Annotated in this window: 104 protein-coding genes, 2 tRNA genes and 3 pseudogenes (2 of these 109 cut by a window edge); 51 read left to right on the forward strand and 58 right to left on the reverse strand. The window is 60.0% G+C overall.

Going from position 1 to position 113,381, the window contains the following annotated elements; all coding sequences use genetic code 11:
* The 3 genes from B9Z49_RS03675 to B9Z49_RS03685 all read right to left on the reverse strand — a co-directional run.
* Positions 1-125 carry the 5' end (the start) of a tripartite tricarboxylate transporter substrate binding protein gene (locus B9Z49_RS03675; RefSeq protein ID WP_108352259.1) on the reverse strand. 889 nt of this gene lie to the left of the window's left edge, so only the first 125 of its 1,014 coding nucleotides appear in the window; its start codon is at positions 123-125; its stop codon lies beyond the left edge, outside the window.
* A gap of 305 nt (positions 126-430) precedes the next feature.
* Positions 431-2,152: an FAD-dependent oxidoreductase gene (locus B9Z49_RS03680; protein ID WP_108352087.1), complete on the reverse strand. Its 1,722-nt coding sequence runs from the start codon at positions 2,150-2,152 to the stop codon at positions 431-433.
* A 1-nt stretch (position 2,153) separates the two neighbouring features.
* Positions 2,154-2,960: a shikimate dehydrogenase gene (locus tag B9Z49_RS03685; protein WP_108352088.1), complete on the reverse strand. Its 807-nt coding sequence runs from the start codon at positions 2,958-2,960 to the stop codon at positions 2,154-2,156.
* A gap of 105 nt (positions 2,961-3,065) precedes the next feature.
* On the opposite strand from B9Z49_RS03685, the gene B9Z49_RS03690 reads away from it, so the two are divergent.
* From B9Z49_RS03690 to B9Z49_RS03715, 7 genes and pseudogenes are all read left to right on the forward strand, one after another.
* A complete protein-coding gene (locus B9Z49_RS03690; RefSeq protein ID WP_108352089.1) occupies positions 3,066-4,127 on the forward strand; it encodes a Gfo/Idh/MocA family protein in 1,062 nt (353 codons plus the stop codon).
* Positions 4,124-4,957 (forward strand): IclR family transcriptional regulator, encoded by an 834-nt coding sequence (locus tag B9Z49_RS03695; protein WP_108352090.1) that lies wholly within the window; start codon positions 4,124-4,126, stop codon positions 4,955-4,957. The genes B9Z49_RS03690 and B9Z49_RS03695 overlap by 4 nt, the downstream gene beginning before the upstream one ends.
* 16 nt (positions 4,958-4,973) lie before the next feature.
* A pseudogene (locus tag B9Z49_RS03700) lies at positions 4,974-6,692 on the forward strand (FAD-dependent oxidoreductase); the annotation flags it as partial.
* Between the two features lie 63 nt (positions 6,693-6,755).
* On the forward strand, positions 6,756-7,382 hold the full coding sequence (locus B9Z49_RS22500) for an NIPSNAP family protein (RefSeq protein ID WP_369913440.1): 627 nt from the start codon (positions 6,756-6,758) through the stop codon (positions 7,380-7,382).
* A gap of 6 nt (positions 7,383-7,388) precedes the next feature.
* The gene (locus B9Z49_RS03705) at positions 7,389-8,195 is read left to right on the forward strand and encodes a sugar phosphate isomerase/epimerase (protein WP_108352092.1); all 807 of its coding nucleotides are present in this window, start codon (positions 7,389-7,391) and stop codon (positions 8,193-8,195) included.
* 21 nt (positions 8,196-8,216) lie between these two features.
* A complete protein-coding gene (locus tag B9Z49_RS03710) occupies positions 8,217-9,377 on the forward strand; it encodes an acyl-CoA dehydrogenase family protein (RefSeq protein ID WP_108352093.1) in 1,161 nt (386 codons plus the stop codon).
* 363 nt (positions 9,378-9,740) lie between these two features.
* Complete coding sequence (locus tag B9Z49_RS03715; RefSeq protein ID WP_108352260.1) at positions 9,741-11,315, forward strand: acyl CoA:acetate/3-ketoacid CoA transferase; 1,575 nt, start codon at positions 9,741-9,743, stop codon at positions 11,313-11,315.
* Between the two features lie 18 nt (positions 11,316-11,333).
* Here B9Z49_RS03715 and B9Z49_RS03720 read toward each other — a convergent pair whose 3' ends face one another.
* The gene (locus B9Z49_RS03720) at positions 11,334-11,615 is read right to left on the reverse strand and encodes an ATP-binding protein (RefSeq protein WP_369913393.1); all 282 of its coding nucleotides are present in this window, start codon (positions 11,613-11,615) and stop codon (positions 11,334-11,336) included.
* Positions 11,552-12,382: a shikimate dehydrogenase gene (gene aroE / locus B9Z49_RS03725; protein WP_108352095.1), complete on the reverse strand. Its 831-nt coding sequence runs from the start codon at positions 12,380-12,382 to the stop codon at positions 11,552-11,554. Before aroE ends, B9Z49_RS03720 begins: the two co-directional genes overlap by 64 nt.
* A 98-nt stretch (positions 12,383-12,480) precedes the next feature.
* Between aroE and B9Z49_RS03730 the strand changes: the two genes are divergently transcribed.
* From B9Z49_RS03730 to B9Z49_RS03740, 3 genes are read left to right on the forward strand one after another with little or no spacing between them, the layout of a single operon-like run.
* A complete protein-coding gene (locus tag B9Z49_RS03730) occupies positions 12,481-13,629 on the forward strand; it encodes a PLP-dependent aspartate aminotransferase family protein (RefSeq protein ID WP_199224972.1) in 1,149 nt (382 codons plus the stop codon).
* A complete protein-coding gene (locus B9Z49_RS03735) occupies positions 13,610-14,875 on the forward strand; it encodes a nitrate/nitrite transporter (RefSeq protein ID WP_233254496.1) in 1,266 nt (421 codons plus the stop codon). Before B9Z49_RS03730 ends, B9Z49_RS03735 begins: the two co-directional genes overlap by 20 nt.
* On the forward strand, positions 14,872-16,056 hold the full coding sequence (locus B9Z49_RS03740; protein ID WP_108352096.1) for a M20 family metallopeptidase: 1,185 nt from the start codon (positions 14,872-14,874) through the stop codon (positions 16,054-16,056). The genes B9Z49_RS03735 and B9Z49_RS03740 overlap by 4 nt, the downstream gene beginning before the upstream one ends.
* A gap of 91 nt (positions 16,057-16,147) precedes the next feature.
* Here the strand turns inward: B9Z49_RS03740 and B9Z49_RS03745 are convergent, their stop codons facing one another.
* The 8 genes from B9Z49_RS03745 to B9Z49_RS03780 form a co-directional block, all read right to left on the reverse strand.
* Positions 16,148-17,317, reverse strand: a complete 1,170-nt coding sequence (locus B9Z49_RS03745; protein ID WP_108352263.1) for an MFS transporter — start codon at positions 17,315-17,317, stop codon at positions 16,148-16,150.
* A gap of 11 nt (positions 17,318-17,328) precedes the next feature.
* Positions 17,329-18,282 carry a Gfo/Idh/MocA family oxidoreductase gene (locus tag B9Z49_RS03750; protein ID WP_108352097.1) on the reverse strand — a complete coding sequence of 318 codons (954 nt, stop codon included), beginning with the start codon at positions 18,280-18,282 and terminating at the stop codon, positions 17,329-17,331.
* Positions 18,283-18,594: 312 nt separating this feature from the next.
* Complete coding sequence (locus tag B9Z49_RS03755; RefSeq protein ID WP_108352098.1) at positions 18,595-19,473, reverse strand: class III extradiol dioxygenase subunit beta; 879 nt, start codon at positions 19,471-19,473, stop codon at positions 18,595-18,597.
* Between the two features lie 37 nt (positions 19,474-19,510).
* The gene (gene ligA, locus B9Z49_RS03760) at positions 19,511-19,948 is read right to left on the reverse strand and encodes a protocatechuate 4,5-dioxygenase subunit alpha (protein WP_108352099.1); all 438 of its coding nucleotides are present in this window, start codon (positions 19,946-19,948) and stop codon (positions 19,511-19,513) included.
* A 10-nt stretch (positions 19,949-19,958) separates the two neighbouring features.
* Positions 19,959-21,635 (reverse strand): tannase/feruloyl esterase family alpha/beta hydrolase, encoded by a 1,677-nt coding sequence (locus B9Z49_RS03765; RefSeq protein WP_199224973.1) that lies wholly within the window; start codon positions 21,633-21,635, stop codon positions 19,959-19,961.
* Between the two features lie 51 nt (positions 21,636-21,686).
* Entirely contained in the window at positions 21,687-22,622 is a 936-nt protein-coding gene (locus B9Z49_RS03770) for an amidohydrolase family protein (RefSeq protein ID WP_108352100.1), read from the reverse strand.
* Between the two features lie 111 nt (positions 22,623-22,733).
* Entirely contained in the window at positions 22,734-23,417 is a 684-nt protein-coding gene (gene ligK, locus B9Z49_RS03775; RefSeq protein ID WP_108352101.1) for a 4-carboxy-4-hydroxy-2-oxoadipate aldolase/oxaloacetate decarboxylase, read from the reverse strand.
* A 153-nt stretch (positions 23,418-23,570) separates the two neighbouring features.
* Positions 23,571-24,599, reverse strand: coding sequence for an amidohydrolase family protein (locus tag B9Z49_RS03780; protein WP_108352265.1), 1,029 nt, complete (start codon positions 24,597-24,599; stop codon positions 23,571-23,573).
* A gap of 285 nt (positions 24,600-24,884) precedes the next feature.
* Here B9Z49_RS03780 and B9Z49_RS03785 point away from each other — a divergent pair, with 285 nt between their 5' ends.
* A complete protein-coding gene (locus B9Z49_RS03785) occupies positions 24,885-25,796 on the forward strand; it encodes a LysR substrate-binding domain-containing protein (RefSeq protein ID WP_108352102.1) in 912 nt (303 codons plus the stop codon).
* Between the two features lie 439 nt (positions 25,797-26,235).
* Positions 26,236-26,460 (forward strand): annotated as a pseudogene (locus tag B9Z49_RS03790) (TerC family protein); the annotation flags it as partial.
* A gap of 256 nt (positions 26,461-26,716) precedes the next feature.
* Here B9Z49_RS03790 and B9Z49_RS03795 read toward each other — a convergent pair.
* Positions 26,717-28,315 (reverse strand): ABC transporter substrate-binding protein, encoded by a 1,599-nt coding sequence (locus B9Z49_RS03795; RefSeq protein WP_108352103.1) that lies wholly within the window; start codon positions 28,313-28,315, stop codon positions 26,717-26,719.
* Positions 28,316-28,400: 85 nt separating this feature from the next.
* Positions 28,401-28,622 carry a hypothetical protein gene (locus tag B9Z49_RS22000; protein WP_199224974.1) on the reverse strand — a complete coding sequence of 74 codons (222 nt, stop codon included), beginning with the start codon at positions 28,620-28,622 and terminating at the stop codon, positions 28,401-28,403.
* On the opposite strand from B9Z49_RS22000, the gene B9Z49_RS03800 reads away from it, so the two are divergent.
* The 3 genes from B9Z49_RS03800 (at position 28,621) to B9Z49_RS03810 (ending at position 30,012) form a co-directional block, all read left to right on the forward strand.
* Entirely contained in the window at positions 28,621-29,148 is a 528-nt protein-coding gene (locus B9Z49_RS03800; RefSeq protein WP_199224975.1) for a heme-binding protein, read from the forward strand. The genes B9Z49_RS22000 and B9Z49_RS03800 overlap by 2 nt on opposite strands.
* 87 nt (positions 29,149-29,235) lie before the next feature.
* On the forward strand, positions 29,236-29,592 hold the full coding sequence (locus B9Z49_RS03805) for an HNH endonuclease signature motif containing protein (RefSeq protein WP_233254497.1): 357 nt from the start codon (positions 29,236-29,238) through the stop codon (positions 29,590-29,592).
* 15 nt (positions 29,593-29,607) lie between these two features.
* On the forward strand, positions 29,608-30,012 hold the full coding sequence (locus B9Z49_RS03810; RefSeq protein ID WP_108352104.1) for a dihydroneopterin aldolase: 405 nt from the start codon (positions 29,608-29,610) through the stop codon (positions 30,010-30,012).
* 6 nt (positions 30,013-30,018) lie between these two features.
* Here B9Z49_RS03810 and B9Z49_RS03815 read toward each other — a convergent pair whose 3' ends face one another.
* The 6 genes from B9Z49_RS03815 to B9Z49_RS03840 all read right to left on the reverse strand — a co-directional run bounded on the left by B9Z49_RS03815 (position 30,019) and on the right by B9Z49_RS03840 (position 36,653).
* A complete protein-coding gene (locus B9Z49_RS03815; protein WP_255418859.1) occupies positions 30,019-30,537 on the reverse strand; it encodes a pyridoxamine 5'-phosphate oxidase family protein in 519 nt (172 codons plus the stop codon).
* A 198-nt stretch (positions 30,538-30,735) separates the two neighbouring features.
* Complete coding sequence (locus B9Z49_RS03820; protein WP_158273412.1) at positions 30,736-31,893, reverse strand: serine hydrolase; 1,158 nt, start codon at positions 31,891-31,893, stop codon at positions 30,736-30,738.
* A 31-nt stretch (positions 31,894-31,924) separates the two neighbouring features.
* Positions 31,925-33,736, reverse strand: coding sequence for a serine hydrolase (locus B9Z49_RS03825; protein WP_158273413.1), 1,812 nt, complete (start codon positions 33,734-33,736; stop codon positions 31,925-31,927).
* A gap of 130 nt (positions 33,737-33,866) precedes the next feature.
* On the reverse strand, positions 33,867-34,736 hold the full coding sequence (cho, locus tag B9Z49_RS03830; RefSeq protein ID WP_108352107.1) for an excinuclease Cho: 870 nt from the start codon (positions 34,734-34,736) through the stop codon (positions 33,867-33,869).
* 176 nt (positions 34,737-34,912) lie between these two features.
* A complete protein-coding gene (locus B9Z49_RS03835) occupies positions 34,913-35,728 on the reverse strand; it encodes a 2-keto-4-pentenoate hydratase (RefSeq protein WP_108352108.1) in 816 nt (271 codons plus the stop codon).
* A gap of 31 nt (positions 35,729-35,759) precedes the next feature.
* Positions 35,760-36,653: an MBL fold metallo-hydrolase gene (locus B9Z49_RS03840; protein ID WP_108352109.1), complete on the reverse strand. Its 894-nt coding sequence runs from the start codon at positions 36,651-36,653 to the stop codon at positions 35,760-35,762.
* Between the two features lie 95 nt (positions 36,654-36,748).
* On the opposite strand from B9Z49_RS03840, the gene B9Z49_RS03845 reads away from it, so the two are divergent.
* The 3 genes from B9Z49_RS03845 to B9Z49_RS03850 are packed head-to-tail and all read left to right on the forward strand — an operon-like array spanning position 36,749 to position 38,693.
* Positions 36,749-37,426 (forward strand): transglutaminase family protein, encoded by a 678-nt coding sequence (locus tag B9Z49_RS03845; protein ID WP_108352110.1) that lies wholly within the window; start codon positions 36,749-36,751, stop codon positions 37,424-37,426.
* A complete protein-coding gene (locus tag B9Z49_RS21735; protein WP_158273414.1) occupies positions 37,423-37,809 on the forward strand; it encodes a hypothetical protein in 387 nt (128 codons plus the stop codon). Before B9Z49_RS03845 ends, B9Z49_RS21735 begins: the two co-directional genes overlap by 4 nt.
* Positions 37,810-37,814: 5 nt before the next feature.
* A complete protein-coding gene (locus tag B9Z49_RS03850) occupies positions 37,815-38,693 on the forward strand; it encodes a dienelactone hydrolase family protein (protein WP_158273415.1) in 879 nt (292 codons plus the stop codon).
* Here B9Z49_RS03850 and B9Z49_RS03855 read toward each other — a convergent pair.
* Positions 38,659-39,885: a C45 family peptidase gene (locus B9Z49_RS03855; protein ID WP_108352112.1), complete on the reverse strand. Its 1,227-nt coding sequence runs from the start codon at positions 39,883-39,885 to the stop codon at positions 38,659-38,661. The genes B9Z49_RS03850 and B9Z49_RS03855 overlap by 35 nt on opposite strands.
* 331 nt (positions 39,886-40,216) lie before the next feature.
* Between B9Z49_RS03855 and B9Z49_RS03860 the strand changes: the two genes are divergently transcribed.
* The 3 genes from B9Z49_RS03860 (at position 40,217) to B9Z49_RS03870 (ending at position 43,870) form a co-directional block, all read left to right on the forward strand.
* On the forward strand, positions 40,217-41,719 hold the full coding sequence (locus tag B9Z49_RS03860) for a M81 family metallopeptidase (protein ID WP_108352113.1): 1,503 nt from the start codon (positions 40,217-40,219) through the stop codon (positions 41,717-41,719).
* A gap of 226 nt (positions 41,720-41,945) precedes the next feature.
* Positions 41,946-42,914: a 4-hydroxythreonine-4-phosphate dehydrogenase PdxA gene (locus B9Z49_RS03865; RefSeq protein ID WP_108352114.1), complete on the forward strand. Its 969-nt coding sequence runs from the start codon at positions 41,946-41,948 to the stop codon at positions 42,912-42,914.
* Positions 42,911-43,870 (forward strand): tripartite tricarboxylate transporter substrate binding protein, encoded by a 960-nt coding sequence (locus B9Z49_RS03870; RefSeq protein WP_108352115.1) that lies wholly within the window; start codon positions 42,911-42,913, stop codon positions 43,868-43,870. Before B9Z49_RS03865 ends, B9Z49_RS03870 begins: the two co-directional genes overlap by 4 nt.
* Here the strand turns inward: B9Z49_RS03870 and B9Z49_RS03875 are convergent.
* The 8 genes from B9Z49_RS03875 to tsaD all read right to left on the reverse strand — a co-directional run bounded on the left by B9Z49_RS03875 (position 43,857) and on the right by tsaD (position 54,575).
* On the reverse strand, positions 43,857-45,530 hold the full coding sequence (locus B9Z49_RS03875) for an FAD-dependent monooxygenase (RefSeq protein ID WP_108352116.1): 1,674 nt from the start codon (positions 45,528-45,530) through the stop codon (positions 43,857-43,859). The genes B9Z49_RS03870 and B9Z49_RS03875 overlap by 14 nt on opposite strands.
* Positions 45,527-46,723 (reverse strand): FAD-dependent monooxygenase, encoded by a 1,197-nt coding sequence (locus B9Z49_RS03880; protein WP_108352117.1) that lies wholly within the window; start codon positions 46,721-46,723, stop codon positions 45,527-45,529. Before B9Z49_RS03880 ends, B9Z49_RS03875 begins: the two co-directional genes overlap by 4 nt.
* On the reverse strand, positions 46,720-47,721 hold the full coding sequence (locus tag B9Z49_RS03885; RefSeq protein ID WP_108352118.1) for a tripartite tricarboxylate transporter substrate binding protein: 1,002 nt from the start codon (positions 47,719-47,721) through the stop codon (positions 46,720-46,722). Before B9Z49_RS03885 ends, B9Z49_RS03880 begins: the two co-directional genes overlap by 4 nt.
* A gap of 31 nt (positions 47,722-47,752) precedes the next feature.
* The gene (locus tag B9Z49_RS03890; protein WP_108352119.1) at positions 47,753-49,495 is read right to left on the reverse strand and encodes a thiamine pyrophosphate-requiring protein; all 1,743 of its coding nucleotides are present in this window, start codon (positions 49,493-49,495) and stop codon (positions 47,753-47,755) included.
* Positions 49,496-49,504: 9 nt separating this feature from the next.
* Complete coding sequence (locus tag B9Z49_RS03895) at positions 49,505-50,950, reverse strand: aldehyde dehydrogenase family protein (RefSeq protein WP_108352120.1); 1,446 nt, start codon at positions 50,948-50,950, stop codon at positions 49,505-49,507.
* Between the two features lie 269 nt (positions 50,951-51,219).
* A complete protein-coding gene (locus tag B9Z49_RS03905; RefSeq protein ID WP_108352122.1) occupies positions 51,220-51,831 on the reverse strand; it encodes a hypothetical protein in 612 nt (203 codons plus the stop codon).
* A 301-nt stretch (positions 51,832-52,132) separates the two neighbouring features.
* On the reverse strand, positions 52,133-53,410 hold the full coding sequence (locus B9Z49_RS03910) for a branched-chain amino acid ABC transporter substrate-binding protein (protein ID WP_108352123.1): 1,278 nt from the start codon (positions 53,408-53,410) through the stop codon (positions 52,133-52,135).
* A 103-nt stretch (positions 53,411-53,513) separates the two neighbouring features.
* The gene (gene tsaD, locus B9Z49_RS03915) at positions 53,514-54,575 is read right to left on the reverse strand and encodes a tRNA (adenosine(37)-N6)-threonylcarbamoyltransferase complex transferase subunit TsaD (protein WP_108352268.1); all 1,062 of its coding nucleotides are present in this window, start codon (positions 54,573-54,575) and stop codon (positions 53,514-53,516) included.
* Positions 54,576-54,663: 88 nt separating this feature from the next.
* Here tsaD and B9Z49_RS03920 point away from each other — a divergent pair, with 88 nt between their 5' ends.
* From B9Z49_RS03920 to B9Z49_RS03935, 4 genes are all read left to right on the forward strand, one after another.
* Positions 54,664-55,353, forward strand: a complete 690-nt coding sequence (locus B9Z49_RS03920) for a substrate-binding domain-containing protein (protein WP_108352124.1) — start codon at positions 54,664-54,666, stop codon at positions 55,351-55,353.
* Between the two features lie 250 nt (positions 55,354-55,603).
* Positions 55,604-56,503: a DNA-binding protein YbiB gene (gene ybiB / locus B9Z49_RS03925; protein ID WP_108352125.1), complete on the forward strand. Its 900-nt coding sequence runs from the start codon at positions 55,604-55,606 to the stop codon at positions 56,501-56,503.
* Positions 56,500-57,285 (forward strand): uroporphyrinogen-III C-methyltransferase, encoded by a 786-nt coding sequence (gene cobA, locus B9Z49_RS03930; RefSeq protein ID WP_108352126.1) that lies wholly within the window; start codon positions 56,500-56,502, stop codon positions 57,283-57,285. Before ybiB ends, cobA begins: the two co-directional genes overlap by 4 nt.
* A 23-nt stretch (positions 57,286-57,308) precedes the next feature.
* Positions 57,309-58,523 (forward strand): NAD(P)/FAD-dependent oxidoreductase, encoded by a 1,215-nt coding sequence (locus tag B9Z49_RS03935; protein ID WP_108352127.1) that lies wholly within the window; start codon positions 57,309-57,311, stop codon positions 58,521-58,523.
* A 5-nt stretch (positions 58,524-58,528) separates the two neighbouring features.
* Here the strand turns inward: B9Z49_RS03935 and B9Z49_RS03940 are convergent, their stop codons facing one another.
* The 3 genes from B9Z49_RS03940 to B9Z49_RS21740 are packed head-to-tail and all read right to left on the reverse strand — an operon-like array spanning position 58,529 to position 62,377.
* Entirely contained in the window at positions 58,529-59,878 is a 1,350-nt protein-coding gene (locus tag B9Z49_RS03940) for a mechanosensitive ion channel family protein (RefSeq protein ID WP_108352128.1), read from the reverse strand.
* A 17-nt stretch (positions 59,879-59,895) separates the two neighbouring features.
* Complete coding sequence (locus B9Z49_RS03945) at positions 59,896-62,160, reverse strand: patatin-like phospholipase family protein (protein WP_108352129.1); 2,265 nt, start codon at positions 62,158-62,160, stop codon at positions 59,896-59,898.
* A 40-nt stretch (positions 62,161-62,200) separates the two neighbouring features.
* Positions 62,201-62,377: a hypothetical protein gene (locus tag B9Z49_RS21740; protein ID WP_158273416.1), complete on the reverse strand. Its 177-nt coding sequence runs from the start codon at positions 62,375-62,377 to the stop codon at positions 62,201-62,203.
* A gap of 361 nt (positions 62,378-62,738) precedes the next feature.
* Between B9Z49_RS21740 and rpsU the strand changes: the two genes are divergently transcribed.
* Both rpsU and B9Z49_RS03955 read left to right on the forward strand, forming a co-directional pair.
* Positions 62,739-62,951 carry a 30S ribosomal protein S21 gene (gene rpsU / locus B9Z49_RS03950; RefSeq protein ID WP_019428257.1) on the forward strand — a complete coding sequence of 71 codons (213 nt, stop codon included), beginning with the start codon at positions 62,739-62,741 and terminating at the stop codon, positions 62,949-62,951.
* A gap of 113 nt (positions 62,952-63,064) precedes the next feature.
* Complete coding sequence (locus B9Z49_RS03955) at positions 63,065-63,526, forward strand: GatB/YqeY domain-containing protein (RefSeq protein ID WP_108352130.1); 462 nt, start codon at positions 63,065-63,067, stop codon at positions 63,524-63,526.
* An 8-nt stretch (positions 63,527-63,534) separates the two neighbouring features.
* Here B9Z49_RS03955 and B9Z49_RS03960 read toward each other — a convergent pair whose 3' ends face one another.
* Positions 63,535-64,473, reverse strand: coding sequence for a LysR family transcriptional regulator (locus tag B9Z49_RS03960; RefSeq protein WP_108352131.1), 939 nt, complete (start codon positions 64,471-64,473; stop codon positions 63,535-63,537).
* Between the two features lie 131 nt (positions 64,474-64,604).
* On the opposite strand from B9Z49_RS03960, the gene B9Z49_RS03965 reads away from it, so the two are divergent.
* Both B9Z49_RS03965 and B9Z49_RS03970 read left to right on the forward strand, forming a co-directional pair.
* On the forward strand, positions 64,605-65,585 hold the full coding sequence (locus B9Z49_RS03965; protein ID WP_108352132.1) for a tripartite tricarboxylate transporter substrate binding protein: 981 nt from the start codon (positions 64,605-64,607) through the stop codon (positions 65,583-65,585).
* Positions 65,586-67,202, forward strand: coding sequence for a GMC family oxidoreductase (locus B9Z49_RS03970; RefSeq protein ID WP_108352133.1), 1,617 nt, complete (start codon positions 65,586-65,588; stop codon positions 67,200-67,202).
* On the opposite strand, the gene B9Z49_RS03975 is transcribed toward B9Z49_RS03970, so the two are convergent.
* Complete coding sequence (locus tag B9Z49_RS03975; protein WP_158273417.1) at positions 67,199-67,771, reverse strand: MarR family winged helix-turn-helix transcriptional regulator; 573 nt, start codon at positions 67,769-67,771, stop codon at positions 67,199-67,201. The two genes, B9Z49_RS03970 and B9Z49_RS03975, sit on opposite strands and share 4 nt — an antisense overlap.
* A gap of 80 nt (positions 67,772-67,851) precedes the next feature.
* Between B9Z49_RS03975 and B9Z49_RS03980 the strand changes: the two genes are divergently transcribed.
* The 5 genes from B9Z49_RS03980 to B9Z49_RS04000 are packed head-to-tail and all read left to right on the forward strand — an operon-like array spanning position 67,852 to position 73,319.
* Positions 67,852-69,213, forward strand: coding sequence for an aminotransferase class III-fold pyridoxal phosphate-dependent enzyme (locus B9Z49_RS03980; RefSeq protein WP_108352134.1), 1,362 nt, complete (start codon positions 67,852-67,854; stop codon positions 69,211-69,213).
* Between the two features lie 31 nt (positions 69,214-69,244).
* Positions 69,245-70,201 (forward strand): tripartite tricarboxylate transporter substrate binding protein, encoded by a 957-nt coding sequence (locus B9Z49_RS03985; protein WP_158273418.1) that lies wholly within the window; start codon positions 69,245-69,247, stop codon positions 70,199-70,201.
* A gap of 2 nt (positions 70,202-70,203) precedes the next feature.
* Positions 70,204-70,692: a tripartite tricarboxylate transporter TctB family protein gene (locus B9Z49_RS03990; RefSeq protein WP_158273419.1), complete on the forward strand. Its 489-nt coding sequence runs from the start codon at positions 70,204-70,206 to the stop codon at positions 70,690-70,692.
* A 2-nt stretch (positions 70,693-70,694) separates the two neighbouring features.
* Entirely contained in the window at positions 70,695-72,188 is a 1,494-nt protein-coding gene (locus B9Z49_RS03995; protein WP_108352137.1) for a tripartite tricarboxylate transporter permease, read from the forward strand.
* A gap of 6 nt (positions 72,189-72,194) precedes the next feature.
* Positions 72,195-73,319 carry a class II histone deacetylase gene (locus tag B9Z49_RS04000; protein ID WP_108352138.1) on the forward strand — a complete coding sequence of 375 codons (1,125 nt, stop codon included), beginning with the start codon at positions 72,195-72,197 and terminating at the stop codon, positions 73,317-73,319.
* A 50-nt stretch (positions 73,320-73,369) separates the two neighbouring features.
* Here the strand turns inward: B9Z49_RS04000 and pmbA are convergent, their stop codons facing one another.
* Entirely contained in the window at positions 73,370-74,872 is a 1,503-nt protein-coding gene (gene pmbA / locus B9Z49_RS04005; RefSeq protein WP_108352139.1) for a metalloprotease PmbA, read from the reverse strand.
* A gap of 22 nt (positions 74,873-74,894) precedes the next feature.
* On the opposite strand from pmbA, the gene yjgA reads away from it, so the two are divergent.
* A complete protein-coding gene (gene yjgA, locus B9Z49_RS04010; protein ID WP_108352140.1) occupies positions 74,895-75,554 on the forward strand; it encodes a ribosome biogenesis factor YjgA in 660 nt (219 codons plus the stop codon).
* Positions 75,547-76,143, forward strand: coding sequence for a molybdopterin adenylyltransferase (gene mog, locus B9Z49_RS04015; protein ID WP_108352141.1), 597 nt, complete (start codon positions 75,547-75,549; stop codon positions 76,141-76,143). The genes yjgA and mog overlap by 8 nt, the downstream gene beginning before the upstream one ends.
* Positions 76,144-76,168: 25 nt before the next feature.
* Here the strand turns inward: mog and ispF are convergent, their stop codons facing one another.
* Positions 76,169-76,651 (reverse strand): 2-C-methyl-D-erythritol 2,4-cyclodiphosphate synthase, encoded by a 483-nt coding sequence (ispF, locus tag B9Z49_RS04020; RefSeq protein ID WP_108352142.1) that lies wholly within the window; start codon positions 76,649-76,651, stop codon positions 76,169-76,171.
* A complete protein-coding gene (gene ispD / locus B9Z49_RS04025; RefSeq protein WP_108352143.1) occupies positions 76,648-77,373 on the reverse strand; it encodes a 2-C-methyl-D-erythritol 4-phosphate cytidylyltransferase in 726 nt (241 codons plus the stop codon). Before ispD ends, ispF begins: the two co-directional genes overlap by 4 nt.
* 228 nt (positions 77,374-77,601) lie before the next feature.
* On the opposite strand from ispD, the gene mfd reads away from it, so the two are divergent.
* The 5 genes from mfd to B9Z49_RS04050 all read left to right on the forward strand — a co-directional run bounded on the left by mfd (position 77,602) and on the right by B9Z49_RS04050 (position 86,076).
* Entirely contained in the window at positions 77,602-81,096 is a 3,495-nt protein-coding gene (gene mfd / locus B9Z49_RS04030) for a transcription-repair coupling factor (RefSeq protein WP_108352144.1), read from the forward strand.
* Positions 81,097-81,239: 143 nt separating this feature from the next.
* Positions 81,240-82,211: a tripartite tricarboxylate transporter substrate binding protein gene (locus tag B9Z49_RS04035; RefSeq protein ID WP_108352145.1), complete on the forward strand. Its 972-nt coding sequence runs from the start codon at positions 81,240-81,242 to the stop codon at positions 82,209-82,211.
* Between the two features lie 10 nt (positions 82,212-82,221).
* Positions 82,222-83,196: a zinc-binding dehydrogenase gene (locus B9Z49_RS04040; RefSeq protein ID WP_108352146.1), complete on the forward strand. Its 975-nt coding sequence runs from the start codon at positions 82,222-82,224 to the stop codon at positions 83,194-83,196.
* An 81-nt stretch (positions 83,197-83,277) separates the two neighbouring features.
* Complete coding sequence (locus B9Z49_RS04045; protein WP_158273420.1) at positions 83,278-84,243, forward strand: tripartite tricarboxylate transporter substrate binding protein; 966 nt, start codon at positions 83,278-83,280, stop codon at positions 84,241-84,243.
* A 393-nt stretch (positions 84,244-84,636) separates the two neighbouring features.
* Positions 84,637-86,076, forward strand: coding sequence for an IPTL-CTERM sorting domain-containing protein (locus tag B9Z49_RS04050; protein WP_146188458.1), 1,440 nt, complete (start codon positions 84,637-84,639; stop codon positions 86,074-86,076).
* A gap of 294 nt (positions 86,077-86,370) precedes the next feature.
* Here B9Z49_RS04050 and B9Z49_RS04055 read toward each other — a convergent pair.
* From B9Z49_RS04055 to uvrC, 7 genes are all read right to left on the reverse strand, one after another.
* Positions 86,371-86,446 (reverse strand) — tRNA-His (locus B9Z49_RS04055).
* 54 nt (positions 86,447-86,500) lie between these two features.
* Entirely contained in the window at positions 86,501-88,417 is a 1,917-nt protein-coding gene (locus B9Z49_RS04060; RefSeq protein ID WP_108352149.1) for a SurA N-terminal domain-containing protein, read from the reverse strand.
* 61 nt (positions 88,418-88,478) lie between these two features.
* A tRNA-Val gene (locus B9Z49_RS04065) sits at positions 88,479-88,554 on the reverse strand.
* Between the two features lie 14 nt (positions 88,555-88,568).
* Positions 88,569-88,841: an HU family DNA-binding protein gene (locus B9Z49_RS04070; RefSeq protein ID WP_019428312.1), complete on the reverse strand. Its 273-nt coding sequence runs from the start codon at positions 88,839-88,841 to the stop codon at positions 88,569-88,571.
* A 284-nt stretch (positions 88,842-89,125) separates the two neighbouring features.
* The gene (locus B9Z49_RS04075; RefSeq protein WP_108352150.1) at positions 89,126-90,211 is read right to left on the reverse strand and encodes a tartrate dehydrogenase; all 1,086 of its coding nucleotides are present in this window, start codon (positions 90,209-90,211) and stop codon (positions 89,126-89,128) included.
* Positions 90,212-90,323: 112 nt separating this feature from the next.
* On the reverse strand, positions 90,324-90,893 hold the full coding sequence (gene pgsA / locus B9Z49_RS04080) for a CDP-diacylglycerol--glycerol-3-phosphate 3-phosphatidyltransferase (protein ID WP_108352270.1): 570 nt from the start codon (positions 90,891-90,893) through the stop codon (positions 90,324-90,326).
* A 53-nt stretch (positions 90,894-90,946) separates the two neighbouring features.
* A complete protein-coding gene (uvrC, locus tag B9Z49_RS04085) occupies positions 90,947-92,887 on the reverse strand; it encodes an excinuclease ABC subunit UvrC (RefSeq protein WP_108352151.1) in 1,941 nt (646 codons plus the stop codon).
* 47 nt (positions 92,888-92,934) lie between these two features.
* On the opposite strand from uvrC, the gene earP reads away from it, so the two are divergent.
* The 5 genes from earP to B9Z49_RS04110 all read left to right on the forward strand — a co-directional run bounded on the left by earP (position 92,935) and on the right by B9Z49_RS04110 (position 96,568).
* Positions 92,935-94,023 carry an elongation factor P maturation arginine rhamnosyltransferase EarP gene (gene earP, locus B9Z49_RS04090; protein WP_108352152.1) on the forward strand — a complete coding sequence of 363 codons (1,089 nt, stop codon included), beginning with the start codon at positions 92,935-92,937 and terminating at the stop codon, positions 94,021-94,023.
* 28 nt (positions 94,024-94,051) lie between these two features.
* Positions 94,052-94,525 (forward strand): YeeE/YedE family protein, encoded by a 474-nt coding sequence (locus tag B9Z49_RS04095; RefSeq protein WP_108352153.1) that lies wholly within the window; start codon positions 94,052-94,054, stop codon positions 94,523-94,525.
* Positions 94,522-94,956, forward strand: coding sequence for a DUF6691 family protein (locus B9Z49_RS04100; protein ID WP_108352154.1), 435 nt, complete (start codon positions 94,522-94,524; stop codon positions 94,954-94,956). Before B9Z49_RS04095 ends, B9Z49_RS04100 begins: the two co-directional genes overlap by 4 nt.
* 97 nt (positions 94,957-95,053) lie before the next feature.
* Positions 95,054-95,608, forward strand: a complete 555-nt coding sequence (gene efp, locus B9Z49_RS04105; RefSeq protein WP_108352155.1) for an elongation factor P — start codon at positions 95,054-95,056, stop codon at positions 95,606-95,608.
* An 87-nt stretch (positions 95,609-95,695) separates the two neighbouring features.
* The gene (locus B9Z49_RS04110) at positions 95,696-96,568 is read left to right on the forward strand and encodes a TIGR00730 family Rossman fold protein (RefSeq protein ID WP_108352156.1); all 873 of its coding nucleotides are present in this window, start codon (positions 95,696-95,698) and stop codon (positions 96,566-96,568) included.
* Here B9Z49_RS04110 and B9Z49_RS04115 read toward each other — a convergent pair.
* The 8 genes and pseudogenes from B9Z49_RS04115 to B9Z49_RS04150 all read right to left on the reverse strand — a co-directional run bounded on the left by B9Z49_RS04115 (position 96,565) and on the right by B9Z49_RS04150 (position 105,133).
* Positions 96,565-97,728 (reverse strand): MFS transporter, encoded by a 1,164-nt coding sequence (locus B9Z49_RS04115; protein ID WP_108352157.1) that lies wholly within the window; start codon positions 97,726-97,728, stop codon positions 96,565-96,567. The two genes, B9Z49_RS04110 and B9Z49_RS04115, sit on opposite strands and share 4 nt — an antisense overlap.
* A 47-nt stretch (positions 97,729-97,775) precedes the next feature.
* Positions 97,776-99,197, reverse strand: coding sequence for a DNA recombination protein RmuC (locus B9Z49_RS04120; RefSeq protein ID WP_108352158.1), 1,422 nt, complete (start codon positions 99,195-99,197; stop codon positions 97,776-97,778).
* Positions 99,194-100,180, reverse strand: a complete 987-nt coding sequence (locus B9Z49_RS04125; protein ID WP_108352159.1) for a D-glycerate dehydrogenase — start codon at positions 100,178-100,180, stop codon at positions 99,194-99,196. Before B9Z49_RS04125 ends, B9Z49_RS04120 begins: the two co-directional genes overlap by 4 nt.
* Positions 100,180-101,601 (reverse strand): sodium:proton antiporter, encoded by a 1,422-nt coding sequence (locus B9Z49_RS04130; protein WP_108352160.1) that lies wholly within the window; start codon positions 101,599-101,601, stop codon positions 100,180-100,182. The genes B9Z49_RS04125 and B9Z49_RS04130 overlap by 1 nt, the downstream gene beginning before the upstream one ends.
* Positions 101,602-101,653: 52 nt before the next feature.
* A pseudogene (gene pncB / locus B9Z49_RS04135) lies at positions 101,654-102,844 on the reverse strand (nicotinate phosphoribosyltransferase); the annotation flags it as partial.
* Between the two features lie 182 nt (positions 102,845-103,026).
* Complete coding sequence (locus B9Z49_RS04140) at positions 103,027-103,758, reverse strand: nitroreductase (protein ID WP_108352162.1); 732 nt, start codon at positions 103,756-103,758, stop codon at positions 103,027-103,029.
* Positions 103,755-104,207 (reverse strand): thioesterase family protein, encoded by a 453-nt coding sequence (locus tag B9Z49_RS04145; RefSeq protein WP_108352163.1) that lies wholly within the window; start codon positions 104,205-104,207, stop codon positions 103,755-103,757. Before B9Z49_RS04145 ends, B9Z49_RS04140 begins: the two co-directional genes overlap by 4 nt.
* Positions 104,204-105,133: a histone deacetylase gene (locus B9Z49_RS04150; RefSeq protein WP_108352164.1), complete on the reverse strand. Its 930-nt coding sequence runs from the start codon at positions 105,131-105,133 to the stop codon at positions 104,204-104,206. The genes B9Z49_RS04145 and B9Z49_RS04150 overlap by 4 nt, the downstream gene beginning before the upstream one ends.
* A gap of 186 nt (positions 105,134-105,319) precedes the next feature.
* Between B9Z49_RS04150 and B9Z49_RS04155 the strand changes: the two genes are divergently transcribed.
* Positions 105,320-105,853, forward strand: a complete 534-nt coding sequence (locus B9Z49_RS04155; protein ID WP_108352165.1) for a phasin family protein — start codon at positions 105,320-105,322, stop codon at positions 105,851-105,853.
* Between the two features lie 196 nt (positions 105,854-106,049).
* Here the strand turns inward: B9Z49_RS04155 and B9Z49_RS04160 are convergent, their stop codons facing one another.
* Positions 106,050-107,027 carry a patatin-like phospholipase family protein gene (locus B9Z49_RS04160; RefSeq protein ID WP_233254499.1) on the reverse strand — a complete coding sequence of 326 codons (978 nt, stop codon included), beginning with the start codon at positions 107,025-107,027 and terminating at the stop codon, positions 106,050-106,052.
* Positions 107,028-107,106: 79 nt separating this feature from the next.
* Between B9Z49_RS04160 and B9Z49_RS04165 the strand changes: the two genes are divergently transcribed.
* Positions 107,107-108,150, forward strand: a complete 1,044-nt coding sequence (locus B9Z49_RS04165; RefSeq protein ID WP_108352166.1) for an extracellular solute-binding protein — start codon at positions 107,107-107,109, stop codon at positions 108,148-108,150.
* A 9-nt stretch (positions 108,151-108,159) separates the two neighbouring features.
* Here B9Z49_RS04165 and B9Z49_RS04170 read toward each other — a convergent pair whose 3' ends face one another.
* From B9Z49_RS04170 to B9Z49_RS04185, 4 genes are all read right to left on the reverse strand, one after another.
* Complete coding sequence (locus tag B9Z49_RS04170; RefSeq protein ID WP_108352167.1) at positions 108,160-108,471, reverse strand: hypothetical protein; 312 nt, start codon at positions 108,469-108,471, stop codon at positions 108,160-108,162.
* A 35-nt stretch (positions 108,472-108,506) separates the two neighbouring features.
* Entirely contained in the window at positions 108,507-110,117 is a 1,611-nt protein-coding gene (ahpF, locus tag B9Z49_RS04175) for an alkyl hydroperoxide reductase subunit F (protein ID WP_108352168.1), read from the reverse strand.
* 163 nt (positions 110,118-110,280) lie between these two features.
* Positions 110,281-110,847: an alkyl hydroperoxide reductase subunit C gene (ahpC, locus tag B9Z49_RS04180; protein ID WP_089961842.1), complete on the reverse strand. Its 567-nt coding sequence runs from the start codon at positions 110,845-110,847 to the stop codon at positions 110,281-110,283.
* A gap of 122 nt (positions 110,848-110,969) precedes the next feature.
* The gene (locus B9Z49_RS04185) at positions 110,970-111,422 is read right to left on the reverse strand and encodes a DUF423 domain-containing protein (RefSeq protein WP_158273421.1); all 453 of its coding nucleotides are present in this window, start codon (positions 111,420-111,422) and stop codon (positions 110,970-110,972) included.
* Between the two features lie 136 nt (positions 111,423-111,558).
* Here B9Z49_RS04185 and B9Z49_RS04190 point away from each other — a divergent pair, with 136 nt between their 5' ends.
* The 3 genes from B9Z49_RS04190 to B9Z49_RS04200 all read left to right on the forward strand — a co-directional run.
* Complete coding sequence (locus B9Z49_RS04190; RefSeq protein ID WP_199224977.1) at positions 111,559-111,687, forward strand: DUF3149 domain-containing protein; 129 nt, start codon at positions 111,559-111,561, stop codon at positions 111,685-111,687.
* A gap of 215 nt (positions 111,688-111,902) precedes the next feature.
* The gene (locus B9Z49_RS04195) at positions 111,903-112,661 is read left to right on the forward strand and encodes a 3-hydroxyacyl-CoA dehydrogenase (protein ID WP_108352170.1); all 759 of its coding nucleotides are present in this window, start codon (positions 111,903-111,905) and stop codon (positions 112,659-112,661) included.
* A gap of 144 nt (positions 112,662-112,805) precedes the next feature.
* Positions 112,806-113,381 carry the beginning of a gamma-glutamyltransferase family protein gene (locus B9Z49_RS04200; RefSeq protein ID WP_108352171.1) on the forward strand. It continues 1,239 nt past the right edge of the window, so 576 of the gene's 1,815 nt are visible here — the first part of the coding sequence; it begins with the start codon at positions 112,806-112,808; its stop codon lies beyond the right edge, outside the window.

The following is a 113,381-nucleotide window of genomic DNA, read 5'->3' on the forward strand; positions in this document are numbered from 1 at the left end:
CCCCACTGGATTACTGCAGTCACATCACGAGCGGGATAGGCCTGAGCCATGGCTTGCCCACCCACGGTGACCGCAGTGACGGCCAGCAAGGCAGCGCTCAGAAATTGTCGTTTCTTCAAGGTCATTTTGTCTCCATCAAGTTTCATAAAAAAGACTCAAGTCCAATCACCCGGACTCATGGGTTTCACGCTTGTGCAGAACTCTCAGGTCAATGCACTTTAAAAGGATCCATCCATATTTCGATCCATACAGACCCTAAAAAGTACGGTTCACCTATTAGAAACCGTTCGACAAACGAACGCATCAAGGGTAAACGCTGATCTATTCAGAGGCCTCAATCCAGAGGACTTGTAACTTCCAAATTTTGACAACGCCCATACCACTGGGACACCACGAGTCACGCCTTGAACAGGGCATTTCGTGCTCTTGCTCATGAGGCGTCTGCCAGTGCATTTTTCACAGCCAGGCTGGCAAAGACCAATGCCGGGCCAATCGTGATACCGGGCGCTGGGTAGACACCGCCCATGATGGAATTCATGTCATTGCCCACCGCATACAAACCGGCGATACATTGACCCTGTGCGTTGAGCACCTGGGCATGTTCGTTGGTCTGCAAGCCTTGCGCTGCGCCAATGTCACCAGGGTAGAGCTTGACGGCGTAGTAAGGGCCTTCGCTGATCTGGCCCAAATTGGGATTGAGGCCACCGGCGGCGGCATCGCCAATGTTCTGCTGGTAGGCCGTCACGCCGCGCTTGAACTGGGTGTCCACCCCCGCTCGCGCAAAGGCATTGTTGTTGGCAACCGATTGGGCCAAACCGTCTGCCGAAATACACAACTTGTCCGCCAACTCTTGCAAGCTGTTGGCTTCGGTCAGGTAACCATCATCCAAGAAAGGTGACAAGCCTTTGCCACCCGGTCGCACCATGCCCATGCCGTATTGGCGCAGGGCTTTGGCATCGGCTATTAAATAGGCGGGCACGGCTTGTTGGGCCGCTTGCATACCCAGCGCAAACAAATGGTAAGAAGTGCTTTCATTCACAAAGCGCTCACCCGCCTGGTTGACGGTGATCATGCCGGGCTTGGCGCGGTCCATCACAAAGTGGGGGAATACCGCAGTGCTGCCATCGGTACGCTTGCGCAAAGACACCGGCGCCCAGAAAGCGGGGCTTTGTGCGCCCTGACCTTCCACAGCACCCAAGCCGCGTGCCAAGGCCAATGCCTCGCCAGTGTGGCCAGGTGCGGCAGGACACCACTCAGCAGAAATACCGGGCAATTTGTCTGCACGCAAAACCGGGTCGCGGTTGAAACCGCCACTGGCCAACACCACACCTTTTTTGGCCAGCACGCGGGCGTTGCCGGTGGCGCTGCTCAGTCGCACCGCCACCACACGGCCCTTATCGTCACGCTCAATTGAAGTCACCGAGGTCTTGAGTGCCAGCGTGGCCGTGCCTTGTTGCGACAAGGCATGCATCAAGTGCCCCACCAAGGCATTGCCCATCACCAGGCGGGTGCCGCGTGCGTGAGAGAGGCGATCCAGCAGATGCCGCCACACGATGCTGAGTGAGTGCTTGAGAGAGACCCAAGACTTGGTCATGGCCAGCAAATGGTTGATATCGGTGCGATCCACCATCATGCCGCTCAGCACTGTGAACTCGGGGATAGGTGGGCGCAACAGCGGGAACAGTTTGCCCAGCAAGCGACCATCGAAAGGCTCAGGCTCTAGCGCACGGCCATTCAAGGTCGAGCCGGGCAAATCGCTGATGTAGTCCGGGTGCTTGGCATAAGGACGGAACCTCACTGTCGTGAGTGCTTCAATTTTGGCCACGGCCTCAGGACCGTTCTTGAGGAAGGCGTCACGCAAGGCTGCTGGCGCTTGCGTGCCCACAGCATGGTTCAAGTAAGTCGTCACATCGGCCAGGGTATCGCTGGCGTTGACCTTGGCCGCGTGGTGCGTACCTGGCACCCAGGTGGTGCCGGCTGACCAGGCGGTAGTGCCGCCAACCAACTCGGTGCGCTCGACCACCAACACTTTGGCCCCATCGATGGCGGCAAAGACCGCCGCCGACAAGCCCGCACCGCCCGCGCCGATGACCACCAGGTCAAACTCGGTGCCGTCTTGCAAGCCCTCCAGACCGCTCTTCAGAACTTGCATCTCATTTCCTCATCAAAAATTCGACCATCAGGTCTTTGACTTGGGCAAACATCTCTGTACCCGTCAGGGTGTTGCAACCCAGCGCACGGGCTGTGGTAATCATCGGTGGCACAGTGGGCGCGGTGATCACGCAACCGACAAACATGTCCGGTTTGAACTTCGAAGCATCAATCGGGTAAGGATCGCCCTCTTTCATGCCGATCGGCGTGGCGTTGATGGCGATGTCAAAGCCTGTCGGGTCGCTGCTGCCGGCGACCACTTTGCACTGGCCCAGCGAGGCCAGGCGCTGCACCAAGGTATCCCGGCGCACCGTGTCTTGGTCATGGATGGCCAGTTCGCGCAAACCGCCTGTGGCCAAGGCATACGCGATGGCCGAACCGGCACCGCCTGCGCCCACCAGCAAGGCTTTGTGGCCCGCCAGCTTGACGCCTTTCAACGTCAAGGCCTGCACATAGGCTTGGCCATCAAACATGTCGCCATGCCAAGAGCCATCGGCATTGCGGCGCAAGGTGTTGATGGATTTCAAAAACGCACCCCTCTCCGAGGTGGTAGCGCACAGATCAAAGTAAGCGAACTTGTGCGGCACCGTGACGATGATGCCGTCCACGTTTTTGCACAAGGACACACCAGCCGTCCAAGCGGCCAGATCGGCCGGGAGCACATGGGCCGGGATGCACAAGGCGTTCAGCCCCGCATCTTGAAAAGACTGGCTCACGCCGGCAGGCGATTTGACCTGGGCAATCGGATCGCCCACGATGAAATGGATGCGCGAAGCACCGTCCAGAGTCAAAGGTTTGTTCGTATTCATAGACGCGATGATACATAAAAACGGAATTAAATTCCATTTTTGAATTAATTTCCGAAAAACAATATACTTGCGTCATTGAAACCCCTTGCTACCCTGCAAAGCCCCATGCAAAAGTTCCCTCTGGCCGTGATTGGCGCTGGCGTAATTGGCCGGACGCACATCGAACGCATTCTGAAAACACCCGAGTTCACTCTGGTGGGCGTGGCCGAGCCGGGCGAGGCAGGTCGCCACTGGTGCGCCGAACGGAGCATCCCTGTTTTTGAAAACCACCAAAGTTTGCTGGAAGCCACCCGCCCCCAGGGCCTGGTGATCGCCACTCCCAACGCCACACATGTGGAGGTGGCGGCCGACTGCATGGCGCGCGGCATCGCAGTGCTGATCGAAAAGCCGGTGACCGACACGCTGGCCGCTGCCGAGCGCCTGATCCAGATCGAACAAGACACCGGCGTGCCAGTGCTGGTGGGTCACCACCGCCGACACAACCCGATCTTGCAAAGGGCTCGCCAAATCGTGGCGGACGGACGCTTGGGCCAGGTGCTCAGCGCCAACGTGATGGCCAACTTTTATAAACCCTCTGCATACTTTGATGTGGCCTGGCGTCGCCAAGCCGGCGGGGGACCGGTGCTGATCAACCTGATCCACGACATCGACATGCTGGTGTTTTTGCTCGGCGACGTGCGCGCGGTGCATGGCTGCCTGTCTAGCGCGGTGCGGGGTTTTGAAGTAGAAGACACCGGTTCGGCCCTGTTCGAATTTGCATCTGGCACGCAAGCCGTGATGACGGTGTCAGACACAGCAGTGTCTCCCTGGTGCTGGGATTTTTGTGCGGGCGAGCAAAGCCAATACCCGCGTCAAAACGTGCAGTCGCACTTTTTGTCGGGTACGCAAGGCTCGCTGTCACTGCCCGATCTGGCGCTGTGGCGCTATGAGGGCGAGCGCCACTGGCACCACGAAATGATGCGCGAGCAAAGCCGGGTACACGAGGTCGACGTGTACGTGCAACAGCTGCAGCATTTCCGCGCTGTGGCAGAGCGGCGCGAACAGCCAATCTGCTCGGCCCTGGACGGCTGGCGCACCCTGCAAGCCACTTTGGCCTTGCTGCAGGCGGCCCGCAACGGTCAACGTCAAACCTGCCCGACCTTCACGGCATCTAGGAAACACACATGAGCGGCGTCCTCGAAAGAACTCTGGCCATTCTCGAGTTGCTCTCGCAATACGGTGAAGGGCTGGAGCTGGCCGCCATTGCCGATCGGCTCGACATTCCCCGCAGCGGCACGCACCGCCTGCTGACCGACTTGGTACGCCTGGGCTATGTGCGCCAGACACGCGGCCACGGCGACTACCTGCTGACCACCAAGCTGGTGTCCATGGGGCTGAGCTACCTCAGCAATAGCGGCATCGTCGATATTGCACAACCGCTGCTCAACCGCTTGGCCGAGGTTTCGGGCGAGCTGGTTCGCCTGTCGGTGGTGGACGGCGAACGCCTGACTTGGGTAGCCCGTGCCCAAGGTGCTCGCCAAGGTCTGCGCTACGACCCCGACATGGGCAGCGATGCCCGCTTGTCCTGCTCGTCGTCAGGTTGGGCCTTGCTCTCCACACTCAGTGATGACGCGGCCCTGGCGCTGGTGGCAAAACAAGGCTTGGGCTCAGCTGAACAATTCGGCCCCGCTGCCCCGACCAGCTTGCAAGCCGTGATGGACGCCGTGACCCAAACCCGCGCGCGAGGCTACAGCATGACAACCGACACCTACAGCATTGGTTTGTCGGCCATGTCAGCGCCTGTGCGCTTTGCCGGTCAGCCCGCATTTGGCGTGCTGACGATTGCAGGCCCCACGGTGCGCTTCACGCTCGAAAAAATGCAAGCCCTCGCGCCCGAGCTGATCAGCATCGCACAACAGTTGGCAGCGTCCAGCGGTGCATCACCCTTTTTCAGCCTGACCGCAGAGGTCGGCAACGCAGCACCCACCGATGGGCGCAAGCCGATTTACGCGCTCTAATCACAGCAGATTGACCATGCCTTCGAGCTTTACATCTGAGAACAACTGCGACTTGCTGGTCATCGGTTCTGGGGCCGGCGCCCTGTCTGCGGCCGTGACCGCGGCCCACCTGGGCCTCAAAGTCATCGTGGTCGAAAAAGACCCGCAATACGGCGGCACCACCGCCTGGTCGGGCGGCTGGATGTGGCTGCCGCGCAACCCGCTGGCCGTTGAAGCAGGTCTGCTGGAGCGCATCGAAAAACCGCTGTCGTACCTGCGCCGCGAGCTGGGCCAGAAGTTCGACGAGTCACGGGCGCTGGCCTTCCTGACGAACGGCCCGCGCATGGTCGAGTTTTTCCGCCGTCACACTGCGCTGCAGTTCATCGACGGCAATGCGATTCCCGACTTTCATGGCCACACACCCGATGCCGCCACCGGTGGCCGTTCGATCTGCGCAGCGCCGTTTGACGCCCGCCAGTTGGGCGCGCGCCTGCACGATCTCAAGCCCCCGCTGCACGAGACCACGCTGTGGGGCATGGGCATCGCCTCGGGCGCGGAGCTTCGCCACTTTTTGAATGCCCTGCGCCAACCCGCTTCATTCTGGTATGTCACCAAACTGCTGCTGCGCCACGGTCGTGACCTGTTGGTTCACCGCCGTGGCACGCGACTGGTCAATGGCAATGCCTTGATTGGCGGACTGGCCAAGTCAGCGCTGGACCTTGGAGTGGACATCCGCGTGAACAGCCCAGCCGTGCGTTTGCTGCAAGACGGAGCGCGTGTCTCGGGCGCCGTGGTTCAAATGCCTCAGGGGGAAGTCAGGATCCAAGCCCGCTGCGGCGTGGTGCTGGCCACAGGCGGCTTTCCGCACGACCCGGCCCGCAAGCAGCAACTGCTGCCCCACGCGCCCACAGGCCATGAGCACTGGTCTGCGGGCAACCGGGGCAACACGGGCGACGGCCTGCGCCTTGGCGAATCCGCAGGCGGTGTGGTGGCGGGGGATCTGGTGCAAGCCGCAGCGCTGGCCCCCGTGTCGTTGGTGCCTCGCGAGGATGGCAGCGTGGCGCACTTTCCGCACCTGATCGAGCGCGCCAAGCCCGGGCTGATTGCCGTCACGGCGCAGGGCCAGCGCTTTGCCAACGAGGCCAACTCTTACCACGACTTCATGCAGGACCTGCTGGCCGCGACACCCACCGGTCAGCCACCCGTGGCCTGGTTGGTCTGCGACAACGACTTCATCCGCTACTACGGCCTGGGCGCAGTCAAACCGGCCCCCATGCCACTCGGCCCCTGGCTGAAGAATGGTTACCTGAAACGCGGACACTCTCTGGCTGAACTGGCACAGGCCTGCGGCATAGACGCCAAGGCTTTGCAGGCAACGGTACAGCGCTACAACGCCTTGGTACTGGACGGCAAAGACCGTGACTTTGGCAAAGGCGAAACGCCCTACAACCGCATCCAGGGTGATGCGATCAACGCCACACGACACGGCCTGCGCAACCCCTGCATGGGCCCCATCGAGCGTGGCCCTTTTTATGCCGTCAAAGTCGTCATGGGCAGCTTGGGCACTTTTGCCGGTTTGCGCGTGAACGACCACGCGCAAGTCACCGACGCCCAAGGCCAGGCTATTGCAGGTCTGTATGCCGGGGGCAATGACCTGAGCAGCATGATGGGAGGCCACTACCCAGCCGGCGGCATCACACTCGGCCCGGCCATGACTTTTGGCTACATCGCCGCGCACCACGCGGCTGGCCGCGACCCAGCCGCCACCTGCGAATACCCGATCACAACAACTTCAACCGACACCTCGAAAGAAAACACCATGTACTACGAACTCGCCACCATGACCCTGCCCTTTGGTACCGCTGGCCAAGCCGCCACGAATGTGCAGGCCTTTGCCATAGCCCCCGAAGCGCAAGGCGAATTGCTGGGCTGCTGGTTCACCGACATTGGGGTGCTCAACCAGATGATCGTGTTGCGCGGCTTTACCACGCTCGACGCCTTGCAGGCCGAGCGCGATCGCACCCAGCAAAGCGCCAACCCCTTTGGATGTGGCGAGATTTATCAAACGCTGGAGCAGCACAGCTACAAAGGCTTCCCCTGGATGAAACCCGTGCGACCCAGCGCCGAATCCGGCATCACAGGCCCGGTCTATGAAATCCGCACTTACGGCATCAAGACAGGCGGCGTGCAACCCACCATCGACCTGTGGGAACAATACGTGCCCGCACGCGACAAGCTCTCGCCTTGCGTAGTGGCCATGGTGGCAATCGATGGCCCGCTGCGCTTCACCAATATTTGGGCCTACGACAGCTTGAACGCCCGCAGCCAGATCCGTGGCGAATCGGTGGCCCAGGGCATCTGGCCGCCCAAAGGCGGTCCTGCGCAGCTGACCACGAACATGGTCTCGACCATCGCCATGCCCACCGCTGTCTCACCTTTGAAATAAACCACCATGTCACGCATCTACTCCCTCGCCTATCTCGGCTCGCACCGCTGCTCGCCCGCCGAGGCCATCCGCGTCGCGGCGCAGACCGGCTACCACTTTGTGGGCCTGCGCCTGTGGCCCAACGCACCCGGCGCACAACAGCAACACCTGCTGAACCAGCCAGAGGCCCTGCGCGAAACCTTGGCCGCACAACGCGACACCGGCGTGGGCGTGTTCGATCTGGAAATCATCCGCATCGGCGACAACTTTGACCCGCACAGTTGGGATGCGCTGTACAACGTGGGCGCGGCCCTGAAAGCCAAAGCCATTTTGGTGGCCGGTGACGATGACAACGAAGCCCGCCTGACGGAGAACTACGCCCGACTGTGCGAGGTGATGAAGCCTTTTGGCATGACGGCCGATTTGGAGTTCATGCCTTGGACAGCGGTGAAAGACGCCAAGTCGGCGCTGCGCATCATGCGAAACGCAGGCATGCCCACCAACGCGGGCATCCTGGTCGATGCGCTGCACTTTGGCCGGTCCACCACCACGCTCGACGACATCCGTGCCATCCCGCGAGAACTGCTGCACTACGCTCAAATATGCGATGCCCAAGCAGGACTTCAGTTCACGACCGAACAAATGATCCACACCGCCCGTTGCGAACGCCTCTTGCCTGGCGACGGCACGATTGACTTGCAAGGCCTGTTTGCCGCCCTGCCCTCGGACTTGCCGATCAGCGTCGAAGTGGTGAACCTGGGCCGTGAAGCCGTCACCTCGGTGCAAGACTGGGCCGCCGAATGCCTGGCCAAGAGCCGCCCCTTCACCGAATAAATCTCAAACACAGGACATCCCATGGATTTTTCCCTTAACGACGGACAAAAAATGATGATCGAAACGGTGCGCCGCTTCATCGCCGAAGAACTTCAGCCCCTAGAAAACGAGGTCGAGGAAACAGGTTTTCTGGACAAGAGCAAAGCCCAGGCCATCCACGACAAAGCCAAAGCACTCAGCCTTTACGGCATGAACATGCCCGCTGAGATAGGCGGTGGCGGACTGTCCAACATGGACCGTATCCTGTGCGAAGAGCAGTTCGGCCACACCACCGACATCCTGATTCGCCGCGCTTTTGGCAATGTCTACGAGCCCCTCCTGCACTGCAAGGGCGAACAAATCGAGCGCTGGCTTAAACCCGCCGTGGCCGGCAAGCGCACCTGCGCCATCACCATCACCGAATCGGGCGCAGGCTCGGACGCGGCAGGCATCAAAACCAACGCGAAGAAAAATGACAAAGGCTGGGTGCTCAACGGCACAAAGCACTTCATCAGCGATGGCGAGTGGAGCGACTTCTTTTTGGTCTCAGCCAAAACCGGTGAAAAAGAAATTTCGATGTTCATGGTGGACAAGGGCTTGGCCGGTTTCACCTTGGGCAAAGACCAAAAGATGATGGGCCTGCGCGGCACGCCGCATCTGGAACTGTTTTTTGACAATGTGCAACTCGAAGACGCTGCCTTGCTGGGCGAAGCGGGCCAAGGCTTCAAGCTGGCCATGGGCGCGCTCAATGTGGTGCGTCTGGCGCAAGTGGGCGCCCGCGCCGTGGGCAAGGCCACGCATGTGTGCGAGTTGATGCTGAACTGGGCAAACGAACGCAAGCAGTTCGGCAGCAAGATCGGTGATTTTCAGATGGTGCAGCAGATGATCGCCGACAGCGTGATCGAGATCAATGCCGCCCGTTGGATGGTTTACCACGCCGCCTGGATGTTGGACCAAGGCATGGACGCACGCGAGCAAATCGCCATGGTCAAAGTGCACGCGGCTGAGACCCTGGGTCGCGTGGTGGACCGTGCGGTGCAGGTGTTTGGCGGCATGGGCTTTTGCAAGGAGCTGTCCATCGAGCGCTATTACCGCGATGCCCGTATTTACCGCATCTACGACGGCACCAGCGAGATCCATCGCGGCGTGATTGCCAAAAGTACGATGAAAAAAGGCGCCGTGCTGTTTGATGTGCACCGCTGAGCTTTTGTTTGCTTGTGTTGTGCTCCTTTCGTGGGCCGGATGAAGGGGATGGGCGGCCTCCTCATACTGGGGTACCAGAAATCGTCGTCCGCCCATCCCCTTCATCCGGCTGTGGGTGCATCCGTAGGTCGGAACTTCAGCTCCGACATGGAATATTGAACGAACCACAACTCAGCAGTTTTGCATGAACATGAGCCCTAACGCCAACGGATTTGATCTCTGTGCAAACCACCAGCCCATCGGGGGTGGCGTGGGGGCCGTGGCCGATTTCTGGTACCCCAGTATGAGGCCGCGGCCCCCACGCCACACCCGATGCAGCGCACCAACAATCTGCAAGCCAACAAGCCAAAAGAGACTCAAAAAATGCAAACCAAATTCATGACCGCAGCACAAGCGGCACAACTCATCCAAGACGGTGACACCGTGGGCCTCATGGGCGGTGGTGGTGGCCTGATGGAAGCCACCCATTTGTTTGAAGCGGTGCAAGAGCGCTTCCTGAGAACTCAAGCTCCGAAGAACCTCACCCTCATCCACGCACTGGGTATTGGCGACAAGAAAACCAAAGGCATGAGCTGCTTCGCGCACGAAGGCCTGGTCAAGCGCGTCATCGGCGGCCACTGGGTCTGGTCACCGGCCATGCAGCAACTGGCCCTGGCCAACAAGATTGAGGCCTACATCCTGCCCGCCGGCGTCTCAAGTCAGCTCATGCGCGAAATCGGCGCAGGCCGTCCCGGCCTCATCAGCCATGTGGGGCTGGGCACGGTGTGCGACCCGCGCCATGGTGGGGGCCGCATGAACGATGCCGCCCAAGACGACTTGGCAGAAGTCATCACCATCGATGACCACGAATACCTGCGCTACAAGCCCTTCCCCATTCATGTGGCCATCGTGCGCGCCAGCAGCGCCGACGAAGACGGCAACATCAGCTTCGAACATGAAGCGGCCAACCTGGACGCCCAATCGCTGGCCTTGGCAGCGCGCAACAGCGGCGGCAAAGTCATCGTGCAGGTCAAGGAGCGCATGCCCAAGGGCACCCTCAAAGCCCGCGAAGTGCGCATCCCCTCGGCCTGGGTGGACGCCATCGTGGTCGATCCGCAGCAGTCCACCAGCTACGACATCCCGTTTGATCCGGCTTTCAGTGGCGAGCTGACTGGCGCCGAACGCGCGGCCAGCGAGGCGCAAGACCACGCCCGTGAAGTGGCCGCCTCTCAAGAGGCCTTCAGCGAGCGCCAGGCCGTGGCGCGCCGTGCGTACCAGGAACTCTTCAACACCGACAAAACCCGCCCGGTCATCAATTACGGTGTGGGCGTACCCGATGCGGTGGCCAAGTTGATCGCGGCGCGCAACGAACAACACCGCATCTATCAAACCATCGAGCACGGCACCTATGGTGGCACGCTCATGGACGGCGTGCTGTTTGGTTACGCGCGTAACGCCACCGCCATGCTGGACGCCGCCACACAGTTCGACTTTTACGGCGGTGGCGGTCTGGACATCGCCTTTTTGGGCTTTGGCGAGTTCGACGAAGAAGGCTCGGTCAACGTGTCACGCTTGGGCGGCGTCACTGTCGGCCCCGGAGGCTTCATCGACATTGCACAGAACGCGAAGAAAGTGGTGTTCTGCGGCACGCTCGCTGCCAAGGGCGTGAAGCTTGAGACCGGCGATGGCCAGATGCACGTGGCCACACAAGGGGCTGTAAAAAAGCTGGTCAAACAAGTTGACCAGATCACCTTCTCCGGTCCGCAAGGTTTGGTGCGTAAACAAGAAGTGCTCTACCTCACCGAGCGCGCCAGCTTCAAGCTCACACCCCAAGGCATCGAACTTTTCGAGATCGCCCCGGGCATCGACCTGCAGCGCGATGTGCTGGACCAGATGGACTTTACGCCTAGGTTAGCCCCAGACCTGAAGGTGATGGACAGCGCACACTTCAAAGCATGAAGTTCAAATCTTCCCGGATCAAGCCTGACGTCCGTCAGGCTTTTCCGTTTTCACCATCGTGATCACCCCAAACGGGCATCGCCGTTCGCATTGGCTGCACCCGGTGCAGCCCTGCTCATCGTGCAGCACCGCATGCTTGCGCCAAGCCACCACCTGCAAACTCAGCACCCCCGGCGGACAGGCCGCCACACACCAGCCGCAACCGGTGCAGCGGGACGTATGGATGTGGGGCAGCTTCACACCAACGGCACCGTCAACTGGGCAATCACCGCCGCTGTATCGGGCCGCACTCCACGCCACCAGGCAAAGGCCTCGGCCGCTTGTTCGGCCAGCATGCCCACGCCGTCAGCCAGGCGCGTCACGCCCGCTTGGTGGGCCAGCTTCAAAAACGGTGTGAGACCTTTGCCATAGGTCAGGTCATAGGCCAAGCACCCGGGCGCAAACACGCTGGCTGGGAGCGGAGGCAGCTCGGCCGTGAGGCTGGAGGAGCTGGCGTTCAGCACCACATCAAAAGCGCCCTGCACGGCGTCGTAACCCAGACCCTGCACTGGCACCTGACCGGTTTGGTGCTGCTGCGCCAAGGCCGCCAGCTCCTGCGCCTTGGCCAAAGTACGGTTGACGATCACCAGCTCGGCCGGCTGCTCAGCCAACAGCGGCAGCAAGGCCCCGCGTGTGGCGCCACCCGCCCCCAAAATCAGCACGCGTCGCCCTTGCAGCGGACAGCTCAAGTTTTGTACCACATCGCGCAGCAGGCCCACCCCGTCAAAGTTTTCGGCATACACCTTGTCGCCCTCAAACTTCATCGCATTCACGGCACCGGCCATTTGCGCGCTGGGGGCCAGGTCGGTGGCGTAGGCAAAAGCGTCGAGCTTGAAAGGCGCGGTCACGTTCATGCCCCGCCCACCCGAGGCCCGAAACGCGTCCACCGTGGCCGTAAATTCGCCCAAGGGGCCGAGCAACTTGCCGTAGTCAATGTCTTGCCCCGTGACCTGCGCAAAAGCGCTGTGGATCATGGGTGATTTGCTTTGCACAATGGGGTTGCCGATCACGGCGTAACGGTCTGTCATTCGGGAGGGTCCTGGTCAATCAGGTCATGATCTTATCTTCACAACCCCCTGTCGCCTCGCGGACCCGGCCCCAAAGGCCGATGGCTATACTTTTGCCAATGAAAACAAACAAATCTCTGCGTTTTGAAACTTTGGCTGTGCATGCAGGGCACGGCATTGACCCTTCCACCGGGGCGGTGGTCGATCCCATCAACCTGTCCACTACCTTTGAGCGCGACGTGGACGGCAGTTACCCGCACGGCTATTTGTATTCGCGCAACCACAACCCCAACCGCAATGGCCTGGAAGCCGCTCTCTCGGCGCTCGAAGGCGGCGCAGGCGCGGCCGCTTTTGGCTCGGGCCTGGCCAGTGTCACGGCCATCTTTCAGGGTCTACAGCCTGGCGACCATGTGCTGGCCCCGTCCGACATTTACCACGGCACGGCCAATGTGCTCAAACACCTGTTTGCCAAATGGCAGGTCAGCGCCAGTTTTGTGGACATGACCCGTCTGGACACGGTGCGTGCGGCCATGCAGCCCAACACCCGCATCGTCTGGATCGAAACCCCCTCCAACCCCCTGATGCAGTGCGTGGACATTGCCGCCGTGGTCGAGATTGCCCACGCGGGCGGCGCGCGTGCCATTGCCGACAACACCTTTGCCTCGCCCGTGTTGCAGCGCCCGCTCGACTTGGGCTGCGACATGGTCATGCACGCCACCACCAAGTACCTGGGTGGCCGCAGCGATGTGCTGGGCGGCATCGTCATCACCCGCCAGGACGACGCGCACTTTGCCGCCTTGCGCACTGCGCAGTTGTTTGGCGGCGGCGTGCCTTCACCGTTTGACTGCTGGTTGGTCATGCGCAGCTTGCCCACCCTGCCCTACCGCATGCAGGCGCATTGCGCCAACGCCGACAAGGTGGCCCGCTTTTTGAACGAGCACCCGCAGGTCAGCGCTGTGCATTACCCTGGCCTGGAGGGCAACGCCTTTCACGCAATTGCCAAAAAGCAGATGTCGGGCTTTGGCGGCATGCTGTCTTTCGAAGTCAAAGGCGGCAAAGATGCAGCCATGGCGCTGGCCGCGCATGTGGAGATCTTCACCCGCGCCACCAGCCTGGGCGGCGTGGAAAGCCTGATCGAGCACCGCGCCTCGATCGAGGGGCCAGAGAGCAAGACCCCGCAGGGCTTGCTGCGTGTCTCGGTGGGCCTGGAGCATGCCGATGACCTGATCGACGACCTGGCGCAAGCCCTTGAACGCGCCAGCAACTGAGCGTCTGCCCTCTGGGCCACGCCCCTCGCTGGCGGTGGCCTTCATTGTGTTGGCCCAGTGCCTGAGCACCTCGCTGTGGTTCAGCCCCAGCGGGGTGGCCGACAGCCTGATGCGCGACTGGCAGCTGAGTGCGGCCGCCTTCAGCTGGCTGTTGGCCGCCACCCAACTGGGTTTCATTGCGGGCACGCTGGCCTTTGCCTTCAGCGGCGCGGCCGACCGGTTTAAGCCCACGCGCATTTTTGTGGTGTGCAGCTTGCTGGGGGCACTGGCCAACGCCGCCGTCACTTGGGGTGTGACCGATTACGGCCTGTTTTGGAGCCTGCGCTTTGTGGTGGGCATGTGCCTGGCTGGCATCTACCCGCTGGGCATGAAGATGCTGGTGCAGCGCGTGGGCAGCAAACCCGCAGCGGCGCTGGGTTGGCTGGTGGGCATGCTGACCTTGGGCACGGCCATGCCGCACGGCTTGCGCGCCTTGGGCCAAAGCTGGCCCTGGCCTGAAGTGCTGCTGGGCTCGTCGGTGCTGGCCCTGGTGGGCGCGGTGCTGGTGGGCTGGATGGGACAAGCGCCCAAGCAACAAACTTCTTTGACTGAACCCACGGCACCTCCTGCTGCTCCCGTTCGCCTGAACACCCAAGCCTTGCGCGAGGTCATCGCGGTGCGCGGCTTTCGCGCGTCAGCGCTGGGCTACTTTGGTCACATGTGGGAGCTTTACGCATTTTGGAGCGTGCTGCCCTGGCTGAGCCTGCCCATTGCCCGCACCTTGACCGAGCCGGGCGAGAGTTTGGCCTCTTCTGTGGCTTGGATCAGCTTTGCCGTCATCGGCATCGGCTTTTTCGGCTGCGTCCTGGGCGGCCTGTGGAGCCGCCGCGTGGGCAGCGCCAAGGTGGCAGCCAGTGCGCTTGCCGCTTCGGGACTGATGTGCGTGGTTTACCCTTTCATTCCAGACAACTGGCCGCTGCTGCAACTGGGGGCCTTGCTGTTTTGGGGCGTTTGTGTGGTGGCCGATTCACCACAGTTTTCGGCCATGTCGTCGCAATACGCACCGCCCCAGTGGCTGGGCAGCGCGCTGGTGCTGCAAAACGGCGTGGGCTTTTTGATCACCGTGCTCAGCATCTTGCTGCTGGGCTGGGCCGTGCAACACTGGGGCAGCATGGCGCTGTGGTTGTTGGCCCCTGGCCCGGCGCTGGGCCTTTGGGCCTTGCGGCCGCTCTTGAAACCCTCTTCTTTGAAGGAGTCCTTGTCATGAAGCCCTCACACACTGTTCTTGACGCCGCGCTGTCTTGCCACGACTGGTTGGTCGGTTTGCGCCAGCAGCTGCACCGCCTACCCGAGCTGTCTTACCGCGAGCAGGTCACGGCCGAGCGCATCAAGACCGAGCTCAGCGCCATGGGCGTGCCTTGGGAAGCGGTGGGCGAACACGGCGTGGTGGCCACGGTCACAGGCCAGCACAGCCGCGCCATGGTGGCGCTGCGGGCCGACATGGACGCCCTGCCCATTCAGGAGCAAAACGAGCATTTGCCCTACCGCTCGCAAGTGCCCGGCGTGATGCACGCCTGTGGACACGACGGCCATGTGGCCATGCTGCTGGGCGCAGCGCGGGTGTTGCAGCAGTTCTCGGGATCGCTGCAAGGCAGCGTGAAACTGTGCTTTCAGCAAGCCGAAGAGCAAGGCGGCGGCACGGCCGAATTGCTGGAGCACCTGGCGGCGTTTCCAGTGCAACGGGCCTTTGCCATTCATTTGTGGTCCGAGATCGAAGCCGGACAAATCAGCGTGCAAACCGGGCCACGCATGGCCGCCTGTGATTTGGTGGAGATTGAACTGAGTGGCGTGGGCTGCCACGGCGCTTCACCGCACAAGGGTGTGGACCCGATTGCCGCAGGCGCGGCTTTGGTGAACAACATGGCCATGATGATGACCCGCGAAATCAACCCGGCGCACGCGGCCAGCCTGACTTTTGGCAAATTCCAAAGCGGTTTTGCAGGCAATGTGATTCCCGATCAGGCCTTGCTCGCAGGCACACTGCGCACCACCCACTTGGCCGACCAGCAGCACCTGCACCAAGCCATCCGGCGCGTGGTGGACAGCACCGCCGCCAGCTTCAGGGCGCAGGCCCAACTCAACATCCGCAAGGGCGGCTCGATGCTGATCAACGAAGCACGCAGCAGCGCCTTGGCCGCGCACTGCGCCAGCGACCTGTTTGGGGCCGAGGCGGTGATCGACTTTCCGTCGCTCATGGTGTCCGAAAACTTTGGCGACTTTCTGGAAAAGTACCCCGGCCTGATGGCCCTGGTCGGCGTGCGCAACGAAGCCCTGGGCGCGTGCCATGCACACCACCACCCCCAGTTCAACATCGATGAAAGCGCCCTGCACCGGGGCGTGGCCATGCACGTCGAGTTTTCGCTGCGCAGTCTGGCGCAGAGGGCCTGAGCAGATGGTAGGAGACCACCCCGTGGGCGATGAACTTGGCACACGTCATTCAAACCATCTCACACAAGGGTGATCTCCCACAGGAAGATGCTCAGTGCCGCCCCACCAGCCGGTAAATCACCGCCCCCAGCATCACCACTCCCACCGCAACACCCGTGAAGGCATAAGCCAGCCAGCCCAGATCAACACTTTGGGCCACGAGCAACACCCCCGTGGACTGGCCAAAAAACAATGAACAGGCAAACAAGGTCACAGCAGTGCCGCGTGCGGCAGGGGCCATTTGGGTGGCTTGTACCTGCAAGGTGTTGTGCAGCATGTAAAAGCCCAGACCCGTCATGAGGCAAGCCAGCATGCCCAACCAGACACCACTGCCCCATGCCAGCACCAGCAAACCGACCGCGACCAATAAAGCCCCTGTGCGCACCAAACCACGCTCGCCCAGCCAGGCCAACCAACGCCGCGCCATCTGGCTGTAAAGCAAACCGCCCAAGCCGTAGAGCATCATGACCGAACCTGCGGCCACCACACTCAAACCATACTGCTGGTGCAAATGGGTCGGCATGAAGGCCATCGCACCGAATACCAGAGCCCCCTCGGTCGCCGTGACACTCATCACCAAACGCACCCGGGTTGTGCTCAGCAGCTGCCCGGTGAGGCGAAACGCCGCCCACAAGCCTGGTGCGGCCAAAGACACCGTCTTCGACTGACGTCGCAGACGGCGCAGCAGCAATACGGCCGCCAAACCAAACATGACCGACAGCAAGACAAACGCCCCACGCCAGCCCACCGTATCGGCGGCGAAGCCACCGAACCACAGGCCACTCATCATGCCCAGCACCGTGGCGCTCATCAGCTTGGCCAGAGTTTCCTGCCGGCGTTCATAAGGCACCTGATCGCCCACCCAGGCCATGGACAGGGGGATGATTCCCGCCGCGGCAGCCCCCATGAAACCGCGCATGATGACGAGCATGGGCAGGCTCATCGACATGGCCGTGATGGCACTGATGATCGCGCAGGCCGACACCGCCAGCGACACCACCCGCAGTTTGCCAAAGCGCTCGCCCAAAGGACCATAAAACAGCTGCAAGATGCCGTAGACCACGGCAAACACCGAAACCACGGCCGAGGCGTCGCCCGTGCTGACGTGGAACTCCTGTCCCAGCACCACCAGCATCGTGTCGCAAATGCGCATCGAGGCCATGCTGGCAAAGCCTGCCAGGCCCAAGAGTTGCAGGTGTTGGCGCTCGTCAGCAGGTGTCATAGCACCCATGCTCAAGCCAATTGCAGTTCGAGGTCGTGCAGGACCTGGTAACAGGGCAATACTTGGGCGATCGAGCTGTTGGGCTCACGGCCTTCACGGATCGCCGCGAAAAACTCACGGTCCTGCAACTCGATGCCGTTCATCGACACCGCCACTTGCGACACATCGATCTTTTCTTCCTTGCCTGTGAACAGGTCGTCGTAACGCGCCAGGTAGGTGCCGGTGTCGCCGATGTAGCGGAAGTAAGTGCCCAGCGGGCCGTCGTTGTTGAATGACAAGCTCAAAGTGCAAATGGCACCATTGGCGGCCTGGAGCTGGATGCTCATGTCCATGGCGATACCCAAAGTGGGGTGGATCGGCCCCTGTACGGCATTGGCTTTAACGATGGGGCTGCCGCATTGGTAAGCGAACAGATCCACCGTGTGCGCGGCGTGGTGCCAGAGCAGGTGGTCGGTCCAGCTGCGGGCCTGGCCCAGCGCGTTCATGTTGGTGCGGCGGAAAAAATAGGTTTGTACATCCATCTGCTGGATGTTGAACTCACCGGCCTTGATCTTGTGGTTCACCCACTGGTGGCTGGGGTTGAAACGGCGGGTGTGACCCACCATGGCCACCAGACCGGTTTCCTTTTGTACACGCAGAACTTCCTGGCCTTCTTTGTAGACATCGCACAGCGGAATCTCGACCTGTACGTGCTTGCCCGCCTGCAGGCAGGCCAGGGTCTGGCTGGCGTGCATTTGCGTGGGCGTGCACAAGATGACGGCATCGACTTCTTTCAAAGCCAGCGACTCGTTCAGGTCTGTAGTGACGTGACCGATGCTGTATTTGTCAGCCACCTCTTTGGTTTTGGCGAACTCGCGGCCAACCAGCGAGACGACTTCCACACCGTCGATGTTTTTGATGCCGTCCAGGTGTTTGATGCCGAAGGCACCTGCGCCCGCCAAGGCAACTTTGATGGTTTTTCTCATGTGTGTTTCTCCAAAAGATTGAATGGGTTGTGATGTCGAATTTCGGCGTTGGGCGTTAGGCGTTGGGCAAGTGTCAACAGTTCATAAGCCATCGCCCACAGGGTGGGCTCCTACAGGGAGCGGCTCTGTCTTTGTAGGAGCCCACCCCTGTGGGCGATCCATCCCAGAGCGGTTCTGTCTTTGCAGGAGCCCCCCCCTGTGAGCGATCCATCCCAGAGCGGCTCTGTCTTTGTAGGAGCCCACCCCTGTGGGCGATGCACTGCACGCCCGGCCCTTGGCCCAGGGACTGCGGTGCGATGACCACCAAGCGCATCAGCTGTTTTCCAAAATGACGTGCCCCACCGCCGTGTTGCTGGCAGGCACATGGTAGAAGCGGTGACGCAGTTGGGGCGCGGGGCCAGTGGCCTGGCCGCCTTCGATGTCGCTCATGGCGCCACGGGCGATCAGCCACATGACCAGCTCAATGCCTTCGCTGCCCGCTTCGCGCACATAGTTGATGTGCGGCGTGGCCGCTGCGGCTGCAGGGTCGTTGATGAGTTGGTCCAGCCAGGCGTTGTCCCACGCGCTGTTGATCAGGCCCGCACGCGCGCCCTGCAGCTGGTGGCTCATGCCGCCCGTGCCCCAGATCTGCACGTTCAGATCTTCGTCGAAACTTTCGACCGCCTTGCGAATGGCCTGCCCCAGGTTGAAGCAGCGCTGGCCGCTGGGCACGGGGTACTGCACCACGTTCACAGCGAAAGGGATCACCGGGCAAGGCCAGGCGTCTTTGACCGGGTCCAGCGGGCCGCACATGAGTGACAGGGGCACAGTCAGGCCGTGGTCCACGTCCATCTTGTTGACGATGGTCAGGTCAAAGTCTTGCTGGATGACAGACTGTGCAATGTGACTGGCCAGCTCGGGGTGGCCTTTGACCACCGGCACCGGCCGAGGTCCCCAGCCTTCGTCAGCGGGCTGGTACTCGGCGGCGGTGCCAATGGCAAAGGTTGGAATGAGGTCGGAGCTGAAGGCTGTGGCATGGTCGTTAAACACCAGGAAAATCACGTCTGGCTTGTTGTCCTTCATCCATTGCTTGGAGAAATCGTAACCCGCGAACACGGGCTTCCAGTAGTCTTCTTGCGTCTTGCCCAGGTCCATGGCCGCGCCGATGGCGGGCACATGCGAGGTGAAAACGGATGCGGTGATTTTGGCCATGTGTTGCTTTCTCCAAATAATTGGGATCTGACCCCAATTAAAGTTTTTTACCGGCTGTGCCTTGGGGCTGGTTGTGTGCTTGAGCCGTGCCGTTTTCGCCGATGTAGCGATTGCCTTCTACGCTACGGCCGCCGGCGATCATCATGTTGCGGTATTCCTCTTCGGTCATGCCGGTCATGGAGCCTGCCATCTGCTGAAAGCTCTTGCCGTCGGTTGCGCCGATTTTGGCGAGGAAGTAAATGTTGCCGCCGGTGCGCATGCACCAATTAAGGTCGCGGGCCAACACCGCCTGCTTTTGCTCTTCGGTCATTTGCCACTCGTCCAGGTAAGCGCGTTCGCCGGCTTTGAACCTTTCGCGGTTTTCCGCCTTCATGAGCGACATGCAAAATTGGTTGAGCCAGTAGCCTTTGCGCGATTGTTCAGCATCAAAAATGATGGTGCCGGGCACGTCCAAATAAGGTTTTTCTAAAGCCATGAGTTTTCCTTTACTGCAAACACTTGAAGCTGGCCGCAGCGTTTGCATCGCCACCTTGGTAACGCGGCACGAGAGGCCACTGGCACAAAGGCCGCGTGCGGATCAAATTGACCGGCAAGCTGACCGACTGATCGAGCAACTCCAAAGTCCCCGGAGCTTGACCGTTTTCAACCCATTGAGTCAAAGCGCTGAGCATGTCGACATTGGCAGGAGCGCCCGCGCCCACATGGTCGACGCCAGGTGCTGTATACAAACGCATGAACGCCTGTGTGGTGTCTGCGCCCATTTTCTGGCGCACCGACTCGTAGTAGCCAATACCCGCATACGGGCTTTGCGCATAGTCAGCCATGTTTTCCAGCACGATCAGCTTGCCGCCTCGGGCGTGAAAGGCCGACAAATCAGGGTTGGTCGAGTCCATCAACGCCGAGACCTCCTTGATCCGTGCAGCATGGTCACGCGCTTGGTAGGTGGTCACATCCAGTGAAGGGTTGCGGGCGTAAAAATACTGGATCGCACCACCGCCATAGAACCAGGCAATGCCATTGCTAGGCTGCGGAGGCAGTGAAGGCGCTGTGGCGCCAGTCCACCAGGCCATCCAGCCACCCGTGGCCGCAAATGCAGGAATGGCCTCACCACTGGGGCCGCGCCCGGGGTACTCACGCAAGCCATTGGCCAACTCCACATCCATGCGCAAAGGGGAACCCAGGGTTTGCACCGCTTTGACTTGCGCCGCCGTCAAACAGCTGTCGTTGGCTGCGCCCTCGCATTGGAGTTTGCGCACATCAAAACGCTGACGGCAACCCACCGGGTCGGACACCACGCCGTCGGCCAAGCCGTCTGCGGCGTCACAAGCGGTCAGCACCGCTTGGCCCACCAGTTTGACCTGAGCAGGGGCCATCCAACCGCCATTCATCAAGGCCATGCCATCGCGCAGACCCGCATGCTGCAAACCCGTCCAATGAATGACGGGCACGCGGCTGAAAATACCGTCAAAGTCCTGCGGATAGCGCTGCGCCATGGTCAAGCCTTCACGCCCGCCTTCGGAACTGCCCACGAAATACAACTTCTGTGGGCCTTGGCCATAGCTGCGCTTGATCACCTCAACCGCCACGTCGCGCACCTTTTTGTAGGAAGCATGGGCAAAGTTGAGCAAGGCTTCATCGTTCAGGGCAAAGGTTTGCGGCGGCTCGCCGGGCTTGTTTTGGTGCCCAGAATCGGTACCGTACGTCACATAACCTTGACTCAAAGGCACCGGCTGGTCAAACGGTGCCGCAGGAATCATGGCCAAGGCGTTGATCAAGACACCGTTGAACCCACCACCACCGTACTGCACCGATCGGCCATTCCAGGTCATCGGCAGATTGATCTGAAAGCGGATCGGCGGCGCCTGAGGGTCCACGGGAGCAATCGCACCCAACACACGGCAAAACTCCGGCAGGGCAGGACTGAAACGGGCAGCCGGTGTCGGGCCGCGCTCAACCACAGAAGGAGCTCTGGCAGCCTGCAAAGCAGCCGACTCGATGCGCACAGGACCGCTGGGCAGGGCAATCACTTGCGAGGGCAATTCGATTCCATTGAATGACTCGCAAGCCGCCTTCAGGGGCAAGGCTTGCGGCGCAGCAAAGGCTGTGCCTGTCATAAATGCTGCCATGAAAGCCATGAGCAGAGGTGAAGGGATGTAGCGCATGCTTTGTCTCCTAAAGGTTGGGGTAGGTTGTAGATTGGGCGGCAAAAGGGATCAGGATTTCTCTTCGGGCCAATACAAACGCATCGGGTTGTCCACCAGCAGCTTGCGCTGCAACTCGGGTGAGGTGGCGATGTGCGGGATAAAGTCCACAAGCAAGCCGTCGTCGGGCATGTGGTCTTTCAGGTTGGGGTGTGGCCAGTCGGTGCCCCACAGGACGCGATCGGGGAACTCCTCCACGATGCGCTTGGCAAACGGGATCACGTCTTGGTATGCGTTCTGTTCACCGTTCAAGGCCTTGGGGCCAGTGACCGACAAACGCTCTGGGCAAGACACCTTGCTCCACACGTTGGTGTGCTCACGCATGAACTTCTGAAACAGCGCAAACTGCGGACCATCCACCGGCAGCGACACATCGGGGCGGCCCATGTGGTCCACCACCACGGTGGTGGGCAGCGCGGTGAAGAAATCCCACAGCTCGGGCAGGTCCACGGCTTCAAAGTAAATGACCACGTGCCAACCCCATTTCTGGATGCGGCCCGCGATCTCCATCAGCTCGTCTTTGGGCGTGAAGTCCACCAAACGCTTGACGAAGTTAAAACGCACGCCGCGCACACCAGCGTCGTGCATGGCTTGAATTTCTTGGTCGGTCACGCTGCGCTTGACGGTGGCCACGCCACGCGCCATGCCTCCCGAGTTGACCAAGGCATCGACCATGGCACGGTTGTCCGCGCCGTGGCAGGTGGCTTGCACCACCACATTGCGGGCAAAGCCCAGGTGGTTACGCAGCGCATACAGCTGGTGCTTGCTGGCGTCGCAAGGGGTGTATTTGCGCTCGGGCGCGTAAGGAAACTCTGCGCCGGGGCCAAACACATGGCAGTGCGCGTCCACCGCACCTGCGGGCAGTTGGAATCGAGGTTGGGACGGGCCGGTGTACCAGTCCATCCAGCCAGCGGTTTTGGTGAAGTCACCTGTGGTCGGTTTATTCATGTCGAACGCCTTTTAATGTGTCTTTTTTGTAGGAGCCCACCCCGGGGGCGATGAAACGCAACAGGGTCCACCAGCCATCGCCCACAGGGGTGGGCTCCTACAAAGTCAAAATCAATCGATGTAGTTGAGGCCTGCGGCCGCCAGCGGCTCGCGCATCTTGTACATGTCCAAGCCCAGTACGCCTTGGGCCAATTTTTCGCGCTTGGCACCCTCGTTGGCTTCACGGGCTTGTGCCGCTTCCAGTGTCTTGACCACCAAGGCTTGGGGCACACAGACCACGCCATCGTCATCGGCCACGATCGCGTCGCCGGGGTGGACGATCATGCCGGCACACACCACGGGTATGTTCACCGAGCCGATGGTCGCCTTGATCGTGCCCTTGCTGCTGATGGCTTTGCTCCATGCGGGGAATCCCATCCGTGTCAACTCTTTCACATCACGCACACCGGCATCGATGATGAGAGCCCGTGCGCCACGGGCCATGAAGGACGTGGCCAGCAGGTCACCAAAGTAGCCGTCTGTGCATTCGGCGGTGATGGCCGCGACCACGATGTCGCCGGGCTGAATCTGCTCGGCCACCACGTGCATCATCCAGTTGTCGCCGGGGTGCAGCAGCACGGTAACGGCGGTGCCGGAGATTTGTGCCCCCGCATAGATGGGTCGCATGTAAGGTTTCATGAGGCCGACACGGCCCATGGCTTCGTGCACGGTGGCCGATCCCAGAGCCGCCAGGGCATCGGTGGCTGCGCGGTCTGCGCGGGTGATGTTGCGGTAAACAACGCCGAGTTCGTACATGGTTTTCTCCTGTCTATGCAAACGGGTTGGGGACTTCGTAGGAGCCCACCCCTGTGGGCGATGTGACGTTGAGATTGACACCTTGAATCAGCGGCAAGACCCAACAATCCATCGCCCACGGGGTGGGCTCCTACAAAGCGTTTTACAAAGTGTTTATCGGCCTTGGGCCTTCAGCTGATCGTCCAGCCGCTTGAAGACGCGACGGGCATTGCCTTCATAAACCATGTAACGCTCTTCGTCGTTGAGGTTGGCCGTGGCTTGCACATAGCGCTTGGTGTCGTCAAAGTAGTGGCCAGTTTCGGGGTCGATACCACGCACCGCACCGATCATCTCCGAAGCAAACAAAATGTTCTTGACCGGGATCACCTTGGTCAGCAAATCAATGCCAGGCTGGTGGTACACGCAGGTGTCAAAGAAGATGTTGTTGAGCAGGTGCTCGGAAAGCAAAGGTTTTTTGAGTTCTTGCGCCAAGCCCCGGAAACGACCCCAATGGTAGGGCACCGCGCCGCCGCCGTGCGGGATCAAGAACTTCAGCGTCGGGAAGTCTTTGAACAGATCACTGGTCAAGCACTGCATGAAGGCGGTGGTGTCGGCGTTCAGGTAATGCGCGCCCGTGGTGTGAAAGCAGCTGTTGCAGCTGGTGCTCACATGGATCATGGCGGGAATGTCGTACTCAACCATTTTTTCATAAATGGGGTACCAAGCCTTGTCGCTCAAGGGTGGCGATGTCCAGTGGCCACCCGATGGATCGGGGTTCAGGTTGATGCCCACGTTGCCGTACTGCTCGACGCACTTGATCAGCTCGGGGATACAAGTGGCCGGGTCCACACCGGGCGACTGGGGCAGCATGGCCGCAGGCACGAAGTGGTCGGGGAAGAGTTGCGCCACGCGGTAGCACAGCTCGTTGCAGATGGCCGCCCAGGTGGACGAGACATTGAAGTCACCAATGTGGTGGGCCATGAAGCTGGCGCGGGGGCTGAAGATGGTGATGTCCGAGCCACGCTCTTTCATCTTGGCCAGCTGGTTGGTCTCAATGGTCTCGCGCAGTTCGTCGTCGCTGATTTTCAGCTCAGACACTTTGGGCATGGACGCCGGGTCTTTGATGCCTGCAATCTGCTTGTTGCGCCAGTCTTCCAGCGCCTTGGGGGCGGTGGTGTAGTGGCCGTGCACGTCAATGATCAAGGGGTTCGTTTGGCTCATTTTTTTCTCCTCGCGGATGGCATGGGTCACTGGATCGAATGGGGACATTGGGTGCCCCAATATGTCTTTGGTAGGTCGGAGGCTTTAGCCCCGACATGCATCACCAGAGCACTGCGTCGGGGCTGAAGCAGCCTACCTACGGGGCAAGGGCCTGATTGTGCTCAATCCCCTAGGTATCGCCCAGCCTCCGGCACATCTACCAGTTAGAACAAATATGCATAACCAAGCCTTAGTTATGACAAAATCGAACCCGCAGAAAGGCGATTCATGGACCTCAAACAACTCGAATACTTTGTGCGCGTAGCCGAACTGGGCAGCTTTACCCGGGCCGCCCAAGCCCTGAACATCGCGCAGCCAGCGCTGAGTCGTCAGGTGCGCCTGCTCGAAGTCGAGCTGCGGCAAAACCTGCTGGTGCGCAACGGGCGCGGCGCCACCCCCACCCAGGCCGGGCTGCTGCTGTTGGAGCACGGCCGAGGCATCTTGTACCAGGTGGAGCGGGCGCGAGAGGAACTGGGCCGGGTGCGCACGGGCCTGACGGGGCGCGTGGCTTTGGGCCTGCCGCCCAGCGTGGCGCGGGTGCTGACAGTGCCTTTGACCCGAGCTTTTCGCGTCAAGATGCCCGATGCCCAACTGTCCATCAGCGAAGGCCTGTCGAGCGCGATGCAGGAAAACCTGCAAAACGGGCGCCTGGACATCGCCGTGCTCTACAACCCCAGCCAAGTGGCTGGCATCGAGCACACCCCGCTGGTGCAAGAAGAATTGTTGCTGGTGCAGCCGCGCCCACCGGGCCTGCAAGAAGACCCTCCCCCGCCCGCCATCAGCCTGCAAGAAGTCGCCGCCCTGCCCTTGGTGATTCCCACACGCCCCAATGCGATTCGCATGCATGTGGAGTCTGAAATGGCCGCCATCGGCTGTCGCCCACTCATTGCGCTGGAGATCGACGGCGTGAGCGCCATCCTGGACTTGGTGGCCGACGGCGCGGGCTACGCCATCTTGCCGCGCAACGCCGTCATGCGCTCGGTGCGGCCATCGGCGTTTTTGGTGCGGCCGCTGAAGCAACCGGCCCTGCACATTCAGCTGACCACTGCCATCAGTGCGCAACGCCCCAGCACCCTCACCCAGCAAGCCGCCCTGGCCCTGTTGACCGACATGGCGGTGCAGTGGCTTAGCCCGCCTTGACGGAAGAACGGGGGCGAGGCACCGGGGCCCGCGGGTTGGGGTTCAAGCGTCCGGTTCTGCATACAGCTTGCGTGATGTGGGCACAGTTGCTGGTGGGAATGGACAGGGAAAAATGGCCATTCTCACTTTGCTCAAAAGGAAGCGTGAACGGGCAATGTCTTGAAAAACCCTACAAAATATGGGCTTAAACGATGCCCCAGTTATCAATCTGGGCGTCTTCATTTCTAATCGAAGTATCGTTGGGGAGTAGCTCAATTTCCTCGTGCTCAGTACAGCCTCCAGGCGCACGTCGAGATCAACAAATCGTCATTACGGAGTTTTTACTTCCGGTTTGTTGGGCATATAACTGATTCATTACAAGCAAAGCAAGACCTTCGATCTCTCGTGTTGTGGTGCCTTTTGGCACCTCGACTTGCCTGATCGTTATTGAAGGTCTTTCATGGAATTGTTCTCAATGCCATGGTGGTCAGCGTTGCTGGCCATCATTCTTATTGATTTGGTTTTAGCTGGCGACAACGCCATCGTCATTGCGCTTGCTGCGCGCAACCTTCCGCCTGAACATCAAAACAAAGCCATCATGTGGGGCACAGTTGGCGCCATTGTGGTTCGCTCTGCCATGTTGGTTGGTGGCCTGGGTCTTTTGTGGATTGCCTTCAAGCTAGTCCGATTGGGCTTTGCCGGGCGGTGTCTTGGCCATGAGTGCTGTGATTGTGTTGGCCACCGAATAGCCCCAAAAAGCACCTCGTCCAACTCTTGAAGGTAAAGCACGCAGCGCAACAAATGCCTTGATGCGCAGGCCCAACGCGGTCGCTCATGCCTCCGAACTGGGGGGCTTTTCGGTTTTTTCAAGACAATGCTTGAATGCAAAACCTGAGCCTAAACTCCTGTTGGGTATGCCAAGTGCGCTGCCCATAACACGGTCATTTCTTGAACTTGATCCACTTGAACAGCATGAAGCCGTCTGCACGCTGGTAAGCGTCGATATTGGATTTGGCACCCCAAGTGACCATCTGCTGGTGCAAGGGGATGTGGCCGATATCGTTTGAATGCAGTGTCAGCGCCTCCTTGATCAGGCGGTTGCGCTGCGCCTCGTTGGTCTCAACCTGGATGCGGTTGGTCAGGTCATCCAGCTGTAGGTTGCTGTAGGCACCGAAGTTCCACTGGCCCTGTGCGCCCGCCGGGGAGGCCAGCACGGTGAACAGCAGGTTGTGCGCGTCAAAGCCGGCCGGCGACCACCCCAGCATAAAGAACGACAGCTCGCGCTTGAGCGCACGCGGAAAGTAGGTTGCTTTGGGCTCAGCCTGAAGCCGCACCTTCACATTGACGCGTGCCAGGTTCGCAGCAACCGCCTGGCAAATTTCGCTGTCGTTCGCATAGCGATCGTTGGGGCACTGCATCGTGATTTCGAATCCCGACGGGTAGCCCGCATCGGCCAGCAGCTTGCGCGCCGCATCCAGGTCGTAGGGCAGGCGCTTTTCCATGTCGGCTGAAAAGCCGCGGATACCGTCATTGATCATGCCGCCCGTGGGCCGGGCCAGGCCGCGCATGACTTTGCTGGCAATGGTGTCGATGTCGATGGCTTGGTAGAAAGCCTTGCGCACCCGCACATCCTTGAAGGGGTTTTTACCTTTCACGCTACTGCCCACCAATTCATCGCGCTGCTGATCAAAGCCGAGAAAAATGATGCGCGCTTCGGCGGACTGCAACACAGTCAAGCCCTGTCGCTCCTTGACGCGCTGGAAGTCTTGCAGGGGCACCGGATCAATCAGGTCCACATCTCCAGAAACCAGCGCTGCGACGCGCGTGCCGTCGTTGGCAATCGGCATGAACAACACTTCGTCGATGTTGGTTTCGTGCTGTCCCCACCAGCTGGCATTGCGAACAATCACGGTGCGCACGCCGGGCTGACGCTCTTTCAAGGTGAAGGGTCCCGTGCCGTTGGCCTTGAACGTGGCGGCGTTCTCCACACCTTTACGGCGATCAACCGGTCGGGTGGCGTTGTTGGTTTCGGCCCATTTTTTGTTCAGGATCAGGATGTTGGACATGACATCCGGCAGGATCGGGTTGGGTCGCGACGTCTCAATCTCGATCTGGTAGGGCCCCGTTTTGCGCACTTCCTTGACCGTGGCCAATTGCGAACGCACATCCGAGCCCTCGCCCCGCGCGCGGTCCAAGGAGAACACCGCATCGTCGGCATCAAACGAAGCACCATCGTGAAAGACCACGCGCTGCCTTAAGTCAAATTGCCACACGGTTGGCGACTTGAGCCGCCAGGCCGTAGCCAGCGACGGACCCAAGCGCAGCTGCTTGTCGCGGGTGACCAGAGACTCGAAAACATTGTTCAGAAAAGACAACTGCACCGCCTCATTGAGCGAGTGCGGATCGAGCGACAGCACGTCGCCTTGGTTGGCCACCTTTAAAACCAGCGGCTGGGATGGGCTTTGGCTGTAGGCCGCTGGGGCCAAGCTGAGCCCAGCGAAAAGCCCAATGGCGATGGCGCGTGCGATGCGGTTTTGCATGTCTGGAATCCCGAAATGTGAACGGTGATGAGCTGATGGCAAATGCTAACAGAGGCTCATTTTTCATGCGCCACACTTTGCTTTTTTACCAGTCCATCACCGCAAGGCAGCAGCACTGGGTCTGGCGTGATGGCGCACACAGGTACAAGGAAAGGCAGTTTGCGTGCGGCAAGAGACCAATACTGCTACGATGAATTTGTTTCAAAATACCCACCCCAACACTGACTTTTTCCATGATGCGCTGGCTTTTCCCCTTTTTGTCACCCCTCTTTTCAACCGTCTTGTTCTTTTTTTGTGGAGCCGCCATGGCCGTTGAAGAACCGCGCTACACCGTGCTCGTTTCAGACCCGCCTTTTGAGGTGCGGCGCTACGCCGCCTTCACGGTGGCCCAAACCCAAATCAGTGGCGACTTCGATGCCGCCAGCAGCAGCGGTTTTCGGCGCATCGCGTCTTATATTTTTGGCGACAACATGCAAGCCGGGCTGGGCGAAAAGCGCAAGATTTCGATGACCGCGCCTGTCACCGTCACACCCGAGTCCGATGGCTGGCGCGTGCATTTTGTGATGCCATCCGCCGAAAGTGTGCAGTCCCTGCCCCAGCCACTCAACCCGCAAATCCAGCTGCGCCCCGTGCCCGAGCACGAGACGGTGGCAGTGCGCTTTGGCGGCTTCACCACGCAAGCGAGCATCCAGGAGCAGACCGAGCGCCTGCGGGCCTGGGCGCAGGCTCGCCAACTCAAGCTGAGCCCCACAGCCCAAGTCGCCCGCTACGACGACCCGTTCACATTGCCGTGGAACCGCCGCAACGAGATCTTGATTGATCTGATGCCCTGACCGCTGTCGGGATCAATCGCCTGGTGCGGCATGTGCCGCTGGCGGTCTGTTGTAGCCTTAGGCGATGGTCAATACAGTCTTGCAGCCGTGACAGGGCGCATTCGTAAAAAACTCATTCAAGCCCAGCTTGAAAGCCTGCCCGCACCGCGCGGTGTTGACGCCCTATGTCCGCTGTGCGAGCGCGCCATTCCGCCCAGCCAACAAGACGCACACCATCTGGTGCCCAAGTCACACGGAGGCGCACAAACCGTGGTGCTGCACCGCATTTGCCACCGCCAAATCCATGCGCTGTTCACCGAGACCGAATTGGCCCGCACCTATGCCACGGTCGACGCCTTGAAGCAGCCCGAAGAGATGGCCCGCTTTATCCGTTGGGTGCAAACCAAGCCCGATGCGTTTTTTGAAAAAAGCCGCAAAAGTCAACGGCTCCAAAACCGGCACTGAACCCTGTCCAAATTTATGACCACTGCACCTACAACCAGCCGGATTGAGCTGAAAGACTTTCACCTGGCGACCCGCATTGGCACGTATGCCCCCGGCGACACTGTGCCCGATTACCACGCGCTGGATTTGACCCTGTGGATCGCTCCCGATCTGGTGTTGATTGTCCAAGACGGCATGGCGCATGTGTTCGATTACGACCCGCTGGTGATCGAGATCGAACGACTGGCGGCCGATGGGCTTTACGAAACCCAAGAGCGGCTGATCACGCGCATCGTGCAAGCATGCTCAGCTTACCCAGCCATCGAGGCGCTCGACATCGGTTTGCGTAAATTCCCGGTGCGAGCGGGCAGTGGTTCTTTGGGTGTGCGTTTGGCGGTGGACGGAGCGCAACTGAAGCGCATGCGAGACGACACGGGCTGAAAGCAATCAGGGCATCAGCCACGCCCAGGTGTTGGCGCTCAGCTTTGCCCGGCGATGCCCTTCGTGCGACAACTCCAGCCAGTCCATCTGAAGCACCTGCGCACGCAAAATAGCAAAGCTGTGCGCTGTCACGCCGCTGTTGACCGTTACAGCCTCTGCCGAACCGCCTTGTGGCAACACAGCCCCCGGTGGCTCAGGCGACAAATAATCGCTCGCAGCCGCCGACTGCTTGACCCCTTGCCAAATCGCCTCGACCTCCGGGCCTGCGGTGATGACCGAACAGGCCACCCGCACCCGCAATTGCCAACTCAAACGGGCACTCCAGAACACCAACATCGCTGAAGCTTGCGTCTGCAATTGCGCCACTTTGGGGCTGCGGCTGTCGGTGTAAAAAGTCAACTGTCCGGCCAACGCATCCACCTGTCGCAGCACCACGGTGCGTGCGTTAGGCAAGCCGTCTGGATCGACAGAGGCGAGAACAGGCGTGCGCCACTCGTGGTGCCGGTCTTGGCTGGCGCGGCCCAGCTACTTCCAGATCTGCGGGCGGATTTCCTCGGGCGTTTGCAGGTGGATTTTCATGGGTGAAAGGGTACGGGAGTCAAGATGAACGAGGATAAGCAAAGTCAATCCCATTGCTCATGGCATCGGCCCAATCCCCCCTTTTTGACCCTGATCCGCAACAACTCCCCCCCAAGCCATCCATCACCTTGCGATGCTTTGAAGTTACTTCGGGTAGCGACTGGCCACATTCCGGTACATGGTCACAATAGGTTGGCTGGCTGAAAAACTGGTGGCATGCACGTACATCACCAGACCTGTTGAAGGGCTCATTTGCAAGCGCTGCCCGCCGTGGCCCAAAAAGCAAAAGGTATCAACGGCGCCGCAACCCAGCCATATTTGAAAACCGTAAGCGGCAGAGCCATTGGGTAAAACCACCTCGCTTTGCCGTGTCGTGGCTTCTTTCAGGAATTTGCCAAAGCAGGTGTCTTTGGCGCGCTCCTCCAGGACGTAATGCCCCAACCGGATCCAGTCATAAGGATGGGCCGTAAAACCCGAAAAGGCCGCAACCTGGCCCAGACTGTTGTGCGACCAGGAACCACCTTGGCTGGCACCTATGGCGTGCCAAATCTCACGTTCAAAAAATTCAATGAACTTTTGACGGGTGGCGTCTTCCACCAAGAAGGCCAAGGCCTGTGTGTCAAGGTTGTTGTACAAGCCCTGTTGCCCCGAGGCAGAGTACTTTTCATCGGCTTTGGCCATGAGGCTGATGAAGTCATGCGTCATGTTGCCTTGGTACGACTTGGCCAGTGTCTCGGCTTGAACCTGAGGTGTGGGCGAACCAGTGGGCGAATAAACGGGTTTGTTCGAGCCGCTGCTCATCGCCAACAAATGTCGGATCTTGGCGTTACCCCAAGAGGTGCCGCGCAGCCTGCTGGCGTAGACCGTGGCGTTCTCGTCCAAATTGCCGATGGCGCCACTGCAAATGGCTTTGCCAACCGCCAAAGCCGTCAAGCTTTTGGCCATCGATGCACTGGAGGGGCGAGACTTGTCGTTGACCCATTTTTCGTTGTATTTGCGGTGGATGACGCTGCGCTTGTGCGACAGGATAACGATGCGGTGAACATCGGGATCAAAGGCCTGATCGACCACAGGGGTCAAGCTGGAATTCAAACTTTCTGGCGCCACCTCCAAATGGGAGGGTGTGGGCGCCGCAGAAATGGACTTGGACGTGGGCAGCCATTCCAAACCTTTGGAAAAATCAGCCCAAAATTGATCGCTTTCAATTTGGCCCTTGTTGTTTTGTGCAAGCGCCGCCCCACCATAAAAAATAGCGAGGGATGCCAAACCCAAAACGAGCAAATTTTTTGTCCGCACGTTCATTGATCGTTCCATTTCAATCACCCCTCACAAACTATTTGCCGCCCAGTGCCAGCCACCCTCTGGCGACAGGGTAAATCTGGTCGGCATGTCTGTCAGCCGAATTGCTGAAGAGCACAAACACCCGCTGGTTGGTCGGGTCGGTGCTCCAGGCAATGCGTTGCCCACCATAACCGGCGGCCCAGAAGCTGTTGGGCGCCAAGGCGTTGTCGGTCCAGGTCAAGTAGCCATACCCACCGATGCTGTTCATCACGCCCGGCGCACGAATCTGCGTGGTGCCCAGGTCTCGAATGAAGCGGGCAAAGCAAGTGTCGCCCCGACGCTGTTGGTCGACATACATCGCAAACCGTATCCAGTCGATCAGGGCCATGCGCACCACGCCTGCTGCACCATGAAAATAGCCGCTGCGGTCGGTGCCCAAAATCACGGGATGCTCGGCATTGAACGCGCGCAAAAGTTGCTCATCCACCCACCGCGTTGCGGACATGCCCACCGCTCGCTCGATCATCATGGCCACCACATGCGGATCACGCGACTTGTAGCTGAAACGCTCACCCGGTTTGAGCTTGCTGAACACACCGCGTTGCGCCGTCGATTGGCGCGGGGTTTCGAGCAACTGCTCCAGATTGCCTGAGCCTTCCAGATAATGACGAACCTCTTGCGGCAATGTGCCAACGTAGTCACCCTGAGACGGCTCTGTTGTGCCCGAAGCCATCATCAAGACATCCCGCAGCGTGGCAGCCCCCAAGTCCTTGCCCACCATCCCCGGCAGCAAACTGTCCACACGCTGGTCCATCTTCAAGTGCCCGGCACACACCGCTTTGCCTGCCGCCAGGGCCGCCACAGTTTTGCCCATGCTGGCGCTCAACAGCCTGGTGTTGAATTGAATGCCCCCTGTGGTGATGACATCCACGATGGCACCGTCTGCAATCAAGACCATGACCCGGGACTCCACGCGCCCCATCAGGGCTTGGGCCTGGTCGATGACCTTGGCTTCCTCAACACGGGGCGGGCGCACCGCAACCGGGGCAACACTTGCGCGAGCCGCCGAGCGGTAGTGCCAAGACTGCCCATCACCGGTCAACCAGTCTTCCGGCAAATAAATGGCCCCCGCCTTGCCAAGCGGCAAGCCGCCCGGGCCAGCCTGCATATCTTTGAAAGTCAGCGGCTTGGCGCTGGGCGGCACCTCGCGGATGCGAAACCCCCGGTGATCCGGTCCTGTCGCAGGACGCGCTGGCTCGGCGCTCGCGGGCTCATTGGGCCTGGGTGGTGCCAGCGTCGCCGCTGACCCGGAAGCCGCCATGTCGCGCAGTACTTCTGCAGTCCGCTGCTCATGCAGCGCAGCCAAATCATCGTCCTTCAGATCGCTACCGGCTCTGGCCAAGAGTGCAGAACAATTCGCCCGGACCAGCGTAGCCCCATCGCTGCCCAACATGCGGCCTGTGAGCTTGATGGCGTCACCCACGCTCTCACCTTCCATGCGGGTGAACCAGCGCGGCGCTGCATCCGACATGCGACGCCCCACAGACTGCATCTGCACCCTGTTGGAGGGCATCACTTGCAAATCAAAGGACTCGGTGGTTTGGGCATCTTTTTTCAGACCCTTGCCTGTTATGCCGACCACATCGATGTGGATGCTGGTGCTATAGGCAGGGTTTTGATTCAATAAACTCTGCGAGCAGCTCAGGGTGCCTTGCCAGCGCCCATCCAAAGATGCCCCGACGGCCCAGACGGGCAGCAGCACCAAGCACACGCCGGTCAAGCGGGCACCGTGTTTCATGAATGGGCGCAAAGCCATGCGCAGCATGGGTTTCACAGGACCGATCCGTTGGCTTTTTGTGGTCATTTTTTTATTCTCCGAAAAACGACCCATGAAGTCTAATTGTTCTCTCGCCGCCAATTCACCGTATCCGTCACCCTCTTGGCCCCCAATGCGTCCAAGTTGACCGCCGCCCACGATGGATTGCACAGGCCTTTCACAACAACACAATCTCCACACTCCCCGTGAGCACCGGGCGGCACAAAATCTTGTAGCCATCGGCATCAAAGTTCGCGGCCACTTGGCTGGCCGTTTGGCTCAGTTGGCGGGCCGCGTCGGGGGTGGGGGCGCTGCCCAAATAGCACCAGTGCTTCACGACGTGGATTTGCGTGAGTTCGTCATCGCGTTCCACCAAACCCACCGCGCCCGGGTAGGGCCAGCATTCCACACGCAGCGCCAGCAAGCTGCGGAACAAGCGCTCGCGGTGCGCTTCGGGGGTTTCATCGCCCCGGCACACACCCGCACATTGGCGAATGGCGGCCCTGAAGCAGGCTTTGCCGGGGGGCAGTTTTTCCAGGCCCAATGGGCCGTAACACAGCTTGTTTTGGTCGGCGATGGTGCGCAGCGTATCCAGCGCCGCATGGCGGCTGGCGTACAGGCCATACAGCTCGGGCTGACTGGCAAAGTCGATGTCGCGGGCATAGACCACTTGCGGCACTTCACCCGTCAGTTGCAGGCTACACAGCTGTTGGTTGCGGCGCAGTTTTTGGTTGAACAGCGGGTGCTGGGCTTTGATCATTTGCGCCTCCAGCAGCAGCGCGCCAATCTCGCCGGCCGTGCGGATGTGGCTGATGCGCTGGGTTTGGCGCAGCATGCGGGCCTCGTCAGGCGTGCGCAGGTGTGACAGCAATCGCGCACGGATGTTGATGCTTTTGCCGATGTAAAGCGGCAAGTCGCCTTCTTGGCCGTGAAAGATATAAACGCCGGCCCCAGTGGGCGCATCTTCGATGGCCTCGCGCAGGTGCTGGGGGTATTCGTAGACCCGGCTGTCTTCAAAGTCGTCTCGGCGGCGGCGTGGCAAGGGCATGGTGGGTAAAGGGTGGATCAAGATCGAAGCTGCAAAGTACTGTATATATTTACAGTATACTGATCTCGTCACGCTTCTTGCAGTTGTCTGACATTTTTGTTGATTTACGCCCCAGGCTTTCCCGCTCGGGGCGTTTTTTTATGCCCCCGCCTTGTGGCTCGCCTAGTGCACCGCCATCAGCGTATGCGGGCGCTCAAGCAGCCCAGCGGCGCAGAAAACTCGGCTCTCCAGTTTTCTCCCACCTGCAGCGGCCAGGCGTCGGTCCAGGTACCGGTGGTGATCACGTCGCCTGCCTGCAGGTCCACCGCGCCAGGGCATTGGCGCAGTTCTTTCAAAAAGTGGTGCAATGCATTCAGCGGGCTGTCGAGCACGTTGGTGCCGGTGCCCTGCTCCATCGCTTGGTCATTTTTGAACAACGTGACTTGGGCCTGCGCCAGCAGGATGTGCAGGGCCTGCGCATCGGCGGCCAGGTGCTGGACAAGCTGGCGCTGGCCCACCAGCAAGCGGGCGTGCAGGCCGCTGTCGGCCATGGTGTCGGTGGCGGTGAACTTCCAGTCCAGGCAATGCGACTGCACGACCTCAAAACCCGGTGCGATCCAGTCGATGGCTTCGAACAGCTGCTGCATGCTGGCGTTGGCCGCTGGCGTGGCCTTCATGCCAAAAACAATTTCGGGCTCCAGCCGGGGCTGGCAAGTGTGGGTCAGGTCGATGCTGACCTCGGCCCTCCCCGATGGGGCGGGCTCGGCAAAGCTGAGGCCTGTGTCCCAGACCGTGCCCCACATGGGGCCAAACACGTCGTAGCGTTGCCACAGCGTGCGGTTGGTAAAGCCAACCTTGTAGCCCTTGGCCACTTCGCCTCGCTGTTGGCGCAACTGGCGCACGACCAGGGCTTGTTGGTAGGCAGCAGCGGTGTCGGGACCGCCCACCACACCGGGGGCCTGGCCCCACAAACGGGCTTGGTCGTGGTGTTGCAAGAGTTGTTCGGGGGTCATAGGAATCTCCTAATGAAATGGTGAAAAGGCTTCACACCGCCACAAAGCGGCCATCTTCCAAGGATTGGATTTGCCCCTGTGCCAGCAGCTCTTCCAGGTGCATGTCGATGGTGTTGCGTTCGGCGCAAGGCACAAAGGGCACGTCGTAGCCTTGCGGATACAACAGGCGGCGGCTGACCAGCTCATGAAGGCTGTTCGGGGTCTGCAAATAGCCCAGCAGTTGTGCGCTGCGCTCGTCGATCTTGCTGGCAAAGCGTGCCAGATCGGCCAAAAACTGCGCCCGGTCGGTGATGACCGACTTGTGGTGCGAAGTGGCCCAGATGCGGGCGTCCAGCTCGGCGACTTTTTTCAGGGTGTGCCGAAAGTCGCTCAAGTTGGAGGTGGCGTCGCCGTAATACGGGCCAAAGCCGCTCAGGTCGATGTCGCCAATGAAGGCCAGACCTTCGCTTTCGACCACCAGGGCGCAGTGCCCCGCCGTGTGGCCCGGCAGGTGGTGCGCCCGCACGCGCACGCCACCACCCAGGTCCCATAGCGCGCCGTCGCTGTAGCCGGTGGCGTCGGGCCGGGGTTGGTAATGAAAATCCTTTTGCACGATGGCGTGCATGGCTTCCAGCACCTCGGCGGGATAGCCGTAGTGTTGGCAAAGGCCATCCCACGATTGCGCGGCGGCCAAGTCGGCCTCGTGCACCTGCACAGGGGCGTGGGTCAGGCGGTGCAGCCCCGCCATGTGGTCCTCGTGCACATGGCCCAGGATGACCAGATCCACCGTGTCCAGCTCAGGGCCGATGCGGTTGGCCACCTCGGGCGTGTCAAAGGCCACGCGCATGTCGGCCCCCTGCACGATCAGCTGGTTGCCATCGGGGTATTTGCCCGACTTTTCTCCCAGGTGCACACGCACCGCTCCAAAATTCAAAACCGAGGCCATGCCCGTGTCTCCTTGTGTTGCGCTTGCCAAGCACCATGAAGACACTATAGCCAGCGTGACAGCCCGGCGCTGGCGCACGCGCTACAGTGAACCGCATGACCAACCTGCCCTCCCCCGCCACGCTGGCCGCCACGGCCTTGATCGACAGCGACCACCCCGACGTGATCGCCTTGGCGCGCCAGCACGCGCAAGGCGACACCGACCGTGAACGCGCGGTGTCCCTGTACCTGGCAGTGCGCGACCAGTTCCGCTATGACCCTTACCGCATCGAGCTGTCCACCGAAGGCATGCGCGCCAGCTCGGTCATTGCCCAGGGTTCGGGCTGGTGCGTGCCCAAAGCGGCCCTGATGGCCGCCGCCTGCCGCGCCGCCGGGCTGCATGCCCGGGTGGGTTACGCCGATGTGCGCAACCACCTGAGCACCGAGCGCTTGCGCCAGACCATGCAGACCGATGTGTTCATTTGGCACGGCTATGCCGACATCTGGCTGGACGGCCAATGGGTCAAGGCCACGCCCGCCTTCAACATCGAGCTGTGCGACAAGTTCGGCCTTTTGCCTTTGGAATTTGACGGACGCAACGATTCTATTTACCACCCCTTTGACAAGGCCGGTAACCGGCACATGGAATACGTCAACCAGCGCGGCACCTTTGACGACATGCCGCTGGCGCAGATCGTGGCCGACTTCCAAACCGTCTACAGCGGCTGGATGGCCGAAAAAGCCCCCTTGAAGGAAGCCAGCTTCGAGCAGGATGTGGCCAGAGAAACGCGATGACCCAACGCGCACTGGTGTTGCTGGACTCGATCGCGCTGGTCAACGCCAGCCATGCTGGCACAGTAATCGTGTCGGGCTCGCACGGGGGCTTGTCGGCCTCGCATTTTGTGACGGCGCAGACCCACAAACCCTTTGCGGTGGCCTTCAACGATGCCGGTGGCGGCAAGGACGATGCAGGCCGTGTGGCGCTGCATGAATTGCAGGCCGTGGGCGTGTTGGCCATTTTGTATGCGCACACCTCGGCGCGTATTGGCGAGGCGCAAGACGGGCTGGACAATGGCGTGGTCAATGGCCTGAACCCGCTGGCCCTGGCGCACGGCCTGCAGTTGGGCATGCGTGTGTCAGCTGCAGTACGGCACCTGGGTCAACACGGGATACGGTGAGGGTTGTGCACTTACTTCAGTACCTGCACCGCTGCGGTCTTTGGCTGTGCTTTGGCTTGGGGCTGGGGCCATCGGCACATGCTCAACCCGTTTCCGAGCTGGTTCCGGGAATCAACGGTCTGGCGCTGAAAACTTGGGTCTTTCACCCACTGCAAAAGACCCATGACACCCCCCGCCCAGTGGTGATCGCTTTGCACGGGTGCGGCGGCATCTATGCCACCGTCGGCTCTCGCAAAGGCCAGCTCAGTGCACGCCATCAAGGTATGACCGATTTGTTACTGGCACAAGGCTACAGCGTGGTTTGGCCTGACAGCCTCACACCCCGACAGGAAACCAGTTTGTGCGAACAAAGCATGGCGTCACGCCAAGTCAGGCAAAGCCATCGGCTCAGCGACGTTCACGCCACATTGGCTTGGCTGGCCCAACAAGCATGGACGGATCGCCAACGCGTGGCCTTGCTGGGCTGGTCGAATGGCGGCAACACCGTGCTGGCCAGTTCGGACAGCCAGCAAAAAATCCCTCAGCCCAGTGTGACACCCGACGTGGCGCTGGCCTTTTACCCAGGCTGCAAGGACGCACTGCGCCGGGCTTATCAGCCGAGCTGGCCCGTGCACATGCTGCTGGGGGCGGCAGACAATTGGACGCCTGCGGCGCCCTGTGTGGCTTTGGGCCAGCAATCTGGCATGAGCTTCAAGCTGTACCCGGACAGCCACCACGGTTTTGACAACCCGGTGGGGCAAGTCCAACACTTGCCTCGCGTACCGAATGGCCAACATCCGGGTCTGGGCGTTCACGCTGGACGCAACCCTGTGACGGGCCCGCAGGCCTGGCAGGATGTGCTGGACTTGCTCAAGCAGCGATGGCCTGACCCTGTCTCCCCTTGAGTTGGTTGGCCGCAGCGGCCAAAGGCACCGATTCAAACGCCACGCGGCTGGGCACGTCGCAGGCCACCCACATGGCCGGAGGCTGGGTTTGCATGACGATGCCCGCCACGCTTTCGACCCGGCTTTCGGGCGGCACGCTGGGATCGGGGCTGCGGCAGATGGACAAAAAGCCATCGGACTCGTCACGCAAGAAGCGCTCCAGATCGGCTTGACCGATGGGGGTTTTCAAAGCGTGTTGCCCGGCAGTGCTCAGCCGGTTGTGGCTCGACAAACCCAGGCCCATGGGGGCTTGCTCAGCCAACAGCGATTCACATACAAAATGGTTGGTGTGCACCACCACGCCATCGGTGGGCGTGACCTCGGCCCAACCTGCGGGCGAGACTTCAAAGCAGGCGGCCTGGCCCTCGGCATCGGCGCAGGGCACGTTGGAAGCGGCACCAAAACCCAGCCCCTGATCAGACTGCAAAACCTGCAAACGCTCACGGGCATGCGCCAAGGAATCGCAATCGAGCAAATGCCGCAGCAGCACATGCACTGGCACGCCAAGGCGGCTGCCGTCACGGTTGGAGCGCAGGATGTTCAGGCCCAGCGCAAAGCCCGATTGGTTGATGCCGATCTTGGCCAGCATGCCCGCTTCGGTGAGGGTGGTGATGCTTTGGCCGCTGGGGCCCTGGGTGTGCAACAGCACCAGGGCTTCGCGCTGGCGGCCCATCCAGTCCCAGTTTTGCGCCAGCCAGGCTTGGCCCGTTTGGCTGGCGGAGGCGGTCACGCCCATGGCGGTGCATTCGCCATCTTTCAAAGCGCCGTCCCAGGGCGCATCGGCCAGCCAGTCGGGCAGGCCCGCTGCACGGTTGGCGGCCAAGGCGGCATGGGCCAGCTGCGGCTCGTCGGTGAAAAACGTGGCCGGCAAAATTTCGGTGCGGCAGTTCAGCGCCATCAGGCTACCCAGGCTTTGGCCACTGCCTTGGGCCATGCCGCGCAGTTCAGTCATGAGGTCGGCATCGACCTGCTCAATCACCGGCTCAAAGCGCATGGCGCGCTCGCAAGCGCTGGCCCAGTCGATGCCACAGGCGGCAAACAAACGGGCGTAAGTGACCACGCTGTGCTGGATGCGGCCCTTGGCCTGTTGTCCATAAATTTGGCCGCGCTCATGGGCCGATTCTGCGCTGAGTGTGTCGATGCAAGGGAACATGCTTTGTCTCCAAAATGGCTTGAACTGCGAATGAACCTTGGCTTATAGGAGCCCACCCCGTGGGCGATGGATTTGTGAGGGCAGGTACACGCCCATCGCCCACGGGGTGGGCTCCTACAAAATCAGACCAGCGACAGGTTTTTGAGGTGTCGTCTAAATCCAAAGCCGACAGGGGTCAGCTCCTTCAACATCGGTTCAAGGCTGAGTCTCATGCCCACGGCTCAACACGTCAACCCGGACCCACTTACATTCACGTTCGCGCTGGCACCTCGGTGACTGTGCCCTGCCACCGCACGGGGCCATCATGGGCGTCTGTTGAACTGGAGGCCCTATGCGTTTACTGATCGCAATGATGATGCACGAGACCAACACCTTCTCGCCGGTGCCCACCGACTTGCAGCGCTTTGCGCTGGGGCCAGGTGAAGCGCCGCCAAGAGGCGAGGCGGCCATTGCGGCGTTTCGGGGCACGGGCACGGCCACGGGGGCGTTCATTGACTTGGCCGAGCAGGCGGGGGCCGAATTCGAGCTGGCCCTGGGGGCGCACGCCGCGCCCAGCGGGCTGGTGTTTGACGAGGCCTACGAGGCCATGAGCGAGGTGATTTTGCAAGCCGTGGCGCGCGGTGGTTTTGACGGCATCTTGCTGGACTTGCATGGCGCCATGGTGAGCCAGAGCCATGAAGACGGCGAAGGCGAGTTGCTGCGCCGGATCCGCGCCATCGACCCCAAAACGCCGATTGGCGTGGCCTATGACATGCACGCCAACGTCTACACCGACATGGTCGAGCTGGCACAAACCGTGGCGGGCTACCAAACTTACCCGCATGTGGACATGTACGGCACCGGCGTGCGGGCGGGCACGGCCCTGCTCAAGCTGCTTCAGGGCCAGGCCAAGCCCACCACCGCCTGGGGCCGCTTGCCCATGATCCCGCACATCATGCGGCAAAGCTCACTGGACGAGCCCAACCGCTCCATCCAGGCGCGTGCCCAGCAAATGGAAAAAGAAGGCGCTTTGTGCGCCAGCGTGTTCACCGGCTTTCCACATGCCGACATCGAAAACGCGGGCATGTCGGTGGTGGTGGTGACCGACAACGACCCGGCGCTGGCCCAGCGCCTTCGCGACGAGCTGATGCAAATGGCTTGGGACAGCCGTGCCCAATGGGTGTACGAGCTGGAGCCGCTGGCCGCATCGGTGGCAAACGCCAAAACGCTGAGCGACTTTCCGGTGATGCTGCTGGACCATTACGACAACGCCGCTTCGGGCGGCACCATGGACACCACCGCCGTGCTGGCAGAGGTGCTGCGCCAAGGTTTGCGCAATGTGGCCGTGTTTGCGATTTTTGACCCTCAAGCGGTGCAAGAGGCCATTGCAGCGGGCATCGGCGCGCAGGTGCGCTTGCAAGTGGGCGGCAAGATGGCCATGCCGCTCATGCCGCACCACAGCGAACCGATCGAACTGACAGGCGTGGTCAAGCTGATCTCGAACGGCAAGTACCGCAACAAAGGCCCCATGAGCCAGGGTGCCCGCCAGAACATGGGCCAAGCGGTGGTGATCGACACGGGCGATGTGGAGGTGGCACTGATCTCGCGCCATGTCGAGCCCTTTGACGTGAACGCCCTGCTGTGCCTGGGCATCGACCCGACACAAAAGAGTTTTGTGGTGCTCAAAAGCCGGGTGCACTGGCGCGCTGGCCTGGGGCATCTGGCCGGTGCCACGGTGGAATGCGCCGGAGCCGGTGCCTGCACGTCGGACTACAGCGAGCTGCAGTTCAAAAACCTGCGCCGGCCAATTTACCCTTTGGATGCGGGCGTTGACTGGTCAAAGACATCGCAATAAGCGCCACGCTATAGGCCCTGGTAGAGGCTTTTTGCGCCGCAAAGGCGTGATCCGTCTTGCGTGGCTGGTATGGGTGAGCGCCACACTGGCTGGAGGGGTCATGTGAAGGCATGGGCTGGAAGTACGGGGGAAAACCAGAGCTTGACCGGCTTGGGTCGCCTGCTTAGCATGATCCGTCACGACGAATGACACCTGTTCGCCTGCGCACTTAACCCAAAGCCTACACATGACACTGCCCACACTGGCCCTCTTTACCGGCGACCCTGCAGGCATCGGCCCAGAACTGGTCGAAAAAATGCTGCAAAACCCCTCGTGGCAAACGCATGCCAGGGTCATCCTGATCGACCAGAAAGGGTCGATTCAGGTCCCTGCTGAAGTGGTCTGGCACGACTGGTCTGGTTCCAACGCCCCTGCTTTTGAACGCGGCGTGGCCAACGCCCACAACGGCCGCTACATGATCGCGGCATTGGCGGCCGGGGTGGACCTGGTGACGTCAGGCCAGGCCGATGCTTTTTGCTTTGCCCCGCTGAACAAGTCGGCCCTTCGCCAAGGCGGCATGACACAAGAGGACGAACTGCGCTGGTTTGCCGAACACATGCATTTCAGCGGCGTCTGCGGCGAGCTCAACGTGCTGAAAAACCTCTGGACAGCGCGTGTGACCTCGCATGTCCCCCTGAACGAAGTCTCCAGCTTGCTGAGCCCAGGCAAAGTGGCCGACGCCATCCGCATGATTTCTCAGGCCCTGCAAGCCTCTGGCGTCGCCAGTCCGCGCATCGCGGTGTGTGGACTCAATCCGCACAATGGCGACAACGGCAACTACGGCGACGAGGAAGGCCGCATCATCACGCCGGGCGTGCAGCAAGCCGCTGCCATGGGCTTTGCCGCCGACGGCCCCTTTCCAGCCGACACCACCTTTGTGCGCGCCATCCGTTCGCCAGGCGGTTACGACGGTGTGGTGACCATGTACCACGACCAAGGCCAAATCGCCATGAAGCTGATGGGGTTTGAGCAGGGCGTGACGGTGCACGGCGGCCTGCCCTGCCCCATCACCACCCCGGCGCACGGCACGGCGTACGACATCGCAGGTCAGGGTGTGGCCAATCCCCAAGCCATGACCAATGCATTCGAATTGGCGGCTCGCATGGCCACCTCTCGCCTTCAAAACCTCACCACCCCCAAGGAGACCTTGTCATGAAACTGAAGAAAATCCTGCTCGCGGCCCTGCTGGCCACGCCCTTGCTGGGTTTGGCGCAAAACTACCCCAACAAGCCAGTGCGCATCATGGTGGGCGCCAACGCAGGCGGCGGCACCGACATCATTGCCCGCATGTTGGCCGAAAAAATGGGCGAGGCCTTCAAGGGCTCGTTTGTGGTCGACAACAAACCCGGTGCCTCCAACACCATTGCCGCCGACCTGACCGCCAAAGCCCCGGCCGATGGCCACACCCTGCTGGTGGCCACCAACACCGGGCAAGCCATTGCACCGCACCTGATCAAACTCAGCTTTGACCCGATCAAGGACCTGACGCCAGTGGGTCTGATCGTCACGGTGCCCAACGTGCTGGTGGTGGGGGCCAACGTGCCTGCCAACAACGTGGCCGAGTTGGTGAGCTTGATGAAAGCCAAGCCCAACGAGTTCAAGTACGCGTCGTCCGGCGTGGGCAGCACCCAGCACATCGCAGGCGAGGGTTTCAACCTGGCCGCTGGCGTCAAAAGCATCCATGTGCCCTACAGGGGCAGCAGCCAGGCGCACCTGGACATCATTGGCGGCAACGTGCAGATCATGTTCGACACCACCTCCTCGGCCATGGGCCAGATCAAGGCCGGCAAATTCAAGCCCCTGGCCCTGACCACCGCCACCCGAAGCAGCGAGTTGCCCCAAGTGCCCACGCTGGCCGAGGCAGGTGTCAGCGGCTTCGAGATGAGCACCTGGTACGGCATGTTCGTGACCAGTGGCACCCCACCCGAAGTGACGCAGCGCCTGCAAACCGAGCTGGCCAAAATCCTGAAAATGCCCGACATCCAGACCAAACTCAAAGGTCTGGGTGGCGAGCCGGGCAACATCTCGCCCGAACAATTTGCGCAACTGAACCGTCAGGAATTCACGCGATTTGGCGATTTGATCAAGAAGGCCAACATCAAGCTGGAGTGAGGCAGCCTCGGCCACACAAAGTGGCCACCAGGGCTTGTGCTGACGCGTCATCCAGCCCATGCCCACGCCACACCGTGTGGGCGTCGGCACGCACCATGAGCAAGGGATGCTGGTATTCGGCCGGCAAGTCTTTCAGGCCCGACACGTCCAGCACCCGCAGCGGCATGCCTTGGTGTTGGGCCGCGGCTTGCAGGGCCTCCAACGCTTCGTCGTGTCCCGGCTTCAGGCACAGCAAGGTATAGGCGGGGCCCAGAGCGTCGTACAGCGACTGTCCTTCGCCTAGCCAAAAATGTGGCGCACGGCATCCGGGCACGGTCGACGCGGTGAAGCTGCCCATGCTGTACTCGGGCGCTTTGTCGCCGTCGTACACCATCACAGGCGACTGGTCGTAGTAGTAACCAAAGTTCAGGCCCGCGCAACAGTACTGCTGCACGTTCAGGTCGTACAAGTTTTGGCCAAAGGCATCGCGTGCAGCTTGCCCCTCGGAACTGTCGTCTTCCAGATTCAGCGGAATCTCGCGCCGGCGCTGGCTCATGGCGTGCGCATGGTTCATGGCAAAGCGTGAGACCTGCTCGGTGATCGGGTGACGTTCTTTTTCGTAGGCCGACAAGGCCTCGGGTGTGGCCCAGCCTTCGATTTGCGCCGACAGGTGCCAGGCCAGATTGGCCGCATCGGCCAGGCCCGCGTTCATGCCGTAACCGGCATAGGGCACCCACAGATGGGCGGCGTCTCCGGCCAAAAACACGTTGCCTTCGCGCAGCTTGTCGCTCACCAGGCGGCGACCAATCCAGTCTTCGCGGCTCATCTGTTCGTACTCGAAGTCTTCACCCACCCCGAGGATGGTGCGGATGGCCCAGTCGCGGTCCACCGCTTCAAAGTCGGTTTCGTGGTCGCGCAGGTAGTTGTGGATCAGCCAGACTTCCTGGCCGTCGATGGCGTAGATGTTGCCGCTGCGCCGGGGGTTGACGGTGAACATGGCCCAGGCCGCCGGGGCCTGCAGGCGAGTCATCAGGCCCGGCGCGCGAATGCAGGTGCTTTGCACGCGCTGCACCACCTCGTCGCCCACCAGTTGGGCGCCTATAGCCTTGCGCACCGCCGAACGGCCGCCGTCGCAGCCCACCAGATAAGCCGCTTGCATGTGCAGCGGCGGCGCATCGGGCGTGTCCAGGTTTTGAATGCGCACATTCACCAGGCCGTCGGTTTGCTCGAAGTCCAGCACTTGGTGCCGGTAAAGGGTGGTGATCAAGGTTTGCTTTTGCACATGCCCCGCCAAAATCGGCTCGATGTAGCGCTGGTTGATGCGGTGCGGTGGCTCGGGCGTGGGCCAGTTGCCGTCCGGGCCGCTGTGGTCGGTCAGGCGGGTGCTGCGCCCGGGAATGTGGATGCGGGCGATTTCTTGCCCCACGGTGCTGGTGCGGTACGACACGTCGTGCGGGTAATCGTCGGGCAAGCCTGCGGCACGCAGGTCTTGGGACACGCCCAGAGCGCGGAACAGCTCCATGCTGCGGGCCGAGATGTGGTTGCATTTGACATCCGGCAGCGCACCTGCAAGCCTCATTTCGACCAGAGTGCAGGCAATGCCGCGGCGCGCCAAACACAGCGCCAGGGTCATGCCCACAGGCCCCGCGCCCACCACCACAACGGGTGCATTCCAACTCATAACGGCACTTTCAAAGGGTCGTATTCAAACATCCAGTCGTAGCGGCGGCGGACTTTTTCGGGCTCCCACTCGCTGCTGACATAGTCCACCGCTTTGGCAGGGTCCGACAGCTGGGGGTTGTGAAAGCGCTGGGCGTTGTCACGCGACCGGTTGACGATGTCGGCGGTGCGCTGCCAGCGCAGTTTTTCAAAGCGGGCTAAGGCCTGTTCGGTCGGTTCATCCAAGGCCAGGCAGCGCGCCATGACGGCGGCGTCTTCGATGGCCATGTTGGCCCCCTGCGCCAAAAACGGCAAGGTGGGGTGCGCCGCATCGCCCAGCAGGCAGATGTTGCCCTGTGCCCAGCCGGTTTGTGGGGCACGGCCCAGCAGAGCCCATTTGAAAGGTTGATCGATGGCCGACATCAACTCGCACACATCGGCATGCCAATGACCAAAGTCTTGCAGCAACTCGGCGTGGGTGCCGCGCTCGGTCCAGGACTCGCTACGCCAGCCTTCACGCTCGATGATGCCCACCACGTTCATCAAGGCCCCGCCACGCACCGGGTAGGTGATGACGTGGGCCCCCGGGCCGACCCAATTGGTGCCGACCTGCGCCCGTAAGTGTTCAGACACGCGCTCCACAGGCACCAGCCCACGCCAGGCCAGCAAGCCGGTAAATTGGGCCTTGTCTTCGCCCAGCAACTGCTCGCGCAGCACCGAATGCACACCGTCGGCCGCCAGCAAAGCGCCGGCGCAGTGCTCAGATCCATCGTTCAACTCAAACGTCACGCCCGAAGCCGTGCTGAACGCGTTGACCACCCGCGCATTCAGGCGAACGGGAAGGTCTGATCTCGCCTCGAAAGCGTCCAGCAAGACCCGGTGCAAATCACCCCGGTGCACCATCCAGTAAGGCGCACCAAAACGCGCCAAACAATCGTCGCCCAGGTCGAACAGCTTCCATCGCTGGCCGGTGTTCCACATCCGGATTTCCTTGCCCCGCGCCGGGCTGACAACGCTTTGCAAGGCCTCACCCAGACCCAGCGCCAGCAAGACACGCGAACCGTTGGGCGAGATTTGCAAGCCCGCGCCCAACTCACCCAATTGCGAGGCTTGCTCGAACACTTCGACCTTGAAGCCTTGCTGCAGCAAGGCCAGGGCAGTGGTCAAACCGGCAATGCCCGCCCCGGCAATGGCGATGCGCTGGGGTGTGCTCATTGCGCCTTGATGTTGTTGTCTTTCGCCACCTGGGTCCACAAAGGAATTTCGGTGGCAATGGTTTTGGCGAAGTCAGCGCTGCTGCTGCCCACGGGACGGATGTCCAGCTTGGCCATGCGCTCAACCACATCAGGCAAGGCCATGATGCGGGCCATTTCTTCTTGTAAGCGCTTGACGATGGGCGCAGGCGTGCCCGCAGGCGCAAGCAAACCACTCCAGAAATTCACTGCCAAATCAATGCCCTGTTCTTTGAGCGTGGGCACTTGCGGGTAGCTGGCCAGGCGCTGCTCAGACGTGACGGCCAAAGCACGCAACTTGCCCGACTTAACCAGGGCGGCAATGGGGCCCGAGTCGATCAGGGTCATTTGCACCTCTTGGGTCAGCACCGCGTTGATGGAGGGCGCGCTGCCTTGGTAAGGCACATTCAGGGCCTTCAGTCCCGACTTGGCTTTGACCAGTTCCATCACCAGCTGAAAGGAGGCCGAGGGGTAGGAATAGTTCGTCTTGTCCGCGTTGGCTTTGGACAAGGCGACCAACTCGTTGAATGTTTTGGCAGGCGAGGCTTCGTTGACGGCCAGGATCATCGGGAAAGATCCCGCCAGGGAAATAGGCACCAAGTCGGTGATCGGGTTGTAGGCCAGCTTGGCCACCAACGCCGGGTTGAACACGATGGGGCCACTGGCCGCCATGAGCAAGGTGTAGCCATCGGGTGCAGCTTTGACCACAAACTCGGTGCCGACTGCGGCGCCCGCGCCGGGTTTGTTCTCGACCAACACCGGTTGGCCCAAAACAGGCGCCAATTTTTCTGCGACGACGCGCGCCAGAATGTCGTTGGCACCACCCGGCGCGTAGGGCACCACAATGCGCACGGCCTTGTTGGGCCAGGCCGCTTGCGCCCAAGACAGGGCTGGGGCCAATGTGGCCAAAGATGCGGCCAAAGACAAGGCGGCGGTGGCCACCAGCTTGCGGCGTACCGGGGATGTGAGGCGGGTTGTCATGGTTTGTCTCCTGTTTTATGGGGAATGAAAATCAAATCTTGGCGACGCAAGCCACCAGCAAAGCAGCACGGCCTTCATCCAGCGCCTGCAGACAGCGGGCGATGGCCGCAGGCACGTCTTCGGCGCGGGTAACCCGTTCGCCGTGCGCACCAAAGGCTTGGGCCACTTGTTCAAACTGGCGCTTGTCGCCCTTCAGACGGGCCTGAAATTCGCCCGCCTTGGCCGCAGGCCCATCGGGGTGCACGCGCAGCACGGCTTCCTTGACAGCTTGCCAGCCGCCGTTGTCCAGCACCACGGTGAGGATGGGCAGGCCTTGTGCTTGTGCCACGGCATAAACGGAAGTGGGGGTCGAAAAATGGAAACCGCCATCGCCTTCGATGTGCACCACCCGGTCATTGGGCCGGGCCAGCTTGACGCCCAGCGCCATGCCGCCGCTGTAGCCCAGGCCACCGCCAGCGCCCCCGAGAAAACTCATGGGGCGGGTGCGCAGTATTTGCTGCAGCACCGCAGGCGAATTGCGGATGGCTTCGTTGATGACAACGTCATCAGGGTGCAGCTGCAAGCCAATCTGGGCGCACACCCAAGCCGGATTGAGCGCTTCTTCTGTTCCCGGGTTTTGTGCGGCGGCTGCAACTCGTTCCAGCCGCTGTTGGCGCTGCTCAGGCCAGCGGGCCATACGCTCGGCCACGCGTTGGTGAAAGGCCTCGTCGGCCAGCGACAGCACCGCTTGGTGCAGATCGCGCAAGGCCAGCGCACAGTCGGCAGGCCAGCGCACGTCAGTGGCAAAACCCCAGGCCGGAAAATCTTTCTTGATCGGGTCCACGTCGATGTGCACCCAGCGGGTGCCTTCGCGGGGGCGGGTTTGGTGGGGCAACCAAGGCACGTCGATGTCGAGCAACAAACCCCAATCGGTCTCGGGCAAAAGCGGCGTCGGGTCAAAGCCAAAAAAGCACGGCGATTCGCGCGAGATGCACAGCCAAGTGGGGCTGAACTCCACCACCCGGATGCCGCACAACTCGGCCAGTGCTTCGAGCGCCTGCACGGCTTCTGGCTTGCGACCCAAATAGGAAGTGATCGCCAGCGGGTTCTCGGCCGCCATCAACTCGCGGGCGATCTGCAAAGTGGCCTCGGCTGGCAAGACCCCCATGCGCACCGCGCCGTAGCGGGTAGCGGGGTAAGACTTGACCTGCTCGGGTGCCCAAGTTTCAGCCAGGGTCTCGCGCGGCAGTGTCAAGTACACCGGCCCCGCAGGCTCGGTATGCATCACGCTGTGGGCACGGCGCACCACCTCTTTGGCCACCACGCCCGAGGGCAGGTTGTATTCCCACTTGACGTAGGGGCGCACCAAAGAAGCAATGTCAAACGGGTCTTGCACATAGTGCACATAGTTGTCGCGCGCTCCGGGCACTTCGCCATGCAGGGCATACGGGGCTTTGCCCGCCATGAGCAGCACCGGCAAACGGGCACGCATCAGGTTGTGCATGCCCATGGCCGCGTTGGCCGTGCCTGCGTCCACATGCACCATGACGCCCTGCCCTTGCCCAGTGACAGCGGCATAACCACCCGCCATGTGGATGGCCACGTTCTCATGCGGGCACAGCACCACCTCAGGCATGGCCTGGCCCTCAGCTTGCAGTCGCGCCATCTCGTCAATTAGCGTCACATGGTCGGTACCCAAGTTGGAGAACAGGTAGCGGATGCCGGTCTCTTGCAGACCTTCCAGAAAGTAACGGGCGGTGGTGTGTGGCGTCTTGGGCTGGGTCGAGTCGGTCATCGGCGAGGGTCAATCGTTGCATGGCATGAACACATGCTTGGTTTCCATGAAATCGTTCAGGCCTTCCACGCCATGCAAACGGCCAAAACCGCTTTGCCGGTAACCCCCGGTCTCGATCTCGGCAAACAAGCGGTTGTGCGCATTCACCCACACATTGCCAAACTTGACGCGCCGGGTGATTTGGCGAGCCGCCCGGTGGTCGGCGGTCCACACCGAAGCGGCCAGACCGTAACGTGTCGCGTTGGCGCGCAGCACCGCTTCGTCGTCTGAAGAGAAGGTCTCGAGCGTGATCATCGGACCAAAAATTTCGTCCTGCACAAAATGGCTGCTCAGGTCTTGCGTGGCCACGAGGGATGGCGTGATGAACGCGCCGCCGCGAGGCGTGTCCAAAGGCACATGTCCTGCCAAGATCACGCGGCAGTCGGTCGCAGCCGCGCGCACTTCTTCCAGCAAGCGGGCCTGGTTGCGCTGGTCAATCAAGGGGCCCATGCCCGAACTGGGCTGGTCGCCTGGCCCCACTTTGACTTGAGCCAAAGCTTGGGCCAGTTGCGATGAAAAATCGTCCGCCACCGATTCGTGCACCAGCACCCGGCTGATGGCGGTGCACATTTGCCCGGCCATGACACAAGCGCCGCCCACAATGCCGCGCACAGCAGCGCTCATGTTGGCATCGGCACGCACGATGGCTGGTGCCTTGCCACCCAGCTCCAACGACAAGCGAGTCAGGTTTTTGGCCGTCGACAAGGCAATTTGCTTGCCCACATGGGTCGAACCCGTGAAGCTGATGACATCGACTTCGGGGTGCGCGCACAGGTGCTGCGTGGCCACGATGTCTTGCTCAATGAAAGAATTGATGACGCCTGCCGGAATGCGCTCATCGGCCACCAGACAGGCCATGACCTGGGTATGCACGAGTGCGGTCTGGTGGGCTGCCTTGATGACCACGGTGCAGCCCGCAGCCAGCGCCGGGGCCAAAGAGCGCACCAGCAAAGTCACAGGCGCGTTCCAGGGCACGATGATGGCGGCCACACCAATGGCTTCGCGCTCGATGTGCGAATAAACATCGGGCTCCATCTCAATGACCCGGCCAAACAGGTTGCGCGCCAGCCCGGCGTAATAACGCAGCTCTGAAATGCCAGCCATGACTTCGCCTTCGGCCTCGCGCTGTAACTTGCCATTGAGCTGCACCAGCGTTTGCACCACTTGCGCCTTGTTGTGCTCCAGGCGATCGGCAAACAGGCGCAGCACGTCAGCGCGCAGCTTGGGTTGTTGCGCCCAAGTGGTGGATTCAAAGGCGCGGCGAGCGCTGGCGATGGCGGCATCCACTTCTTGCACACTGGCGGCCACGAATTGGGCGGCTTTTTCGCCCGTGGCCGGATTCATGGAATCTCCGATGGTGAGAACGCCGCTGGGCTTAAGCCATTGGCCGCCAATGTAGTTGTGCGCGATGAGCATGTCAGGGGGTGCTTTGATGGTGCTGGCGAGTATTGAGCAGGACAATGCAGACCTAAGGCTGAAACGCCAATGCCAGATGCTTAGCAAGTTAAGTAAATCAAGACTTGATGCTAGCCGCTGTGACGCCTTCAGCCATTGGGTCAAACCCTGCGTCATCGTCATTGAAAAAAGCACAGATGGCGTGCCCTCGGCACCCCAGCTTACCGCCTGAACTGCGCGTGTTCAGGAGCGGTTGAAAGCCCTCACTTGGGGCCCCTCGTCACAAAATCTCAAGCCACCAACAAATAGCCTTCGGATGCCGATACGTCCAAAGTGCGGCCCTTAATTAAAACAGGTGCAGCTTGCTTGAATGTTGTCACCACCCGGCCCTCGCCCATGGCGAAGATATCGTCTTGCAGGAGTCTGGAAAAGAACAAATCGGCCGATATCTGAGGCGCGTGCAAGTGGCAATAGTCGGACACGAGGGTTCGATAAAAACCCACAAATTCGCGCATCAAGGCACAGGTTTGCTCCACATCGACCAGCTGCGCCTGTTCGGGCACAGACAACAGTTTCAGTGGATTTTCGTTGTAAAAACCAAACCGCGTCCAGCCGAACTTAGGATAAGCGGTGTGTGTACGCCAAGCAGCGTAGTGCGGCTTGAAATAAGTCTGCATGCATTGGTCCGTGGCCACCAAAGCAAACAAGCACAACACAAACATGGGCCGCAACTCGACGTCGATATCATTCAGATCGTCTTGGGCGCGCGACCAGTTTTTGCCGCCGAACTGGATCAGGTCCTTGTCGTTCAAAATGTCTTTGAGCACTTGCGGCACTTCGCTGAATTTCAGCTTGCCGATGTCGCTTTGAAAACCGTGATTGAAATAATTGACGATGCTCATTTTTTGCCTTTCGATACAAAAAAATGAATTCAGCAGATGACAACTTGAAAAAGCCAAGGACTGACAAGCATTCAATCAAGCCCCTCAAAAATCCGAATATTTACCTTACATCGGATTTGTCATTTTCATTTATTTGTCATCTTAATAATTAATTTTCAATTACAAAAGACAATTCCAGAGTTATTACATATTGTTTCAAATTACCAGCCCTGTTGGCGCAGCTTAGCCAGAGGCTTGGTGCTAAGGCCTTTGCACCGGCCTCCACACAGCGCAAGTGAGAAAAGATCGCCTGAAAAATCGCTCAGGACCCTGGTCGCACCATCTGGCATGTGCTGGGCAGGCGGGCCTGCTCGGCCTTGATTTGACGCACCACCTTAAATCCATAGCCCGAGCCTTCCACGTCAAAAGGTACACCCGGTGTGCCCTGGCGGGCCATCATGCCAACCACCAGTGGCTGTTGAAACTGGTGGTCTTGCGCACGCATGCTGCCAGATTGCCCGGCGATGCCAACGCGGGCTTTTTCCAGCTGCAAGGCCACCGCCACCGGGTCGGTTCCTCCGGCTTTTTCCAACGCCTGTGCCAACGCCTCGATCATGAGCTGCATGCGCACATGGACATAGTCTTCGGATGGCTTGGGAAAGCGCTGGCGGAACGACTTGTAAAACTGAGCACTGGCTTCGCCCGGGACATTGGGCAACCAGTCAGCCACCGCAATCACACGGCCCAAACCGGCCTCCCCAATGGCGGCAGGCGCACCTAAGGCGTTGCCATAAAAGGTGTAGAACTTGCCTTCGTAACCGGCCTCGCGGGCGGCCTTGACCAAGAGCGTCAGGTCATTGCCCCAGTTGCCCGTGATCACGGCCTGCGCACCGCTGGCCTTGATCTTGGCGGCGTAGGGCAAAAAGTCTTTCACCCGGCCCATGGGGTGCAGCTCGTCGCCCACGATCTGAACATCCGAGCGCTGAACGCCCAATTGCCGCCGGGCCTCGCGCAGGACCGCATGACCAAAGCTGTAGTCTTGTCCGATCAAATAGACCGATTTGACGCTTTGGTCTTCGCGCAAGACATGCATGAGCGCCGCCATGCGCATGTCGGCATGGGCATCAAAACGGAAATGCCAGAAACTGCATTTTTCATTGGTCAAGGCCGGGTCGACCGCCGAGTAATTGAGAAAGAGCACACGCCGGGTGGGCTCACGCTCGTTGTGCTTGTTGATGGCGTCGATCAGGGCCGCCGCATTGGCCGACGAGTTGCCTTGCAAGACCACCTGCGCGCCGTCGTCGATGGCCGATTTGAGGGCCGATAAAGCCTCTTCGCTTTGGCCTTTGCTGTCGTGGCGTGTCAACAACATGGGTCGCATGCCTTGTGCGGTTGGGACGCCGCCGCGGGCATTGACCCGCTCGACCGCCCAGACAATGTTGCGCACTACTGCCTCACCCGTGTTGGCGAAGGGGCCGCTCAGGCCTTCGATCAGCGCAAGCCGAATGGGCGAAGGGGACTGGGCATGGACAGGCACCCAACACAAGGCAAAAGCCAAACTCACCCAAGTGCGTCGCGAGAATAGAGGCAGGGAAAACATAAACAGAGTGACGCCAGGCCGTGACCCATCGCGCGAAAGCAAAGGGGCGGAGTTTAACCAGCCAAGGCACGCACCATCGGGTTAACCCGTATTCAAGCGGGGCTTACGCAGGAAACTCAAACGGGGGGAGTTCCTGCAAGTGCCAACGGGGCTTGACGTCAAAGCTGTAGCGCGCCTCGGCCACCTGCACCCCGGCTTGCAAACGCATGGCGGCGGCCATGGCGATCATGGCGCCGTTGTCGGTGCACAGGTGCAACTCCGGGTAATGCACGCGCACCTTCGCTTTGGCGCAGGCAGCGTTGAGCTGAACGCGCAACTCGCGGTTGGCCCCCACGCCTCCGGCCACCACGAGGCGCTTCATGCCGCTGGTCTTGAGCGCAGTCATCGATTTTTTGACCAGCACTTCCACAATCGCGGCCTGGGTCGATGCGGCCAGGTCGGCCCGCTCGGGCGCGCCTTCGGTATGAGCGGCAGGGCCAATTTTCTGGCTTTGCGTGAGCACCGCCGTCTTGAGGCCTGCAAAAGAAAAGTCCAGATCGCCGCTGTGCAGCAAGGGGCGCGGCAACTTGTAAGCGGCTGGGTTGCCCTGCTCGGCCAAACGCGACAGGCCGGGGCCTCCGGGGTAAGGCAAACCCATGAGTTTGGCCGATTTGTCAAAGGCTTCTCCCGCAGCGTCGTCGATGGTTTCGCCTAACAATTCATAGTGGCCCACGCTGTCCACCCGCATCAATTGGGTGTGCCCCCCCGACACCAACAAGGCGATGAAGGGGAATTCGGGCGGGTCGGCGCTCAAAAACGGCGAGAGCAAATGCCCTTCTAGGTGGTGCACGCCCAGCACCGGCTTGCCCAGGGCTGCGGCCAAAGCACAAGCCACGCCCGAGCCCACCAGCAAAGCCCCGGCCAGCCCTGGGCCCCGGGTGTAGGCCACCACGTCAATATCGGCCAAAGTGGCCCCCGCCTCGACCAGCACTTGGCGCGTGAGCGGCAACACCCGACGGATGTGGTCGCGGCTGGCCAACTCGGGCACCACACCGCCGTAGGCCTGGTGCATCTCGATCTGGCTGAACAGCGCGTGCGACATCAGGCGCGGCATGGCACTGCCCGTGATCTCCACCAAGGCCACGCCCGTTTCGTCGCAAGAAGATTCGATTCCCAAAATTCTCATGACCACGAGTTTAAGCGGCGAATGGGTGCGGGTCCGGCCCTTGGCCATAATCCAGTGGCCAACGAAGCATCCTTTCAAAGCAACCACCATGACCACACTGCGACTCATTTCCTCCATGGCCACCAAACCCTTGCTGGCCGATCTGGTTGCGCTTTACAAAGCGCAAGCGCCTGATGTTCAAGTGCTGGTCGAGTCGGTCGGCGGCGTCGATGCCGCCAAGCGCGTGCAGGCGGGTGAAGCCTTTGACGGCGTGGTGCTGGCCAGCGACGCCATCGACAAACTGTTGGCCAGCGGCCATGTGCAGGCGGGCAGCCGCACTGATCTGGTGCGCTCGGGTGTGGCGGTGGCCGTGCCTGCGGGCCAACCCGTGCCCGACATTTCGACCGAAGGCGCGCTCAAAGCCGCTGTTCTGGCCGCGCCCACGCTGGGCTACTCCACAGGCCCGAGCGGCGTGCAACTGGCCAGACAGTTTGAGCGCTGGGGCATCACCGAACAAATCAAGGACCGCCTCGTCCAGGCCCAACCCGGCGTGCCGGTGGGCTCGCTGTTGGCGAAGGGCGAAGTCGCTCTGGGCTTTCAGCAGCTGAGCGAAATGTTGGGCGTGCAGGGCATCACCATCGTGGGCGGCCTGCCCCCGGCGGTGGAAATCATCACTATGTTCTCGGGCTCGGTGGCAGCCACCAGCAGCCAAGCGGATGCCGTGCACACCATGCTGGCATTCTGGGCATCGGCCGCTTGTGCCGACACCAAGGTGCGCCACGGAATGAAGGCGGCTTGAGCGCAGCTTATTGATCCGGCCCTGTGAATTCTTGAACAACACTCAAGGAATGGGGTTTTTGTCTGAGCCCACCCCAGTGGGCGATGGCTTGCCTTAGCGGTGTGGATGCAATCGCCCACAGGTTGGGCTCCCACAAAGACAAAATATCAGCATGGCAGACAAAAAATGGGCCATTCAAACATCTAAGGGCCGGATTAATGGACATACCCATATAACGAACAGTTAGATGGATTCCTCCACAATCGCCCGCATGGGAATCGGCCACTACATCAAAGACATCGGACGCGGCAAAGACGGTGCGCGTGCGCTCGGCCGCGAGCAGGCTGCCGACTTGATGGGCCAAATCCTTGACCAGCAAATCAGCGATCTGGAGCTGGGCGCGTTTTGCATCGCCATGCGCATCAAGGGCGAGACGCCCGAAGAGATGGCCGGTTTTCTGGACGCCACGCACGAACGATTGCACAAAGTTCACACTGGCCAAGCACCCACCGTGGTGCTGCCCAGCTACAACGGCGCACGCAAACTGCCGGTGCTCACGCCCTTGCTGGCCCTGCTGCTGGCACGCGAAGGTGTGGCGGTGGTCATGCACGGCACAGCGACCGAAGATACGCGCGTGAGCAGCCTGGCGGTGCTGGCCGAGTTGGGCATGGCTGCTTCTGGCCAATCGCCGCAAGTGAAAGCCGGTGAAGTGGTGTTTGTGCCCACGGATGCGCTGAACGCCGGGCTGGAACGCCTGCTTTCTGTACGCCGCGTGGTGGGTCTGCGCAACCCGGGGCACAGTTTGGTGAAACTCATGAACCCCTGCGAGGGTCCGGTCCTGGTGATCAGCAGCTACACCCACCCCGAATATTTATTGTCTATGTCGACCACCTTGGCCCTGACCGGCCAGCACGCCTTGCTGCTGCGCGGCACCGAAGGCGAAAGTGTGGCCGATGCCCGGCGCACGCCAGCGATGGATGTTTTCAAAGATGGGCAAACGCGACGTGTGCAGGGCCCACAAGAAGGCTCGCTGTTTCAAGTGCCCGACTTGCCCGGCCCAGACGCGTTGGCCACGGCTGCTTACATCCAGCGCGTTTTGCGCGGTGAGCTTCCTGTGCCTGGTCCGGTGGCGCAGCAAATCCAACACATCCTGCAAGAGGTCAAGCCATGAACACATCCACCACAGGCCGTTGCACCTTGGTCGGCGCGGGCCCCGGCGACCCGGAGCTGCTGACCCTCAAAGCCGTGAAAGCGATTGCCAGTGCCACGGTCATTTTGGTGGACGATTTGGTCAACGACGCTGTGCTCGAACATGCATCCCCCAACGCCCGCATCGTGCATGTGGGCAAGCGTTGCGGTTGCAAGAGCACGCCGCAGGCCTTCATTGACAAACTGATGATCACCGCCGTTCAAGATGGCGAGCAGGTGGTGCGCCTCAAGGGCGGCGACCCGTTCATCTTTGGCCGGGGCGGCGAAGAAGTCGAGCATCTGCGCGCAGCAGGCATCGACGTCGAGGTGGTCAACGGCATCACCTCGGGCCTGGCGGGCATGAGCAGCCTGGGTGCGCCGCTCACCCACCGCGAGCATGCACATGGCGTGGTGTTTGTGACGGGCCATGCCAAACCCGGCGACACCGGCACCGATTGGCCACAGCTGGCCGCCACCGCTCGGCAGGCCAAACTGACGCTGGTCATTTACATGGGCGTGAGCAGCCTAGAGCACATCAAGGCTGGTTTGTTGCAAGGCCTGCCCGCATACACGCCTGTGGCCATCGTGCAGCACGCCAGCTTGCCCCAGCAGCGTGAAGCCCTGACGACGCTCGGCGAGGTAGTGAACACCATCGAACGCGAAGGCCTGCAAAGCCCGAGCGTCATCGTGGTGGGTGATGTGGTGCAAGGTGCGCGCGCTTGGCGGCAGGCCCAGCCAGGGGCCGCATCACTTCGCACAGCTTGAGCGCCCCCTTACACTCCTGACCCATGAATACATGGGATGCAGTGATCGTGGGTGCTGGGGCTGCCGGTTTGTTTTGCGCAGGCGTGGCAGGCCAGCGCGGCTTGAAAGTGCTGGTGCTGGACCACAGCGACAAGATCGCCGAAAAGATCCGCATCTCTGGCGGCGGGCGCTGCAATTTCACCAATCGGCTGCTCGACGCATCCGCTCCACAGAAACACTTCATCGGCCAAAACCCGCAGTTTTGCCGCTCGGCCCTGTCGCGTTACACGCCGCAAGACTTCATCGATCTGGTGCAAAAGCACGGCATTGCTTTCCATGAAAAGCACAAAGGCCAGCTGTTTTGCGACCACTCGGCCGAAGACATCATCCGCATGCTGCTGGCCGAATGTGAAGCAGGTGGTGTGACCCTGAAAATGGGCTGCGCCGTTCAGGCTGTGCGACTTTTAGAAGGTGACAGCTACGAACTGGACACCTCACAAGGACCCATCCAAACAAAGTCTTTGGTGGTGGCCACGGGTGGCTTGTCCATCCCCAAAATAGGAGCCACAGGCTGGGGCTACGAAGTGGCCACGCAGTTCGGTCTTCGCCTGGTGGAGCGCCGCGCTGGTCTTGTACCTTTGACTTTTGACGGTGCCGCCTGGGCACCTTATGCGCAATTGGCCGGACTGGCTTTGCCCGTGGGGATCAGCACAGGTGAGAAGAAAACCCGCATGCACTTTGACGAAGACTTGTTGTTCACCCACCGGGGTTTGTCAGGCCCGGGCGTGCTGCAAATATCAAGTTATTGGCAGGAGGGCACGCCCATTCGCCTGAACCTGGCGCCCGAGGTGAACTTGCCCGTTCGTTTGCAAGAGGCCAAGCTGCGCTCGAAAAAATTGCTGAGCAACGAGTTGGCCACCTTGGTGCCCAACCGCTTGGCCGAGGCTTGGGTCAGCCAAGACCCCGCTTTGCAACGCACCTCGGCCGAAGTACCCGACAAAGCCTTGAACAAACTGGCGCAAGAACTGTCCGACTGGACGCTCACGCCCACTGGCAGCGAAGGCTACAAAAAAGCCGAAGTGACCTTGGGCGGCGTGGACACGCGCGATTTGTCTTCACAGACGATGGCGTCCAAACAGCCAGGTTTGTACTTCATTGGTGAGGTGGTGGATGTGACGGGCTGGCTGGGAGGCTACAACTTCCAGTGGGCATGGGCCAGCGCCCACGCATGCGCCACGGCTTTGCCCACCCGCAACTGAGGTCATCAGTTCAGCCGAGGTGCACTGTTCATCAAGGAAGCCGTTGCGGAGACGCCCCCCTCTGCGGCCAAACCCACGCCTTCGGCTCGAAAACGCATGCAAATGTCAAACAGCAGTTCGGACACCAGCCCCTTGTGGCCATTGTGCAAATCATTGATCCAGAAGCTGGTCTCCAACGTCACCTCGCTGGCAGCCACAGCTGCGATCAACACTTCGCCGGTGGGCTCGACCAACACACGCGGAGATGTTTTGAGCGATTGCAAAATCAATTCACGCGCAAGGGGGTAGTCGGCGATATCCCCGATTTTTAGGAGAAATGACACCCGGAAGTCATCGTTGCTCAAGGTGTGGTTTTGCAGAACACCCTTGATCACGCTGCTGTTGGGAATGAGGCTTTCGGTGCCCACCGCATCGCGAATCACCAGGGCACGGCTGCTCATTTGCACCACCCGCCCGGTGATTTTGTCGATGGTCACGTAATCACCCACCTTGAGTGCGCGCTCCAGCAAGACATACAAGCCGCTGAAAAAATTGACCACAAATTCCTGCAAGCCAAACCCCAAACCGATGCCCATGGCCCCGGCAAAAGCAGCCAGGGTGGTCAAGTCGACACCAGAGCTGACCAGCACACCGATCAGCGTGAACATGAAAATGCCCATGCTGAACAACCGGGTCAAGATCAAGGCATCGTTGCCTTGAATGGTCTCCTGTCGAGCATAGCGCTGAAGCAAACGCGCCACCAGATCGGCGATTTGGCCTGCCACCGTGAGCGCCACAACACCCATGATCAAACCTGTTGCGATGTTCACGCCCTTGAAGACTTGCTCACCAATAGAAAATTCAATGGTTTGGATGAAAGTGGTGATCGGCTGGAACAAACCGAAAAAGGTGAGTACGGCCACCAACACGACAGACCATTCGATCATGTGCAAAAAAATCCGCAACACCTCGTGCGGGTGCAGAACATGGCGAAAAAACCAGCCCGCCACACGAATGGCCAAAACCCACAGGGTCAGGGACAGCACTTTCCATAGAACCAGCAAGTCAAGAGCGGCCCACCCCCACAGCAAGCCAGCCCCCAAAAAAGCAGCCATACAACTTGCCGCAAACACCGCAGGCCCCATGGTCTGGAGACCTGCCATCCCCAACTGCCTGAACTTCGTGCCCCCCACCGCCATCCGACGCAGCAAGCGCCAGCGCAGCAAGTAAGCGGCCGCAATGCTCAGCACACAGAGCGCGCACTGCGCCACAAAATTGGGCAACGCCAGATTGAGGTAAGCGTGGTAGGCCATCGATTGGTAGAAGCCATCACCACTCATCACGACCTGGTCAATCCGCATGAAACTCAAACTCATGACAGCCCTGCCTTGTCTTAAAAACTGAAACGTCTGCCCAATTGCAGAAACACGTTGTAGGCATTGCCAGAACCCTTAGCCGCCCCGAGATAAATATCGCCGACCTTGCTGTCCACTGCGACAAAGAGGGTCCCGCTGTAACGGGTGCGGATCTGATCTCCCTGATTCCACGCATCGCCGGCTTCCAATACGGTGCCCACATAGGTTCTTTGATTGAACACACCGCCGTCGGACAAGCGGTACATGTAAGTGCCTTGCACATGGGCCAGATCGCTGCCCGCCAACTGACCCATGCGATAAGCCCCCATGAGCTGGAACCCGCCCAGGAACAACTGGGTGGGCGATTGGCATTTCTCACACTCCCGGGTGATTTGGTCTCGGGCAAGGTTCAACCCGGCATTGAAAATGTGGGGCCCCACAGAGCGGGCCAGCTTGACACTCAAACGACCGCCCCTGTAATCCACGCCCGACAAACCCTGCTCCAGGCTGGCATTGACAAAAAAGCCACGGGTCGGAAAACTGAGCGAATCGAGTTGATCAATTTGCAGCTCGGTTTTGACGCCGTTGTACTTTAAACGGTTAGTTTGATCTGTGGACGTCTCCAAAAAATCAAAGCGCGTGTCAAACGTCCTGCGAATGGTGCTGGAAGTCAAACCCAATTTGATGTTGGCCTTGCGCCCATAGTCGTAAACCAGCTGGGCGTCCAGCTTTTGCAATGTCTGGTTGAAATAAGCCAACTTTTTCGCGCTGACATCGTCACGGTCAATCGTTGTCCGGTACCACGGTAATTGGTTCCTGTCCCAAGAAAAGCCTGTCTCCACGCTCCATTGCGGACTCAAGGGTTGGTAAAGCCGTGCAGCCAACTCGGCTTGCGTGCCCAATCGGGCATCGAGTGAAAACTCCAAGCCCGATTCAGTCAACCAAGGCCGACGATAGCCCAGGCCTACAGAAAATTGCGTGACGCCGGCCAACTCGCTGGAAAATCCTAGCGTTGTTTTCATGAAATGGGGGCTGTAGGGTTTTTCCCGCACTTGCACCACCAGGGTGTATTGATCCCCTTGCTGCTGCACCAGGCTGTAGCTGACCAAGTCAAAATAGCCGCTGGTGTAAAGCTGATCAATGTAGCGCTCGGCTTCCACCGAAGAAAACTCCGACTCGAGCAAGGGCGACATGACCGACTGGATGAACTGCCGAGGCACATCCTGGTTGCCTTTCGCCTGGATGGCCACAATCCGCTTTTCGCGCTGGTCAAACGACAGCTGCCTGGATGCAGGCTGCGCTACAGAACGGTCCCATCCAACTTGCAGGCGCTCCCACCGGTCGTTGACCGCAGACACTGCGACCTGACCTCGGCGCACAATTTCGGCAGCACGGTTGAAATCCGCAAAGCCAACGTCCTGCAGCTGCGGGGCCACCAAAATATCTTGCGGCCTGAGCAAGGCCATGTTCCTCTTCTCGTTTTGCCGAATCAAAATATCGACCATCCGATTGGCCACCACCAGCGCATGACTGGCTTGCTCTGCTTTGCCATCATCGGCACCACCCGCCAAATAAGAGGCAATGATCACATCTGCCCCCTCATGCAATGCCACTTCGACAGGCAAATTGGCCACCAACCCACCGTCAACGTAGGTCTCGCCATCCACTTCCACCGGCGCAAAGACAGCGGGTGCCGCCATGCTGGCGCGGATGGCCAAGTGCAGGGCGCCTCTGTCAAACACCTTCATTTCGCCATCCCGATACCGGGTGGCCACCGCTCGGAAAGGAATTTTCAGGTCATTGAAATTGACCTGCGGCGGGACATGAGAAGTTAAATCTTGCAAAAGTGCCAGAAACCGTTGCCCGTCGCTCACGCCACGGGCAAAGCTGGCCCCCCCATTCTTGATACCAAACTCAAAGTCCACCGGATATTTTTGCTGGTAAGCGCGGGTACGTGATGGCAACTCCAGCCGATTGAGTTGGTCAAGCGCCACTTTGGAGGGGTCCAAGCCCCCCACCACGCGCTCAATCTCATCCGTGGACAAACCACTGGCGTACAGCCCCCCGATCACGGCCCCCATGCTGGTGCCCACAATGCGGGCAATGGGAATGCGGTCTTGCTCCAGTCTTCGTAAGACGGCCAGATGGGCGAATCCCTTCGCGCCACCACCGGCCAGCACCACCACCACAGAAGGCAACTTCACAGGTTGGGCCGTCAGTGGCTGGGCCCAAACACCCCAACTCAACAGCCAAGTGCTGAAGAACAACAACAGCCGCTGGATTTTTGCTTTGTTGCACAACATGCCAGTTACTTTCAAAAATAAAATTTATTGACTTATTATTTTATAAAATAAATTCAAAGGAATACTTTAAAACGTCGGTGCAATCTGGGCCTTCGCCGTTTTCAATGTCCCGGTAGCGCATCGATGCTCGGCTTGCCAAGCGCCAAACGGCCATGCCGAAAAGAGCAGCGTCGTCAACCGCCAACGCAATGGACGGAAAAGCCAATTCACTGCACATGCCCTGTTTTCGCCCCTGTCTTGGTTTGCACAGACATAGCCACGGCGAGAGACGTGGCAAATACAACAAATTTTTTAAATTAGTCATATTTATCAATTTAATTTTATTAAATTAGGCATAATTGTAATATTATCCAGTGCTTTGAAATCCGCCTTTGCAAAAACTTTCACGCTCAGCGCCAATACTTATCTGCAGCACTGAAGATCGATCGGTCACAAACTTAGCGCTATAATCTCAGGCTTTGCTGGCAAACCCCCGTCTGCCAAATACTAGTTCGTGACGGGGAACCGCCGAAACTGGGTTTCAAGGGCCCGATCTCCCTTGTTACTGCAGCCGGCACATTTTTGGAAACTTTGATTCAATGACCACCATCCGCGTGAAAGAAAACGAGCCGTTTGACGTTGCCCTGCGTCGCTTCAAGCGCACCATCGAAAAACTCGGCCTGCTGACCGACCTGCGTGCCCGCGAGTTCTACGAAAAGCCGACCACTGAGCGCAAGCGCAAAAAGTCGGCTGCAGTCAAGCGTCACTACAAGCGCGTTCGCAGCATGCAGTTGCCCAAGAAGATGTATTGATCTTCCACTTTGCTTGACCTGAAAAGGTCTGCAAACAAGCCCGCTGGAGGACGCTCAGGCGGGCTTTGTTGTTTTTGATTTCCTTTTATAAATGCCCATTCTTGGAGCCTCTCATGAGCCTGAAAGAACAAATCACCGAAGACATGAAAACCGCCATGCGGGCCAAAGACGCCGAGCGTCTGGGCACCATCCGCCTGCTGCTGTCGGCCCTGAAGCAAAAGGAAGTGGACGAGCGCATCGAACTGGATGACGTGGCCGTGGTGGCCATCGTGGACAAATTGATCAAGCAGCGCAAAGACTCGATCGCCGCCTTTGAACAAGCTGCCCGCCAAGATCTGGCCGACAAAGAAAAAGCCGAAATGGCTGTTTTGGTGGGCTACCTGCCAGCACGCATGTCGGCCGAAGAGGTGGCGGCTGCGGTGCAAGCCATCGTGGCCGAACTCGGCGAAGAAATGGGCAAGAAGGTGGGCCCAAGCGACATGGGCAAAGTCATGGGTGCGGTCAAAGCCCAACTGGCAGGCAAGGCCGATATGGGTCTGGTGTCCGCTGCCGTGAAGGCTGCGCTGGCGGGCTGACCTGGGATTCAGGCGGCCAGGCTCTGGGCACTGTCTCTCAGGCAGCCCATGAAGATGCTTTGTTGCGTTTTCAGTCGCTCCTCGCGCAACCGAAAACAGCACATCGGCCCACTGAGCAGTTCTGCGGGTGCACGCAGTGCTTGCACCTGCGCAGTGACTTGAAACTGCTTGGCCTGCTGATGGGCAATGGCCCACAGCATCGGGGTTTGACCGATCAGACTGAGGGCAAGCAAGGATGAGTCGGTTTGCACATCCGGTCCCTGCCTCGAGCGATCGCCGTTGCGGTGGACCGACAGCATGCGGTCAATTTTGGGACGCAATGGGGTCTGGGGCGGCGGCAGCACCCAGGCCTCTTGCGCCAGATCTGTCCACGTGATCTTCTTTTTTTTGTGAAGGCGGTGACCCGCTCCTGCGAGGATGGTGCTGTGCTCCTCGTATAAGGGCGTGACCTCAACCAGGTTTAAATCGACACGCAGCTCTGCGTGCGCCAGCATGAGGTCAAGGCGGCCATCCAGCAACTGCTCATAGAGCACTTCCAGTGACTGCATCTGGGTGATGAGCAGCACCTCTGGCAAGATCTCACGCGAACGAGCCATGGCCCGCGCCAAGACCTCCGGCGAAAACGCAGACAGCACGCCTACACGCATCTCAGCGCTGACACCACCGGACAAGCCCAGCAAGTCCTCCTCGGCCAGATCGATCTCGGCCAACACGCGGTGGGCGTGCTGAATGAGGCTCAAACCCGCCACAGTGGGCACCATGCGTTTGGTGGTGCGCTGAAACAAAATCACCTGCAACTGGTCCTCCAGCTGGGCAAGCGCCCTGGAGGCAGCCGGTTGGGTGGAGTGCAGGATATCGGCACACCGACTCAGGTTGAGCTCGCGTCCCAGAACGCTCACCAAGCGCAATTGCTTGAGCGTCAGCACCCTTTGTAAATTCAAAGCCATGATCAATCATACCCATTCAGGTATGAATTCAGCAGCATTATTCATTTGTCATGACACAAGGTACTTTGAATAATGGCCAGCAGTCCAACACTTTTTGACCTCAATCTACACAATCCAGGAGACCATTCACCATGCCAACCCTTACGGTTTCTCGACGCGCGACCCACACTTTTTTGGCCAGCCTGATGCTGACGATGGCCTCTGCCGCCATGGCACAAAACTACCCGAGCAAAGCCATCCGCATGGTCGTGCCCTGGCCCCCCGGTACGCCTGCCGATGTGTCCGGCCGCATGGTGGCTGAAAAAATGAGCACCGCTTTGGGCCAACCCATCGTGGTGGACAACAAGCCCGGTGCAGCAGGCACCATTGGCATGGCCGATGCGCTGCGCCAGCCTGCTGACGGTCATACCCTGTTTCTGCTGTCCTCGGCTTCACTAGTGGCACCGCTGCTGTTTCCAACGCAGTCCATTCAGTTCAGCCAACTCGAGCCCGTGGGCCACATGGCCTGGAGTTACAACGTGCTGGTCACGCCAGTGACCAGTGCCCTGAAAGGCCCTGCAGACATTGTGCAAACGGCCAAAGCCAAACCGGGCACCTTGAGTTTCGCATCCGGTGGCAACGGCACACCCGCCCATCTGGCTGGCGAACTGTTCAAGCAACAAACCGGCACTGTGACCACCCATGTGCCTTACAACCAATTTGGCATGGCCATTGGGGACCTGATCGCCGACCGCACCAACTTCATGTTTTTGACGGCCTCGGCCGCCATCCCGCAAATTCAAGGCGGCAAACTCAAGGCCATGGCCGTAACAGGGGCCAAACGCTTGCCTGCCCTGAAAGAGGTGCCCACCATGGCCGAGCAAGGCTTTGCTGACTTCGTGTTGCGCTCCTTCGACGGGATGATGGTCAAGGCAGGCACCCCCAAGGAAGTGGTCGAGCGCCTGAACACCGAACTGAACAAAGTCTTGAATCTGCCCGATGTTCGCGAACGCCTGGGGGCCTTGGCACTGGAGACCGAGCCCATGAGCGGCGGCCAGTTTGGTGCCGTCATTGCCGCTGAAACCGAAAAGTGGCAACGCATCGGACGCGCTGCCCTGATCAAGGCCGATTGAATGAGCACCACGGTCACCTCGTGCGACATCGTCATTGTTGGGGCAGGCTCGGCTGGCTGCACCCTGGCTGCCCGGCTGAGCGAAGACCCAAACCTGCAGGTCACTTTGATCGAAGCCGGCACGCCCTCCAAATACCGATGGCTGAACATTCCCATCGGCTACTTCAAAACCGTTGGCAACCCGGCTCATGATTGGCAATTTGAAACAGAACCCGAGGCGGGCATGGCCGATCGGCGCTTGCCCTGGCCCAGGGGCAAGGGCACGGGAGGCTCCAGCCTGATCAACGGCATGCTGTATTTGCGCGGTCACCAACAGGACTACGACCGTTGGCAAGCCCTGGGCAACCCAGGCTGGTCCTGGGCCGATGTGTTGCCCTATTTCCAGCGCGCCATGAACACCGACCGCCCCCATCCCGGTGATGGCCAAGGGGGGCCTTTATGGGTTTCTGAGGTGCCCCATGATCCGCTGTCCGATGCGTTTGTTGCAGCCGCTGCGCAATGCGGCATTGCACGGACAGGCGACTTCAATGGTGGTGACAACTCGGGTGCCGGATACTTTCGCATGAACACACGCCACGGCCAACGCATGAGCACCGAGCGGGCCTATTTACGGCTCGCCATGCAACGCCCCAACTTGCAGGTCATCAGTGGCGCGCAGGTCACCCGCATCCTGATGCAGGGCACACGAGCACAAGGCGTGAGCTGGCTGCAAAACGGGTACAGCCACAGCCTGCACGCCCGGCATGAAGTGGTGCTTTGCGCAGGCGCCATCCAGTCACCGCAACTCTTGCAGCTGTCCGGCATTGGCCCAAGCGCCTTGCTGGGCAAGCACCAAATTGCGCCGGTCGTTGATTTGCCAGGCGTGGGCGAAAACCTGCAAGACCACTTGCAAGTGCGCCCGTCCTTTCGCTGCCAAGGGGTGGAGACCCTGAACGATGTGGCCAACAGCCGTTGGCGCAGTGCACGCGACTTTTTGCGTTACCAACTCACCCGTTCTGGGTCTCTGGCCACCGGGGTTTACCGGGCTGGTGCGTTTTTGTCAGTGGACAATGCCCAGCAGCCCCACTGGCCCAATGTGCAGATCCATTTCGGCCTGGTCAGCTTTGACCGCCCCCACCAACCGCCTCACCCTTTTCCGGGCATCACCTTGTCGGCCTGCATTTTGCGGCCCGAAAGCCGAGGGCGTATTCAGATTCGCAGCGCTGACCCCCTGGCCGCTCCCGAGATCCAGGCCAATTATCTGAGCGCTGAAAACGACCAACGCCTGGCCGTGCAGATGGTGCGCAAAATGCGCGAAATCGCCAGCCAGTCACCGCTGTCCGACATCATTGTGCAAGAGCACGAACCCGGTGCCGCAACCCAAAGTGATGCCGATCTGCTCGATTGGGTGCGCCGCCGCGCGGGCAGCATTTTTCACCCGGTGGGCTCTTGCGCCATGGGCCCGGCGAGCGACCCGATGGCGGTTGTCGATGCCCGGCTGCGGGTGCATGGTGTGCAAGGTCTGCGTGTGGTGGATGGCGCGGTCATGCCGCGCATCGTGTCAGGCAACACCAACGCGCCCATCATCATGCTGGCCGAAAAAGCCGCTGACCTGATCCGCGCGGACCTGCGGGCTTAATCGACCAGGGGCGTTGATTTCCAATGGGCGCGGCTGCCACCCAGCCTGCGTCCGGTGGCACCTTCGGGCTTGTGTCTTTGCGCTACGGCCAATGCGCGCGCGCGCAGGCTGTGCATGGCCCGGGCCAGCGCTGCACGCTCGTCGGTGCTCAGGTCTTGCATGACCTCGTTGTGCACCTGAACCACGCGGGGAAAGATTTGCCGGTACAACTGCATGCCGGCCTCCGTCAGTTGAACCCTCGCCTTGCGACCGTCCCCGGGAACGGGCTGGCGGTCCACCAAACCCTTGACCATCAGGCCGCGCAAGGTTTTGGAGGCTTGCGATCGGTCCACCGTGGTGCGGGCTGCCAAGTCCGAAGGTGACATGCCCCCGAGTTCGGCCAACATCGCCACAAACTGCCACTCCTCGCGGGTGATGCCGTACTCGTTTTCGCAGATGCGGGTCACCAATGAACCGCTGATGCCCAGGAACTCGTGCAGCTGAAAATTGAGCAGATCGAAGATCGACTGCGGATTTTCAAACTGGGGCAGCGGATCGGGGGCCGCCAGGGATGACTTGGGAAAACCCATGGTTTCAACAACCTGTCTACGGGAAAGACCTGAGGATAATGGATTTTTTCCATTACCCCCTTCATGCCTATGCTTGAAGCATGAATCCAAACAGCATCGACATCCGCAGCGCCAACGCGCAGCACATGTACCACCCCATGATCGACCCCAAGGCGGTGCAGGCATCCCCACCATTGATCATTGACCGGGGCGAAGGCGTCTATGTTTACGACATTGACGGCAAGCGCTACCTGGATACGGTGGCCTCGTTGTGGAACGTGAACGTGGGGCACAACCGCCCCGAGGTCATCAACGCCATCAAGGCGCAGCTGGACAAGCTGGCTTACTACTCCACTTTTCAAAACACCTCAAACCCGCCCGCCATCGAACTGTCGGCCCGGCTGATGCGCATGTTCGCACCAGAAAAAATGAACAAGGTGTTCTTTTCCTCCGGTGGCTCAGACGCGGTGGAAACCGCGCTCAAATTGGCGCGCCAATACTGGAAGCTGAACGGCCAGCCCGATCGTCACCAGTTCATCTCGCTCAAATGGGGCTACCACGGGGTGCATTTTGGTGGCGCGTCCATCAACGGCAACCCGATGTTCCGCAGCGCCTACGAACCCCTGCTGCCGGGCTGCCACCTGGCCGAAACGCCCTACACCTACCGCAACCCGTGGAACGAAACCGACCCGGCAAAGCTGGCCCAGCTGTGCCTGGACCAGTTGGCCCAGCTGATCGAGCAAATTGGGGCGCACCACATCGCCGCCCTGGTGGCCGAGCCCGTGCAAGGCGCAGGCGGCGTGATCGTGCCGCACGAGAGCTACTGGCCGGGCCTGCGGCAACTGCTCGACCAGCATGGCATTTTGCTCATCAGCGATGAAATCGTGACCGGCTTTGGCCGCATTGGCGCCATGTGTGGTGCGCGCGCCTGGGGCGTGGCCTCCGACATCATGGCCATGGCCAAGGGCATCAATTCGGGCTATGTGCCCTTGGGGGCCACGCTCATCAACGAACGCGTGGCCAGCGCCTGGAACCAGCCCGGCGTGCCCGCTGCGCTGATGCACGGCTACACTTATTCGGGCCATGCCCTGGCCTGCGCTGCGGCCAACGCCAACCTGGACATCGTGGCCAGCGAAGACCTGCCCGGCAACGCCAGCCGCGTAGGGGCCTACATGCAAGACAAGTTGCAGGAGCTGATGGCCTACGCCCATGTGGGCGAAGTGCGCGGCAAAGGCATGATGGCCGCCGTTGAACTGGTGACCGACAAAGCCAGCAAGGCCATGCTCATGCCGCCCTCGCCTTACATCCAGAAGTTGGTGGGCACGGCCCGCCAAGCGGGTGCCATCATCCGCGTGCAAGGCAACCGGCTGATCCTGTCGCCGCCCCTGGTCTTTACGCGCCAGGATGTTGACGAAAGCCTGCGCATCTTGCACATCGCGTTCTCTGCCGCAGAAAAAGTTTGATTTCACTTCCCCCCACCCTCAGGAGACTCACATGAACCACCGCATCCGTTTGATCGCCCTGGCCGCATTGGCCACCGCCGCTGCCCTGCCCGCCATGGCGCAAGACAAATGGCCCAGCAAGCCCATCGAGATCATCTACCCCTACCCACCGGGTAACGACATGGACGTGGTGACCCGCCTGGTCGCAGAAGGCATGAGCAAACGCCTGGGCGTACCGGTGCAGGTGATCAACAAGCCCGGCGGCGGCGGCGTGGTGGGCTTTGCCGAGATGCTCCGCGCCAAACCCGATGGCTACACCATCGGCACCTGGACGCCTGGCCCTGGCATTTCGCAAATCATCGCCGGCAATACACCCTACAAAATCAGCGACTACCAGTCGGTGGGAGCCATGCTGATCAACGACTTCGTGCTGGCTGCGCGTGGCGACATTCCGGCCACCAACCTCAAGGAATTCGCAGCCTGGGCGAAGAAAAGCGGCAAGCCCGTGGTGATTGGCAGCTATGCCCCAGCTGCCGTGCCAGCGCTGATCGCAGCCAGGATTGCCAAGAAAGACGGCTGGGCCTACAAGGTCGTGTCCTTTCCCAACCCCAGCGCCAAGGAACTGATCGCGGGCGATGCCGACCTGACCACTTCAGGTGCTGATGGCGCCATCTCTTTCGCCAAGGTTGGGCAAGTCAAGATCCTGTCGACCTGGCGCCCTCAGCGCAACCCCGCGTTCCCGAACACCGCAACACCTGCCGAAGAAGGCTATGGTGACCTGTACACCTGGGGCGGCATGGCAGCACCCGTGGGTGTGCCCAAGGACATCATCAACAAGCTCTCGAGCGTGATGATGGAAGCCATCAATGACAAAGCGGTGCAGGATCATTTCAAGAAAGCCGGTAGCCCGACCTTCACCATGACCGCTGACCAAATGAACAAGCGCGTGACTGACGACGCCAAATGGATTGGCGATCTGATGACCGAACTGGGCATGGCCAAGAAGTGACGATGAGACCTGAGTCAAGCCTTCGCGGATGGTCCTGGGACCGGGTGTTCTTGCTGGTGCTGGCCCTGCTGGCGGGGGGACTGGCGCTGGCCAGCCGAACACTCATCGTGCCTTATCCCCAAGCGGTGGCTTGGTTCGAATCGGCGGCATTTTTTCCGTTGCTGGCCCTGGGCCTGATGGCCCTGGCGGGTGTGGTGGAGGTCTTCCATCGCCGGCGCGCCCTCGAACTCAAGGACTCTGAAGAGCTCAACTCCAGCCAGGCCCGCATGGGCCTGGCCTGGGCCATGCTGGGCCTGTTTGGCCTGTACATGCTGGCCGTGCCCTGGCTGGGTTACCTGAGCAGCACTTTGCTCTTTCTGGTGGCCAGCAGTCGGGTGCTGGGCTTTTCCTGGCGCACCACCTGGGCGTTGAGCCTGCCCTTGTCGCTGGCCATGTGGTGGGTGTTTTTGAAACTTCTCAAAGTCCACTTCGGACACGGCTGGTTGATCTGAGCATGGAATTTTTTGAAAGCTTGTCGCAGGGTTTTGCGGCGCTAGGCACCTGGCCAATCGTGCTGTCCCTGTTGATGGGCTCGGCCCTGGGCATTGTGGTGGGCGTGCTGCCCGGTGTAGGGCCGGGTGTGACGATTGCCGTGCTGCTGCCCTTCACTTACGGCATGACACCGCTGGCGGGCATTTCCTTGCTGTTGGGGGTGTACTGCGGGGCCTTTTACGGCGGCGCGGTCACCTCCATCCTGATTCGTACACCGGGCGAAGCCTCGTCCATCATGACCATGTTTGATGGTTACCCCATGGCCAAGAACGGTCAAGCGCAAAGGGCTTTGTCATTGGCCTTCATGTCGGCTTTCATTGGCGGGATCGTGAGCGCCTTGCTGCTCGGCCTGGCGGCCCGACCGCTGGCGGGTTTTGCGGCCAAATTTGGTGCACCAGAAACCGTGATGGCCATCTTGCTGGCCAGCCTGTGTGTGGGTAAAGCCTATCACCGCCAGTTTGCCTCGGCCATGATGATGATGTGCCTGGGCTTTTTCCTGGCCACCGTGGGCATCGACCCCAACTCCAACGAACAGCGCTACACCCTGGGAATCCCCGCCTTGCTCAGCGGCATCCCGCTGGTGCCGGTGGCGGTGGGCATGTTCGGCATGGCGCAGGCTTTGGTCATGGTCAGCTCACCCGTGCCCAAGTTTGACTCGTCCCTGATTGGCCGTGCTGGCGTGTCTTGGCGGGCCTTTTTAGAGCCCTTCAAATACCCCAAAACTTTGGGCAAAGGCTTGTTTCTGGGCTCGGCCATTGGTGTCTTGCCCGCTGTGGGTGCGGCCCTGTCCACCTCGCTGGCTTACTTTTGGGCACAACGCGGTGCCAAAGACCCGACGCCCTTTGGCGAAGGCAACCCTGAGGGCATTGTGGCCGCCGAGAGTGCCAACAACTCCAACTCGGGCGGCGCCATGATCACGGTGCTGACACTGGGCATTCCGGGCGACGCCATCACCGCCATCATCATGGGCGTGTTTGTGGTGCACGGCATCGTGCCCGGCCCATCGCTGTTCATGGACCGCCCCGAAATCATCAACGGCGTGCTGTCGGCCTTGCTGGTCATCAACGTGGTCATCCTGATTTTGCTCGTGGTGTGCGTCAAACCCCTGGCCCGTCTGGCTTATGTGAACCCGCGCATCCTGGGCCTGGCCATTTTGGCGCTGTGCTTTGTGGGGGCCTATTCGGCAGCCAACTCCATGTATTTCGTGCTGATTGCCACGGTGTTCGGCGTCTTCGGACTGGTCTGTGCGCGGGCCAATATCCCGACCATTCCGCTGATTTTGGGCATGGTCATGGGCGACACGCTGGAGTCGACTTTGCGCCAGACGCTGGGCCGCAGCGACGGCTCCTTGATGCCCTTCATCGAACGCCCGATCTCGGCGAGCATCCTGGCCGTCATGGTTCTGATGTTGGTCTGGCCCTGGTTGTCCCGACTCGTCTCTTCCCGCAAAGCCTGACCCCTCATGTCCTCACCCACCGCTTACATCACCGATGAAATCTGCTTTTGGCATGACCCGGGCAACTACGCCCTGATGCTCAAGCCCGGTGGCTTTGTCGAGCCCTACAACCGCCACATCGAAAACGCCGACCCCAAGCGGCGTCTGCACAACCTGATCCAGCAATCGGGCCTGGTGCACGATCTGAAGGTCATCCCGGCACGCGACGCGCTGGTGCACGAACTCACCCGCCTGCACAGTGCCAGCTACGTGGCCAAGGTGGAGCAAATCGCCCTGGCCGGTGGTGGCGACACCGGCATTGGCGCACCCATCTCGTCCAACGGCTGGGCCGCCGCCCGCCGCTCGGCCGGTTGCGCGCTCACCGCCGTGGACGCTGTCATGCAGGGCCAGGCCCAGACCGCCTACGCCCTGACCCGACCGCCAGGCCACCATGCCGAACCCGAACAAGGCATGGGCTTTTGCGTGTTTGCCAATGCGGCGCTGGCCGCCGCCCACGCCATCGAGGTGCATGGGCTCAAGCGCGTGGCCATCGTGGACTGGGACGTGCATTTTGGCAACGGCACGCAAAAGTGTTTTGAGCAACGCAGCGATGTGCTGACGATTTCGGTGCACCAGCAAGCGGGCTATCTGTTCGTCAAGGGAGAGGCTGACGAACTGGGCCAAGGCGCGGGTGCGGGTTACAACATCAACATCCCCCTTCCCCCGGGATGTGGCTTCGGGGCTTATCGCGATTCATTTGAAAAAGTCATCCTCCCGGCTCTGGACGCCTACCAGCCCGAATTGATCATCGTGGCCTGCGGCTATGACGCCGGGCGCTTTGATCCCCTGGGCCGCATGATGCTCGACGGCGTGGCCTTTCGCTGGATGACCGATGTCGTGCTGGACATGGCCCGCAAGCACGCCCAAGGCCGCGTGGTCATGACGCACGAAGGCGGTTACTGCCCGGTCTCGGTGCCGTTTTGGGGCATGTCGGTGCTGGAACAGATGACCGGTTTGAAGACCGAAGTGGTCTGCCCCTTCACCGGGCAACACGACCAGATGCCCGCGCAGAAACTACAAAGCGAACAGGCCCGTCTGGTGCAGTCACTGGCCGGGTATTTTGAGGACATCCGGCAAAAACACTGGGCTTGAGCGGGCGTTCCGCTGTCGCCAAGCGGCCGGGCCTGTCTGCAGCCCAAGCCTCAGCTACCCGCCACTTTCATGCGGTTGACCAAGATGGAGCCGGTGGATTTGGCCCCCATGTTGTAGGTGTCAGCGCCCACGGCTTCGATGCCCATGAGCATGTCTTTGAGGTTGCCCGCGATGGTGATCTCGTGCACCGGGTAGGCGATCTGGCCGTTCTCGACCCAAAAACCACTGGCCCCGCGTGAGTAGTCACCCGTGACGTAGTTCACGCCTTGACCCATCAACTCCGTCACAAACAGGCCCGTGCCCAGCTTTTGGATCATGGTGTCCAGATCGTCGGTGGACTGCGTCAGACGCGAAGTCAACGCCAGGTTGTGCGAACCACCCGAGTTGCCGGTGGTCTTCATGCCCAGTTTGCGGGCCGAATAACTGGAGAGGAAGTAACCCTCCACCTGTCCGCCTTTGACCACTTTGCGGCGCACCGAGCGCACGCCTTCATCGTCAAAAGGTGAGCTGCCTTTGCCGCGCAGCACAAACGGGTCTTCTTCGATGTCGATGTGCTTGGGGAACACCTTTTTGCCCAACGAGTCCAGCAAAAAGCTGCTCTTGCGGTACAGCGCCCCGCCACTGACGGCCTGCACAAAACCACCCAACAAGCCCGCCGCTACTGGTGACTCGAACAACACGGGGCACTCAGTGGTGGCGATCTTTCGTGCCCCCAGGCGCGACAAGGCCCGTTCGGCGGCGTAGCGGCCCACGGCCTCAACCGAAGACAATTCATCGGCTGAGCGCATCGAGGTGTACCACGCGTCACGCTGCATTTCGGCGTTGCGCCCCGGCAGCTTGGCAATCGGTGCCACCGAAACACTGTGGCGCGAGCTGGCATAACCACCCCTGAAACCGTGGGTGTGGGCGCTGAAGAAATGGCTTTGTTGCGCCGACACAGCTGCGCCATCGCTGTTGGTGATGCGGCGGCTGGTTTTCAGCGCGGCAGCTTCGCATTGCAAGGCGATGCGGGCAGCTTCTTCGCTGTTGATGGACCAAGGGTGAAACAGGTCCAGGTCGCGGTGGTGGGTTTCGATGTCAGCCGCATCCGGCAAACCGGCCGTGGGGTCTTCGGCGGTGAAGCGGGCGATGTCGAAAGCGGCCTGCACGGTGCGCTCGATCGCGGCTTTGGAAAAATCCGAGGTGCTGGCATTGCCCCGGCGGTGGTCCACATACACCGTCACGCCCAGTGACTTGTCGCGGTTGCGCTCCACGTTTTCCAGCTCACCCTTACGCACGCTGACCGACAGCCCGCAGCCCTCAGAAGCTTCGGCACCGGCATTGGTGGCCCCGAGTTTTTTGGCATGGTGCAGGGCGATGTCGACCAGCCCTTCAAAATGGTCACGCGAGTAGCTGAAGCCGTCATGGGCGTGCGCATGTGCGGCGGTGTCAGGGGCAGTTTTTTTCACGGGGCTTTTCACAGAAATTTTCACGAAGAAGGTCTCGAAAAAAATGGCGGGCACCAGGCCCGCAGTGGCCGCTATGATACTTGCCACCCAGCCCCAGCGCTGCATCTGAAAACGAGTTCCCCCCTTCATGTCCCGTAAACCCACAAAAGGCTATTTCGTCCGCGGTCAGTTTGTTGCCGAAGGCAGCGAGTTGGACCTGGAGTTCAAGCGCGAACTCAAATTCGGACTGGAAGGCCCCAGCCGCACCGAACTCAAACGCGAAAGCACCGAACTGCAAGAACTGGGCACCCAACTGCTGACCCTGCGCCGCGACCTGATGGAGGGCCTGGCCCTGCCCGACAAACTCGTCGATGGCCTGGCCGAAGCCAAACGCATCACCAACTTTGAGGGAAAGCGCCGCCAGATGCAATTCATCGGCAAGCAAATGCGCCTGCTCAGCCCCGAAACTCTGCAAGCTGTGCGCGAAGCCCTCGACATTCAGCGCTTAGGCAGCGCCAAAGACACACAAGCCTTGCACCTGGCCGAAGCCTGGCGCGACCGCCTGATCGCCGACGATGCCGCCGTGGGCGAATGGATCGAACACCACCCACAAACCGACATCCAGCAGCTGCGCGCGCTGGTGCGCCAGGCCCGCAAGGACGCCGTGCCTGTGACGAATGCGGCCGTGTCGCAAGGCCTGGCCCCTCGCCAAGGCCGTGCTTACCGCGAGCTGTTCAAGCTGGTGCGCAGCGTGCTCACAGGCGGCGAAAGTGACAACACCCCCGACGAGGACTCCGAAGATGAGTGAATCCCATTTTGATCCGGTCAAAATCGGCATCGTGTCCATCAGCGACCGTGCCAGCACAGGCGTTTACGAAGACAAAGGACTGCCTGCGCTGCAAGAGTGGCTCACGAAAGCCCTGCACAACCCCATCAGCTTCGAGCCGCGCCTGATCCCCGACGAAAAAGACCGCATCAGCGCCACCTTGATCGAGTTGGTCGATGCCGGTTGCAGCCTGGTGCTGACCACCGGCGGCACCGGCCCCGCCCTGCGCGACGTGACCCCCGAGGCCACGCTGGCCGTGGCCGACAAGGAAATGCCCGGTTTTGGCGAGCAAATGCGACAAATCAGCTTGAAATTTGTGCCCACCGCCATTCTTTCGCGTCAGGTTGCGGTGATCCGGGGCCAAAGCCTGATCATCAACCTGCCCGGCCAGCCCAAATCGATTGCCGAGACACTCGAAGGCCTGAAAGACGCCAACGGCAAAGCCGTGGTGCACGGCATTTTTGCGGCCGTGCCTTATTGCGTGGACTTGATCGGCGGTCCTTACATGGAAACCAAGGGCGAGGTGTGTAAGGCGTTCAGGCCCAAAACCGCGATCCGCCCAGCCCGTTGAACACGGGCCCCGGCTCACAGCGCCATCAAGAAGGCTTGTGCAGCAAGGCCACGGCACGGGCCTCCATGCTTTGGCCCATGCCCACAGGCCCCAGCTTTTCCGCCGTTTTGGCCTTCACGTTCACCTGATCCAACGCCACACCCAAAGCCTGGGCCACGCCCGCGTTGATGGCCGCCATGTGCGGGGCCAGTTTGGGGGCCTGGGCCACAATGGTGCTGTCCACATTCACCAGCTCCCAGCCATGGGCACGCACGCGGCGCATGGCTTCTTGCAACAAAACTGAAGAATTTGCGCCCTTGAACTGCGCATCCGTGTCAGGAAAGTGCCGACCAATGTCGCCCAGGCCCGCTGCGCCCAGCACCGCATCGGTGATGGCATGCAGCAGCACATCGGCGTCTGAATGGCCCAGCAGGCCTGCGCTGTGGGCGATCTCCACCCCGCCCAAAATCAGCTTTCGTCCGGGCACCAGGGCGTGCACGTCCCAGCCTTCGCCGATGCGGATGTTCATGTTCTGCCTTTCAAAACCGCCTCGGCAAACGCAAAGTCGGCCGGGTAAGTGACTTTCAAATTTTGCGCCGAGCCGGGCACCAGACGCGGTGACAAGCCCAGGCGCTCCATGGCGCTCGACTCGTCGGTGATGCCCGCAAAACCTGTGGCCGCCGCGTCTGCCAAAGCGGCATGCAAAGCCCCCAGGCGGAACATCTGCGGGGTTTGGGCCAACCATTTGTCTTCGCGCGGCACGGTGCTGGCCACGCGGGCCGTACCGCCGTCCAGCGTGTGTGACTTCAAGGTGTCGGGCAGCGGCAAGGCCAGCAAGCCACCCACCGGGTCATCCCGGCAGGCCTCCACCAAGTCGGACACCGCCTCGGGCGTGATCAGGCAACGCGCTGCGTCGTGCACCAGCACCCAATCATCGGCCGCAACACCCGCGTGCAACATGGCGCTCAGGCCATTGAACACGCTCTTGGCGCGGGTTGCGCCACCACAAGCCTCACGTCTGAAGTGCGCAGGCCACGCCTCTTGGGGCCAAGCAAAACTGTCGCCCGGCGACAGGATCACCCAGCCGCTGGCCAGTTGCGGCACGCGCGCAAGCGCCTGCAGGGTGTGCATGACCATGGGCTGGCCCGCCACAGTTTGGTACTGCTTGGGTTGTGCCGTGCCTGCGCGGCTGCCCGTGCCGGCGCAGGGCACCAGGGCATGGAAACGGGGGGTGTCTGGGGTGATCGACATGGTTTTGGATTGTAGGTCGGCGGCTTCAGCCCCGACACGGGCTGATGGCGCGCAAACATTTGTCGAGGCTGAAGCCGTCGACCTACTGAACAGTGTGGTTGACGTCACCCGACCAATGGGCAAACAGCCCTAAACCTCTAAAATCAGGCCAATTCGATCATTTCCTCACCCCCCTCCTTCCCGGCGGGGGGTATTTTGCTTTTTTACTCGCCTTTGCCCTTAGCCACCATGCAACTCCCCAGCCTGATCACCGGCAAACGTTTCACCCTGCCCCGCCCTGTCGGATCGGCCGATGCCGTGCTGCTGGCCCAGTTGGCCGAGCGCGAAAAAAAGGTGGGCAAGCTCACCGCCATCATCACCAGCGACGCGGCCGACGCCCAGCGACTGATGGAGGAGCTGGTGTTTTTTACACCCGGTCTGCGCTGTGTGATGTTCCCCGACTGGGAAACCCTGCCCTACGACACCTTTTCGCCGCACCAAGACCTGATCAGCGAGCGCCTAGCCACACTTTGGCGCATCAAACAGCGCAACCACCCCGAAAGCGCTGACGTGGTGCTGGTGCCCGCCACCACCGCCCTTTACCGGTTAGCGCCGCCGTCCTTTTTGGCGGGCTACACCTTCGAGTTCAAGGTGAAGCAAAAGCTCGACGAAGCCCAGCTCAAGGCCCAGCTCACGCTGGCGGGCTACTCGCATGTGAGCCAGGTGGTCAGCCCCGGCGAATACGCGGTGCGCGGCGGCTTGATCGACCTCTTCCCCATGGGCTCGCTGGTGCCTTATCGGGTGGATTTGTTTGATGACGAGATCGACAGCATCCGGACCTTCGACCCCGACAGCCAGCGCAGCCTCTACCCCGTGCCCGAGGTGCGCCTGCTGCCCGGGCGCGAGTTCCCGATGGACGAGGCGGCCCGAGGGCGGTTTCGTAGCCGCTGGCGCGAACTGCTCGAAGGCGACCCGACCAAAAGCCGCATTTACAAAGACATGGGCAACGGCGTGGCCACGGCGGGCATCGAGTACTACCTGCCGCTGTTTTTTGAAGAAACCGCCACGGTGTTCGACTACTTAGGCGCAGGGCAAGCCGATGCGGCCACCGTGGTGCTGCACGGCGATCTGGAGCCCGCCTTCCAGGGCTTTTGGCAAGACACCAAAGACCGCTACCGCCTGGTGCAAGGCGACCCTGAGCGGCCGGTGCTGCCGCCCGATGCGCTGTTTTTGAGCGCCGAGCAGTTCTACACCCTGACCAACGGCCACGCGCAACTGGCTTTGCGCACTGGCACCGCCGATGTGGTCGACAACACCTTGGCCCAAGCACTGCCCGAGCTGACGGTGGTGCGTGGCGCCGAAGACCCGCTGGCCCGGCTGCAAGCGCACATCCACAGCAGCAAAACCCGCGTTCTGATCCTGGCCGAAAGCGATGGCCGCCGCGAAAGCCTGCTTGACTTCGTGCGGTCCAGCGGCCTCACGCCCCCGGTGTTCGACAGCCTTGAAGACTTCTTGACCAGCGACGAAAAAGTCGGCATGGCCACGGCAGGTTTGGTCAGCGGTTTTCATTGGTTTGAGCACGGCATTGATCTGGTCACCGAAACCGAACTCTTTGCAGCAGGCCCCACCACTCGCCGCCGCAAAAAGCAAGAACAGGTCAGCGACGTTGAAGCGCTGATCAAAGACCTGAGCGAGCTGAACGTGGGCGACCCGGTGGTGCACAGCCAACACGGCATCGGCCGCTACCGGGGCCTGGTCAACATGGACATGGGCCAGAAAAACGAGGACGGCACGCCTGCCCTGCAGGAGTTTTTGCACCTCGAATACGCAGGCGACGCCACGCTGTATGTGCCCGTGAGCCAACTGCAACTGATTGGTCGTTACACCGGCGTGAGCGCCGACGAAGCGCCGCTGCACAAGCTGGGCTCTGGCCAGTGGGAAAAAGCCAAACGCCGCGCCGCCGAACAGGTGCGCGACTCGGCCGCCGAGTTGCTCAACATTTACGCCCGCCGCGCCGCACGCGAGGGCCACCCTTTCCGCTACAGCCCGCAAGACTACGAAACCTTTGCCAACGACTTTGGCTTTGAAGAAACCGCCGACCAAAAGGCCGCCATCCACTGCGTCATTCAAGACATGATCAGCCCCCGCCCCATGGACCGCCTGGTGTGTGGCGATGTGGGTTTTGGCAAGACCGAGGTGGCGCTGCGGGCCGCCTTTGTGGCCGTCACGGGTGGCAAACAAGTGGCGATTTTGGCCCCCACCACGCTGCTGGCCGAGCAGCACTTCCAGACCCTGAAAGACCGCTTTGCCAAATGGCCCGTGAAGGTGGCCGAGGTCTCGCGCTTTCGCTCGGGCAAAGAAGTCACCGCCGCACTCAAAGGCATTGCCGACGGCACGGTGGACATCGTGGTCGGCACCCACAAGCTGCTGAGCGAATCGACCAAGTTCCATGACCTGGGCCTGCTCATCATCGACGAAGAACACCGCTTTGGCGTGCGCCACAAAGAGGCCATGAAAGCCCTGCGCGCTGAGGTCGATGTGCTCACGCTCACGGCCACGCCCATCCCCCGCACCATGGGCATGGCGTTGGAAGGTCTGCGCGATTTGAGCGTGATCGCCACCGCGCCCCAGCGCCGTCTGGCCATCAAGACCTTTGTGCGCAACGAAGGCACGGGGGTGATCCGTGAGGCGGTGCTGCGCGAACTCAAGCGCGGCGGGCAATGCTACTTTTTGCACAACGAAGTCGATACGATTGAAAACCGTCGCCAAAAGCTCGAAGAAATCCTGCCCGAAGCCCGCATCGCTGTGGCCCACGGCCAGATGCCCGAGCGCGAACTCGAACGCGTCATGCGCGACTTTGTGGCCCAGCGTTACAACATCTTGCTGTGCTCGACCATCATCGAGACCGGCATCGACGTGCCCACGGCCAACACCATCGTGATTTCTCGCGCCGACAAATTCGGCCTGGCCCAGCTGCACCAGCTGCGCGGACGGGTGGGCCGCTCACACCACCAAGCCTATGCGTATTTGATGGTGCCCGAGATCGACGGCCTGACCAAACAAGCCGCCCAACGGCTCGACGCCATCCAGCAAATGGAAGAACTGGGCAGCGGCTTTTATCTGGCCATGCACGACCTGGAAATTCGCGGCGCAGGCGAGGTCCTGGGCGAAAACCAAAGCGGCAACATGCTCGAAGTGGGCTTTCAGCTCTACAACGAGATGCTGTCCGAAGCCGTGCGCTGCTTGAAGTTGGGCAAAGAAACCGATTTGCTCAGCCCCCTGTCGGTCACGACCGACATCAACCTGCACGCCCCCGCCCTGCTGCCCAGCGACTATTGTGGCGACGTGCACCTGCGCTTGTCGTTCTATAAAAAGCTGGCCACCGCCAAAACCAGCGACCAAATCGACGCCCTGCTCGAAGAGCTGGTGGACCGCTTTGGCAAGTTGCCCCCACAAGCACAGACCCTGGTGGATGTGCACCGCCTGCGCGTGCTGACCCAGCCCTATGGCGTGATCAAGGTCGACGCCGCCCCGGGCGTCATCCAAATCACCTTCAAGCCCAATCCGCCTGTGGAGCCCATGGCCATCATCGGCCTGATCCAAAAAAACAAACACATCAAGCTGGCAGGCAACGACAAAATCCGCATCGAACGCGAACTGCCCGACCCCAAGGCGCGGGCGCAGATGGTGCGGGATGTTTTGCGCAGTTTGGGCACGCCGAGGACTGAGGCGGTGGAGGCCTGACCGAGTGGCTTGCTGGGGCTCTGCTCAACGGCTTTTTGGTAATCCCAAATGGGTGCCATAATAATTTTGAGCAGTCGGATTTCTGACCCCACGCGACGAGAAAAACAAAGGTGCTGGTCCGAAGCGCCCACAGGAGACAAACAATGCCGTTGCAGATTTTCCGCCGCAGTCGCCGTGTGCTGCTGCTTTCCTTTGCCACCCTGGCGCTCGGCACATCGGCCCAAACTTGGCCCGAGCGCCCGATCAAGCTGGTGGTGCCATTCCCGCCGGGCGGCGGTGCCGATACGGCTGCCCGCATGTACGGCGAGAAGCTGTCGGCGCTGCTGGGGCAGCCTGTGCTGATCGACAACAAGCCTGGCGCCAGCGGCAACATCGGCGCCGAACTGGTGGCACGCGCCCCTGCCGACGGCTACACGCTGCTCTTCGCCAACGAGTTCCTGGCGACCAACCCGCTGATGTTCAAGGAAATCCGCTACGACTCGCTCAAGGACTTCGTGCCGATCGCCAAAGTGGCGAGCAATGCCGCCGCCATTGCGGTGCACCCCAGCCTCGGCATCAAGACGATTCAGGAACTGATTGCTCTGGGCATGACGAAGAACCTCAACTACGCGTCACCCGGCGTCGGCACCGGGCCGCACCTGTTCGGGCAGCTGATCGCGATGCAGACCAGTGCAAAGTTCACCAACATCCCTTACAAGGGTTCGGCTCCGGCCACGGCGGATGCAGTAGGCGGACAGGTGGACTTCATCATCTCCACCTTGTCGCCTATGGTGCCGCACTTCAATTCCGGCCGGCTGCGCGGCCTGGCCATCACCGGCGGCAAGCGCTCACCGCAAGCACCCGATGTGCCGACACTGATCGAATCTGGCTTGATCAGCCAGCGTTACGAAGTCTGGTACGGCGTGGTGGCCCCTGCTGCTGTTGCGCGTCCCATCACCACACGACTTCAGCAGGCGTCCGCGCAGGTGCTGCGAGACCCTGAGCTGCTGAACAAGTTGCGCAACGCCGGCTTCGACGTGGAGCCAAGCATTGGCGACGACTTTGGGGCAGAACTGCGCGCAGACATTGATCGCTGGGTGCGCGTCATCCGCGATGCCAAGATTCCTCGCGAATAGGAGAAAAAACATGAAATCATGGTGGATTAGAACGGCCGACAATGCGATGGCTCTGGAGCTGCGCGACATTCCAATACCGCAACCGGGCCCCGGTCAGGTGTGCATTCGCATTCGTGCGGCCTCGCTCAATCGTGGCGAGTTCATCGCGGGCCACGGCTTGCACACGGCGGCTACGGCACGACCTGCGGGTTTCGAGGCGGCGGGCGAAGTGACGGCGCTGGGCGCAGGCGTCACGCGCTGGAAACTGGGTGACCGGGTCATGGGCCGCTGCGACGGCGCTTTCGCCGAACATGGTTGCATGAATGCCGAGGAAGTGTTTGCAGCGCCCCCACGCCTGACCTGGGAACAGGCGGCCGCGACGACGGTGGTGTTCCTCACAGTTTACGAAGCCTTGATGGCGCATGGCCGTTTGGCTGCAGGCGAAACGATGCTGGTGACCGGCATCTCGTCGGGCGTGGGCGTGGCGTCGCTGCAGGTCGGCAAGGCCCTGGGTGCGCGGGTGATCGGCACCTCTGGGTCGTTGGAAAAACTTGAGCGTCTTAAGGCGCTGGGCCTCGATGTCGCGTTGCACACCCGCGCGCCCGACTTCGTCCCAGCCGTCATGCAGGCCACCCAAAACCAAGGTGTGGACCTGGTGGTGAACACCGTCGGCGGCAGTGTCTTTGCCGCATGCATCGAAGCCATGGGCTTCCAGGCGCGACTGGCCATGGTGGGCTATGTCGACGGCCAGGTCGATGCGAGCATCGACCTCGGCGCGCTGCACAGCAAACGGTTGCAGCTGTTCGGCGTGTCCAACAAGATGCGCAACATGGCTCACCGCATTGCCGCAGCCAAGGCGCTGGAGCGCGACCTGCTGCCCATGTTGGCCGATGGCCGCGTGACGCCATTGGTCGACCAGGTTTTTGCGCTCGATGACCTGCCAGCCGCACAGCAGTGCATGCAGAGCAACCAGCACCTTGGCAAGCTGGTGGTGCGCGTCGACTGATCAGCGGCTCTTGCCAACTTGATGCCACCCGTTATGGGTAGGCTTACATTTCGTATCCCTCAACGCACTCGGAGACAAACCATGTTCAAAAAAATAACCGTCATAGCGCTGGCCCTCGCCTCTGCATGGGCCACACACGCCCAAGCCCAGGGCTACCCGAACAAACCCATCCGCGTGGTGCTGGGCTACACCGCAGGCGGCGCGGCGGACGCTGTTGCGCGCCCACTCATGCGTGTGCTCGAGCCACTGCTGGGGCAAGCCATCATCGTCGAACCCAAACCGGGCACTGCCGGCGGCGTGGCAGCGGAGTTCATCAGCAAGGTGGCGCCGGACGGATACACGCTTTATCTTGCCGATGGCGGGCCCTTCACCACAGCGCCACACCTGTCAAAAGTAAGCTACCACCACCTCAACTCGTTTACCCACATTGGCCATGTTTGCAGCACGGGCAGCATCATGGTGGTGCACCCAACCTCACCATTCAAGAGCGTGGCCGACGTGGTGGCGGCAGCGAAAAAAGAACCTGACAAATGGAGCTACGGCACCTCGGGCATTGCCGGTCCGCACCACTTTTCCGGCGAATTGCTCAAGAGTGTCAGCGGCGTGAACTTGCTGCACATTCCCTACAAGGGCGGCGCGCCAGCGATGACCGACCTGATGGGCAACCAGGTGCCGATGCTGTTTTCTTCACTGGCTGCGGCAGTGGGTCCCTACAAGTCCGGCAAGCTGCGCGCTCTGGCGGTGACTTCGCCCAAACGTTCGGGCGCTTTCCCCGATGTGCCCACGATGGACGAGCTCGGTTACAAGGGTTTTGATTCCACCGGTTGGTTCGAGTTGATGGGCCCGGCTGGCATGGCACCAGAGCTCGTGGCGCGACTGTCACAGGCGCTGCTCAAGGCGGGCGAGGACAAAAACCTACAAGAGCAGTTCAAGCAGCTGGGTTGCGACGCTGAATTTCTGACGCCTGCGCAGACGGTCGAAAAGATCAAGAGCGACCATGCCAAGTGGGGCAAAGTCATCAAGGACGCCAACATCAAGGCAGAATAACACCCAGGTTGCGCCCCCCGCAATGAGGTCAAGGGAAAACAAGTGGCAAGTCAAACACATGGGCTGCACTGTTTTATGGAGTCAATATTAGGCAGCACCATGACCCAGCGCATGGGTGCTTGTTTGCTGATTGGCTTTAAAAACTGAGCCACTGGGGGTGCCGATTGAATTTTGACCAGGGGCTTTAGCGAAAAGCCAAGCGCAGATGATTCAGAAAAAATCACATTAGAGACTTTGCGATTAAGAAGAGACGAAAGCAGCGCAGGCTGACCGATAAAGCTGGCACTAACCGCCACCTGTTTCCCCCGCGCATGCGGGGATATGCTTTGAACGATTTAGACGAGAAGCTACCATTCAGGGTATATTTTCATGCAACAAAATTCTCATTGATCCTTGTATTCACTCACTTTTTTATTTGCAGATTTTATAAAAATGTCTAGTTTATTGAATCAAGGTAAAAGCATGCTTTCAGTTTCCAGATTTAGCTTATCAACTTTGGCGGCATTTAAAGACGTCATGAAGCTACTGATGGCCATGCTGGCTTTCGTCATTTGCTCAACGGCGGCTCATGCACAAGTCTTTACTAACATAAAAACAATCAACGGGATTTATTCAACCAGCGTTCGGGACGTTTTCGTAAACGGTTCTTTCATCTACGCCGCTACAAGAGGTCCATTGACTGATGGTGTAGAAAGTGGACTGAGTATTTCTACCAATGATGGGGCGAGCTTTACAACAAAAACAACATTCGACGGGCTTGTCAGTAACGTCGTTAATGGTGTTTACGCAAGCGGTTCTACCGTCTACGCCGCTACAAATGATGGACTGGGTATTTCTACCGATGGCGGGACAAGCTTTACCAACAAAACAACAACCAACGGGCTTGGCAGTAACAGCGTTAATGACGTTTTCGCAAGCGGTTCTACCGTCTACGCCGCTACATCAGTTGGACTGAGTATTTCTACCGATGGCGGGACAAGCTTTACCAACAGAACAACAACAACCAACGGGCTTGGCAGTAACAGCGTTAATGACGTTTTCGCAAGCGGTTCTACCGTCTACGCCGCTACATCAGGTGGACTGAGTATTTCTACCGATGGCGGGGCTACATTTACCAACAAAACAACTGCCAACGGGCTTGGAAATAACTTGGTTTACGGCGTTTTCGCAAGCGGTTCTACCGTCTACGCCGCTACATCAGGTGGACTGAGTATTTCTACTGATGGCGGGGCCACATTTACCAACAAAACAACAACCAACGGGCTTGGCAGTAACGTCGTTAATGGTGTTTACGCAAGCGGTTCTACCGTCTACGCCGCTACAAATGATGGACTGGGTATTTCTACCGATGGCGGGACAAGCTTTACCAACAAAACAACAACCAACGGGCTTGGCAGTAACAGCGTTTTTGGTGTTTACGCAAGCGGTTCTACCGTCTACGCCGCTACAGGTGGTGGACTGAGTATTTCATCAGATTCACCCACAGTGACTGCTGTCTCCCAGAACAGCGGGTCTACAGCTGGTGGTACATCCATCACCATCACGGGAACCAACTTAATTGGGGCAACTGGCATCTCCGTTGGTGGTTCGGCGTGTTCTGCTTTCAGTGTGACCAACAGCACGACTGCAACCTGTACCACCCCAGCAGGTAGCGCAGGTATAGCCAGTGTCTTGGTCACCACAGCAGGTGGAACCAATGCGGCCAACACGCTGTTCACCTACGTTACTACGATATCTTCAGCCACGCCCATACCAACATTGTCTGAGTGGGCCATGATCTTGATGACCGGCTTGATGGGGATTTTCGCGTTCATGCGCTTGCGTAAAAGCTGAAGCAAGGCAGGTACCTTTTCAAAATCCTGACGCGACAAACGTTCATTTGTTTCTGTAGGCGATCTGGTGAAATCAGTTGGCGCTGATTCGTCTCGTTTTTTTTGGGGACTGGTTATTGCAGCCTAAACAAAAACATTCAAAGACACGCCTACACGCACGATCAAGGTCATTTTACGTGAGGACAAGAAGCACATAAAGTCAAAAAACTCTGGAAAAGTGGCTACATGGTGGCTACATGAACCAAAGGCCAGAAAGCAAAAAGCCCGGAGAACCGGGCTAAGTGCTTGATTTACTTGGGGTGGCTGATGGGGCTCGAACCCACGACAACAGGAATCACAATCCTGGACTCTACCAACTGAGCTACAGCCACCGTGAAGCGAAAATTATAACCCGAAGTTGGGTTCAAATCCCTGTGTTTTATGAATTATGAAGCCGACTTCTCATTGGGCTTTTTCACCTTGATCTCCACCTTGAACTGGCTCTTCAGGTGTGAAAGGTAGGCGCTGGCTTCCGCATTTCCCAGCAAACGCGCAAATTGCTCACGGCTTTGAGCTTGCTGCTGTGCATTGGGCTCTTCGCGTGGCACCAATTTGTTCACCCGCATCAAGGCGAAGCCTTGTGTACCCAAGTCCACGCCCACCAAGACAGGCATCGCTGCAGGATCAGCGCGTAAGGCTGCGTCCACCAAGGCTTGGGGTTGGCCCTGCGCTTGATCGCGCGAAACCACCAAGGCATTGCCCAGCTGGGCTTGTGCGGGCTGGGCCTTCCATTCATTCAGTCGTGCCTGTCCTTCGGCCTTGGCCAGGGCCTGCGCTTGCACCAACAAGTATTGGATACGCACAGCATCTTTGACATCGGCATAAGGCCGCACCGCTGCCGCGCGGTAATTGACGATGCGTGCAGAGACCAAGGTGTTGTTGCCCAACTCAATGGCGGCCGTGTTACGGCGCTTGCTGACGGAATCTTCAGAGAACAAGGCTTCCAGAATTTTGGGGTTGGCCATCACGCCAGTATTTGCGCCAGTGGGGGTGCGGCCCAGGCCTTGCGCTTGTTGGATGCTGAGCTTGAGCTTCTCAGCCACAGGCTTGAAGGTGTCGGCTTGCTCATAAACGCTGTTGCTGAAAGTCTCCGCCAATTCTGCAAACTGACGCTTGGCTTGTTGTTCGCGCAAGTCAGCTTCCAACTTGGGTCGCATGGCTTCCAGGCTGGGCGTGGCGGGGGCCTTGATGTCGGTGAGCAAGATGATGTGAAAACCAAACTCAGACTCCACAACGGCGCTAATTTCACCTTTCTTTAACGCAAAAACGGCGTCTTCAAATGACTTGACCATGGCCCCTTTGGCAAAGAAGTCCAGATCGCCGCCATTGGACGCAGAACCTGGATCGTCCGAGTTTTTACGTGCCAACTGGGCAAAACTTTTAGGATCTTTGCGCACATCCGCCAGCAAGCCGTCTGCTTTTGTACGGGCTTTTTCTCGCTCAGCGGCGGGCGCGTCTTTGGCCGCATTGATCAGGATGTGGCTAGCGCGGCGCTGCTCTTGGACGGACAAGCGCTGGAGATTTTGTTCGTAATAGGTTTTGATGTCCTGCTCGGGCAACTGGATATTTTTGGCCAAGGCGGCCGCATCGAGCACCAGGTATTCCACGTCGGCCGATTCAGGCGAACGGAAACGATCTGTCTGGGTCTGGTAAAACTTTTCCAGATCGGCATCTGTGACTTGGACCTTGGCCGCAAAAGTGGCTGGCTCAAAGCGTTGAATCTGGATTTCTCGACGCTGCAAATAGGCCTGCAACGCGGTGTCCGTTTGGCGCTGAGAAGCCACAGCCGAGGCCTGCAAACTTGCCAGAACCTGTTGATTGGACAAGTCGCGGCGCACACGCGCTTCCAACATTTCAGGTGTCATGCCCTGGCTGGCGGCCAGTTGACGGTATCGATCCATGTCCAGCTTGCCGTCCGGTCCACGCAGGCCGGCGATTGAGGGGTCTTGCTGCAAATAATTGGCCAAGCGTTGGTCGCTGGTGACGAGCAGTTGCTTTTCTGCAACCACAGCGATCAATCGGTCATTGACCATGCGCTCCAAGCTGGCGTAACGGGCAGCATCAGAACCGAGCATTTTGGCGTCCAGGTTGGGCGCTGAGGCGCGGATGCGATCCACTTCCTTTTGGTGCATTGCATCCCATTCTTGCTGGGTAATTTCAATGTCGCCCAATTTGGCGACAACAGCACCACGGTCACTCATATTGCTGTAACCATCAACACCAAACAAAACAAATGAAGGAATGATCAGCACAACCAACAAACCCATGAGGATCTTGGAATTATTGCGGATGGTGTCAAACATGTCTGAAGTCTCGGGTTGTCAATAAAAAAGGCGAACCTGGGGTTCGCCTTCGTTTGAGAGGTGGTGGGCGCTGACGGTCTCGAACCGCCGACCTACTCCGTGTAAAGGAGCCGCTCTACCAACTGAGCTAAGCGCCCTCTCAAATGTGTGGTCAGTTCAAGGCGTCTTTCAGGCCCTTGCCTGGACGGAACTTTGGCACATTGGCTTTCTTGATTTTAATCGCAGCGCCCGTACGGGGGTTGCGGCCTGTGCGCGCGGCACGTTTGCCCACGGCAAAAGTACCAAAACCCACCAAGGAAACTGTCCCCCCCTTTTTCAGGGTTGTACGCACTGCGCCCATGGTGGCTTCGAGGGCACGACCGGCAGCAGCCTTGGACAAGTCCGCGTGCTTGGCAATGTGTTCGATCAATTCTGTTTTGTTCACAATAAACCTCTGGTTGTTAGCGCTGAAAGGACCGAAGTTTGGACTGAAATCGGACCCGACAGCGTGGGTATGTTGATGAAATTTTTTGAGGCAACGACTGCCACAAGCAATTAAATCCAGACCTTGTGGGTCTGTCAATCGCATTTAGGCTTGGCCACATTGGCGTTGGATTCTAGCCTTGAAAATAGTGCTTCATAAAAGCACGACGGTTATTTTATGTTCAGCCCCGACAAGTTTGCTTGAATGCACACATTTGGAGACCATGCGCTTGGACAAACGCCTGCTCAAAGCGCCTGCTCAATAGCCCGACCCACATCTGCCGTGGACGCACTGCCGCCCAAATCAGGCGTGCGAGGGGCATCGTGGCCCGCTGCCAGAACTTTTTCGATCGCGGCCAGCACTGCATCGTGCGCATCCTTGTGACCCAAAAACTCAAGCATCATGGCGCCGCACCAGATTTGTCCAATCGGGTTGGCAAGCCCCAAGCCCGCAATGTCAGGAGCAGACCCGTGCACTGGCTCGAACAGCGACGGGAACTTGCGGTCTGGATTCAGGTTGGCGCTGGGCGCAATGCCGATGGTGCCCGTGCAGGCAGGTCCCAAGTCGCTCAAGATGTCACCAAAGAGATTGCTGGCCACCACAACATCAAAAAAGTCAGGGCGCTGCACAAAGTGAGCCGTGAGGATGTCGATGTGGAACTTGTCCACATTCACGCCCGGGTAAGCCTTGGCCATCTCGGCCACACGCTCATCCCAATAAGGCATGGTGATGGCAATGCCATTGGATTTGGTGGCACTGGTCAGGTGCTTTTTGGGACGGGTTTGGGCCAACTCAAAAGCAAACTTGAGCACGCGGTCCACGCCAATGCGGGTCATGATGGATTCCTGCATCACGATCTCGCGCTCGGTGCCCGGGAACATGCGCCCCCCCACGCTGGAGTACTCGCCTTCGGTGTTTTCCCTTACGATGTACATGTCGATCTCGCCCGGCTGGCGTGCGCTGCCGTCGCGGCGCACCACCGGGGCGATGATGCCGGGCATGAGTCGCGCTGGGCGTAAGTTGATGTATTGGTCGAACTCACGACGAAACAACAAAAGCGAGCCCCACAGTGACACGTGGTCAGCAATTTTTGCTGGCCAACCCACGGCGCCAAAGTACAAAGCATCGTGGCCGCCGATCTGGTCTTTCCAGTTGTCGGGCAGCATCTGACCATGCTTTTCAAAGTAATCCCAGCTTGAAAAATCAAAGTGGTCAAACTGCAAATCAATGCCAAACTTGCGTGATGCAGCATCCATCACGCGCAGGCCTTCAGGCATGACTTCTTTGCCAATGCCATCTCCGGGAATGACAGCGATGCGGTGTTTGCTCATGTGTAGAACTTTCTAAATCTGAATAAATGGGTGGGCTTCAAGATAAAGAGCTTAGCAACAAAGAGGCGGACCGGTGTCGCCCTGACCCAGACGTCGGGCTCAGCCCCACCGCTCATTTCACCCTGGCTCGAATTTCAGGCAGAGCCTTTTTCATGTAATAAACCATGGACCAGATGGTCAAAATGGCTGCGATCAGGATCAACACCGCCCCCCAGTCGCGGGTGTCGATCGAGCCAAACAAAATCCCGTCATACAACAAGAAAGGAATGGCCACCATCTGCACTGTGGTCTTGAGCTTGCCCACCATGTGCACAGCCACGCTGTTACCCGCGCCAATTTGTGCCATCCATTCGCGCAGCGAAGAAATCGCGATCTCGCGACCAATGATGACCAAAGCGATCAGCACATGCACCCGGTTCATGTGCACCAAAATCAGCAAAGCCGCACAAACCAGAAACTTGTCAGCCACCGGGTCCAAAAAAGCCCCGAAGGCCGAAGTCTGGTTGAGCTTGCGGGCCAAAAAGCCGTCCAGCCAGTCGGTCCAGGCAAACAAGACAAACATGACCGTAGCGATCAGGTTTTGTGTTTCGACCTTCAGGCTGTCCAGGTAATACACGCCAATGATCAAGGGAATCGCGACTATGCGCGTCCAGGTCATGATGGTTGGAATCGTGAAAAACATGCTGTTGATTGTGGCACGCCCAGCCAACGGCTTGATGACAGTCTTGTCCGGGCTCAGTGCAAGGCGTTGTAAATGGTCTCAGCCAGCTCTCGAGAGATGCCTTCCACCCCCAGCAAATCTTCCACACTGGCACTTTCCACGCCACGCACGCCGCCAAAGCGCTGCAGCAATTTGGCCCGTTTGCGCGGACCGATGCCCGGGATTTCCTCGATCTTGCTGCCGCCCATGCGGACCTTGGCCCTCTGCGCCCGCATGCCCGTGATGGCAAAGCGGTGTGCTTCGTCGCGAATTTGGGCCACCAGCATGAGCGCTGCCGAATCCTTGCCCAGATAAACCTTCTCGCGGCCATCGGCAAACACCAGCTCTTCCAGGCCCACCTTGCGGCCCTCGCCTTTTTCCACGCCCACGATGCGCGACAGGTCCAGCCCCAGGTCGCTGAACACCTCCCGGGCCATGCTGACCTGGCCTTTGCCGCCATCGATCAGCACCAGGTCGGGCAGCCGGGCTGTGCCCTCGCCCGAGCGCAAGGCTTCGGCCAATTTGCCATAGCGGCGCATCAGCACCTGGCGCATGGCGGCGTAATCGTCACCCGGCGTGATGCCTTCGATGTTGTAGCGGCGGTATTCGCTGCTTTGCATCTTGTGCTGACGAAACACCACGCACGAAGCTTGGGTGTTTTCACCCCCCGTGTGCGAGATGTCAAAACACTCGATGTGCAGCGCATCCAAATCGTCCGGGGCCAAATCCAGCGCATCGGCCAATGCCCGGGTGCGGGCTTGTTGCGAGCCTTCCTCTGCCAAAAGTCGGGCCAACTTGATGTCGGCGTTTTTCTCACTCATCTCCAGCCAGACACGGCGCTGCTCGCGGGGGTTGTGCACGGCTGCAATTTTGTAACCCGCTTGCTGCGACAAAGCCGCCACCAAGACTTTGTCCACGGCCACGCTGGTGATCAAAGCAGCCGGAACCGGAATGCCGATGTAGTGCTGCGCCATGAAGGCTTCGAGCACTTGGATCTCGACCGCAACCGGCGGTTGTTCGTCGTCTTCGATGCCCTGCAAAGCATGGGCATCTTCCACATGCGCCGGAAAATAAGCCCGATCCCCCAAATGCCGCCCACCACGCACCATGGCCAGATTCACGCAAGCTCGCCCACCTTGCACACGCACCGCCAAAATGTCCACATCGGTATCGGTGCCCGTGTCCACCGACTGCTGGTGCAGCACCCGCGACAAGGCGGTCATCTGGTTGCGCACCTCGGCCGCTTGCTCAAAGGCCAAACGATCGGCATGCGCCATCATCCGCGCCTCCATCTCTTGCAACAACCCTTGGGTCTCGCCCTTTAAAAAGCGCTCGGCATGCTGTACATCGTCGGCATAGGCTTCGGGGGAAATGAGGTTCACGCACGGGCCAGAGCAGCGCTTGATTTGAAACAGCAAACAAGGCCGGGTGCGGTTGGCAAACACCGTGTCTTCGCAAGTGCGCAGGCGAAACACTTTTTGCAAAAGCTGGATAGACTCTTTGACCGCCCATGCGCTGGGAAACGGACCAAAGTAGCGATGTTTCTTCTCAACCGATCCGCGGTAATACGCCACACGGGGAAAGGTTTGCGGCTCGGGCGCTCCCGAAGCGCTTGGCACGGCCTTCAAAAACAACGTGCCGTTGCCAGTGAGCTTGAGGTAGGGGTAGGTTTTATCGTCCCGAAACAGGATGTTGAAGCGCGGGCTGAGTGACTTGATCAGATTGTTTTCGAGCAGCAACGCCTCGGCCTCGGAGCGCACCACCGTGGTCTCTAGGCGGGCGATCTTGCTGACCATGTGGCCGATGCGCGTGCCGCCATGGTCCTTCTGGAAATAGCTCGACACCCGCTTTTTGAGCTGCTTGGCCTTGCCCACATACAGCACGTTGCCCTGCGCATCAAAGTAACGGTAAACCCCCGGCAAAGCCGGGAGCGCAGCCACCTGGGCCAGCAAGATATCGTCATGTGCCGCTGTCATGGCGCGTATTGTGACGGGGAAACAATTTGCCCCGACAATTCCAAATCATGAAAACGCATAGGCTTTGGGACATTTTCTGCACCGTCATTGACAACCACGGCGACCTGGGCGTGTGCTGGCGCCTGACGCGCCAATTGCTGGCCCAAGGCCAATCGGTGCGCCTGTGGGTAGACGACGCCTCGGCCCTCGACTGGATGGCCCCTGAAGCCCATGCCTTGCCCCACTTGCAAGTGCTGCCCTGGGCCGCAGCCAGCCAAAGCGAGGTACTGAGCCAATTGAAGCCCGCCGACGTGTGGATCGAAGCCTTTGGTTGCATCCTGCCCGAAGCCTTTGTGGCACACGGTGTCGCCACTCACCCGCAACAACCGGCCTGGATCAACCTCGAATACCTCAGCGCCGAAGACTGGGTGCCCCGCATACACGGACTGCCCTCACCCGTAATGAGCGGCCCCGCCAAGGGCTGGACCAAACGCTTTTTCTACCCCGGCTTCACGGCAGACACGGGCGGACTGCTGCGCGAAACCGATTTGCAGGAACGGCAACAGCGCTTTGACCGCGCTGCCTGGCGTCAGCAACACGCCCCCAACTTGGCCCCAGGCGGCCTGCTGATCAGCCTGTTCTGCTACGAACCCGCCGCCCTGCCCCAACTGCTGGCCCAACTGGTGGGCACAACCCACCACCTGCTCGTCACCCCCGGCAGGCCGCTGGCGGCGGTGCAGCAAGCCTTGACAGGCATGGCCGAGCAACCCAGCTGGAGCGCCCTGCCCTACACCGACCAAAACGGCTTCGACGAGATGCTCTGGGCCTGTGACCTCAACTTTGTGCGCGGCGAAGACTCGCTGGTGCGCGCCCTGTGGGCGGGCCAACCCTTCATCTGGCACATCTACCCGCAAGACGACAACGCGCATCATGCCAAGCTGGAGGCGTTTCTGGAGGGGATGCAAGCGCCGCAAAGCCTGCGGTGGGCGCATCGTGTTTGGAATGGAATTGAAAACACTGCTTGGCCCCCATTCAAGTCCGAGACTTTGGGGACTTGGTTTGCCTGCGCCACAGCGGCACACAAAAGACTGCTCCTGCAAAAACAGTTGCACGCCCAGCTCATGGCCTTTGTGCAAGTCCAGACCTCAAGCCCCTGAGGTCCTCTGCAGAGGATAATCGCTCACCATGAATTTGATTGAAACACTCTTTCCCCTAGGCTGGCAGCACTACCTGCTGGGCGGCCTGACGATTGGCGCTGGCGTGGCGCTGCTGTATTTGTTCAACGGCTGGGTCGGCGGCATGAGTTCCGTCTTTTCCAGCAGTTGGTCTTTTGTGTCCAAACGGGCGTTTTTTCAGCAAGCGCGCTTTGTCAGCACCCGGAACTGGCGGCTGGTTTACGCGCTGGGCGTGGTGCTGGGGGCGCTGGTTTGGCGGTTCACGCTGGCGGGCGGCGAGGCGCAGCACACCAGTGTGTCCGCCTGGCAGCTGTTGGTGGGCGGCTTTTTGGTCGGCTACGGTGCGCGCCTTGGCAATGGCTGCACTTCCGGCCACGGTATTTGCGGGCTCGGCTCGCTGCAGCTGCCCTCGCTTTTCGCGGTGCTCACCTTCATGGCCACCGCCTTCATGACCGCCAACCTGATGGCTTGGAGCCTCGCATGAACAATCTGAATCCTCACACACTGTCCCTGCCCAAAGCGGTGGTCACCCTGGCCGCCGGGGCCTTGTTTGGCTTTGGGCTGTCGCTGGCCACCATGGTCCAGCCCGAAGTCGTCATCAACTTTCTACTGTTTAAAGACTGGGGCCTGATGCTGGTCATGGGCGGTGCTGCGGGTCTGGCCATGTTGGCCTATAAAGGCTTTCCGCGCTGGTTCAGTCGCCCTTTGTTGGGTGGTCAATTCCTGACGCAGCCTTCCAATTGGAACCGACAGACGGTCATCGGTTCGGCCATTTTTGGCATCGGCTGGGGTTTGTCGGGCGTTTGCCCCGGCCCGGCCATTGCGGCTTTGGGCACGGGCAACACCGACATCCTGTGGGCTTTGGGTGGCATTGTGCTGGGCGCTTTGGCGCATGGCCTGACGGCGCGGGATTGACTGTTGCGCTCGCTTTCAGCCCCAAACAGGGCCCTCGCAGGTTAGAATAGTTGGCTTGACCTCAGGTCTCCCTCCTTTCATTTCAGACTCAATTCCTATGAAAACCGCTCAAGAAATCCGCGTCGGCAACGTCATCATGCACGGCAAAGACCCCATGGTCGTCCTGCGCACCGAATACCAACGCGGCGGCCGTGGCTCATCCACCGTGCGCATGAAGCTCAAAAGCCTGATTGCCAACTTCGGCACCGAAGTGGTTTTCCGCGCTGACGACAAGATGGACCAGGTCATTCTGGACAAGAAAGATTGCACCTACTCTTATTTCGCTGACCCCATGTACGTTTGCATGGACACCGATTTCAACCAGTACGAAGTCGAAGCCACCAACATGGGCGATGCCCTGAACTACCTCGAAGACGGCATGGAACTTGAAGTTGTTTTCTACAACGAGAAAGCCATCTCGGTCGAATTGCCCACCAGCGTGGTGCGCGAGATCACTTGGACCGAGCCTGCCGTCAAAGGCGATACCTCAGGCAAAGTACTCAAGCCCGCCAAAATCGCCACCGGCTTGGAAGTGCCAGTGCCTTTGTTCGTGGCCCAAGGCGACAAGATCGAAATCGACACCCGCACGGGTGAATACCGCAAGCGCGTCTGATCTTCCGATCAAGCCCCCAAAAAAGCCCCGCAAGGGGCTTTTTTCATGGGCGTATGAGTGTCTTGCGGCCGATGCACAATCAGATCCATGAAAACCACTCACGACATCAAGGACCACTCTTTGCCCCACGCTTGGGCCGATCTGCAAGCCGGGGCCCAATCGAGCGATTGGCTGCAACCCGAGGCCAACCGTCTGGCCTTTGCCGACCCCGAGTTTTTGCTGCGCCGCGAAACCCGGGGCATCCGCTTTCAACTGGAAATGCTCAAACCCGACTTGGCCCAGGCCGAAGCGGGCATTGAGCACACGGTGGTGGTGTTTGGCAGTGCCCGCTTTTTGGATCGCGCAGCAGCCCAGGCCCAGCTGCAAATCGCGCAGCAAAACGGCCAGGCGCAAGACATCGCCAAAGCGCAAGCCCTGGTTCGCAATGCCGAGCATTACGAAAATGCTCGGGTCTTTGCGCAAATGGTTTCCCGGGCCTGTTCTTGCCTGCCCAACGATGAAAAACTGTTCATCTGCACAGGCGGCGGCCCTGGCATCATGGAGGCGGCCAACCGGGGCGCACAAGAGGCCGGTGCGCCCTCGGTGGCGCTGAACATCGCCCTGCCCCACGAGCAACACCCCAATCCTTATGTCACGCCCGGCCTGAGCTTCAAGTTTCATTACTTTGCGCTGCGCAAAATGCACTTCATGATGCGGGCCAAGGCCTTGGTCGCGTTTCCGGGTGGCTTTGGCACACTGGACGAGTTGTTTGAAGTGATGACGCTGGTGCAAACGCGCAAATCACGGCCCGTGCCGATCTTGTTGTTCGGTACCACGTTCTGGAAAGGCCTGATCGACATGGACGTGCTGGTTCAAGAAGGCACGATTTCGCCGAGTGACCTCCAGCTTTTCCACTACGTGGACACACCCGAAGCCGCCTGGCAGGCGATTTGCAATTTTTACCAGCTGAAGGTGGATTAAGCGGGCCGCAGCCGCCAGGCAGCGCGCGAACCCAAGCCCACCGCAGCTCCCACCACCCAAAACACCGGGGCCACACCCGCAACCGCCCCAGCGGCACCAAACAACATGGGCATGAGCACGCTGGAGCCATTGATCGTCATCAGGCGCAGGCCCAGCGCCTCTCCCTGGCGTTGATGGGGGGTGATCTGGTGCAAAGTGCTCATGATCATGGGCTGCACCGCACCCAGCGCCAGACCCAGCAAAACCGAACACACCCCCATGCTCCAGGGCGTGGGCATGAAGGGGTACAAGCCAAACAGCAACCCGGTGCAGACCATGGCCCCGGTGATGATCTGGTACTCGTGCACATGGCGCGACAGCCAGGGCAAACACACCCGAATGAAGGCCGCCGAGATGGCGAACGCGCCCAAGATGGTGCCCACCACCGAAGCACTGTAACCGCGCTCATGGCCGAGCACCGGCACCACAAAGGTGTGCACATCCCAGCACGAAGACAGCAACCAATTGACGCCCAGCAAACGCCGCATCAGCGGCTCGGCCAAAAGGTCCAACGCGCGACGCGGCCCCGCGTGTTCTGGCGCCGGTGGCGTGGGCAACTCGGTCACTCGCCGCACCCAAAACCAGGTGCTCAAAGGCAACACAGCCATCAGCAAGAAGGCCCATCGAAAACCGGTTTCATGCGCCGGCACAGGCCCGGAAAAATCGATCAGCAAACCCGCCAGCACTGGCCCCAGAAAATTCGACACCGCCGGTCCGATCGACAGCCAGCTGAAAGCGGACTTCAATTCCGCCGGGGTTTGGGCCATGCGGCCCACATGCCGCTGCAGGGCAATCACGGCCATACCTGTGGCACCGCCCGTGGCCAGTGCGCTCACGCACATGACCGGAAAAATCGGCCAGACCACCGAAAATGCCGCACCGCTGGAGGCCAGCGCCACGCTGATGAGGATGGGTTTTTTCAGGCCCTTGCGATCGGCGTAGCGCCCGGCAGGCAGTGCAAAAAACACCTGTGTGATGGCAAACAAGGCCAGCAAAGCGCCCACGGCCAGGGCGCTGAAACCTTGCTGCAAAGCCAGCAAAGGCATGGCCATGCGCATGCCCGCCATGCAGGCATGCAAAAACACCTGCCCGGCAATCAGGCGTATGAGTTCACGTTGCATGGCCAACCCGCTGGTGTTCGCGGCGTGTTCGCCATGGCCCGTTCATGTCAGGCATGACCGCCCGCATCGGTTCCGGGCAAAAGGGCCTGGGCCTCGGCTTCGGGCAAGGCATCCACCTGCCTCAAGGCCCGGTTCATCACGTTGCTGCGGGTCTGGGCTTGGTCCAGGGTGTTGAGCACGGTTTGCGTCTGGTTGCGCACCTTGTCCAGCACGTCGCCAAACTTGCCAAACTCGGTCTTCACCGCACCCAGCACCTGCCAGACTTCGCTGGAGCGCTTTTCCAGCGCCAAGGTTCTGAAGCCCATTTGCAAGGCGTTGAGCATGGCCATCAGGTTGGTCGGGCCCGCCAGCGTGACGCGGTGGTCGCGCTGCAGGGTCTCCATCAGACCGGGGCGGCGCAAGACTTCGGCGTACAGGCCTTCGGTGGGCAAGAACATGACCGCAAAGTCGGTGGTGTGCGGTGGCTCCAAATACTTTTCTGCAATCGACTTGGCTTCAAGCTTGATGCGGTTTTCCAGGGCCTTGGCGCACAGCTCGGCTTGTACCGGGTCGGCTCGGCTTTGGGCTTCGAGCAGGCGCTCGTAATCTTCGTTGGGAAACTTCGCGTCAATCGGCAGCCAAACCGGCTGGCCGCTGTCGGATCGGCCGGGCAGGCGAATCGCAAAGTCCACCCGGTTTTTGTCGCCGGGCCGGGTGGCCACTTGCACCGCGTACTGCTCGGGCGTGAGCACTTGTTCGAGCAGCGAGGCCAGTTGCGCCTCGCCGAACATCCCTCGGGTCTTGACGTTGGTCAGCAGGTGCTTGAGGTCGCCCACGCCTTGCGCCAAGGTATGCATTTCGCCCAGCCCTTTGTGCACCTGCTCCAAGCGGTCGGCCACTTGTTTGAAGCTCTCGCCCAGGCGAGCTTGCAGCGTGGCCTGGAGTTTTTCGTCAACGGTCTGGCGCATCTCGTCGAGCTTGGCAGCGTTGCTTTGCTGCAGTTGAGCCAACTGGGTTTCCATGGTGCCGCGCATTTCGGTCAGGCGGCGGGCGTTGGCCTCAGACAGTGCATTGACCTGCTGGGCCAGACTGTCGGTCAGGCTTTTTTGCAGCAAGGCCAATTGCTGGGCCAGCGCGTCGATTTGCTGGTTTTGCGTGCGGGTGGCCTCGGCGCTTTGTTGCAACAACGATTGCTGGAACAGCGTGAGGTTGTGCATGGCTTCTTGCCGGCCTTGCACGCTGGACTGGCTGATCTCGGTGCGCAGCTCACGCTCCAGGCGCTCAGTTTGTGCCTGCGCGGCAGCAAACTGTTGCTGCTGCCACGCGGTCTGGACCGATGCTTGTGTGGCCGTTTGTTCGGTAGTTTTCTCTGCCAGAAGTTCTGCGATTCGATCGGCCTGCGCCTCGGGCGACACCCGCAAACGCAGCAGCAAAAAAACCAGCACCAGCAGGCTCAGCCCACCCAGTGCCCACAACACCCATTCGTTCATGCAGCAGAGCCAGTCACCGTGTTCAAAGGCGTCAATGCTTGGCCACGGGTAAGGTAAGCCACCACATTGTCTGCGGCCAACTGAATCATCGCCATGCGGGTTTTGACCGTGCTGCTGGCGATGTGGGGCGTCAGCACCACATTGGACACCTTGAGCAAGTCGGGGTGCACCGAGGGCTCGCCCTCGAACACATCGATGCCCGCAGCAGCGATTTGACGCGCCGCCAGCGCTTTGGCCAAGGCCGCGTCGTCCACGATGCCGCCGCGCGCAATATTGACCAGCGTGGCGGTGGGCTTCATTTGCGCCAGCTCGGTCGCGCCGATGGTGTGGTGCGACTCGGCGCTGTAGGGCACGACCAGCATCACATGGTCCGCAGTTTTGAGCAGCTCTTCTTTGCCCACATAACGGGCTTTGCACTGCGCTTCCAAATCGGCGCTGAGGCGCGAGCGGTTCTGATAGATCACATTCATGCCAAAGCCATGCGCCGCGCGGCGGGCAATGCCTTGGCCGATGCGGCCCATGCCGATGATGCCAATCGTCGAGCCGTGGACCTCAGCCCCGGCAAACATGTCGTAGCTCCACTTTTTCCAAAGGTCAGCACGCAGGTAATGCTCGCTCTCGGTGATGCGGCGGGCCGTGGCCATGAGCAAGGCAAAGCCAAAGTCGGCAGTGGTCTCGGTCAGCACATCGGGCGTGTTGCTGGCTTGCACGCCGGCAGCGGTCATGGCAGGCACGTCAAAGTTGTTGAACCCCACAGCCATGTTGGCCACGATGCGCAACTGCGGGTTGGCCTGCAAGAGCGCCGCGTCGATGCGCTCGCTGCCGGTGGTCAAAGCGCCCACTTTGCCTTGCATGCGGCGGGTCAGTTCTGCTGCAGACCAGACCTCATCGGTTTGGTTGCTCTCGACTTCAAACACCTGAGCCAAAGACTGCAGGACCTCGGGGAAGATGGCGCGGGCTACCAAAATGGAAGGTTTGGACATCATTGGAACCAGATAAAACTCATGATGACGAACAAAGGAATCAGGACAGCGCCTGACCACAACATGTACCCAAAGAAGCTGGGCATCTTTACGCCGCGGTCTTCGGCAATGGCTTTGACCATCAAGTTGGGCGCATTGCCAATGTAGCTGTTGGCCCCCATGAACACGGCACCCGCCGAAATCGCCGCCAAAGTCGGGGCCAAGGTGGTCATCAAGACCTTGGGGTCACCGCCTGCGGTGTTGAAGAACACCAAGTAAGTGGGTGCGTTGTCGAGGAATGAACTCAACGCGCCCGTGATCCAGAAATACATCATCACATCGGGGCTGCCATCAGGCTTGGTGACGGCTTGGACGACCGCGCCAAACGGGCCATTGACACCCGCCTTGAGCATGGCAATCACCGGAATGATGGTCAGGAAAATGCCGGCAAACAACTTGGCCACTTCGGCCATAGGCCCCCAGCCAAACTGGTTGTCGGCATGGACTTTGGCCGGTGTAATTTTGAGCGACAAGAAAGTCACTGCCACCAGGCCCAGATCGCGCACCACGCCGGCTAGGCCCACTTCGGTGCCGTAGATGTTGAAAGAGACCGACGATTTCCAGAGCCCGCTCATCAACACCAAGCCCACCACCGCGGCCAGCAGCCAGAAGTTGATGGCGCCGTCAAAACCAATGCCTTTGGAGTCCGGTGTCGGGTCTCGCGGCATCAGGTCTTCTCGGCGGTGGTACCAAGAGTCCAGCACGAAGAAAATGGCCAACAAGCTGCCCACCAAGAACAAGGTTTCAGGGAAGATGGCTTTGAGGGTCCAGAAGAAATCCACACCCTTCAAAAAACCCAAAAACAAGGGTGGGTCGCCGAGTGGCGTCAAAGAGCCACCAGCGTTGGAGACGATGAAGATGAAAAACACCACCACATGGGCCACATGCTTGCGGTTGTCATTGGCCCGGATCAAGGGGCGGATCAACAACATGGACGCACCCGTGGTGCCCATGAAGCTGGCCAGCACGGCACCAATCGCCAAAATGGCGGTGTTCAGACCCGGACTGCCGTGCAAGTTGCCACGAATGTAAATGCCACCCGACACCGTGAACAAAGCCGTCAGCAAGATGATGAAAGGTATGTATTCGGCAAACAAGGCATGCACCGTGTTGGCCCCAGCTGCCGCAGGGCCGAACACCAACGCGAAGGGCACCAAGAAAGCCAAGCCCCATGCCGCAGCCACTTTGCCGTAATGGTGGTGCCAGAAGTGAGGCAGCAACAAAGGCATCAAGGCAATGGACAGCAAGAGGCCTGCGAAAGGCACGCCCCAGATCGCCGACAGCTGAGCGCCGTCAAACTCGGCGGCCCAAGCCCCGCCGGACAGGGTCAACAGCATCGGCAAAACCAGCCAAGCGGTCCATCGTGTCCCCAAAAGCTTCATGATGCAAATCTCCAATTGAGTGAAACGGATATTAACGGCGAAAGATGCCGCATCAGGTGCCGGGTGAGATTTCAAACACCTGGCGCAGATAAGCCAAGTATTTCTCGTCATCACACATACCCTTGCCCGGCGAATCGGACAATTTGGCCACAGGCTGGCCGTTGCAACGGGTCATCTTGATGACGATTTGCAGCGGCTCGTAACCCAGGTCATTGGTCAGGTTGGTGCCAACACCGAAGGCCAATTGACAGCGGTCGTGGAACTGTTGGTAAAGCTCAATGGTGCGCGGAATCGTCAGGCCGTCACTGAAAATCAGCGTCTTGGTTTTGGGGTCCACCCGGTTGTGCTGGTAGTGCGCGATCATGCGCTCACCCCAGCTGAACGGGTCGCCGCTGTCGTGACGAGCGCCGTCAAACAGCTTGCAAAAATACAGATCAAAGTCGCGCAGAAAGGCGTTGAAACCGTACACATCGCTCAGCGCAATGCCCAAGTCGCCCCGGTACTCTTTGGCCCAAGACTCGAAAGCAAAAATTTGGCTGTCGCGCAGTCTAGGCCCCAAGGCTTGCGCCGCTTGCAAATACTCATGCGCCATGGTGCCCAGCGGGGTCAGGCCCAGCAAATACGCGTAATAGACATTGCTGGTGCCCGCCAACTGGCCACTGGGCCCGGTACCCAAACGGGCAGACAAGACACGCAACACCTCTTCATGCCAGGCGCGTGAAAAACGCCGGCGCGTGCCGTAGTCGGCAATTTTGAGGGTTTCAAGGCCTGGTGCTTTGAGTTGAGCAATTTTGGTGTCCAGCAGTCGGCGGCCCTCCATCAAGTCGGGCACCTTCTGGGTGTTGCGAAAGAACACCTCATTGACGATGGCCAACACCGGAATCTCGAACAGAATCGTGTGCAGCCAAGGCCCCTGGATGGTGATGTCGATCTCACCCGATGGCAAAGGCGTGACTTCAATGTATTTTTCATTGAGCTTGAACATGCCCAAAAAATCAACGAAGTCGCTCTTGATGAAGCGCATGGAGCGCAGGTACTGCAGCTCCCCTTCCTTGAATGTCAAGCTGCACAGCGAGCGAATTTCTTCGCGAATCTCTTTGACGAACTGTGCCAAAGGCACGCCCGGGTTGCGGCACTTGAACTTGTATTCGACCTGCGCCCCCGGAAACTGGTGCAACACGACTTGCATCATGGTGAACTTGTACAGGTCGGTGTCGAGCAGGCTGGTGATGATCATGGTGTGTTGTCTCTGGTGGCTAGGGCCACTCGTTGTTGTGGGGCAGTGTAAGGGATGCCCAACCCGGTCAAGCGATACTCAAGCCGCCAAGTCCATGCGACCGCTGGTCAGCACCAGCACTCGCTGCGCATGCTGGGCCGAGCTGTTGTTTTGCTCGGGCACCAGCAACATTCATTAAAGGAACCGACTCAATCGACCCAATGCGTGAAGTCTTGCCCTGACACCCGTGTGGTTTGAAAGGTGTTGACCAGTGCAGATTCGTCGGCATAACCCAGCGACATGCCGCAGACCAACATTTCGTTTTCACCAGCGCCGACCAGCGGCAAGATAATTTTGGAAAAGCCGTTCCAAGCCGCTTGCGGGCAGGTGTGCAGGCCACGCGAACGTGCCGCCACCATGATGCTTTGCAAGAACATGCCGTAGTCGAGCAAACTGCCTCGCCCCATCACCTTGTCAATGGTAAATATCAGGCCCACGGGCGCATCAAAAAATCGGAAATTCTTTTGGGTCTGCGCATGCATCAAGGCCTTGTCGCCCTTGCCGATGCCCAGAACGCCATACAAACCAAAACCGCATTCGCGGCGGCGGTCGATGTAGGGGCTGACCCATTTTTCGGGGTAATAGTCATACGACTCGGCGTAGTCCGCAGCCAGTGCGGGGTTGGCGCTGATGGCGTCGTGCGCGGCACAGGTTTGGGCCACCAGCTCATCGCGCTTGGCGCCTTGCAGAACATAAACCTTCCAGGGCTGGGTGTTGGTGCCGCTGGGCGCGCGTCCGGCAATGCTCAGCACCTCTTGCAGCACAACGCGGTCCACGGGCTTTTGCAAATAAGCACGGGCAGAAAAGCGGCTCAGAATGGCGGCATCCACGCTGGCCGGGTCCTTCACGTGGGTGCTGACTTGGGGTCCGGTGTTCATCATGTCAAAGTCTCCAAAAATGTTTTAAGTGGGCCAGGCAGGGGCACTGGGCGGCGGGTTTCGCGGTCCACGTACACATGCACAAAGTGGCCCCGGGCAGCGCTCAGGTCTTCGCCTTGGGCAAACAGGCCCACCTCGTAGCGCACGCTGGAGCTGCCCAGCTTGGCCACGCGAATACCCGCATCAACGGTTTGCGGGAAGGCCAGCGGCGCAAAATAAAAACACTGGGTTTCCACCACCAGACCAATGGTGGTGCCCGCGTGGATGTCGAGCACGCCCTGCTCGATCAAAGTGGCGTTCACGGCGGTGTCGAACCAGCTGTAATAAACCACGTTGTTCACATGGCCGTAAACGTCGTTGTCCATCCAGCGGGTGCTGATGGGGCGAAACGCTTTGTAGCTGCTGCGCGCGTCGGCTTGGGGTTTGGCTGCAGGCGAAACGGGGGTGTTCATGGCCCGAGATTGTGCCAGCGTTGCCAATAGCCCAAAGCCACATCCCAAGTCTGCATTTGCACCTGCACCGTGGTCTCGATGTCGTAACCATAGCCACCCCCCATGCACAGCACCACCGGCAGCCTGCGTTGCCAGGCCCAGTCCATCACCACACGGTCGCGTGCCTGCATGCCGTCGGCTGTCAATTTGAGGCGACCCAACCGGTCGCCCTCATGCGGATCGGCCCCGGCCAGGTAAATCACCAGTTGAGGATCAAAGCGGTCTTGCAGGCCTTGCAAGGCCTGGTGCAAGGCGGCCAAATAGGGTTCGTCGGTGCAGCCGTCGGGCAGGCCCACGTCCAGGTCGCTGGGCTCTTTGCGGAAAGGAAAGTTCTTTTCGCCGTGCAGCGAGAGCGTGAACACGCTGGGGTCGTTTGCGAATATATGAGCCGTGCCGTTGCCCTGGTGCACATCCAAGTCAATCACCGCGACTTTCAATGACTGACGCTGGTGTCGCCAGGCCTCGGCCTGCATCAGACGGGCCGTCACCGCTATGTCGTTGAACACACAAAAGCCACCGCCCTTGTGCGCATAGGCGTGGTGCGTGCCCCCCGCCAAGTTGCCCGCCACCCCTTGGGCCAAGGCATCGCGGGCGGCGGCCACCGTGGCCCCGACCGAACGGCGGGCCCGCTCGGCCATAGCCAAACTCCAAGGGAAACCGATTTCGCGCTGCACCGCCGCATCGAGACTGCCGGTGGCCACACCCTGGATATAAGCGGGCGTGTGTACCAGCGCCAACTCACCGTCGCTCGCGGCCGGGGCCTCGCGCATGACCACGGCAGGAAGCTCTTGCGTCAGACGGTCGCGCAGTCGGCTGTATTTGCGCATCGGAAAGCGGTGACCTTCGGGCAAGGGCAAAACAAAGTGGTCGGCGTAGTAAGCGTGCATGTTTTGATTCTGGGCAAAGCGATTCTAGAAAACCCTCTCTAAACTGAGCCACTTGTGGGCCCATGCCCTTGCAATACCCGGTAGAAACCCTAAAATTCAAATCATGCTGCACTGCAACAAATTTGTACGGCCCCGGCCAGTTACGGCGCAGTCTTCTTGAAAACAAACTTTTATCTGGAGCCCCTCATGATGACACCCGAACAAATCGCCGCCTCGCACAAAGCCAACGTGGAAACCCTGTTTGGCCTGACCGCCAAAGCCTTTGAAGGCGTTGAAAAAATGGTTGAACTGAACCTGAGCGCCGCAAAAGCCGCTTTGGACGAGTCCGCCAACAACACCCAAGCGGCTCTGAGCGTGAAAGACGCCCAAGAGCTGATGGCCATGCAAGCCAACCTGTTCCAGCCTTTGGCTGAAAGAACAGCCGCTTACAGCCGCCACCTGTACGACATCGCGTCAGGCACGGGCAGCGAGTTCACCAAGGCCTTCGAAGCTCAAAGTGCCTCTGCTCAAAAGCAGTTCGCCACTTTGGTGGACAGCGCCGCCCAAAATGCCCCTGCCGGCTCCGAGCAAGCCGTGGCCATGATGAAGGGTGCCGTGACCGCGGCCAACGCCGCATTCGAGTCCGTGCAAAAAGCCGTCAAACAAGCCACCGAACTGGCCGAGTCCAACCTGACTGCTGTGGCGCAGACTGCTTCTCCAAAAGCTGCAAAGAAAAAGTAATTTTTTGTCTGCAGGTTTTACAAGAATTTGCCGCTTATTTTTGCCAGTTGTCTCCTCGGGTCTCTTTGAATTTCATCTGGGAAACAGGGATCCGTTAAAGGGCTGATCGCAAGATCAGCCTTTTTTTTGGCCATGCCGGGTCATCTCGCATCGTTTGACTCGGTGTCCCTTGACTTGATCGGGGATCCCAATTCAATCATCGCCCCTCTTCAAACTGGACCAAACGCGCTTTCAAGGCGGGCAAAGCCGCCCGCATCGCCACCCGCCCGGCTTCAATCGATCGCAAACGGGCGCTGAAATCGGCGCTTTTGATGCCGTTCAAAGCGGGCCGAATCACCAGATCGGCCTCTTTGAGCGCCAGGGTGTTGATGCTTTTGCCCATGATGGCAAAGGTCTGCATCAAAATCTGGAAGGTGTCGCCATAAGGGTTGCCCTCCGGGTCACTGGAAATGTCCACCGCAATCACAAAGTTGGCCCCCATTTCACGCGTCTGGCGCACCGGCACAGGCGAGACCAGGCCCCCGTCCACGTATTCACGATCGCCCAGCCGCACTGGTTGAAACACCGCAGGCACCGCACTCGACGCTCTCACCGCCGCCCCCGTGTTGCCCCGCCGGAAGGTAATGGCCTGCCCGTTACCCAGATCGGTGGCCACGATGCCCAGCGGTATTTGCATTTGTTCCATTGTTTTGCCGCCGACCTGGGTGTTCACGTACTTGGCCAAGGCCTCGCCACGCAAAGCACCCCGATTCAAAATCGGCAGCATCCAGTCGGTGATTTCGGCCTCCTGCATGGACTCGGCCACGCGCACCAGTTCAGCGGGCGTTTTGCCGCTGGCGTACAAAGCTGCCACCAAACTCCCCGCAGAAGTGCCCGCCACATGGCTGGGCCTGAGCCCTGCCTCCTCCAGCACCTGAATCACGCCCACATGGGCAAACCCACGCGCCGCCCCGCCACCCAGCGCCAGCCCCAACCGAACCTCGCGCCGCTCGGCCACAGGCGGTGAGCCAGGTTCTTGGGGCTTTGTGGACTGCAAGCTGCCGCAGGCCGTCAAAAACACCAGTGTCAACACCAAACTGAGCCACTGCCCCGCTCGCCTGAGCCCACCACCCGACCTGGCTTGCCCTGCGGGTTCGACCCGCATGCCATGGCTTATCCCTTGCACTGTTTGCATGTATTCCTCAAATCTTATTGATAACGATTCGCATTTGGCTTAAACTTTGGCCACCCAAATTAGCAGTCCAAGAGAAACAATGACACTGTCACCATCCCTTTTGAGCATCGTCTGTCTCCTGAGCGCCGCATCGGCCCTGGCGCAGGACAAAGTGCTGAACATCTACTCGGCCCGTCACTACCCCACCGATGAAGTCATGTACAGCGACTTCACCAAAGCCACGGGCATCAAGATCAACCGTGTGGATGCTGATGATGCGGGTATTCTCGCCCGACTCAAGGCTGAAGGCGCAGCATCTCCTGCTGATGTGATTTTGCTGGTGGACGCCGCCCGCCTTTGGCGCGCCGAGGTCGATGGCCTTTTCTTGCCCATCAAGTCGGCCAAACTCGACCAAGCCATTCCCGCCAACCTGCGGGCCAAACCAGCCGACAGCGGCGGCACGGCCTGGTTTGGCCTGTCCACTCGGGCACGCGTGGTCGTGTACGACAAGCTCAAATACAGCAAAACCGATGTGGACAGCTACGAGAAGCTGGCCGATGCCAAATTCAAGGGCAACCTGTGCATCCGCAGCGGCTCACACCCTTACAACCTGAGCTTGTTTGGCGCCATGACCGAGCACCTGGGTCCGCAAAAAACCGAAGCCTGGCTCAAAGGCCTGGTGGACAACATGGCACGCAGCCCCAAAGGCGGCGACACCGACCAAATCAAAGGCGTGGCTTCGGGCGAATGCGGCGTGGCCATCACCAACGCCTATTACCTGGCCCGCATGATGCGATCGAGCAACCCGGCCGACAAAGCCGTGACCGACAAAATCAGTGTGGTTTTCCCCAACCAAACCAGCTGGGGCACCCACATGAACGTGGCCGGTGGCGCAGTCGCACGGCATGCCAAAAACACCGACAACGCCATCAGCTTTTTGGAATACTTGGCCAGCCCCGGCGCACAAAATCACTTTGCCAACGGCAACAACGAGTGGCCTGCAGCCAAAGGCGTGAGCTTTGACAACCCGGCCCTCAAAGCCATGACGGGTGGCAACTTCAAAAGCGAGTTGCTGCCGATCAGCGCCGTGGGCATGAACCAGATCAAGGTGCAGCAAATGCTGGACCGGGTGGGATTCAAGTGACGCCCAATATCACAGGAACTTGACGCGCTCGCTCAAGGTCGCAAGGCTGACTTGCGGCGTCTTCAAGGCACCTTGGGCACCATGGCCCACCACCACGCCCATGCCCGCCACCGGGGCCAGACTGTCCAGCTGAAAACGCCCCACACCAGGTGTTTGGCGGATGAAGCATTTCTCGTCAAAGTACCGCCTGTCACCGTTGGCGTCGATCTCGTCGCTGTCGACCGTCTCAAAGCCAATCAACGCGCGCACACCAGCCAAGTCCCCACCGCCCTCAACGGCGGTGATGGTCTTTTGGGTGGGATCAATCAGAAAACACAGCATGGCCAAACTCCTTATGGACGCGGAAAAACGGCAGCTTAAGTCAGTACAGCGTCGGCTATGGTCTGCGACACCGAAGTAGCCACAGAAGCGGCCGGGGTACGGATCAGGTGGTCAAAGGCGCTCAGTGCGGCTTTGGCACCCTCACCCGCTGCGATCACGATCTGTTTGAAAGGCACAGTGGTGCAATCGCCCGCGGCGAAAACGCCGGGCACATTGGTGTGGCCCTTGGCGTCCACCACGATCTCACCAAATTTGCTCAGCTCAACCGTGCCCTTGAGGAACTCGGTATTGGGCACCAGGCCAATTTGTACGAACACACCTTCCAACTCGACCCAGTGGTCATCGCCAGTCGTGCGGTCTTTGTAGCGGATGCCGTTGACCTTACCGCCATCGCCCGTGATTTCGGTGGTCTGCGCGTGGGTGTGCACCGTGACGTTGGGCAAGCTCTTGAGCTTGGCCACGAGCACCGCATCGGCCTTGAGCTGGTCGGCAAACTCGATCACCGTGACGTGTTTGACGATGCCCGCCAAGTCAATGGCCGCCTCGATGCCCGAGTTGCCGCCACCGATCACAGCGGTGCGCTTGCCCTTGAACAACGGGCCATCGCAATGCGGGCAATAGGCCACGCCTTTGTTTTTGTACTCGGCTTCGCCGGGCACGTTGACATTGCGCCAGCGTGCGCCGGTGGACAAGATCACGGTGCGTGCCCGCAAGGTACCGCCATTTTCCATCTTGACCTGTACCAGGCCGCCGGTTTCGGTGGCGGGGATGATTTGGGCGGCGCGCTGCAAGTTCATGATGTCCACGCCGTACTGACGCACCTGCGCCTCGAGCGCAGCGGCAAACTTGGGACCATCGGTTTCCAGCACCGAAATGTAATTTTCAATGGCCATGGTGTCGTTGGTCTGGCCACCAAAACGCTCGGCGGCCACACCCACGCGGATGCCTTTGCGGGCGGCATACACAGCAGCCGCTGCACCGGCAGGGCCACCGCCGACGATCAACACCTCATAAGGCTCTTTGACGTCGAGCTTGGCGGCGTCACGCTCACCGGCTTTGGTGTCGAGCTTGGCGATAATTTCTTCCACCGACATGCGGCCTGAGCCGAAGACCTGGCCGTTCAAAAAGACCATAGGCACCGCCATGATCTGGCGCTCTTCCACTTCTTTCTGGAATGCGCCGCCTTCGATCACCACCGTTTTGACCTGCGGGTTAACGATGGCCATGAGCGACAAAGCCTGCACCACGTCGGGGCAGTTGTGGCAGCTCAGCGACATGTAGACCTCGAAATTGAAGTTACCTTCAAGGGCCTTGATGCTGTCAATGATGTCGGCCTCGACCTTAGGGGGGTGACCGCCCGTCCACAGCAGGGCCAAGACCAGCGAGGTGAACTCGTGGCCGAGTGGCAAGCCTGCAAAACGCACCCCAGTGGTCTGGCCTTCGCGGGCCACCACAAAAGACGGCTTGCGTGCATCGTCACCCGAGGTGTCCAGACTGACCTTGTCAGACAAACCGACGATGGTTTCCAACAGGTTTTTCATGTCAACGCCCGTCTCGCTGTCGTCCAACGAGGCGATCAGGCGGATCGGCTGGCGCAGCAAGGCCAGGTATTGCTGAAGTTGGGCTTTGAGGGTGTCGTCGAGCATGGTGATCTCCGGTTTTCAGGGGGCAGTGAACTTGGACCCGCACTTGTGGCGCAGGCCAGGGAACTTGGGGGGACTTTGGGGGGAAAACGTTGAGCGCAAGGCACGCAGGCTTGTGACCCGCATGCGTTGAACTCAGCGCCCTGACCAGCAGGGCACCCGAGATTTAGATCTTGCCGACCAGGTCGATGGAAGGAGCCAAAGTCTTGGCGCCTTCTTTCCACTTGGCGGGGCACACTTGGCCAGGGTTGGCGGCGGTGTACTGAGCGGCTTTGAGCTTACGCAGGGTCTCGGACACGTCGCGAGCGATCTCGTTGGAGTGCACTTCGGCGGTCTTGATCATGCCTTCGGGGTTGATGATGAAGGTGCCGCGCAGTGCCAGGCCTTCTTCTTCAATGTGCACGCCAAAAGCGCGTGTCAGAGTGTGTGTAGGGTCGCCGACCAAGGGGAACTTGGCCTTGCCCACGGCAGGCGATGTCTCGTGCCACACCTTGTGCGAGAAGTGGGTGTCGGTGGTGACGATGTAGACCTCAGCACCGGCTTTCTGGAATTCGGCATAGTTGTCAGCCGCGTCTTCGATTTCGGTGGGGCAGTTGAAGGTGAAGGCGGCGGGCATGAAAATCAGCACCGACCACTCGCCCTTGAGGGTTTCGTTGGACACTTGCACGAACTTGCCGTTGTGGAAAGCCTGGGTTTTGAAGGGCTGGACTTGGGTATTGATCAAAGAGGACATGGTCATTTCCTTTGGGTGGTTTAAAAAAACTATCGAATGAGAAAACTCATTGGTCGCAATCATAATGCAACCTAGGGTTTCTACTCATGAGTAGTTCCTATCGACCTCATAGGAAAAAGCTTTCAGCTCAAGCCTTCCAATTGATTTTTCCACCCCCCCTGAGCCAACCCCACGGCCAAACTCAGCCAAGCCAATATCCAGGACGCGCCGCCCCAAGGGACCAGGGCACGCAACGCATCCCACCCCAACACATGCCGCGCATACAGGTTGAAACTGAACAAGAACAAGCCCAGCACCATGAGCCAGCCCGCCGTCTGCAACCAACGCGATCTTCCGCAGACCCGCAACGCCAGCCCGGTTAACAACAACCCCAGCGAGTGAAATTGCTGCTGGCTCAAAGCGGTTTGCACCGCCGGGGGCATGCCCCCGGCAAACACCGGCAAATGCGCAAAGGCGGCGCTGAACACCACGCTGGTGCAGGCACTGATCGCCCCCAGCGCAAGAAACCACCGGGCAGAGTGGGGCCAGACTTCAAAAGAAGAACCAAAGATATTTGCAGAAGACGGGCTGGACATGGTTCGGCTGGTCGAAAGGTGAAAAATGAACCTGCGCATTGGAGCACGACTTTGTGCGTCAGATTTGATTTTCATCAGACACTGGCCACGCGCCTGGGTGCACAGTGAAACGTCAATACCAACCCAAGGAAGCACCGTGAAACTGCTGATCGATTTGTTTTCCACCGACTACGGCCTGATGAGTTTGGCCGTGATCGTGGTCATGCTGCTGATGGGTGCTTTTTTCTTGCGCATGTTTTTGCACAAGATGAACCACAACGAATGACCGCTCTCACCAGCGGTCTGCGGCAACTCCCTGCCCGCCCGCCGGGCGACAGCACCATCTGCCACAAGGGGTTGTCGCAGGCCCGGAAGGTGCCCGTGCAATCCGCAGGACGCAGCACCTCAGGCGTTAAAAACAGACGGGTTGCCCTTGGGCCCTACCTTGCCAAAGGGCATAATTGACGTTGACGTAACGTCAACCACATTCAGGAGCAACCCATGGACATTCAAGGCAAGGTTTTCATCGTCACCGGCGGCGCATCGGGCTTGGGCGAAGGCACAGCGCGCATGCTGGCGGCCCACGGCGGCAAGGTGGTGATTGCCGACATGCAGGCTGAAAAAGGTGAAACGATTTCCAAGGAATTGGGCGGCGCATTCGTTAAATGCGACGTGAGCAACGAAGCCGACGGCCAAGCCGTGGTGGCCCAAGCCGTATCCATGGGAAAGCTGGTGGGTCTGGTCAACTGCGCTGGCATCGCCCCCGCTGAAAAAACCGTGGGCAAGAACGGCGCACACAACCTGGCCGTCTACACCAAGACCATCATGGTCAACCTGGTGGGCACCTTCAACATGATCCGCCTTGCCTCTGAAGCCATGTGCAAAAACGAACCCGAAGCCACCGGAGAGCGCGGCGTGCTGATCAGCACCGCCAGCGTGGCGGCTTACGACGGCCAAATCGGTCAGGCCGCTTATGCCGCATCCAAAGGCGGCATCGTCGGCATGACCCTGCCCATTGCCCGCGACCTCTCGCGCAACGGCATCCGCAACATGACGATTGCCCCCGGCATCTTTGGCACCCCCATGCTGTTTGGCATGCCACAAGAAGTGCAAGACGCGCTGGCCGCCGGCGTGCCTTTCCCCAGCCGCTTGGGCACCCCTCAGGACTACGCCAAGCTGGCCAAACACATCATCGAAAACGACATGCTTAATGGCGAGGTGATCCGTCTGGATGGTGCGATTCGTTTGGCTCCGAAGTGAGCTGATGCGCTAAGGCGGATTTTTGACAGACCCTTCGGGGCCTGTTTTTTTTCAGGGCCTCAATTTTGATCCGGCCTGAGTGAATACCCGAAAGTGCGCAAATCTTGGTAACGATCACTGGCATCATCTTTTCAAGGAAAAGCTATGAATATTTCATTGCCTTTGAGCCTCACAGTCATAGCGCTGTTGAGCGCCTGCACCACACAGCCCCCCCGCAGCGATTTCCGCTACAGCGTGCCCGATCACGCCACGCAACCCGAAGCGGCCAGTGGCAACACCAGCAAACCCGGCTGGGCCTTCACGCGCCAAGCGGTGGCAGCCGCCAACCCGCTGGCCACCGATGCGGGGCACCAGGTGCTGCGCGCAGGCGGCTCGGCACTCGATGCGGCCATTGCCGTGCAAATGGTGCTGGGCCTGGTCGAGCCGCAATCCAGTGGCATTGGCGGCGGTGCATTTTTGCTGCACTTTGATGGCCAAAAAGTCACAGCGCACGACGGGCGCGAAACCGCCCCCGCTGGCGCACGCGGCGACATATTTCTAGACCAGGGCAAGCCTCTGCCTTTTGCGGATGCCGTGCAGAGCGGCCATTCGGTGGGCGTGCCCGGCGTGGTGCGCATGCTGGAGGTGGCCCACCGCCAGCACGGCCGTCTGCCTTGGGCGCAGTTACTGCAGCCCGCCATCACCCTGGCAGAGCAAGGCTTTCGGGTCAGCCCCCGTTTG

This window comes from Limnohabitans sp. 2KL-51 (assembly GCF_003063645.1).
Lineage (GTDB): Bacteria > Pseudomonadota > Gammaproteobacteria > Burkholderiales > Burkholderiaceae_C > Limnohabitans_A.

Coding starts and splice junctions, on each gene's coding strand:
- B9Z49_RS03680 (WP_108352087.1), bottom strand. CDS start 2,152: ATGCAAGTTCTGAAGAGCGGTCTGGAGGGCTTGCAAGACGGCACCGAG.
- B9Z49_RS03685 (WP_108352088.1), bottom strand. CDS start 2,960: ATGAATACGAACAAACCTTTGACTCTGGACGGTGCTTCGCGCATCCAT.
- B9Z49_RS03690 (WP_108352089.1), top strand. CDS start 3,066: ATGCAAAAGTTCCCTCTGGCCGTGATTGGCGCTGGCGTAATTGGCCGG.
- B9Z49_RS03695 (WP_108352090.1), top strand. CDS start 4,124: ATGAGCGGCGTCCTCGAAAGAACTCTGGCCATTCTCGAGTTGCTCTCG.
- B9Z49_RS22500 (WP_369913440.1), top strand. CDS start 6,756: ATGTACTACGAACTCGCCACCATGACCCTGCCCTTTGGTACCGCTGGC.
- B9Z49_RS03705 (WP_108352092.1), top strand. CDS start 7,389: ATGTCACGCATCTACTCCCTCGCCTATCTCGGCTCGCACCGCTGCTCG.
- B9Z49_RS03710 (WP_108352093.1), top strand. CDS start 8,217: ATGGATTTTTCCCTTAACGACGGACAAAAAATGATGATCGAAACGGTG.
- B9Z49_RS03715 (WP_108352260.1), top strand. CDS start 9,741: ATGCAAACCAAATTCATGACCGCAGCACAAGCGGCACAACTCATCCAA.
- aroE (WP_108352095.1), bottom strand. CDS start 12,382: ATGACAGACCGTTACGCCGTGATCGGCAACCCCATTGTGCAAAGCAAA.
- B9Z49_RS03730 (WP_199224972.1), top strand. CDS start 12,481: ATGAAAACAAACAAATCTCTGCGTTTTGAAACTTTGGCTGTGCATGCA.
- B9Z49_RS03740 (WP_108352096.1), top strand. CDS start 14,872: ATGAAGCCCTCACACACTGTTCTTGACGCCGCGCTGTCTTGCCACGAC.
- B9Z49_RS03745 (WP_108352263.1), bottom strand. CDS start 17,317: ATGACACCTGCTGACGAGCGCCAACACCTGCAACTCTTGGGCCTGGCA.
- B9Z49_RS03750 (WP_108352097.1), bottom strand. CDS start 18,282: ATGAGAAAAACCATCAAAGTTGCCTTGGCGGGCGCAGGTGCCTTCGGC.
- B9Z49_RS03755 (WP_108352098.1), bottom strand. CDS start 19,473: ATGGCCAAAATCACCGCATCCGTTTTCACCTCGCATGTGCCCGCCATC.
- ligA (WP_108352099.1), bottom strand. CDS start 19,948: ATGGCTTTAGAAAAACCTTATTTGGACGTGCCCGGCACCATCATTTTT.
- B9Z49_RS03765 (WP_199224973.1), bottom strand. CDS start 21,635: ATGCGCTACATCCCTTCACCTCTGCTCATGGCTTTCATGGCAGCATTT.
- B9Z49_RS03770 (WP_108352100.1), bottom strand. CDS start 22,622: ATGAATAAACCGACCACAGGTGACTTCACCAAAACCGCTGGCTGGATG.
- ligK (WP_108352101.1), bottom strand. CDS start 23,417: ATGTACGAACTCGGCGTTGTTTACCGCAACATCACCCGCGCAGACCGC.
- B9Z49_RS03785 (WP_108352102.1), top strand. CDS start 24,885: ATGGACCTCAAACAACTCGAATACTTTGTGCGCGTAGCCGAACTGGGC.
- B9Z49_RS03795 (WP_108352103.1), bottom strand. CDS start 28,315: ATGCAAAACCGCATCGCACGCGCCATCGCCATTGGGCTTTTCGCTGGG.
- B9Z49_RS03800 (WP_199224975.1), top strand. CDS start 28,621: ATGGCCGTTGAAGAACCGCGCTACACCGTGCTCGTTTCAGACCCGCCT.
- B9Z49_RS22000 (WP_199224974.1), bottom strand. CDS start 28,622: ATGGCGGCTCCACAAAAAAAGAACAAGACGGTTGAAAAGAGGGGTGAC.
- B9Z49_RS03810 (WP_108352104.1), top strand. CDS start 29,608: ATGACCACTGCACCTACAACCAGCCGGATTGAGCTGAAAGACTTTCAC.
- B9Z49_RS03820 (WP_158273412.1), bottom strand. CDS start 31,893: ATGAACGTGCGGACAAAAAATTTGCTCGTTTTGGGTTTGGCATCCCTC.
- B9Z49_RS03825 (WP_158273413.1), bottom strand. CDS start 33,736: ATGACCACAAAAAGCCAACGGATCGGTCCTGTGAAACCCATGCTGCGC.
- cho (WP_108352107.1), bottom strand. CDS start 34,736: ATGCCCTTGCCACGCCGCCGCCGAGACGACTTTGAAGACAGCCGGGTC.
- B9Z49_RS03835 (WP_108352108.1), bottom strand. CDS start 35,728: ATGACCCCCGAACAACTCTTGCAACACCACGACCAAGCCCGTTTGTGG.
- B9Z49_RS03840 (WP_108352109.1), bottom strand. CDS start 36,653: ATGGCCTCGGTTTTGAATTTTGGAGCGGTGCGTGTGCACCTGGGAGAA.
- B9Z49_RS03845 (WP_108352110.1), top strand. CDS start 36,749: ATGACCAACCTGCCCTCCCCCGCCACGCTGGCCGCCACGGCCTTGATC.
- B9Z49_RS21735 (WP_158273414.1), top strand. CDS start 37,423: ATGACCCAACGCGCACTGGTGTTGCTGGACTCGATCGCGCTGGTCAAC.
- B9Z49_RS03855 (WP_108352112.1), bottom strand. CDS start 39,885: ATGTTCCCTTGCATCGACACACTCAGCGCAGAATCGGCCCATGAGCGC.
- B9Z49_RS03860 (WP_108352113.1), top strand. CDS start 40,217: ATGCGTTTACTGATCGCAATGATGATGCACGAGACCAACACCTTCTCG.
- B9Z49_RS03865 (WP_108352114.1), top strand. CDS start 41,946: ATGACACTGCCCACACTGGCCCTCTTTACCGGCGACCCTGCAGGCATC.
- B9Z49_RS03870 (WP_108352115.1), top strand. CDS start 42,911: ATGAAACTGAAGAAAATCCTGCTCGCGGCCCTGCTGGCCACGCCCTTG.
- B9Z49_RS03875 (WP_108352116.1), bottom strand. CDS start 45,530: ATGAGTTGGAATGCACCCGTTGTGGTGGTGGGCGCGGGGCCTGTGGGC.
- B9Z49_RS03880 (WP_108352117.1), bottom strand. CDS start 46,723: ATGAGCACACCCCAGCGCATCGCCATTGCCGGGGCGGGCATTGCCGGT.
- B9Z49_RS03885 (WP_108352118.1), bottom strand. CDS start 47,721: ATGACAACCCGCCTCACATCCCCGGTACGCCGCAAGCTGGTGGCCACC.
- B9Z49_RS03890 (WP_108352119.1), bottom strand. CDS start 49,495: ATGACCGACTCGACCCAGCCCAAGACGCCACACACCACCGCCCGTTAC.
- B9Z49_RS03895 (WP_108352120.1), bottom strand. CDS start 50,950: ATGCTCATCGCGCACAACTACATTGGCGGCCAATGGCTTAAGCCCAGC.
- B9Z49_RS03905 (WP_108352122.1), bottom strand. CDS start 51,831: ATGAGCATCGTCAATTATTTCAATCACGGTTTTCAAAGCGACATCGGC.
- B9Z49_RS03910 (WP_108352123.1), bottom strand. CDS start 53,410: ATGTTTTCCCTGCCTCTATTCTCGCGACGCACTTGGGTGAGTTTGGCT.
- tsaD (WP_108352268.1), bottom strand. CDS start 54,575: ATGAGAATTTTGGGAATCGAATCTTCTTGCGACGAAACGGGCGTGGCC.
- B9Z49_RS03920 (WP_108352124.1), top strand. CDS start 54,664: ATGACCACACTGCGACTCATTTCCTCCATGGCCACCAAACCCTTGCTG.
- ybiB (WP_108352125.1), top strand. CDS start 55,604: ATGGGAATCGGCCACTACATCAAAGACATCGGACGCGGCAAAGACGGT.
- cobA (WP_108352126.1), top strand. CDS start 56,500: ATGAACACATCCACCACAGGCCGTTGCACCTTGGTCGGCGCGGGCCCC.
- B9Z49_RS03935 (WP_108352127.1), top strand. CDS start 57,309: ATGAATACATGGGATGCAGTGATCGTGGGTGCTGGGGCTGCCGGTTTG.
- B9Z49_RS03940 (WP_108352128.1), bottom strand. CDS start 59,878: ATGAGTTTGAGTTTCATGCGGATTGACCAGGTCGTGATGAGTGGTGAT.
- B9Z49_RS03945 (WP_108352129.1), bottom strand. CDS start 62,160: ATGTTGTGCAACAAAGCAAAAATCCAGCGGCTGTTGTTGTTCTTCAGC.
- B9Z49_RS21740 (WP_158273416.1), bottom strand. CDS start 62,377: ATGTGCAGTGAATTGGCTTTTCCGTCCATTGCGTTGGCGGTTGACGAC.
- rpsU (WP_019428257.1), top strand. CDS start 62,739: ATGACCACCATCCGCGTGAAAGAAAACGAGCCGTTTGACGTTGCCCTG.
- B9Z49_RS03955 (WP_108352130.1), top strand. CDS start 63,065: ATGAGCCTGAAAGAACAAATCACCGAAGACATGAAAACCGCCATGCGG.
- B9Z49_RS03960 (WP_108352131.1), bottom strand. CDS start 64,473: ATGGCTTTGAATTTACAAAGGGTGCTGACGCTCAAGCAATTGCGCTTG.
- B9Z49_RS03965 (WP_108352132.1), top strand. CDS start 64,605: ATGCCAACCCTTACGGTTTCTCGACGCGCGACCCACACTTTTTTGGCC.
- B9Z49_RS03970 (WP_108352133.1), top strand. CDS start 65,586: ATGAGCACCACGGTCACCTCGTGCGACATCGTCATTGTTGGGGCAGGC.
- B9Z49_RS03975 (WP_158273417.1), bottom strand. CDS start 67,771: ATGGGTTTTCCCAAGTCATCCCTGGCGGCCCCCGATCCGCTGCCCCAG.
- B9Z49_RS03980 (WP_108352134.1), top strand. CDS start 67,852: ATGAATCCAAACAGCATCGACATCCGCAGCGCCAACGCGCAGCACATG.
- B9Z49_RS03985 (WP_158273418.1), top strand. CDS start 69,245: ATGAACCACCGCATCCGTTTGATCGCCCTGGCCGCATTGGCCACCGCC.
- B9Z49_RS03990 (WP_158273419.1), top strand. CDS start 70,204: ATGAGACCTGAGTCAAGCCTTCGCGGATGGTCCTGGGACCGGGTGTTC.
- B9Z49_RS03995 (WP_108352137.1), top strand. CDS start 70,695: ATGGAATTTTTTGAAAGCTTGTCGCAGGGTTTTGCGGCGCTAGGCACC.
- B9Z49_RS04000 (WP_108352138.1), top strand. CDS start 72,195: ATGTCCTCACCCACCGCTTACATCACCGATGAAATCTGCTTTTGGCAT.
- pmbA (WP_108352139.1), bottom strand. CDS start 74,872: ATGCAGCGCTGGGGCTGGGTGGCAAGTATCATAGCGGCCACTGCGGGC.
- yjgA (WP_108352140.1), top strand. CDS start 74,895: ATGTCCCGTAAACCCACAAAAGGCTATTTCGTCCGCGGTCAGTTTGTT.
- mog (WP_108352141.1), top strand. CDS start 75,547: ATGAGTGAATCCCATTTTGATCCGGTCAAAATCGGCATCGTGTCCATC.
- ispF (WP_108352142.1), bottom strand. CDS start 76,651: ATGAACATCCGCATCGGCGAAGGCTGGGACGTGCACGCCCTGGTGCCC.
- ispD (WP_108352143.1), bottom strand. CDS start 77,373: ATGTCGATCACCCCAGACACCCCCCGTTTCCATGCCCTGGTGCCCTGC.
- mfd (WP_108352144.1), top strand. CDS start 77,602: ATGCAACTCCCCAGCCTGATCACCGGCAAACGTTTCACCCTGCCCCGC.
- B9Z49_RS04035 (WP_108352145.1), top strand. CDS start 81,240: ATGCCGTTGCAGATTTTCCGCCGCAGTCGCCGTGTGCTGCTGCTTTCC.
- B9Z49_RS04040 (WP_108352146.1), top strand. CDS start 82,222: ATGAAATCATGGTGGATTAGAACGGCCGACAATGCGATGGCTCTGGAG.
- B9Z49_RS04045 (WP_158273420.1), top strand. CDS start 83,278: ATGTTCAAAAAAATAACCGTCATAGCGCTGGCCCTCGCCTCTGCATGG.
- B9Z49_RS04060 (WP_108352149.1), bottom strand. CDS start 88,417: ATGTTTGACACCATCCGCAATAATTCCAAGATCCTCATGGGTTTGTTG.
- B9Z49_RS04075 (WP_108352150.1), bottom strand. CDS start 90,211: ATGAGCAAACACCGCATCGCTGTCATTCCCGGAGATGGCATTGGCAAA.
- pgsA (WP_108352270.1), bottom strand. CDS start 90,893: ATGTTTTTCACGATTCCAACCATCATGACCTGGACGCGCATAGTCGCG.
- uvrC (WP_108352151.1), bottom strand. CDS start 92,887: ATGACAGCGGCACATGACGATATCTTGCTGGCCCAGGTGGCTGCGCTC.
- earP (WP_108352152.1), top strand. CDS start 92,935: ATGAAAACGCATAGGCTTTGGGACATTTTCTGCACCGTCATTGACAAC.
- B9Z49_RS04095 (WP_108352153.1), top strand. CDS start 94,052: ATGAATTTGATTGAAACACTCTTTCCCCTAGGCTGGCAGCACTACCTG.
- B9Z49_RS04100 (WP_108352154.1), top strand. CDS start 94,522: ATGAACAATCTGAATCCTCACACACTGTCCCTGCCCAAAGCGGTGGTC.
- efp (WP_108352155.1), top strand. CDS start 95,054: ATGAAAACCGCTCAAGAAATCCGCGTCGGCAACGTCATCATGCACGGC.
- B9Z49_RS04110 (WP_108352156.1), top strand. CDS start 95,696: ATGAAAACCACTCACGACATCAAGGACCACTCTTTGCCCCACGCTTGG.
- B9Z49_RS04115 (WP_108352157.1), bottom strand. CDS start 97,728: ATGCAACGTGAACTCATACGCCTGATTGCCGGGCAGGTGTTTTTGCAT.
- B9Z49_RS04120 (WP_108352158.1), bottom strand. CDS start 99,197: ATGAACGAATGGGTGTTGTGGGCACTGGGTGGGCTGAGCCTGCTGGTG.
- B9Z49_RS04125 (WP_108352159.1), bottom strand. CDS start 100,180: ATGTCCAAACCTTCCATTTTGGTAGCCCGCGCCATCTTCCCCGAGGTC.
- B9Z49_RS04130 (WP_108352160.1), bottom strand. CDS start 101,601: ATGAAGCTTTTGGGGACACGATGGACCGCTTGGCTGGTTTTGCCGATG.
- B9Z49_RS04140 (WP_108352162.1), bottom strand. CDS start 103,758: ATGATGAACACCGGACCCCAAGTCAGCACCCACGTGAAGGACCCGGCC.
- B9Z49_RS04145 (WP_108352163.1), bottom strand. CDS start 104,207: ATGAACACCCCCGTTTCGCCTGCAGCCAAACCCCAAGCCGACGCGCGC.
- B9Z49_RS04150 (WP_108352164.1), bottom strand. CDS start 105,133: ATGCACGCTTACTACGCCGACCACTTTGTTTTGCCCTTGCCCGAAGGT.
- B9Z49_RS04155 (WP_108352165.1), top strand. CDS start 105,320: ATGATGACACCCGAACAAATCGCCGCCTCGCACAAAGCCAACGTGGAA.
- B9Z49_RS04160 (WP_233254499.1), bottom strand. CDS start 107,027: ATGCAAACAGTGCAAGGGATAAGCCATGGCATGCGGGTCGAACCCGCA.
- B9Z49_RS04165 (WP_108352166.1), top strand. CDS start 107,107: ATGACACTGTCACCATCCCTTTTGAGCATCGTCTGTCTCCTGAGCGCC.
- B9Z49_RS04170 (WP_108352167.1), bottom strand. CDS start 108,471: ATGCTGTGTTTTCTGATTGATCCCACCCAAAAGACCATCACCGCCGTT.
- ahpF (WP_108352168.1), bottom strand. CDS start 110,117: ATGCTCGACGACACCCTCAAAGCCCAACTTCAGCAATACCTGGCCTTG.
- ahpC (WP_089961842.1), bottom strand. CDS start 110,847: ATGTCCTCTTTGATCAATACCCAAGTCCAGCCCTTCAAAACCCAGGCT.
- B9Z49_RS04185 (WP_158273421.1), bottom strand. CDS start 111,422: ATGTCCAGCCCGTCTTCTGCAAATATCTTTGGTTCTTCTTTTGAAGTC.
- B9Z49_RS04195 (WP_108352170.1), top strand. CDS start 111,903: ATGGACATTCAAGGCAAGGTTTTCATCGTCACCGGCGGCGCATCGGGC.